The 114,592-nt window shown below is 65.9% G+C and carries 98 protein-coding genes (1 of these 98 only partly in view); 46 read left to right on the top strand and 52 right to left on the bottom strand.

Going from position 1 to position 114,592, the window contains the following annotated elements; all coding sequences use genetic code 11:
• Positions 1–2,190: the 3' portion of a TonB-dependent receptor gene (locus tag AC1ME3_RS15575; protein WP_480953889.1), read on the top strand. 819 nt of this gene lie to the left of the window's left edge; the window shows 2,190 of its 3,009 coding nt (coding positions 820–3,009); the start codon falls outside the window, past its left edge; the stop codon is at positions 2,188–2,190.
• A gap of 66 nt (positions 2,191–2,256) precedes the next feature.
• Complete coding sequence (locus AC1ME3_RS15570; RefSeq protein ID WP_480955849.1) at positions 2,257–3,027, top strand: DeoR/GlpR family DNA-binding transcription regulator; 771 nt, start codon at positions 2,257–2,259, stop codon at positions 3,025–3,027.
• Here the strand turns inward: AC1ME3_RS15570 and AC1ME3_RS15565 are convergent.
• A complete protein-coding gene (locus AC1ME3_RS15565; RefSeq protein WP_480953888.1) occupies positions 3,003–4,349 on the bottom strand; it encodes a POT-type proton-dependent oligopeptide transporter in 1,347 nt (448 codons plus the stop codon). The genes AC1ME3_RS15570 and AC1ME3_RS15565 overlap by 25 nt on opposite strands.
• Positions 4,350–4,417: 68 nt before the next feature.
• Positions 4,418–6,487: a phosphocholine-specific phospholipase C gene (locus AC1ME3_RS15560; RefSeq protein ID WP_480953887.1), complete on the bottom strand. Its 2,070-nt coding sequence runs from the start codon at positions 6,485–6,487 to the stop codon at positions 4,418–4,420.
• 164 nt (positions 6,488–6,651) lie between these two features.
• Here AC1ME3_RS15560 and AC1ME3_RS15555 point away from each other — a divergent pair, with 164 nt between their 5' ends.
• The 3 genes from AC1ME3_RS15555 to AC1ME3_RS15545 all read left to right on the top strand — a co-directional run bounded on the left by AC1ME3_RS15555 (position 6,652) and on the right by AC1ME3_RS15545 (position 8,197).
• The gene (locus AC1ME3_RS15555) at positions 6,652–6,894 is read left to right on the top strand and encodes a tryptophan 7-halogenase (RefSeq protein ID WP_480953886.1); all 243 of its coding nucleotides are present in this window, start codon (positions 6,652–6,654) and stop codon (positions 6,892–6,894) included.
• Positions 6,895–7,159: 265 nt separating this feature from the next.
• Positions 7,160–7,612, top strand: a complete 453-nt coding sequence (locus AC1ME3_RS15550) for a helix-turn-helix domain-containing protein (protein ID WP_480953885.1) — start codon at positions 7,160–7,162, stop codon at positions 7,610–7,612.
• Positions 7,613–7,615: 3 nt separating this feature from the next.
• Positions 7,616–8,197 (top strand): substrate-binding domain-containing protein, encoded by a 582-nt coding sequence (locus AC1ME3_RS15545; RefSeq protein ID WP_480953884.1) that lies wholly within the window; start codon positions 7,616–7,618, stop codon positions 8,195–8,197.
• Between the two features lie 141 nt (positions 8,198–8,338).
• On the opposite strand, the gene rpsU is transcribed toward AC1ME3_RS15545, so the two are convergent.
• The 5 genes from rpsU to AC1ME3_RS15520 all read right to left on the bottom strand — a co-directional run bounded on the left by rpsU (position 8,339) and on the right by AC1ME3_RS15520 (position 13,554).
• Positions 8,339–8,539, bottom strand: coding sequence for a 30S ribosomal protein S21 (gene rpsU, locus AC1ME3_RS15540; protein WP_031393196.1), 201 nt, complete (start codon positions 8,537–8,539; stop codon positions 8,339–8,341).
• A 96-nt stretch (positions 8,540–8,635) separates the two neighbouring features.
• Positions 8,636–10,135 (bottom strand): glycerol-3-phosphate dehydrogenase, encoded by a 1,500-nt coding sequence (glpD, locus tag AC1ME3_RS15535; RefSeq protein ID WP_480953883.1) that lies wholly within the window; start codon positions 10,133–10,135, stop codon positions 8,636–8,638.
• Positions 10,132–11,619: a glycerol kinase GlpK gene (gene glpK / locus AC1ME3_RS15530; RefSeq protein WP_480953882.1), complete on the bottom strand. Its 1,488-nt coding sequence runs from the start codon at positions 11,617–11,619 to the stop codon at positions 10,132–10,134. The genes glpD and glpK overlap by 4 nt, the downstream gene beginning before the upstream one ends.
• Positions 11,620–11,647: 28 nt before the next feature.
• Positions 11,648–12,457, bottom strand: a complete 810-nt coding sequence (locus AC1ME3_RS15525; protein WP_480953881.1) for an MIP/aquaporin family protein — start codon at positions 12,455–12,457, stop codon at positions 11,648–11,650.
• A 209-nt stretch (positions 12,458–12,666) separates the two neighbouring features.
• On the bottom strand, positions 12,667–13,554 hold the full coding sequence (locus tag AC1ME3_RS15520; protein ID WP_480953880.1) for a LysR family transcriptional regulator: 888 nt from the start codon (positions 13,552–13,554) through the stop codon (positions 12,667–12,669).
• Positions 13,555–13,644: 90 nt separating this feature from the next.
• Here AC1ME3_RS15520 and AC1ME3_RS15515 point away from each other — a divergent pair, with 90 nt between their 5' ends.
• The 6 genes from AC1ME3_RS15515 (at position 13,645) to AC1ME3_RS15490 (ending at position 18,997) form a co-directional block, all read left to right on the top strand.
• Positions 13,645–14,601: an NAD-dependent epimerase/dehydratase family protein gene (locus AC1ME3_RS15515; protein WP_480953879.1), complete on the top strand. Its 957-nt coding sequence runs from the start codon at positions 13,645–13,647 to the stop codon at positions 14,599–14,601.
• Positions 14,602–14,691: 90 nt separating this feature from the next.
• Positions 14,692–14,952 carry a DUF3253 domain-containing protein gene (locus AC1ME3_RS15510; protein ID WP_480953878.1) on the top strand — a complete coding sequence of 87 codons (261 nt, stop codon included), beginning with the start codon at positions 14,692–14,694 and terminating at the stop codon, positions 14,950–14,952.
• Positions 14,953–15,085: 133 nt separating this feature from the next.
• Positions 15,086–15,979 (top strand): cytochrome ubiquinol oxidase subunit II family protein, encoded by an 894-nt coding sequence (locus AC1ME3_RS15505; RefSeq protein ID WP_480953877.1) that lies wholly within the window; start codon positions 15,086–15,088, stop codon positions 15,977–15,979.
• Complete coding sequence (locus AC1ME3_RS15500; RefSeq protein WP_480953876.1) at positions 15,976–18,075, top strand: cbb3-type cytochrome c oxidase subunit I; 2,100 nt, start codon at positions 15,976–15,978, stop codon at positions 18,073–18,075. Before AC1ME3_RS15505 ends, AC1ME3_RS15500 begins: the two co-directional genes overlap by 4 nt.
• Positions 18,072–18,698 carry a cytochrome c oxidase subunit 3 gene (locus AC1ME3_RS15495; protein ID WP_480953875.1) on the top strand — a complete coding sequence of 209 codons (627 nt, stop codon included), beginning with the start codon at positions 18,072–18,074 and terminating at the stop codon, positions 18,696–18,698. Before AC1ME3_RS15500 ends, AC1ME3_RS15495 begins: the two co-directional genes overlap by 4 nt.
• Positions 18,695–18,997 (top strand): cytochrome o ubiquinol oxidase subunit IV, encoded by a 303-nt coding sequence (locus AC1ME3_RS15490; RefSeq protein ID WP_480953874.1) that lies wholly within the window; start codon positions 18,695–18,697, stop codon positions 18,995–18,997. The genes AC1ME3_RS15495 and AC1ME3_RS15490 overlap by 4 nt, the downstream gene beginning before the upstream one ends.
• A gap of 66 nt (positions 18,998–19,063) precedes the next feature.
• Here AC1ME3_RS15490 and AC1ME3_RS15485 read toward each other — a convergent pair whose 3' ends face one another.
• The 7 genes from AC1ME3_RS15485 to AC1ME3_RS15455 all read right to left on the bottom strand — a co-directional run bounded on the left by AC1ME3_RS15485 (position 19,064) and on the right by AC1ME3_RS15455 (position 26,035).
• On the bottom strand, positions 19,064–20,500 hold the full coding sequence (locus tag AC1ME3_RS15485; protein WP_480953873.1) for an NAD-dependent succinate-semialdehyde dehydrogenase: 1,437 nt from the start codon (positions 20,498–20,500) through the stop codon (positions 19,064–19,066).
• A 137-nt stretch (positions 20,501–20,637) separates the two neighbouring features.
• On the bottom strand, positions 20,638–20,982 hold the full coding sequence (locus AC1ME3_RS15480) for an MmcQ/YjbR family DNA-binding protein (protein ID WP_480953872.1): 345 nt from the start codon (positions 20,980–20,982) through the stop codon (positions 20,638–20,640).
• Positions 20,983–21,056: 74 nt separating this feature from the next.
• The gene (locus AC1ME3_RS15475) at positions 21,057–21,437 is read right to left on the bottom strand and encodes a GCN5-related N-acetyltransferase (protein WP_480953871.1); all 381 of its coding nucleotides are present in this window, start codon (positions 21,435–21,437) and stop codon (positions 21,057–21,059) included.
• Complete coding sequence (locus AC1ME3_RS15470) at positions 21,434–23,416, bottom strand: glycoside hydrolase family 84 protein (protein WP_480953870.1); 1,983 nt, start codon at positions 23,414–23,416, stop codon at positions 21,434–21,436. Before AC1ME3_RS15470 ends, AC1ME3_RS15475 begins: the two co-directional genes overlap by 4 nt.
• 80 nt (positions 23,417–23,496) lie before the next feature.
• Positions 23,497–24,525 (bottom strand): endonuclease/exonuclease/phosphatase family protein, encoded by a 1,029-nt coding sequence (locus tag AC1ME3_RS15465; protein WP_480953869.1) that lies wholly within the window; start codon positions 24,523–24,525, stop codon positions 23,497–23,499.
• Between the two features lie 83 nt (positions 24,526–24,608).
• Positions 24,609–25,115, bottom strand: a complete 507-nt coding sequence (locus AC1ME3_RS15460; protein ID WP_480953868.1) for a DUF2141 domain-containing protein — start codon at positions 25,113–25,115, stop codon at positions 24,609–24,611.
• Positions 25,112–26,035 carry a hypothetical protein gene (locus AC1ME3_RS15455; protein ID WP_480953867.1) on the bottom strand — a complete coding sequence of 308 codons (924 nt, stop codon included), beginning with the start codon at positions 26,033–26,035 and terminating at the stop codon, positions 25,112–25,114. The genes AC1ME3_RS15460 and AC1ME3_RS15455 overlap by 4 nt, the downstream gene beginning before the upstream one ends.
• Before the next feature lie 248 nt (positions 26,036–26,283).
• Between AC1ME3_RS15455 and AC1ME3_RS15450 the strand changes: the two genes are divergently transcribed.
• From AC1ME3_RS15450 to AC1ME3_RS15415, 8 genes are all read left to right on the top strand, one after another.
• Positions 26,284–27,078 (top strand): DUF2334 domain-containing protein, encoded by a 795-nt coding sequence (locus AC1ME3_RS15450; RefSeq protein WP_480953866.1) that lies wholly within the window; start codon positions 26,284–26,286, stop codon positions 27,076–27,078.
• Positions 27,065–28,240 (top strand): glycosyltransferase, encoded by a 1,176-nt coding sequence (locus AC1ME3_RS15445; protein ID WP_480953865.1) that lies wholly within the window; start codon positions 27,065–27,067, stop codon positions 28,238–28,240. The genes AC1ME3_RS15450 and AC1ME3_RS15445 overlap by 14 nt, the downstream gene beginning before the upstream one ends.
• Positions 28,231–28,503: a hypothetical protein gene (locus AC1ME3_RS15440; protein WP_480953864.1), complete on the top strand. Its 273-nt coding sequence runs from the start codon at positions 28,231–28,233 to the stop codon at positions 28,501–28,503. The genes AC1ME3_RS15445 and AC1ME3_RS15440 overlap by 10 nt, the downstream gene beginning before the upstream one ends.
• Positions 28,504–28,651: 148 nt before the next feature.
• Positions 28,652–29,152, top strand: a complete 501-nt coding sequence (locus AC1ME3_RS15435; protein ID WP_480953863.1) for an RNA polymerase sigma factor — start codon at positions 28,652–28,654, stop codon at positions 29,150–29,152.
• Positions 29,145–29,300 (top strand): hypothetical protein, encoded by a 156-nt coding sequence (locus AC1ME3_RS15430; RefSeq protein WP_480953862.1) that lies wholly within the window; start codon positions 29,145–29,147, stop codon positions 29,298–29,300. The genes AC1ME3_RS15435 and AC1ME3_RS15430 overlap by 8 nt, the downstream gene beginning before the upstream one ends.
• Positions 29,293–30,270, top strand: a complete 978-nt coding sequence (locus tag AC1ME3_RS15425; protein WP_480953861.1) for a FecR family protein — start codon at positions 29,293–29,295, stop codon at positions 30,268–30,270. Before AC1ME3_RS15430 ends, AC1ME3_RS15425 begins: the two co-directional genes overlap by 8 nt.
• Positions 30,271–30,367: 97 nt before the next feature.
• Positions 30,368–32,533 (top strand): TonB-dependent receptor, encoded by a 2,166-nt coding sequence (locus AC1ME3_RS15420; protein WP_480953860.1) that lies wholly within the window; start codon positions 30,368–30,370, stop codon positions 32,531–32,533.
• A 115-nt stretch (positions 32,534–32,648) separates the two neighbouring features.
• Entirely contained in the window at positions 32,649–33,572 is a 924-nt protein-coding gene (locus tag AC1ME3_RS15415; RefSeq protein ID WP_480953859.1) for a crotonase/enoyl-CoA hydratase family protein, read from the top strand.
• 8 nt (positions 33,573–33,580) lie between these two features.
• Here AC1ME3_RS15415 and AC1ME3_RS15410 read toward each other — a convergent pair whose 3' ends face one another.
• From AC1ME3_RS15410 to AC1ME3_RS15400, 3 genes are all read right to left on the bottom strand, one after another.
• Positions 33,581–35,545: a putative bifunctional diguanylate cyclase/phosphodiesterase gene (locus AC1ME3_RS15410; protein WP_480953858.1), complete on the bottom strand. Its 1,965-nt coding sequence runs from the start codon at positions 35,543–35,545 to the stop codon at positions 33,581–33,583.
• Between the two features lie 165 nt (positions 35,546–35,710).
• Complete coding sequence (locus tag AC1ME3_RS15405) at positions 35,711–36,541, bottom strand: aldo/keto reductase (RefSeq protein ID WP_480953857.1); 831 nt, start codon at positions 36,539–36,541, stop codon at positions 35,711–35,713.
• Positions 36,542–36,575: 34 nt separating this feature from the next.
• Positions 36,576–37,160, bottom strand: a complete 585-nt coding sequence (locus AC1ME3_RS15400) for a glutathione S-transferase family protein (protein ID WP_480953856.1) — start codon at positions 37,158–37,160, stop codon at positions 36,576–36,578.
• Between the two features lie 107 nt (positions 37,161–37,267).
• Between AC1ME3_RS15400 and AC1ME3_RS15395 the strand changes: the two genes are divergently transcribed.
• The 3 genes from AC1ME3_RS15395 to AC1ME3_RS15385 all read left to right on the top strand — a co-directional run bounded on the left by AC1ME3_RS15395 (position 37,268) and on the right by AC1ME3_RS15385 (position 40,314).
• Positions 37,268–38,071, top strand: coding sequence for a SirB1 family protein (locus AC1ME3_RS15395; protein ID WP_480953855.1), 804 nt, complete (start codon positions 37,268–37,270; stop codon positions 38,069–38,071).
• Between the two features lie 81 nt (positions 38,072–38,152).
• Positions 38,153–39,235: a glycosyltransferase gene (locus AC1ME3_RS15390; protein ID WP_480953854.1), complete on the top strand. Its 1,083-nt coding sequence runs from the start codon at positions 38,153–38,155 to the stop codon at positions 39,233–39,235.
• Positions 39,232–40,314, top strand: a complete 1,083-nt coding sequence (locus tag AC1ME3_RS15385; protein WP_480953853.1) for a glycosyltransferase — start codon at positions 39,232–39,234, stop codon at positions 40,312–40,314. Before AC1ME3_RS15390 ends, AC1ME3_RS15385 begins: the two co-directional genes overlap by 4 nt.
• On the opposite strand, the gene AC1ME3_RS15380 is transcribed toward AC1ME3_RS15385, so the two are convergent.
• Complete coding sequence (locus tag AC1ME3_RS15380; RefSeq protein ID WP_480953852.1) at positions 40,286–41,206, bottom strand: glucosamine inositolphosphorylceramide transferase family protein; 921 nt, start codon at positions 41,204–41,206, stop codon at positions 40,286–40,288. The genes AC1ME3_RS15385 and AC1ME3_RS15380 overlap by 29 nt on opposite strands.
• A 64-nt stretch (positions 41,207–41,270) precedes the next feature.
• Positions 41,271–42,494, bottom strand: coding sequence for a hypothetical protein (locus AC1ME3_RS15375; protein WP_480953851.1), 1,224 nt, complete (start codon positions 42,492–42,494; stop codon positions 41,271–41,273).
• Positions 42,495–42,605: 111 nt separating this feature from the next.
• Between AC1ME3_RS15375 and AC1ME3_RS15370 the strand changes: the two genes are divergently transcribed.
• The 4 genes from AC1ME3_RS15370 to AC1ME3_RS15355 are packed head-to-tail and all read left to right on the top strand — an operon-like array spanning position 42,606 to position 47,889.
• Positions 42,606–43,970, top strand: coding sequence for a lipopolysaccharide biosynthesis protein (locus tag AC1ME3_RS15370; protein WP_480953850.1), 1,365 nt, complete (start codon positions 42,606–42,608; stop codon positions 43,968–43,970).
• Entirely contained in the window at positions 43,967–44,524 is a 558-nt protein-coding gene (locus tag AC1ME3_RS15365; RefSeq protein ID WP_480953849.1) for an RNA polymerase sigma factor, read from the top strand. Before AC1ME3_RS15370 ends, AC1ME3_RS15365 begins: the two co-directional genes overlap by 4 nt.
• Positions 44,514–45,509: a FecR family protein gene (locus AC1ME3_RS15360; RefSeq protein WP_480953848.1), complete on the top strand. Its 996-nt coding sequence runs from the start codon at positions 44,514–44,516 to the stop codon at positions 45,507–45,509. The genes AC1ME3_RS15365 and AC1ME3_RS15360 overlap by 11 nt, the downstream gene beginning before the upstream one ends.
• Positions 45,469–47,889, top strand: a complete 2,421-nt coding sequence (locus tag AC1ME3_RS15355; protein ID WP_480953847.1) for a TonB-dependent receptor — start codon at positions 45,469–45,471, stop codon at positions 47,887–47,889. Before AC1ME3_RS15360 ends, AC1ME3_RS15355 begins: the two co-directional genes overlap by 41 nt.
• 4 nt (positions 47,890–47,893) lie before the next feature.
• On the opposite strand, the gene AC1ME3_RS15350 is transcribed toward AC1ME3_RS15355, so the two are convergent.
• Positions 47,894–48,391 carry a DUF2141 domain-containing protein gene (locus AC1ME3_RS15350; protein ID WP_480953846.1) on the bottom strand — a complete coding sequence of 166 codons (498 nt, stop codon included), beginning with the start codon at positions 48,389–48,391 and terminating at the stop codon, positions 47,894–47,896.
• Between the two features lie 233 nt (positions 48,392–48,624).
• Between AC1ME3_RS15350 and AC1ME3_RS15345 the strand changes: the two genes are divergently transcribed.
• Entirely contained in the window at positions 48,625–48,846 is a 222-nt protein-coding gene (locus AC1ME3_RS15345) for a hypothetical protein (protein ID WP_480953845.1), read from the top strand.
• 46 nt (positions 48,847–48,892) lie between these two features.
• On the opposite strand, the gene AC1ME3_RS15340 is transcribed toward AC1ME3_RS15345, so the two are convergent.
• The 5 genes from AC1ME3_RS15340 to AC1ME3_RS15320 form a co-directional block, all read right to left on the bottom strand.
• On the bottom strand, positions 48,893–49,789 hold the full coding sequence (locus tag AC1ME3_RS15340; RefSeq protein WP_480955848.1) for a glycoside hydrolase family protein: 897 nt from the start codon (positions 49,787–49,789) through the stop codon (positions 48,893–48,895).
• Positions 49,789–50,562 carry an SDR family NAD(P)-dependent oxidoreductase gene (locus AC1ME3_RS15335; protein ID WP_480953844.1) on the bottom strand — a complete coding sequence of 258 codons (774 nt, stop codon included), beginning with the start codon at positions 50,560–50,562 and terminating at the stop codon, positions 49,789–49,791. The genes AC1ME3_RS15340 and AC1ME3_RS15335 overlap by 1 nt, the downstream gene beginning before the upstream one ends.
• A 161-nt stretch (positions 50,563–50,723) precedes the next feature.
• Positions 50,724–52,892, bottom strand: coding sequence for a histidine kinase dimerization/phosphoacceptor domain -containing protein (locus AC1ME3_RS15330; RefSeq protein WP_480953843.1), 2,169 nt, complete (start codon positions 52,890–52,892; stop codon positions 50,724–50,726).
• Positions 52,893–53,028: 136 nt separating this feature from the next.
• Positions 53,029–53,472: a hypothetical protein gene (locus tag AC1ME3_RS15325; protein ID WP_120300331.1), complete on the bottom strand. Its 444-nt coding sequence runs from the start codon at positions 53,470–53,472 to the stop codon at positions 53,029–53,031.
• Positions 53,473–53,565: 93 nt separating this feature from the next.
• Entirely contained in the window at positions 53,566–53,697 is a 132-nt protein-coding gene (locus AC1ME3_RS15320) for a hypothetical protein (RefSeq protein WP_480953842.1), read from the bottom strand.
• Positions 53,698–53,970: 273 nt separating this feature from the next.
• Between AC1ME3_RS15320 and AC1ME3_RS15315 the strand changes: the two genes are divergently transcribed.
• Positions 53,971–54,687: a prolyl hydroxylase family protein gene (locus tag AC1ME3_RS15315; protein ID WP_480953841.1), complete on the top strand. Its 717-nt coding sequence runs from the start codon at positions 53,971–53,973 to the stop codon at positions 54,685–54,687.
• A 150-nt stretch (positions 54,688–54,837) separates the two neighbouring features.
• On the opposite strand, the gene AC1ME3_RS15310 is transcribed toward AC1ME3_RS15315, so the two are convergent.
• The 3 genes from AC1ME3_RS15310 to AC1ME3_RS15300 are packed head-to-tail and all read right to left on the bottom strand — an operon-like array spanning position 54,838 to position 60,284.
• A complete protein-coding gene (locus AC1ME3_RS15310; RefSeq protein ID WP_480953840.1) occupies positions 54,838–55,560 on the bottom strand; it encodes a L,D-transpeptidase in 723 nt (240 codons plus the stop codon).
• 1 nt (position 55,561) lies between these two features.
• Complete coding sequence (locus AC1ME3_RS15305; RefSeq protein WP_480953839.1) at positions 55,562–58,546, bottom strand: filamentous hemagglutinin N-terminal domain-containing protein; 2,985 nt, start codon at positions 58,544–58,546, stop codon at positions 55,562–55,564.
• A gap of 55 nt (positions 58,547–58,601) precedes the next feature.
• Positions 58,602–60,284: a ShlB/FhaC/HecB family hemolysin secretion/activation protein gene (locus AC1ME3_RS15300; RefSeq protein ID WP_480953838.1), complete on the bottom strand. Its 1,683-nt coding sequence runs from the start codon at positions 60,282–60,284 to the stop codon at positions 58,602–58,604.
• A 623-nt stretch (positions 60,285–60,907) separates the two neighbouring features.
• Between AC1ME3_RS15300 and AC1ME3_RS15295 the strand changes: the two genes are divergently transcribed.
• From AC1ME3_RS15295 to AC1ME3_RS15270, 6 genes are read left to right on the top strand one after another with little or no spacing between them, the layout of a single operon-like run.
• The gene (locus tag AC1ME3_RS15295) at positions 60,908–61,201 is read left to right on the top strand and encodes a hypothetical protein (protein ID WP_480953837.1); all 294 of its coding nucleotides are present in this window, start codon (positions 60,908–60,910) and stop codon (positions 61,199–61,201) included.
• On the top strand, positions 61,201–61,917 hold the full coding sequence (locus AC1ME3_RS15290) for a cellulose synthase operon protein YhjQ/BcsQ (protein ID WP_480953836.1): 717 nt from the start codon (positions 61,201–61,203) through the stop codon (positions 61,915–61,917). Before AC1ME3_RS15295 ends, AC1ME3_RS15290 begins: the two co-directional genes overlap by 1 nt.
• A complete protein-coding gene (bcsA, locus tag AC1ME3_RS15285) occupies positions 61,914–66,266 on the top strand; it encodes a UDP-forming cellulose synthase catalytic subunit (protein WP_480953835.1) in 4,353 nt (1,450 codons plus the stop codon). Before AC1ME3_RS15290 ends, bcsA begins: the two co-directional genes overlap by 4 nt.
• A complete protein-coding gene (locus AC1ME3_RS15280) occupies positions 66,263–69,622 on the top strand; it encodes a cellulose biosynthesis protein BcsC (RefSeq protein WP_480953834.1) in 3,360 nt (1,119 codons plus the stop codon). Before bcsA ends, AC1ME3_RS15280 begins: the two co-directional genes overlap by 4 nt.
• A gap of 5 nt (positions 69,623–69,627) precedes the next feature.
• Complete coding sequence (gene bcsD, locus AC1ME3_RS15275) at positions 69,628–70,074, top strand: cellulose biosynthesis protein BcsD (RefSeq protein ID WP_480953833.1); 447 nt, start codon at positions 69,628–69,630, stop codon at positions 70,072–70,074.
• Positions 70,064–71,125, top strand: a complete 1,062-nt coding sequence (locus AC1ME3_RS15270; protein WP_480953832.1) for a family 8 glycosyl hydrolase — start codon at positions 70,064–70,066, stop codon at positions 71,123–71,125. The genes bcsD and AC1ME3_RS15270 overlap by 11 nt, the downstream gene beginning before the upstream one ends.
• 8 nt (positions 71,126–71,133) lie before the next feature.
• Here the strand turns inward: AC1ME3_RS15270 and AC1ME3_RS15265 are convergent, their stop codons facing one another.
• The 4 genes from AC1ME3_RS15265 to AC1ME3_RS15250 form a co-directional block, all read right to left on the bottom strand.
• Positions 71,134–72,516, bottom strand: a complete 1,383-nt coding sequence (locus AC1ME3_RS15265) for a PepSY-associated TM helix domain-containing protein (protein ID WP_480953831.1) — start codon at positions 72,514–72,516, stop codon at positions 71,134–71,136.
• A gap of 14 nt (positions 72,517–72,530) precedes the next feature.
• Complete coding sequence (locus AC1ME3_RS15260) at positions 72,531–74,756, bottom strand: TonB-dependent receptor (RefSeq protein WP_480953830.1); 2,226 nt, start codon at positions 74,754–74,756, stop codon at positions 72,531–72,533.
• 147 nt (positions 74,757–74,903) lie between these two features.
• Positions 74,904–75,323 (bottom strand): DUF2946 family protein, encoded by a 420-nt coding sequence (locus AC1ME3_RS15255; RefSeq protein WP_480953829.1) that lies wholly within the window; start codon positions 75,321–75,323, stop codon positions 74,904–74,906.
• Between the two features lie 358 nt (positions 75,324–75,681).
• The gene (locus AC1ME3_RS15250) at positions 75,682–78,207 is read right to left on the bottom strand and encodes a glycoside hydrolase family 3 protein (RefSeq protein WP_480955847.1); all 2,526 of its coding nucleotides are present in this window, start codon (positions 78,205–78,207) and stop codon (positions 75,682–75,684) included.
• A gap of 274 nt (positions 78,208–78,481) precedes the next feature.
• Here AC1ME3_RS15250 and poxB point away from each other — a divergent pair, with 274 nt between their 5' ends.
• Entirely contained in the window at positions 78,482–80,230 is a 1,749-nt protein-coding gene (gene poxB / locus AC1ME3_RS15245; protein WP_480953828.1) for a ubiquinone-dependent pyruvate dehydrogenase, read from the top strand.
• Positions 80,231–80,260: 30 nt separating this feature from the next.
• Here poxB and AC1ME3_RS15240 read toward each other — a convergent pair whose 3' ends face one another.
• From AC1ME3_RS15240 to paoA, 4 genes are all read right to left on the bottom strand, one after another.
• Positions 80,261–81,220 (bottom strand): NAD(P)H-dependent flavin oxidoreductase, encoded by a 960-nt coding sequence (locus AC1ME3_RS15240; RefSeq protein WP_056059001.1) that lies wholly within the window; start codon positions 81,218–81,220, stop codon positions 80,261–80,263.
• 91 nt (positions 81,221–81,311) lie between these two features.
• A complete protein-coding gene (gene paoC / locus AC1ME3_RS15235; RefSeq protein ID WP_480953827.1) occupies positions 81,312–83,504 on the bottom strand; it encodes an aldehyde oxidoreductase molybdenum-binding subunit PaoC in 2,193 nt (730 codons plus the stop codon).
• A 5-nt stretch (positions 83,505–83,509) separates the two neighbouring features.
• On the bottom strand, positions 83,510–84,460 hold the full coding sequence (locus AC1ME3_RS15230; protein WP_480953826.1) for an FAD binding domain-containing protein: 951 nt from the start codon (positions 84,458–84,460) through the stop codon (positions 83,510–83,512).
• The gene (paoA, locus tag AC1ME3_RS15225) at positions 84,457–85,101 is read right to left on the bottom strand and encodes an aldehyde dehydrogenase iron-sulfur subunit PaoA (RefSeq protein ID WP_480953825.1); all 645 of its coding nucleotides are present in this window, start codon (positions 85,099–85,101) and stop codon (positions 84,457–84,459) included. Before paoA ends, AC1ME3_RS15230 begins: the two co-directional genes overlap by 4 nt.
• Before the next feature lie 110 nt (positions 85,102–85,211).
• On the opposite strand from paoA, the gene AC1ME3_RS15220 reads away from it, so the two are divergent.
• Positions 85,212–85,412 carry a hypothetical protein gene (locus AC1ME3_RS15220; protein ID WP_480953824.1) on the top strand — a complete coding sequence of 67 codons (201 nt, stop codon included), beginning with the start codon at positions 85,212–85,214 and terminating at the stop codon, positions 85,410–85,412.
• A 144-nt stretch (positions 85,413–85,556) separates the two neighbouring features.
• Here AC1ME3_RS15220 and AC1ME3_RS15215 read toward each other — a convergent pair whose 3' ends face one another.
• Entirely contained in the window at positions 85,557–86,972 is a 1,416-nt protein-coding gene (locus tag AC1ME3_RS15215; protein WP_480953823.1) for a dihydrolipoyl dehydrogenase, read from the bottom strand.
• A gap of 102 nt (positions 86,973–87,074) precedes the next feature.
• Between AC1ME3_RS15215 and AC1ME3_RS15210 the strand changes: the two genes are divergently transcribed.
• On the top strand, positions 87,075–87,701 hold the full coding sequence (locus AC1ME3_RS15210) for a glutathione S-transferase family protein (RefSeq protein ID WP_480953822.1): 627 nt from the start codon (positions 87,075–87,077) through the stop codon (positions 87,699–87,701).
• A 30-nt stretch (positions 87,702–87,731) separates the two neighbouring features.
• Here the strand turns inward: AC1ME3_RS15210 and AC1ME3_RS15205 are convergent, their stop codons facing one another.
• The 3 genes from AC1ME3_RS15205 to AC1ME3_RS15195 are packed head-to-tail and all read right to left on the bottom strand — an operon-like array spanning position 87,732 to position 89,400.
• A complete protein-coding gene (locus AC1ME3_RS15205) occupies positions 87,732–88,301 on the bottom strand; it encodes a DUF1190 domain-containing protein (protein WP_056049223.1) in 570 nt (189 codons plus the stop codon).
• 11 nt (positions 88,302–88,312) lie between these two features.
• Entirely contained in the window at positions 88,313–88,726 is a 414-nt protein-coding gene (locus AC1ME3_RS15200; protein ID WP_480953821.1) for a DUF350 domain-containing protein, read from the bottom strand.
• 32 nt (positions 88,727–88,758) lie between these two features.
• Positions 88,759–89,400 (bottom strand): DUF2491 family protein, encoded by a 642-nt coding sequence (locus AC1ME3_RS15195; protein ID WP_056481639.1) that lies wholly within the window; start codon positions 89,398–89,400, stop codon positions 88,759–88,761.
• A gap of 245 nt (positions 89,401–89,645) precedes the next feature.
• Between AC1ME3_RS15195 and AC1ME3_RS15190 the strand changes: the two genes are divergently transcribed.
• Genes AC1ME3_RS15190 through AC1ME3_RS15175 form a run of 4 tightly spaced genes read left to right on the top strand, consistent with a single transcriptional unit; the run spans position 89,646 to position 92,548 of the window.
• Positions 89,646–90,080 (top strand): YjfI family protein, encoded by a 435-nt coding sequence (locus AC1ME3_RS15190; RefSeq protein ID WP_480953820.1) that lies wholly within the window; start codon positions 89,646–89,648, stop codon positions 90,078–90,080.
• Positions 90,081–90,118: 38 nt separating this feature from the next.
• The gene (locus AC1ME3_RS15185; protein ID WP_056049207.1) at positions 90,119–90,868 is read left to right on the top strand and encodes a PspA/IM30 family protein; all 750 of its coding nucleotides are present in this window, start codon (positions 90,119–90,121) and stop codon (positions 90,866–90,868) included.
• A complete protein-coding gene (locus AC1ME3_RS15180) occupies positions 90,868–92,037 on the top strand; it encodes a glutathionylspermidine synthase family protein (RefSeq protein WP_480953819.1) in 1,170 nt (389 codons plus the stop codon). The genes AC1ME3_RS15185 and AC1ME3_RS15180 overlap by 1 nt, the downstream gene beginning before the upstream one ends.
• Positions 92,030–92,548: an ankyrin repeat domain-containing protein gene (locus AC1ME3_RS15175; protein ID WP_480953818.1), complete on the top strand. Its 519-nt coding sequence runs from the start codon at positions 92,030–92,032 to the stop codon at positions 92,546–92,548. Before AC1ME3_RS15180 ends, AC1ME3_RS15175 begins: the two co-directional genes overlap by 8 nt.
• A 137-nt stretch (positions 92,549–92,685) precedes the next feature.
• Here the strand turns inward: AC1ME3_RS15175 and trhO are convergent, their stop codons facing one another.
• From trhO to hppD, 5 genes are all read right to left on the bottom strand, one after another.
• Positions 92,686–93,651, bottom strand: coding sequence for an oxygen-dependent tRNA uridine(34) hydroxylase TrhO (gene trhO / locus AC1ME3_RS15170; RefSeq protein ID WP_480953817.1), 966 nt, complete (start codon positions 93,649–93,651; stop codon positions 92,686–92,688).
• Positions 93,652–93,706: 55 nt separating this feature from the next.
• Positions 93,707–94,072 carry a Rieske (2Fe-2S) protein gene (locus tag AC1ME3_RS15165; RefSeq protein ID WP_480953816.1) on the bottom strand — a complete coding sequence of 122 codons (366 nt, stop codon included), beginning with the start codon at positions 94,070–94,072 and terminating at the stop codon, positions 93,707–93,709.
• Complete coding sequence (gene maiA / locus AC1ME3_RS15160) at positions 94,069–94,713, bottom strand: maleylacetoacetate isomerase (RefSeq protein WP_480953815.1); 645 nt, start codon at positions 94,711–94,713, stop codon at positions 94,069–94,071. Before maiA ends, AC1ME3_RS15165 begins: the two co-directional genes overlap by 4 nt.
• Positions 94,710–96,044 carry a homogentisate 1,2-dioxygenase gene (gene hmgA / locus AC1ME3_RS15155; RefSeq protein WP_480953814.1) on the bottom strand — a complete coding sequence of 445 codons (1,335 nt, stop codon included), beginning with the start codon at positions 96,042–96,044 and terminating at the stop codon, positions 94,710–94,712. Before hmgA ends, maiA begins: the two co-directional genes overlap by 4 nt.
• A 204-nt stretch (positions 96,045–96,248) precedes the next feature.
• Positions 96,249–97,319 (bottom strand): 4-hydroxyphenylpyruvate dioxygenase, encoded by a 1,071-nt coding sequence (gene hppD, locus AC1ME3_RS15150; RefSeq protein ID WP_480953813.1) that lies wholly within the window; start codon positions 97,317–97,319, stop codon positions 96,249–96,251.
• A gap of 79 nt (positions 97,320–97,398) precedes the next feature.
• On the opposite strand from hppD, the gene AC1ME3_RS15145 reads away from it, so the two are divergent.
• Complete coding sequence (locus AC1ME3_RS15145) at positions 97,399–97,899, top strand: MarR family winged helix-turn-helix transcriptional regulator (protein ID WP_480953812.1); 501 nt, start codon at positions 97,399–97,401, stop codon at positions 97,897–97,899.
• On the opposite strand, the gene AC1ME3_RS15140 is transcribed toward AC1ME3_RS15145, so the two are convergent.
• The gene (locus tag AC1ME3_RS15140; RefSeq protein ID WP_480953811.1) at positions 97,854–98,729 is read right to left on the bottom strand and encodes a LysR family transcriptional regulator; all 876 of its coding nucleotides are present in this window, start codon (positions 98,727–98,729) and stop codon (positions 97,854–97,856) included. The genes AC1ME3_RS15145 and AC1ME3_RS15140 overlap by 46 nt on opposite strands.
• Before the next feature lie 93 nt (positions 98,730–98,822).
• Between AC1ME3_RS15140 and AC1ME3_RS15135 the strand changes: the two genes are divergently transcribed.
• The gene (locus AC1ME3_RS15135) at positions 98,823–100,943 is read left to right on the top strand and encodes a malate synthase G (protein ID WP_480953810.1); all 2,121 of its coding nucleotides are present in this window, start codon (positions 98,823–98,825) and stop codon (positions 100,941–100,943) included.
• Positions 100,943–101,470, top strand: a complete 528-nt coding sequence (locus tag AC1ME3_RS15130) for a gamma carbonic anhydrase family protein (RefSeq protein WP_480953809.1) — start codon at positions 100,943–100,945, stop codon at positions 101,468–101,470. Before AC1ME3_RS15135 ends, AC1ME3_RS15130 begins: the two co-directional genes overlap by 1 nt.
• A 41-nt stretch (positions 101,471–101,511) precedes the next feature.
• Here AC1ME3_RS15130 and AC1ME3_RS15125 read toward each other — a convergent pair whose 3' ends face one another.
• The 4 genes from AC1ME3_RS15125 to AC1ME3_RS15110 form a co-directional block, all read right to left on the bottom strand.
• Positions 101,512–102,846 carry an OmpP1/FadL family transporter gene (locus tag AC1ME3_RS15125; protein WP_480953808.1) on the bottom strand — a complete coding sequence of 445 codons (1,335 nt, stop codon included), beginning with the start codon at positions 102,844–102,846 and terminating at the stop codon, positions 101,512–101,514.
• A 50-nt stretch (positions 102,847–102,896) separates the two neighbouring features.
• The gene (locus AC1ME3_RS15120) at positions 102,897–103,307 is read right to left on the bottom strand and encodes a DUF2147 domain-containing protein (RefSeq protein WP_480953807.1); all 411 of its coding nucleotides are present in this window, start codon (positions 103,305–103,307) and stop codon (positions 102,897–102,899) included.
• 270 nt (positions 103,308–103,577) lie between these two features.
• The gene (locus AC1ME3_RS15115) at positions 103,578–105,929 is read right to left on the bottom strand and encodes a 3-hydroxyacyl-CoA dehydrogenase/enoyl-CoA hydratase family protein (protein ID WP_480953806.1); all 2,352 of its coding nucleotides are present in this window, start codon (positions 105,927–105,929) and stop codon (positions 103,578–103,580) included.
• The gene (locus tag AC1ME3_RS15110) at positions 105,926–107,062 is read right to left on the bottom strand and encodes a thiolase family protein (RefSeq protein WP_480953805.1); all 1,137 of its coding nucleotides are present in this window, start codon (positions 107,060–107,062) and stop codon (positions 105,926–105,928) included. Before AC1ME3_RS15110 ends, AC1ME3_RS15115 begins: the two co-directional genes overlap by 4 nt.
• Positions 107,063–107,193: 131 nt before the next feature.
• On the opposite strand from AC1ME3_RS15110, the gene AC1ME3_RS15105 reads away from it, so the two are divergent.
• Both AC1ME3_RS15105 and AC1ME3_RS15100 read left to right on the top strand, forming a co-directional pair.
• Entirely contained in the window at positions 107,194–108,879 is a 1,686-nt protein-coding gene (locus tag AC1ME3_RS15105; RefSeq protein ID WP_480953804.1) for a long-chain-fatty-acid--CoA ligase, read from the top strand.
• Entirely contained in the window at positions 108,876–109,268 is a 393-nt protein-coding gene (locus tag AC1ME3_RS15100) for a MerR family transcriptional regulator (RefSeq protein ID WP_056058932.1), read from the top strand. Before AC1ME3_RS15105 ends, AC1ME3_RS15100 begins: the two co-directional genes overlap by 4 nt.
• A 325-nt stretch (positions 109,269–109,593) precedes the next feature.
• Here AC1ME3_RS15100 and AC1ME3_RS15095 read toward each other — a convergent pair whose 3' ends face one another.
• The gene (locus AC1ME3_RS15095) at positions 109,594–112,068 is read right to left on the bottom strand and encodes a PhoX family protein (protein ID WP_480953803.1); all 2,475 of its coding nucleotides are present in this window, start codon (positions 112,066–112,068) and stop codon (positions 109,594–109,596) included.
• A 49-nt stretch (positions 112,069–112,117) separates the two neighbouring features.
• The gene (locus AC1ME3_RS15090; protein ID WP_480953802.1) at positions 112,118–114,517 is read right to left on the bottom strand and encodes a TonB-dependent receptor; all 2,400 of its coding nucleotides are present in this window, start codon (positions 114,515–114,517) and stop codon (positions 112,118–112,120) included.
• Positions 114,518–114,592: the final 75 nt, after the last annotated feature.

Here is a 114,592-nt window from a genome sequence, read left to right as displayed (position 1 = left end):
CTTCGCGGCAGCGCGCCGTCGACCCGCACCGTCGATTATCGCAACGCGACCGCAAGCCGCAAGGAGCTGGTGTTCCAGGCGAGCGGCCCGATCATCAGGGACCATCTGTTCGTCTACGGCCTCTACAACATGCGCGAAATCCGCACGCTCACGCCGCAGGCCAACCAGAACAACGCGACGGGCGTGGCGAACACCAGCCCGTTCTGGGGCGGCAAGGTCGACGGCTACATCAATGGCGATCACCATTTCGAATTCACCTATTTCGACACCACGAACGAGACGCGCAACCGCAGCTACGCCTGGGACCGCACCGACCACCGTCTCGGCGACAAGACCGGCGGCACCAATGCGCGGGCGGGCGGGATCAACTATGTCGGTCGCTACACCGGGACGTTCACGCCGTGGCTGACGCTGTCGGGTGCATACGGCGTGAACAAGCTGCGCTCGGGCAACGTCCCGCTCGACGTCACCAACCCGCAGGTGATCGATTACCGTACCGATCCGGCGGGTATCCAGATCGGCGCCAACAAGGTGACGGACGCGTTCAGCAGCACCGACAACCAGCGTGAATTCTACCGCGCCGATGCCGATCTCCAGTTCCAGCTGCTCGGCGCGCACCATGTCCGCTTCGGCTATGATCACGAGAAGAACACCCAGTCGCAGACGTTCGAGACGATCGGCGGCGGCGCTTACAAGATCTTCAACGTCACGGCCCAGTCGGCTGCAAGGATCGGCGCGCCGGTCGGCACGCAATATTACACGACGCGTGTCTATGAGCAGAGCGGCGTCGCGCATGTCCGCAACGAAGCCTTTTATTTGCAGGACCAATGGTCGCTGCTCGACAACCGCCTGCGCCTCGATCTGGGCGTCCGCAACGATCGCTTCAGCAACCAGGGCGTGAACGGGAAATCGTTCTTCAAATCGGGCGACCTATGGGCGCCGCGCCTCGGCGCCGCGTTCGACCCGGTCGGCGACGGTCGCACCAAGATCTTCGGGTCCTATTCCAAATACTTCCTGCCGATGGCGGGGGACATCAACCTGAACGTTGCCGGCAGCCTGGTGACGTACACGCGCTATAACCTTTTCAATGGCGTCAGCGGCGCGGGCAGCGTTCCCGTCGCCGGCACGCCGCTTCTGTCGGTCGTCAACACCACGAACTGTCCCGACACCGGCATCAAGAATTGCGAAGTTTCGGCGGATGGCTCGGCGTTCAATCCGGCTGGCGCGATCGCGAGCAACATCAAGCCCCAGTCGGATCGGGAGTTTATCATTGGTGCCGAGCACCAGTTCAGCGACCGCATCCGGATCGGCGCCTATTACACGCACCGCGAACTGACCAACGTGATCGAGGACGTCTCGATCGACGCCGGCGCGCGCGCCTATTGCGTCGGCAAGGGCTTCACCGCGGCGGCGTGTCTGTCGGCGTATCCAGGCGGCAGCCAGTTCGTCATCGGTAACCCGGGCAAGGACATCACGACGCAGATCAACAAGCTGCCTGACGGCTCGACCCCGACCGTGACGCTGAAGAAGGACGATCTCGGCTATCCAAAACCGAGCCGCAACTACAACGCGCTGACGCTCACCTTCGATCGCAGCTTCGACGAGAAGTGGAGCCTGTCCGCCTCATACACGCTCGCGTTCGACAAGGGGAATTACGAAGGCGGCGTGCGATCGGAGAACGGACAGCTCGCGATCAACCGTACCGCGGATTTCGATTCACCAGGGTTCGTCAACGGCGCCTATGGCTATCTGCCCAACGATCGCCGCCACAGCTTCAAGGCTTACGGCCGCTACCGCCTGTTCGAAGCCCTCGACCTCGGCGCCAACATGCTCGTGCAATCGGCCCCGCATTACAGCTGCATCGGCGCCGTTCCGCTCGCGGTCGACGCCTATGCCAACACCTATCATGGCTATGGCTATTACTGCCAAGGCGAGCTGATCCCACGCGGTACGGCGTTCACCGGCGACTGGTTGGCGCAGGTCGACGTCAGCGCGGTCGTTCACCTGCCGATCCCGCATCTCCAGGCGTCGCTGCGAATGGACGTGTTCAACCTGTTCGCCAGCTCGGCGGTCACGTCGTTCAACAACTTCGGCGAGTTGAGCGACGGGTCGGCCAATTCCGACTACCGCGCACCGGTGAGTTACCAGACGCCGCGCTCCGTGCGGTTGACGGCGGTCGTCGGCTTCTAGGCATCGCTTGCGCGTGGAGCGAGGCATGGAGCATGTCTCGCCCACGCTGGTTTACCGGTGAAGCCTATGATGGAGGGCACGATAGAGAAGCGATCACAGCGGCAGAGCGAGATCATGGCCCGGCTACGGGGTGGCCGGACCTTGTCGGTGACGGCGCTGGCCGCCGACCTCGCAGTGTCCGACGAGACGATCCGCCGCGAGTTGCGCGCGCTCGAGGATCACGGCGTCATCATCCGCGAGCATGGCGGCGCGCGGATGACGACGCCCGTGCACGAGGGGCCGCTGCACCAGCGCATGGAGGAGAATGCCGACGCGAAGATCCGTGTCGCACGCGCTGCGGCCGAGTTCGTGCAGGACGGCGCGATCGTGTTCATCGACTCCGGCACGACGAGCTGCTTCATCGCGCGGCATCTGGCCGACCGGCGCTCGCTCACGGTCATCACCAACTCGCTGCGCGTCGCGAGTGATCTGGGCGGGATCAACAACAACCGCCTGTTCCTCGCGGGGGGCCAGATGGATTATGACTACCGCGCATTCTCCGATCACGTCGCGCAGGACTATGTCCGCGGTTTCACCCCGCATCTGGCGATCCTGTCGGTCGGCGGCATCAGCCTGGAGCGCGGGCTGATGGACTTTCATCCGGGCGAAGCGGCGATGAGCCGGATCGCCTATGCCACGTCGAAGCAGGTGCTGCTCGCGGCGGATGCTTCGAAGTTCGGGCGGTACGCGCTGATCCAGACGGCGGCGATGAGCGATGTCGACATCCTAGTGACCGACAAGCCGTTGGAAGACGACTATGCCCGCGCCTTTGCTCACGCCGAGGTGGTGATCGCCTGACGCCGCCGCCCGGCGCGGATAAGCGGGGGCGCCGCGACGAGGATCAGCAGCGCGCCGGCGGCTGCGACGGCGGCGTGGAGCAACCAGAATTGCGGGCTCGCGATCCGCTCGTAGAAGACGCCGCTGAACCCGGCCCACAGGCTCGCGAAAACGCCGTGAAGGTAGAACAGCCCCATCCAGAAGCCGACGAGATGGCGCGGTGCGGTGCCCGCGATCAGGCTTAGCGCGGACGGCCAGATCAGCACGATCGCACCGTCGATGAGGATCAGATAGGCGAGCGTCCAGGGCAGCGCGAGCGGGTGGCCGCCACTGGTCGCGTCTCCCAGCGCGAGGACCAGATAGCCCGCCGAACACAAAACCCCGCCGAGGAAGATCTGCGTCACCGCGCCGATCCGGATGCCCCGCCGTTGCAGCGCCCGCGACGCGACCTGTGACACCGCGATCAAAGCCAGCGTGAAGGCACCGTCGAGCGAAAGGAACCACGCCACCGGCATGGTCCAGCCGAAGACATGCCGGTCGGCTCGCGTCCGCGCCCAGACCAGGAAGATGTTGCCGAGCTGATCATAGGCGGAATAGCAGAGGTACACCGCGGCCAGCGCGAAGACGAGCAGCGCGGTCGATCGAGCTGGGTCGGGTGATGACGCCGCCAAGTCCGCGGGAGGGGCTGCTGGCGCCGCACGGCCGGTCACCGCGTAGATCGCCAGCCCCAGTGCGACGGCCGCGGCCGCTGCGCCGATCGCATAGTCCTGGCCGGCAAACGCGGCGAGCGCTCCGCAGACCAGCGGCCCGCAGATCACTCCGGCGTTGAGAAAGCCGAGATAGACCGCGTAACCACGTCGGCGCTGCGCTTCGTCCTGGAAAAGCGCGCCCAGTTGTGCGGACAGGTTGCCCTTCAGCACCCCCGCGCCGATCGCGAAGGGGACGAGCCCGACCAGGAATGTCGGATCGCCAAGCATCAGTGTCAGGCCGAGCAGCATCCCGACACCGCCTGCCGCGACCATCGCGCGCCGGTTTCCGACCACATCACCGATCAGCCCGCCAATCGGTATTGCCAGATAGATCAGCGCATTGGCATAGCCGTATAGCTGCGAGGCAAGTCCGGTGGCGGACAAGGGTCCGAACATCGCCGTGCTGGTCTCGCTGAAGGCGGTCGCGCCGACGACGCGCGACACGTCGCCGACGAGCACCCGGTCCAGGAAGATCAGTACCAGGACCGACTTCACGCCCGAGACGGCGAAGCGTTCGAGGAACTCCATCGTCGCGAGCGACAGAAAGCTCGCGCTCAGCAAGCGCTCGCCTTCTACCGCGCCGTCTCTTCGCATTGCGTCCGCCCCTGCCAAGCGCCGCAACTAGGCAGGCTTCGCGACACGGCCATGACAGTAGGAGCGGCTCAGGCGGGGTGCGGAAACGCCGCGGCGGGCTCGCTGATGCCGGGCCGCCCAGTCTCGACATGCCCCGCCAGGCGCAGCCGGACGCCATTCGCGGAAGTCAGCAACAGGTCGTACCAGTGATGGTCGGCCAAGATGATCGGAACCTTTGCCGTGGCGTCGGCAGCGACCGCGATCTCGCGTCGCTCGCCGCTGTGCGCGCAGTGCAGCGCCATCGTCACCGGCGCATTGCCGCGGTTGCAGAGCTGCAAAATGCCGGCCGTGCCGTCTTCACGCCATAGCGGCACTGCTTCGACCCCTGCGCTCCCCGCCTGGCCGCGATAGTCGCGCTGGAATCCGTTTGGTCCCCGAACGACCAGCGCGTGCGGCTGGTCCGCTTGGATCGGCCAAGTCTCGCTCAGACGGGAGTTCGCCGCCACGGTGAAGTAGCGCCAACCGGGAAAATTCACTTCGTCCTGGACGCCGAAGACGATCCCGATCGGGCCTTGGTTGACGAAATTCAGCGTGAGCGCCGCGTCCGACCAGGCGGGCTCGACGGCGAAACGGTACGGCAGCGGCCGCGCGCGCCGGGTTCCGGGTTCCTGCACCGGCACGCCTTTGCCCTTGGCGATGATCGGGGCGGGCGCGGTCGCGCAAAGTCGCTCGGTTTCCTCGACATAGCCGGCGACCGACGGAAGCGCCGCCGCCCAGCGTGTGTCGAGGCGTGCGCTGTGCGGCACGTCGAAGTCGAAGATCGAGGTGAGGTCGCCGCACACCGCTCGCCGCCACGGCGAGATGTTCGGCTCGGCAACGCCGAAGCGCTTCTCCAGGAACCGCAGCACCGACGTATGGTCGAACAACTGCGAGTTGACCCATCCGCCACGTGTCCACGGCGAGATCACCGTCATCGGCACCCGCGGCCCCAGGCCGACCGGCTCGCCCTGATAGGTCTCGCTTCGGACGTCGACGTTGCTCGCACCGTAGCGCGGTGCGATCGCGGGGACGGGGGCCGGAACGTGATCGAAGAAGCCGTCATTCTCGTCATAGTTGAGGATCAGCGCGGTCTTCGCCCACACCTTCGGGTTGGACGCGAGCGCCGCGACCACACTGCTGATCAGGACCTCGCCGAACGGTACGGGCGCGTCGGGATGCTCGCTCATCTGCATCATCGGCACGATCCACGACACCGCCGGCAGCCGGTCGGCGGCGACGTCCGCGGTGAACGCGGCGATCAGGTGCTTGGCCTGCGTCTTCTCGGGATCTTCTGGTGCCACGCCGTCGATCCAGTCGACGTACGCGCGCCCGCGACGGTAATGCGGCGACGACCGGTCCAGCTTTCGGAACTCGCTGAAATAGCCGAGCGGATTGTCCGAATAATTGGCAACCTCCTGGTACACGCGCCAGGGAATTCCCGCCTCCTCGAGTCGACCTGCATAGGTGCGCCACGGCAGGCCCTGCGTCGCGTCGTCCTTGGCCATGTCGGCGCCGGGGTTGGCATCGGTGCCGCCGTTGGTGACGCAATAGACGCCGTCCTGCCCGACGCTCAGGCCGTTCGTGCCGCTGAAATGATAGAGCCGGTTCGGGCCGGTCGGGCCTTGCAGCGAGCAGTGATAGCCGTCGCAGATCGTGAACTGGTCCGCCAGCGCATGATAATACGGAATGTCGGCGCGGGTCAGGTGCGCCATGGTCAGCGGGCCCTTCTGCTCCGCCCAGACGTCCCAGTTGCGCCAGCGCGCCTGGCTGTCCTTCCAGCTATGGTCGAGCCCCGTGAAACAGCGCGCGTTGCTGCTGTTGTAGTCGAGCCGGAACGGCCAGGTGATTCGCCCGCCATCACGGTCGGCACCACGTTGCGCCCAGACCGATCGGCCGCCGGGCAATGTCACCGGGCGCGGATCCGCAAAGCCGCGCACGCCGCGCAACGTGCCGAAATAATGATCGAACGACCGGTTTTCCTGCATCAGGATCACGACGTGTTCGACGTCCATGATCGAGCCGTTCGTAACCGTCCGATGCACGCGGTTCGTTGCGCGCGTCTGCGCGGTGGCGGCTACGCCGGATGCACCAAGCAGGAACGCCCTTCGACCAATCGCCATTTTTGTCTTCCAAACATTGCTACGCGACGCGCTGTTCCGACAGGAGCTTTGCACCCTGTTCGCACGCGGCAATACACGAGCAATGTGACGCGTCGAATGCGATCTGGAATTAGTGACCGGGTCAGACACTATGCCAACATTGCCCAGCAGCCTGCATACTCGACATGACGACGGGCAGTTGGTTGTTCCTCGCCAATGACCATACCACCCGTTGGCTCGTCATGGCAGGAAGCGGTACCGCGGGCAGGATGGCCGCGGCTGCGATGGCGCGGACGATGGGCAACACGGCGCTGGTAACGCTAGTCGACCCCGATTCGGTCGGCACCGTCGACTTTGGCGAGTCCACCATCCCGCCGCTCGTCACATCCAACCGGCTGCTAGGGATCGGCGAGGCCGACTTCATGTAGGCGACGAAGGCGGCATCCAAGCTCGGCACCCCGTTCGACGGCTGGGAAGACGGCAGAGATCATTATTCCCTTCGTTCGGGACCACGGGCAAGGACTATTGGTCCGCCAGCCTATAGCATTTCTGGCTGAACGGCCGGACGCGCAGGCACGACGAGTCTATGACGCCTATTGCCTGGAACTTGCCACCGTTCTGGCGGCAGTGTGCGGCAATGCCGATCCTCAAGAGCCTGGCGCAGAAGATCGATCTGTTCCTCGAAACGGGCCGGTGATCCGCCGTAACGAGGGACTGTTTTGCGGAAAACAGTTGGGGCAGGTGATCATGGGGCAGGGCATCCTCCCGAGCGCATCTTCCGATCGCCGACAAGCTGCGCCAGGGGTGGGCGTGTCGCTGCAAACCCTCAGTCGCGTCATCAACCGGGAGACGGACGTCCGGCCCGAGATGATCGCGCGGGTGCAGCGGCGATCGACCGCCTCGGCTATGTCCCGTCGATCGCGGCACAGCGAATGCGCGGATCACACTCCTACCCTGGATCGTCGCGGCAACGACTGGGAGCGGACGATCGCGGACTGGCGGGCATGGCAGGGCACCGACTGGATCCACTGCGCGCGGCGCGGCTTGCAACCGAGCATCTGGTTGCGCTTGGCCACCAGCGGATCGGTTTACCGCGAGTCCGTTCGACTTTGCGTTGAGCGCTGGCGGATGACCGGCTCGTGGTAGGCAATGGCGAACGCGTGGCTCGGCGTCGGCGGCCTGCTTGCGCGCGGCTATTTTGGCTATGGGTCGGGACATGCGGCGGCGATCTCGCTGCTCAATACCGCCGATCCACCGACCGCGATCATCGCCAGCAACGATCAGTTGGCGATGACGACGCTGGAAGTATGTCGCGAGCGGGGAATTGCTATTTCGGACGACGTGTCGCTGGTCAGCTTAGACAGTACGCCGATCCTGCGTTTCACCCACACGCCGCTGTCCGCAATCGACCAGCCGATTGCCGATGTGGCCGTACGCGCCATGAGATTATCATCGCCGAGCTGGCGGGCGAAGAGGCACCAGCGCAACCTGTTGTCGTGCCAGCGAAACTTGTCGTGGGTCATTTTATGGTTTGCTGCCTTGGTCCTGAACGCGTGCCGGTCGGCGGTGCACCCACAGCGCGCCAACGTCGATAGCCCAAAATCACTCGACAGGGTAATCGGCCGCATCGCGTATGGGAAGCTGACGTTTAACCACGATCTGATTGCGGGGATACCTCGCGTCCAGAAGCAACGGGCAACCGCTTCAACTCCAATCCACCGAGGCATTTAGGTAGCCCGAACGCACGGCAGCCGCCGCAGCATTCAAACAAGCTGCGGCGGCACTGTATTCCGCGTTGCATACGCGCGTGCAAATCTCACGCGGGCTACGGTCGGTTACCGATCGATTGGCGGCATACCGACCCTAGACCGATCAGTTGTCCCGTTCGGCGCGCTTGCGGTCGGCCTTGCGGGCGCGACTCACTGCGGCGGCGTGCTCACGGGCACGCTTTTCCGACGGCTTCTCGTAGTGCCGACGCAGCTTCATCTCGCGATAAACACCTTCTCGCTGCAGCTTTTTCTTCAGCGCGCGGAGGGCTTGGTCAACATTATTGTCACGGACGATGATCTGCATTCGACTGAGGCTCTCGGCTGTCTTTGTTATTTAGCGGTCGGAGTTGCTTTATGACTGGCATCCGCAAAAGCCAAGGCGCAAATATCGCGCGTTGCGTTAGACCAGTCCTCGCCTCGAGAGATAACCGGTGACGGCCTCACGTAGCGTCTCGCCACCGTGAATGCCCAGTTTGGTCCGTCGCCACAGGATGTCGTCGACGGAGCGTGCCCATTCCTTTTCTATCAGATAGTCCACTTCGCGGGTCGAGAGGCCGTGGCCTAGGTCTTCGACATGGGTCGCATCGCCCAGCACGGCGTCGATTCGCGTGCCATACGCGTGCGCCATCCGCACAGCCGTCGCGGTGTCGAGAAATGGCCAGCGTTCGCCAACCGTCTTTGCAAACGCCGAGATCCCGCCCGGGGGCAGATCCCCGCCAGGCAATGGCGCGTCGTCGGTCCACGCCTCGGTCATCGTCGGAAGGAATGGCGCAAGCTCCTGCAACGCGTGTTCGGACAGGCGTCGATAGGTCGTGATCTTGCCCCCGAACGCGGACAGGATTTGAGGCGCCTCGCCGGTACCAAGCTTGAGGACGTAATCGCGCGTGACCTTGGACGCGTTCGCGTTGCCGTCGTCGAACAGCGGACGGACCCCGGAATAGCTCGTCACGACGTCCGCCGGAGTCGTCTGGCGCGTGAAATACCGGTTCACGCTGGCGCAAAGATACTCGGTTTCGTCCGAGTCGATGGTCGGCGCCGAGGGATCACCGTCGAACGGCTTGTCGGTGGTGCCGACGAGCGTGAAATTGTCCTGATAGGGAATCGCGAAGATCACCCGCTTGTCGTCGTTCTGCAAGATAAACGCGTGATCGCCCTCGAAGAGTTGCGGCACGACGATATGGCTGCCCTTCACCAGTCGCGGCGGGGGCTCGTGATGCGCCGCCGGCATATTGTCGAGCACCTTGCCCACCCAGGGCCCCGACGTGTTGGCGATCGCACGCGCGCGGACGATGCTGCCGTCGCCGAGCTTGGCGACCCACCGGTCCGCCGCGCGCGTCGCCCCTTCGAACTTCACGTGCGTGCGGATGTCGGCGCCGCGCTCTGCGGCATCAACCGCGTTCAGCACGACCAAACGCGCATCGTCGACCCAGCCGTCGGAATAGACAAAGCCGCGTTTCACGGGCTTCAGTCCCTTGCCCCATGCCGTATGGTCGAGCCGCACACCGATCGACTTGGGCAGTCGGCTGCGGCCACCGATATGATCGTACAGGAACAGGCCGATCCGGATCAGCCACGCCGGGCGCATGCCATCGGCCAGCGGCATGACGAACCGCATCCCGCGGATCAGGTGCGGCGCGATGTCGAGCAGCTTTTCCCGTTCCTCAAGGGCCTCTCGGACCAGCCGGAACTCGTACATCTCCAGATAGCGCAGGCCACCGTGGATCAGCTTGGAACTCGCGGAGGACGTATGCGCGGCCAGATCGTCCTGCTCGACCAGCATCACGGATAATCCGCGGCCGGCGGCATCACGGGCGATCCCGGTGCCGTTCACCCCGCCGCCAATGACGAGGAGATCTACCTCGTTCGATCGGCTGCTGTCCGATCCGGTGTCACTGCTCATGCCTTGGTCCTCGAACGTGTTCGATCGACCGCGTCCTGCCACCCCGCCATCAGGGCCGTCCGCTCGTCGGTCTTCATCTTCGGGGTGAACGTCCGATCCTCCTTCCAGGCTCCGGCGATATCGTCCGGACCGTTCCAGATGCCGACCGCCATGCCGGCGAGGAACGCGGCCCCTGCGGCCGTCGTCTCGATATTGGCCGGGCGGACCACGTCGGTATCGAGCATGTTGGCGAGAAACTGGCAGAACCAGTCGTTCGCCGCCATGCCACCATCGACGCGGATCTGACGGGCATCGCGCGCACCGTCGGCGACCATCGCGTTCATCAAGTCGGTGGTCTGGTAGGCGACCGACTCCAGTGCGGCGCGGGCGATATGCGATCCGGTTGCGGCGAAGGTGAGCCCGGTGATGCTCGCGCGTGCGTCCGGGTCCCAGTGCGGCGCGCCGAGCCCGACGAAGGCCGGCACCATGTAGACCCCGCCATTACCGTCAAGCTTGGTCGCCATGTCGTTGGTATCGGCGGCCCGATTGATCAGCCCGAGCCCGTCACGCAGCCACTTGATCGCAGCACCCGCGACAAAGATCGATCCTTCGAGCGCATAGGTGATCTCCCCGTCGAGCTGGTAGGCGATCGTCGTCAGCATGCCGTTCTTGCTCGTCACGGCCTCCTTGCCGGTGTTGAGCAGGACGAAACAGCCGGTGCCGTAGGTCGATTTGGCGTCGCCGCGCTGGAAGCACGCCTGGCCGACCACCGCCGCCTGCTGGTCGCCCGCCATTCCGCCGATCGGAACCGCCTTGCCGAGCAGGTCCGGCGTGGTCTCGCCGAAGATCGTACTGTTGTTCTTGACCTCGGGCAGCAGGCTCTCGGGAATGTCGAGCATCCGGAGCATGTCCGGGTCCCACGCGCCCTTGTGGATATCGAACAGCAGCGTGCGCGAGGCGTTCGATGCGTCGGTCGCGTGGGCCTTGCCGCCGGTCAGCCGCCAGAGCAGGAAGCTGTCGATCGTCCCGAACGCCAATTCGCCCCGGTCGGCGCGGGCACGGACACCATCGACATTGTCCAAGATCCATTTGAGCTTCGTCCCCGAGAAATACGGATCGAGGATCAGCCCAGTACGCTCACGGACCAGCGACTCGTTGCCGTCAGCCTTCAATTCCGCACACAGCTTGGCAGTACGGCGATCCTGCCAGACAATCGCGTTGTGGACGGGCTTGCCGGTCTCGCGGTCCCAGACCACCACCGTCTCGCGCTGGTTGGTGATGCCGATCGCCGCGACCTTGCCGCCGTCTGCGTCGGCTGCCTCTTTCAGCGTAGCGACGGTATCGCGCCAGATATCCTCGGCATCATGCTCGACCCAGCCGGACTGCGGGTAATGCTGCGCGAACTCGCGTCGCACCGTCTGGCGGGGGACGCCGTCGGTGCCGAACGTCATGCTCCGGGTCGAAGTCGTGCCCTGGTCGATTGCCAGGATGATGGTGTCGGTCACGCCTTACTCTCCTTCGTCAGTTCGGGGATCATTGCGGGCCGGCGACGGGCTTGTCGCGCGGCAGGAATGGTCGAATCAGCAGATGCTGGAGGCCACCTCCGATGACGGCGCCGATCAGCGGACCCGCAATGGGTGCCCACCAATAGTTGCCGACGCCCGGAAACGCCGACTTGTCCCAGCCCATCAGCCAAGCGAAGGTTCGAGGCCCAAGATCACGGGCCGGGTTGATCGCCCAAGCCTCCAGATACCCCATCGACGCGCCGATCACCGCGACCAGCAGGCCGATCACGATCGCCCCGAAGTTCGCTTGCGGAGCCATGGTGTTGAACTCGTCGGTGATCGCGAAGATCCCGAAGATCAGGATCGCGGTCAGGATGATCTCGTCGATGAAGCCCTTCATCGTCGTCACCGCGACACCCGGCGCGGTGAAGAAGATACCCGCACCGCCGCCGCCGGCACGCGTCAGCTGCTGCGTCGCGTTGAAGTGATCGATGACGTTGTAATACAGCGCATAGACGATCGCCGCGCCGAGGAACGCGCCGACCAGCTGAGCGCACCAATAGGGCAGGACCTTCTTCCACGGGAAGCCGCGATACAACGCCAGCGCGAGCGTCACGCCGGGGTTGGCATGCGTTCCGGAGACTGCGCCGGTGACGTAGATCGAGATCGAGACCGCCATGCCCCAGGTGATGCAGACGCCCCAATAGGCCGTCTTGTACGGGCTGGGATCGTAGAGCGTGTACATCGCCGCAACCGACAGACCGAACGTCATGACGATGCAGATCGCGACCGCTTCGGAAATGAGCTCGCCGAGATAGACCTTTGCTTCCGGGGTCATCGGCATGTCCCGATCGACGACATCGACGGCCGATCGTTCCGATCCGGGCTGGCATGGTCGATCGACATTATGCTCTCCTCGTTGGACGCCGAATCAGGTACGTCGTCGACGTCCCTCGTTCGCTGCGGACATACTTGCATCAGCGTGCGACGACGTAACGTGAATTCATCCCTGGGCCGGCCTCGCTACTGAGAACAGCCACGGCGACGTCACCGCGCCAGCGATGTGAATTCGCTCACCAGCGCGTCGAACACGGTGCGGCAGCGCGGGCTGCTGCCAAGATCCTCGTGCATCACGATCCAGACGGGAAGGTCGATCGCGAAGGCATCCGGCAGCACGTGGATGAGGTGTGGGTGGCGTTTTGCGATCGGGACCTGACAAATGCCAATACCGAAACCCGATCGGATCGCGGCAAGCTGTGCGACGTCGCTGTCGATCCGCAAAGCAAAGGCACCGCGCCGGAGATCGGGAAATCGTTCGGCAAAGGCTCGGATCGCCGGGGTTTCGGTATCGAAGCCGATCAGGTCGTGACCGGCGAGTTCGCTCATCGTCGCGGGGGTACCGCGTCGTGCCAGATAGTCGTCACGGGCGTGAAGGCCGACGGCGATCGAAGCCACCTTCTGGGCGACCAGCGATTGCTGGACGGGTTGGGTCATGCGCACGGCGATGTCCGCCTGACGCTGGAGCAGGTCGTCGACGGCGTTCGACGCGGAGATCTCGAACGTCAGCGCAGGATGGCGAAGCCTCAGTCGTGCCAGCATTGCCGGCAGGTGTTCGGCGCTGACAACCTCGCTTGCGCTGATCCGGACCGTCCCTTCGACGGCGCCTGCGCGTCCTGTCGCGGCGCGCAGCAACGCTGCTGCGGTAGCCGCGAGTGCGTCTGCATAGGGCTTGAGTTCCAACGCGGTTGCGGTCGGTGTCAGTCCGCGCTGTGTTCGCACGAACAGATCGCGTCCGACAGCATGTTCCAGCGCGTCGATATGCCGGGAGACGCTGGGTTGCGTGAGGCCGAGCATGCGCGCGGCACGCGATAAGGAGCCCGTGCGCAAGACCGCCTCGAACGTGCGGTAGAGATCCCAGCTTGGCGATCTGTCCATGCAATTTCGTATAGCCGATCCACACATATCGGCAATTTCGTTTCACCGTGTGACGCTGCAATTCTCCCTCACACGCAGCGGAGACGAGACATGGAACGCAACGTCGCTTTGGTATTGGGAGCAACCGGTGGAATCGGAAGTGCGGTCGCACAGGTGCTCGCGTCGCGCGGATGGCAGGTTAGGGCGCTTCACCGAAACCCGGACGCGGTGACAGGGAAATACGGCTTCGACTGGCGCCAGGGGGACGCGATGATCGCGAGCGATGTTGCCGCCGCCGCCAAGGGCGTTTCGCTGATCGTTCACGCCGTCAACCCGCCCGGCTATCGCAACTGGGCCAGACTGGTGCTGCCGATGATCGATAACACGATCGCGGCGGCGCGTGCCAATGGCGCCACGATCCTGTTGCCGGGCACCGTGTATAATTACGGGCCCGATGCGTTCCCCGAACTCACGGAAGATGCACCGCAGAACCCCCGGACGCGTAAAGGCGCCATTCGCGTCGAGATGGAGCGGCGGCTGCGCACGTTCGTCGAGACCGGGACTGGTCGCGTACTCGTCGTTCGTGCCGGCGACTTTTTCGGTCCAGGGGCCGCGAATACCTGGTTCAGCCAGATCGTGCCGGCGGGCAAGCGGCCGACCGCGATCACCTATCCAGGCCGGCGCGGGGTAGGGCATCAATGGGCCTATCTTCCCGATGTGGCCGAGACGATGGTGCGCCTGATCGAAACCGATGGCCTCGACGCGTTCGCGACCTTCCACATGGAAGGCGTATGGGATCCCGACGGCACGCAGATGGTCGACGCGCTTTGCCGCGCGCTGGGCGACCCGGCGGTGCCGGTCCGGCGAACACCGTGGTGGATCATGCGACTGGCTTCACCGTTCGTGACGATGCTGCGCGAGGTGATCGAGATGAAGTACCTCTGGGACCAGCCGGTTCGCATGGTGAACGGGAAGTTGATCGCGCAACTGGGATCCGAACCGAGTACCCCACTGCACCTTGCCGTTCGCGGTACACTGGCAAGCATGGGGTGCCTGAAGCCGGCCTAGGTGCGTTGGCATTCGCGGGATGGCACTTGCTCGGCAATGGGGGGCTAGGGGCGGAGGGTCATGGTGTTAGTACAGGAGCGAAGAACGACGATGACCGCCACCGAAGCGCATGATGCCGTATTCGCGCTTATCGCGGCGCGCGCGCCCGGCGCGACGGTTTGCCCGAGTGAAGTGGCTCGGGTTCTTGCCACCACGACCGGTCCGGACGGGCAGGGGCTGGATTGGCGAGGCATGATGCCGACCGTACACGCCGCGATCGATCAACTGGTCATCGACGGTCGCGTTCGTCTGAGCTGGAATGGCCAGGCGCTCGCGTCACGCGCTGGACCTTATCGGATCAGCCGCGTGTGATCGTCGATGCCATCGATACTGCGGATGCACACGACTTATTGCTTATGAATGCCACGCGAACCGGTTTGTCGGCCGTCCCGTCGGTGTTATCCCAAGTGATGGCCAACATCCTGCGGGACGGTAAGGGACACGGGTGATTGTAGGATGCATTCGGCGGTTACGGCGTCTGGCGGCGCTCTCGATGCTGCTCGGCGTCGGGGGCTGCACCGCGCTGTCGCACGGGTTCTTCAACCCGCAGGGGCCGGTCGCGGGGCACGAGCGCGACCTGTTCGTCACCGTGTCGATCGTGTTGCTGTTCGTCGCGGGACCGGTGCTGCTGCTGACGCCGCTGTTCGCGTGGCATTACCGGCTGTCCAACCGTAGCGATGCGTACCGGCCGAAGTGGAATTTCTCCTGGTGGGTGGAAGGGCTGATCTGGATCCCGCCTGCCGGGATCGTCATCGGGCTTGCGGTACTGTTGTGGCACTGGACGCAGATCGACGATCCGTATCGGCGGTTGCCGGGCGCGGCGCCGGTCGAGGTGCAGGCGATCGCGCTCGATTGGAAATGGGTGTTCGTCTATCCCGACCTCGGCGTCGCGTCGGTCGATCGGCTGACCATTCCCGCCGGGCGCCCGGTGCATATCAAGCTGACCAGCGGCACGGTGATGCAGTCGATGCTGATCCCGCAACTCGCCGGGCAGATCTATGCGATGGGCGGGATGACGACCGAGCTGAATATCCAGGCGCACCGGCCGGGGCGGTTCCGCGGCGAGAACACGCAGTATAACGGCGCCGGTTTCCAGCAGCAGAAGTTCGACGTCGTTGCGGTGTCGCCGGCGGACTATGATCGCTGGGCTGCGACTGCAGGAAGCGGCAAGCGCACGCTCGATGCGCAGACGTGGCGGCGGCTGTCTGCGCGGTCGATCATCACGCACCCTGTCGAGTTCGCGCACGTCACGCCGAACCTGTTCGAGCACGTCGTCGCCGCGACTGGCGGCATGACTCATTCTCCTGCGCCCCATTCTCCCGTGAAAGCCGTTCGATGACCGTTTCCGTTCCCCTCTGGCCCGCCGTGCTTGGCCGGTTCGGCTGGCAGGACCTGCCGTTCGTGCGCGCTTGGGAGAACCCGACGATCAGCGAGATCATCGGTGCATTCGCGGGGGCGCTGGTGGTGGTCGGCGCGATCGTCGTCACCGCGCTGCTGACGCACTATGGCAAGTGGCGGTATCTGTGGACCGAGTGGCTCACCAGCCTCGATCACAAGAAGATCGGCATCATGTATATCGTCGTCGCGTTCGTGATGCTGTCGCGCGCGCTGGTCGAGGCGGTGCTGATGCGGATGCAGCAGGCGGTCGCGATCGAGAATCCCGGCTTCCTGTCGCCCGATCATTTCGGCCAGCTGTTCTCGACGCATGGCTCGATCATGATCTTCTTCATGGCGATGCCGTTCCTGACGGGCATGATCAACTACGTCCTGCCGCTCCAGATCGGCGCGCGCGACATGGCGTTTCCCTGGGCCAATTCGATCGCGCTGTGGCTGACGATCGGCGCCGCCGGCCTGATGATGGCGTCGCTGGTGGTCGGCGAATTCTCGACCGGTGGATGGAGCGGCTATCCGCCCTATACCGAGCGCGCGTTCAGCCCCGGCGTCGGTGTGGACTACTGGATCTGGGCGGTGACATTGGGGTCGATCGGCTCGACGATGGCGGGGATCAACATCGCCTGCACCGTCTACAAGCTGCGCGCGCCCGGCATGCGGTTCATGCGGATGCAGATGTTCGCGTGGACCAGCCTGTGCACGTCGATCCTGATGATCTTCGCGATGCCGCCGCTGACCGTCGCCACGCTGCTGCTCGCGCTCGACCGCTATCTGGGGTTCCATTTCTTCACCAACGACCTTGGCGGCAACATGATGAACTATGCCAACATGTTCTGGCTGTTCGGTCATCCCGAGGTCTACATCCTGATCCTGCCCGCGTTCGGCGTGTATTCGGAGGTCGTGTCGACCTTCTCTACCAAGGACCTGTACGGCTACACCTCGCTGGTGATCGCGACGATGGCGATCGCGGTGCTGAGCTTCACCGTGTGGGTCCATCATTTCTTCACGATGGGGCAGTCGGCCAACGTCAACGCGGCGTTCGGGATCGCGACGATGACGATCGGCGTGCCCACCGGCGTCAAGATCTACGACTGGATCTGGACGATGTTTCGCGGCGAGGTGCGCTTCACCGTGCCGATGCTGTACGCGCTCGCGTTCATGATGACGTTCGTGCTGGGTGGCTTCACCGGCATCATCCTGGCGATGCCGCCGCTCGATTACCTCGTCCACAACACGTTGTTCCTGGTCGCGCATTTCCACAATATGCTGATCCCGGGGCTACTGTACGGGATGCTCGCGGGTTATCATTACTGGTTTCCCAAGGCGTTTGGGTTCCGCCTCGACGAGCGCTGGGGACGGATCGCGTTCAGCTGCTGGGTGGTCGGCTTCTACCTCGCCTTCTTCCCGCTCTACGTGCTCGGCGCGAGCGGAATGGCGCGGCGGACGCAGGCGATCTTCGAACCCTCGTTCCGGCCGTGGCTGTACGTCGCCGGCGTTGGCGCGTTCGTCCTGCTGGCGGCACTGACGTCGCTCGGCATCCAGTTGTGGGTGAGCATCCGCGACCGTGCGAAGACACGCGTGGAAGCGGGCGACCCGTGGGACGGCCGCGGGCTCGAATGGTCGGTCAGCGCCCCGCCGCCCGAATATAATTTTGCGGTGCTGCCGCTGATCGACGGGCGCAACCCGTTCTACGATCACAAGCATGACGAGGGCCAGCCTGATCCTTACGCCTCGCCGCTAGCATATGAGGACATCGTCGTGCCGAAGGGCAGCGCGACCAGCGTCGTGATCGGGCTTACCGCCGCGGTCGCCGCGTTCGGCCTGATCTGGGAAATCTGGGGGCTGACGATCGTGGCGCTGCAGGTGATCGTCGCGGCGGTCGTGCTGCGCAGCTTCGGTCGCGACCAGCATCGCACGATCCCCGCTACGGAGGTCGCGCGCGAGCATGAGGCGTGGCTCACACGCGTCCGGGCGACGCCCGCGATTCCGCGTCAGCTGGAGACCGCCGCCGTCAATCGTGGCCTTGCGGAGATCGTGGCGTGAGCGAACCCGAACTGGCGCATGCCGGCCTCAACCTCGGCGACACCGGCGCGCTGACGCAGGACCAAGCGGAGAACGCGATCTTCGGCTTCTGGATATTCCTGATGAGCGACGCAGTGATCTTCGCGCTGCTCTTCGCGACCTACGGCACGATGATCGCCAGCACCGTCGGCGGCCCGACGCCCGCCTCAGAATTCAAGCTGCTGCCCGCGTTCGTCGAGACGCTGTTGCTGCTGACGAGCAGCGCAACGTTCGGCCGCGCGACGATCGCCATGAAGTACGACGAACCGCGCCGCGTGCTGTTCGGGTGGCTCAGCGCGACGCTGGGATTGGGGCTCGTCTTCCTTGCGCTCGAGGCGAACGACTTCGCGACGATGTTCGCGCATGGCGCCTATCCGATGCGCAGCGGTTTCCTGTCGTCGTTCTTCGCGCTGGTTGGGCTGCACGGACTCCACGTCGCCGTCGCGTGCTTCTGGCTGGTGGTGATGGTCGCCCAGGTCTGCGCCTATGGCCTCGATGCCCGCGTAAGGATCAACCTGCTGCGGCTGGGGCTGTTCTGGCACCTGCTCGACATCGTCTGGATCGCGATCTTCTCGGTCGTCTATCTGCAAGGGAACATCGGATGAGCGACCGGACCCGCGAACTCAGAACCTATGCGATCGGTTACGGCCTGTCGCTAGCGCTGACGGTGGCGGCCTTCGCGATGGTCCGCTCACCGTCGTTCGGTGCGCGCGCGATCTTCGGGACCGTGCTGGCGCTGGGCCTCGTCCAGATGGCGGTGCAGTTCCGCTGTTTCCTCCACATCAGCCTCAAGCGGTCGTCGCGCCACGACCTGCAACTGATCCTCTTCTCCGCGCTCATCATCGCGCTGATGGTGTCGGGAACGCTGGTGATCCTGTTCAACCTGCGCGGGCGGATGATGTGATACGGTAAGCCCTGGCGTTGCACGACGGCGGCGTGAGCTGCGCCGCCGTCGTGCGAGCTCTCTGCCTCAGCTGATGTGGACTGTCTTCGTGATGAGATGCGCGGCAACGCCCTCGGGGCCATCTTCGGAACCGTGTCCGCTGTCCTTCACGCCCCCGAACGGGCTGTCGGGATAGCTGAGGCGGACGTTGTTGATCGCGACCATACCCGCCTCGATCGCGTCGCCGAGCATGTTCTGGCGTCGGCCATTCTCGGTGAAGCAATAGGCGGCCAGCCCGAACGGCAAGCGGTTCGCCTCGGCGATCGCGTCCTCGTCGGTCCCGAAGCGGCTGAGCAGCGCCACGGGGCCGAACGGTTCCTCGTTCATTGCCCGCGCGGACAACGGAACGTCCGACAGCACGGTCGGCTGAAAGAAGAACCCGCCTACGCCACCGTAATCGCCGCCCGCCAACAGCTTCGCGCCGTGGCCCGTCGCATCGCCGACCAGTTCGGCGATCGCCTCAGGACGTCGGGCGTTGGCCATCGGTCCCATCTGGCTCGCCGAGTCCATGCCATCGCCGATCTTCAGCGCACGTGTGCGTTCCGCGAACCCAGCGGCGAAGCGGTCGTAGATGCCGTCCTGCACCTGAAAGCGGGTCGGCGCGACGCAGACCTGGCCCGCGTTGCGAAACTTGTGCGCGACCAGCGTGTCCAGGGTCTTCTCAAGGTCGCAGTCGTCGAACACCAGCACCGGCCCGTGCCCGCCAAGCTCCATCGTCGTCCGCATCATCGTGTCGGCCGCCAGCTTCATCAGTGCCTTGCCGACCGGCACAGACCCGGTGAAGCTCAGTTTCCGCGTGATCGGCGAGGCGAGCAGGTGGCGCGACACCATGTCGGGTACGCCAAAGACGCACTGCGCGACGTCGCCCGGAAGGCCCGCATCCTGGAAGCACCGCAGCACTTCGACCGCGCTACCCGCGGTTTCCTCGGACGGCTTGATAATGATCGAACAGCCTGCCGCGAGCGCCGGTGCGATCTTGCGCACGACGTTCATAATCGGGAAATTCCATGCACAGAATGCAGCGACGGGGCCGACCGGCTGGTGCAGGACCATGCTGCGCGTACCCGACGGACGGGGCAGGACGCGACCGTAGATGCGCTGTGCCTCGCCGGCATGGAAGTCGAGCAACGCCGCCGCAAACGCGACCTCGCCCTTCGCCTCGGCCTGGATCTTGCCCTGTTCGAGCGTCGCGATCCGGGCGATATGATCGGCCCGCTCGCGGAGCAGCTGCGCCGTCCGGATCAGGATCGCGGCGCGCTTTTCGGGCGGGGTGGCGCGCCACGCGATGAACCCGCGCTGCGTCGCTTCCAGCGCACTATCCAGATCCGCGGCACTGGCCAGCGGCAGCGCGGCCTGCCCGGCACCCGTTGCGGGATTGAGCACGTCGCGCGTATCGCGGCCTTCGCCCGTCAGCCATTCGCCGGCGATGTAGAGCCCGAGTTTCGTGTCATAGGCGGTGGTCATTGGTCGTCTCCGTCGATGGCGGGGGGCAAAGCTTCACGTCGAACGTCCGCTTCGATTGGCTGGACGTCATGTCATGCCTTCGGGGCGGTCCTTCAAGCAAAATCCCGTATCGTCGCTGGGTGAGAGGTTCGCGGCGATCAGGGACGAGCACCGTATCTCGCGCGCTCGGCGACCTTCGACCGGTCCCACCACGCGCGGGTCATCAAGAGGACGATACGGTCGGTCGCAGGTGTCCCGAAGCGGACGAGGACCGCGGGCCAGCCGCGATAATGGTCGGTCTCCCAGAACGTCGCGGGATCGGTCTCGATCAGGACCGTCTTGTCGCGCTCCGATACGTGAAGGACGAAGCTGTCCGGTTCCGGCGCAGTCGTCGCGGCGATAATCTTGCCGCGAACCTTCAGCGCCGGCTGACCGTACGTCGTGCCGAGTTCGACGCCCGGCAGCGCGAGACCTGCCGCGACGACTGCTTTCCAGTCCTTCATCACGCCCTCCACATCCGACGTACGAGCATATCGATTGGGTAGGCCGTCCGGCAACCGGTCGTCGATGCACGAACCTACGATTGCGGTTCGCTCTTTCTTGCCTTTCGCCAGGCAAGCGAACGTCGGTTCAGGACGGCAAGGTCCACTTCATCGGCAAGCGCCGCCTCGGCCAGCGCGGTCGCGCGGTCCAATAGCGCGCGATCGGCATGCGCGTAGGCGGGGCGGCCGGGTATGCGGTCATACCACACGCCGTCGCACGCAGTGTCGAGGAAGATCCGCTGGAAGCAATGATCGGCCTCGACCGGCCAGCGGCGTGTACGCGCGACCGCCGGCAAACTCTCGCGGGTGAGTTTGAGCCACCGGGCTTCGGCAGCAGAGCGGTCTTCGGACTCCATCCGGTCGCAACGATCGAAACCCGGGAAGGTCGCGCTGTCTCTACCGGATCGATCGGTCACCGCTCGGCGGCGGTCGAAGCACTGCCGGCGCGGTCGAACGCGATCAGCGTCGGCGCGTCGGCAACAAACGTGTCGAGCACGCCGTCCGCAATCTTGATTGGTCCGTCGAACCGCGTCGCACCCGGGATGCTCTGGACCGCCGCGGCTTTGGCCGCCATCCGCTTGGCATCAGCGAAATACCGCCCCGCGGCGCTGCTGCCCTGGTCGGCAGCGTCGAGGCCGGCCGCCGTCAACTGGAGCGCACGCCCCCAGCGCTGCATCGCGTCCAGCCACGGCTGCGACTGCGCCGCGAAACCGGGGTCGATAGTCCCGGACCGGATGATGTCGGGCGCATTCGTGATCTCGTCAGCGCGCGCGGTCAGGTCCGCGATCGCTCCACGGCGCGCCGCCGCATCGCCACCGGCGAGCGCCTCGCGCACGCCGTCCAGCACCGCCTTCAATCGCGGTGCCTGCTCCTGCCAGGGCTGGCTGCCGAAGGTCGGTGCCATGTGCTGCGTATCGAAGAACGTCAGCAGCGCGGCGGTGGCGCGCTCGTCGCCACCCGCCAGTTCCCGCGCCGAGAAATGCCACGTCCGTTGCGCATCATACGCCTTGTCGTTCCAACCGAACGCGGCGACGCCGGTCACTGCCGGGCGGCTGGGGGCCTCTTGGTTCATCGGGTTCGACAGGATGCCGGTCAACTCACCCGACAGCCCTGCCTCGCGCCGCGTATAGGGTGCCATCAACAGTCGGCCCGTGGTCTGCGCGTAATCGTTGACCGGATAATTGTCCCACAACAGCGTCTTGCGACCGAACGCCTTGGTCGCGGCCTTGGCGTCGGGGATCGAGATCGCCGGCGGCACGACGTCGGTACCGGTCCACTGCACGACGATCCGCGGGTCGAGATGTTTCCGGAGCGCCGCCTTGTACGGGGTTTCCTTCGCGTCGTAATATTCGGTCGGCACCATGATAAGCGCCCGCGCCGACGGGTCCTTGGCCGCGAGGTTCGCCTGCACCGCATTCAGCAATTGCGACTGCGCGATGCCCGCCGCCTCTGCGCCCGACGGACCGAACGCCGCCTTGTCCTTCTCGCAATTCCACTTGGTGTATTCGATGTCGTCCAGCGCGACGTAGAAGCTGCCGACGCCTATCGACCGCATCGCGTCGAACTTGCGTTCCAGCGCCTGGACGTCCGCAGGATCGGAGAAGCAGACCGACGGCCCCGGCGAGACCGCATAGACGAAGTCGACATGGTTCCGTCGCGCCGTCGTCGCGAGTGTCCCCAGCGCCTTCAGCGTCGCGGCCGGATACGCCTCCCGCCAGCGATCGCGCGCATACGGATCGTCCTTCGGGCTGTAGACATAGGTGTTCGCCTTGACCGTGGCGAGGAAGTCGAGGTGCTTGGTGCGGTCCGCCATCGACCACGGCGCGCCGTAGAATCCCTCGATCGTGCCGCGGATCGGCATCGCCGGATGATCCTGGATCACCATCGCCGGGATCGCCGACCGCCGGGCAAGCTGGCGAAACGTCTGTGCGGCATGGAACAGGCCGTCCGCATCGTGCCCGGCCAGCGTGACGACACCGCCCGATGCCGATGCAAGGCTCGCAATCGTGTAGCCCTCTGCATGGCTGTCGGCCACCGCACGGCTACGGGCGAGCGCATCGCGGACGATCGGCACGGCCGCGGTGCCGAGCACGACATACGTTCCCTTGATGACCAACGGCAGGCGCCGGGCGGTCGTAATCGTCTCGACGCCTGATGTCGTCAGGATGCTGCGGACGAGCGCGATCGTGTCGGGATCGACGCCGGGTGCCGCGATCAGCGATACCGAACGCCCGAACGCGATCGTCCCCGACCCGAGCTCGATCGAGGTCGGCGTCGGGAACAGCGCGGGCATCGTCACCGGACCAGCCGAAGCCGACCCCGATGCCAGACCCGCCAAGCTCGCGGCAACCATCAGCGAGGGCACGAGGCCGAACTTGCCAATATGTCGCGTCATGCTCGTCTCCGGTATCATAATGGTATTATGAAGCCGGGATACGGTAGGCGCGGGACGACCGCAACCCGTACGGAAACCCCTCAGCGGCTGGCGAGCATCGCCGCTATCTTTGGCCGGACGGCGACCCCGTCGAGCCTGTAGCTGACCATCATGCCGATGTGATCCGACAGCATGGTCTTGTCGCCGACCCGGCCGAACGGCGCGCTCAAGGCGATTGGTTTCACCGACAACGTATCCGACGCGCGGTACATCAGCCAGTCCTTGGCACGACCGGTCGAGGTCGCCACGTCGGCGGCTTGCGTCACCAGGCATGTCGGGGTCGACCGGCACCGCTGCTCGCCGCCCGTCAGCGGCATTGCCCCGCCGAACATGTGCTGCGCGAAATACGCACGGCGCGCGATATCTTGCCCGACGTTGAAGTCGCCCGCCACGAGCAGCGTCTCATGTGGTCGTTCCATCGAGCCGATGAAGGCGCTCAAAAGGTCGATCTGGCGCTTATACGCGTAGAGCGCGCGAGGCTCGGACACGCCGGTGGCACCGTTCGAATTCAGGTGCGTGTTGATCACCGTGACCGGTCCCGCCAGTCCGGGCACCGCGATCATCGCCGCCATCGCGCCCTTGTTGGCGAGACAGTCATAGCCTGCGCAGACGGGATAGCTGATCCGCCGTACCGCCAGGATCGGATAGTCGGAAAAGATCGCGAGCCCGCTGTCGACATGCTTGCCGACCTGCTCGCCGCGGAACATGCTGCCGGCGGACACGAAGCTGCGGTCGGTCGGCGTCTCGGCGGTCGCGGCGGCGTCGGCGGAAGCACCGAACGCGATGTAGCGATAGCCCGCGGCGGCACCGATCGCCTTCGCGTCGGGCACGAACGCCTCCTGCAACGCGACGATCCTCGGCTGGTGCCCGGCGGCGCGCATCGCCTTCAGCTGTGCGGCGATCGCCGACAGCGACGCCGTGCGATCCTCGGCGATCGGCCAGGGCAGGCCGTGCACATTGTAGGTCATGACCGATACGGTTGACTCCGCCCCGCTCGCGATTGCGGGCGACGCGGTCGCTGCGAGCAGAGCGAGGGGAGCGGCAAGCCGACCGAGACGACGCGAAACCATTGGCGATCCAATTCCTGTATGTGCGTGGGAGACGCCACGGTCCGGACGGAACCACACCAGCCCCGGCCTAATTTATGTCGATGTCAGCGCTTCAGCGGCGCGAACGAGAACAGCCCGCTTCGGTAGTTCATCACCACCGTCGTCGGCGTGATCCCGGCATGCGCGACGACCCGCGCCGCCTCCGCGCTCGGTTTGGAGTGGCCGAGCCGCGGGTTGCCGGCAAAACCGATACCGTCGTGGAGCAGGCTGAACCCGTGCCCGCCGCTGCGGGCATGGACGACGCTGAGCGCATACGCACCCTCGCCCGGAACGCGCAGGCACAGCCGGGCCGGACCCGATGCCGGAACCGGTATCACCGCGCGGCGAAACGTCTTGCCCTGCGCCACCAGCACATTGTCATCGGCCAGGAACTCGCCCTCGACCGCGGGATAGACCTCGGCGCGAAGGTTACCCGCGCGGTCCTTCAGCCCTTCGACGGTCACGACGATCGCCGGGCCCGGCTCGTGCGGTCGGCACTGCGCCGCCGCAGTCCCCAGCGCAGGCGTCGACGGGATCTGCGTTGCGGCGAGGGCCAGGAGCGCGACGATCATTGGTTATGCTCCGGATTGAGAAGTTCGACTGCGGTCAGCGCCGCGCCGAGCAGGAGGTGCGTGACCAGCCAGAGTGCCGCGATCATCGTCAGCATCGCAGCGACGTTGGACGCCTGCCCGACGGTGAACGCGACCAGGCCGGCAAAGACGATGTCCTTGTTCGGCAACAACGGCAGGCGCGAGACGAGCAACCGCAACGTCGCCAGCACCAGCCACCACGCGAGCGGTGCCGCGGGCAGCGCGACCGCCCACAGCGCGGCGGCGAAGACCGTGGTCGCGACGATCCGCAGCAGGTGGATGACCGCGATCCGGCCGAGTTCATCGCGAGGCAGCGTGAAGAGCCGCTTGCGCATCACGAGCGCGACGACCGACGGCAAAGCGATGCTCGCGGCCGATACGATCATCACCTTGGCATCGGTGCCGAGGTTCAGCGCGACCAGCGACTGCCAGCTGACCGCGGCGAGCGCCAGCGTGCAGACGTTGGCGACGACCGCGGACAGGATCGACACGTCCTTGATCGCGCCGAACGGGGTGCCGACCAGCGACGCGTGCCGCCGAGCCCAGGCATAGAAGTACAGCTCGCCGGAATAGCCTGCGATGATCTCGTTGCTGATCCGCTTGCGCAACAGCGCGAGGAAGCCGCGCGGCGGGAGGTTCCACAGGCGGCGGTAGATCACCCACTCGCTTGCCGGCAGCGCGAGATAGCCGGCGGCGAACAGCAGCCAGAACAGCGGCGAGCGCGGCACCATCGCGATCACGCCGCGGACATCGAGATACCGCAACTGCCATAAAGCCGCGATCAGGATCGCCGCGGACAGCAGCGGCGTCAGGCCCCGTGCGACGATCCCCTTGCGGACTTCGATCGTCTTCAGCGGAAGCTTGGGGGCGGACAGGGCCGGCGGGTTGAGGGCGTTGCTCATGCCGCCCTGCGCCTCACGGGGATCGGGGCGGCGATCGGGTTTCCATGACGCAGCGGTGCCGCGATGGCAGGGGAGCCGGGATGTGTCATGGGTTCTGGACGTCACCGCATCGCAGCATCCGCAGCCCGAAAAATTCGCCGCAAAAAATAATCTTGGCGGACTGCGGTTCGGATCGCGCGGTGCCGTCTCCGGGGCATGTGTATGCCCAAGCTCCTCGAACTTCCGTCGTGAACGCCCTGCCAAGGGGCGTGCGCCCGCCGTTACCGGACCGGCGCCTCATCGTGTCGATCCACGACGTCTCGCCGGCATTCGCCGAGCCCATCGAGCGACTGGCGGAGATGATCGGCGCGATCCTGGGCGGGCCGCGGTTCGCGATGCTGGTCGTCCCCGATCACTGGGGCGCGGCGCCGCTCGACCGGACGCCGGCGTTCGCGCGCCGGTTACGCGAATGGGCCGATGCGGGGGTCGAGATGTTCCTCCACGGCTGGTTCCACCGCGACACCAGCGCGCACAGCAGCACGGCCGCGTCGATGAAGGCGCGCTACATGACGGCAGGCGAGGGCGAGTTCCTCGGGCTGAGCGCGGACGAGGCCGAATACCGGATGCGCGCCGGACGCGACATGGTCGAGCAGGCGATCGGCGGACCCGTCGCGGGCTTCATCGCGCCGGCATGGCTCTACGGTCCGGGCGCGAGGTCGGCGCTGAAGGCATGCGATTTCGCGCTCGCGGAGGATCATTTCCGGGTCTGGCGTCCTGCGAACGACGCGGTCGTCGCGCGCGGTCCCGTCATTACCTGGGCAAGCCGATCCCCCGCGCGCACCGCCAGTTCGCTCGCGGTCGCCGCCGCCGCGCGCACGCTGCCGGACTGGCTCCCGACGCTGCGGGTGGCCGTGCATCCCGGCGACGTCACGAAGGAGTCGCTGATGACCAGTATCGATCAGACCATCCGGTGTCTGGCGGGCCGTCGCACGGTTGCCCGCTACGCCGATCTGTTGCCGGGCGCAGCTATGTCGGAAGGGGAGGGCCGTCATGAAGATCGTTGATGTCTGCGCCTTCTACACGCCCAGCGGCGGCGGGGTGCGGACCTATGTCGATCGCAAGCTCGTCGCCTTCGCCCACCGGGGCCACGAGATGGTGGTGGTCGCGCCGGGCGAACGCGATGGCGAGGAACGTCGCGGGCCGAACGCGCGCATCCGCTGGGTACGCTCGCCGCGGTTTTTGCTCGACCGTTCCTACCGCTATTTCTCCGACCGGGTGGCGCTGCACCGCGTGCTCGACGAGGAGGATCCCGACCTCGTCGAAGTCTCGTCGCCGTGGCGCAGCGCGTCGATGGTCGCCGATTGGAAGAGCGAACGCGGCGCCCGGGCGCGCCTCGCGTTGATCGCACATGCCGATCCGCTGGCGGCCTATGCCTATCGCTGGTTCGGCGGAGTCGCCACGACGCAGACGATCGATCGCGCGTTCGACTGGTATTGGCGCCATCTACGCCGCCTCGACCAGCGCTTCGACATGATCGTCAGCGCAAGCGATAGCCTCAGCGAACGGCTGCGGGAGGGCGGCCTGCAAAAGGTTCGGACCGACCCGATGGGCGTCGAGCCTGGCCAGTTCTCGCCGGCGCTTCGCGACATGACCGTGCGCCGCGAGATGCTGGCGCTATGCGGGCTCCCGGAAGACGCGATGCTGCTGATCGGCGTCGGCCGCCACGCACCGGAAAAGCGCTGGCCGATGGTGGCGCAAGCGGCGACCATGGCGGGGGCGCAGGCCCCGGTAGGTCTGGTCATCGTCGGCGGCGGATCGCGCCAGCGGCCAGTGATCGAGGCGATCGACGGCAATCCGCATGTCCGCCTGCTCGAACCGACCACCGATCGTGCGGCACTAGCGCGGATGATGGCGAGCGCGGATGCCTTGATCCACGGATGCGAGGCGGAAACCTTCTGCTTCGTCGCCGCCGAGGCGATCGCGTCGGGCCTGCCGCTGATCGCCCCCGATCGCGGCGGCGCTGCCGACCTCGCGCGGAAATCCGGTGGCGTCTTGTATCGGTCCAGCGACGCGCTGGCGGCATCGCAGGCGATCCTCTCAGTCGCACGTACTAAACACATGCCATGCGCGGCGGCGGCGGTGCGCACGATGGACGATCACTTCGATGCGCTGCTTGCACTGTACGCGAACCAGGTTACGCCAAGGAGAGCAGCAGCATGTCGATGAGCGCGGCCCGCCTCGCCCTTCACCCGACGATTGTCGCCGATTTCCCGCCAAGCCCGGCGATTTCGGATCCAGGTGAGCACGCGCCAGGATGCGATTTTGGCGGGGACGGGCGACTGGTCGGCGCGATCGCAGACACGCGGTCGGCATGGACTTGCCCGATCTTCTACCTCGCTATTCCGGCCTATGCTGTATTGGCCTGCGCTGCGATGACGATCCACCTGTGCGAACTGGCCTTCGCTATGTTGAACCGCCCGACATCCTGATCTGCGACCCGCCTCCAACGAAATTTCCGGACGACTTCTCTGACGGGTGGGAGCAATACCCCTGCCACGCGACGATGAGCCTCGGAGGAATGCCGTAGCCGACCCCAATATAGTTTCGCGTCCTGGGCATGCCGACGGCCTGTCCGGTGTGCTAGCGGCCAATCGTGCCCAACTCGTCCGGTTCTTCGCCGGACGTACGGGCAGCGTCGCGGAAGCCGAAGACGTCGTGCAGGAGATCTGGCTTCACACCGCGCAACCGTCGCCGGGACACGCGGCCGGACCGATCGCGAACCCGCTCGCGTATCTGCACCGCGTCGGCATGAACATCGTGCTCGATCGCGTCCGTGCGAACGGTCGTCGCCAACGCCGCGATACCGGCTATGTCGATGCGACGACGTCGATCGTCGGCGCGGAGGCGGTCGACGACACTCCCTCCGCTTTTGACGCGGTTGCCAGCCGTGACCGCTTCGACCGACTGGCGGCGGCCCTGTCCGGCCCACCTGAAGGGGCCATGCGGGTGTTCCGGCGCCACCGCATCGACGGGGTATCCCATGCCGACATCGCGGCCGAACTCGGTATCTCGCGCAGCGCGGTCGAGAAGCACGTCGCAGTCGCCCTCCGGCATCTGAGAAGGGCGTTGGATGAATGATGTAGCGGAAGGGCTGCGGTTCGATTGGAGCGGCGGCGTCTATCAGTCAGGTCAATATTCGACGGACGGATATCGCACGATCGGCGCAGGTTGCGCCGCGACCGGTGCGGACGGGGGGCATCCGTCGGAAAGGGGGACGCATGACTGACACGCACACCGCGATCGACACGATTGCCGACACCGCGGCGGCCTGGCACGCCCGGCTCGACTCGCCGGACATGGACTGGGACGACTTCGGCGAATGGCTTGGAGCCGACCCGTCGCATCGCGTCGCCTATGATTCGATCGCACTGCTCGATGCCGAGATCGGTGACGCCGCTCCGGCGATCGCGGCGCGCCTGCCGGCGAACGACGACCAAGTCCTGCCCATCGCGGTACCGCGCGGACGCGGCTGGCAATGGGCTGCGCTTGCCTCCAGTGGCGCGCTGGCCGCGGGCCTGGCTTTCATCCTGGTCACACCGTCGGGCGACGACGCCGCGCAAGCCTATGAAACCAGCCGGACCGAGACGCGGTCGGTGATGCTCGCCGATGGCAGCCGCATACAGATCGACCGCGGCTCGCGCGTGTCGGTGACCGGTGGCGCGAGCCCTGTGATCGAGATCGGTCGGGGAGCGGCGAACTTCGCGGTTCGGCACGACCCGTCGCGCGTGCTGATAGTCCGCGCCGGCGGATACGAGATCCGCGACTTGGGAACCCGGTTCGACGTCGTCAGCGCGCGCGGGCGGGTTGCCGTGACGGTGGCAGAAGGCTCGGTTGACGTGACGCCGATCGGCGGCGCGCCGACCGATGCCACGATTCTGCGGGCGGGCCAAAGCCTGAACATCATTCCAGCCCAGCAGATCGCGGAACGGCGGCAGGTCGATCCGGCGCGCGTATCCGATTGGACGGACGGCTTGCTCAACTACGACGGTGCGCCATTGCCACTAGTTGCCGCGGATATCTCACGGTATGCGGACAGCCCGTTGACGGTCGATCCGTCAGCGGCGAACCTGCGCTTTTCCGGGGTGTTGACGATTGGTGATGGTTCGCGGCTCGTCGATCAGCTTCGGGCGGTGCTGCCGATACGCGCTCGCCGGATTGACGGCGTCGTGCATCTGGGTGCCACCGGCACACGCTGACCAAACGCCAAGCTCGACCCGTTCGGTCGCCGTCCCGGCGGGAACGTTGCGGTCCGCACTGGAATCGCTAGCGCGCCAGACCGGAATATCAATCGGCATGGCAGGCACGTTGCCCGATCTGAACGTCAAGCGAATCGATCATGCCAAAGACGTCGCTCAGGCGCTGCGGCGCATGCTGTCGGGCAGCAGGCTGCGCGCGGTGCAGGTCGATTCGACCACGTGGCGCATCGAGGAAATGCCTGCGAAACTGCAGCGCGCTTCTATCGTATCCAACGCTGCCACAACAGCGCTCGCGACCGGCGATATCGTCGTGATAGCCAGCAAGCGCGACGAGCGGCTATCCGATCTTGCCGCCTCGATCAGCATTGCCGGAGGGCCTACGCTCGATCGCCTTGCCGGCCGGCGCGGTTTGACCGACGTCATGGCCACCACCGACGGAGCGTTCTCGACCAACCTCGGTCCGGGGCGCGATCGCATTTTCCTTCGCGGCGTTGCCGACAGCGCGTTCAACGGTACCAGCCAGTCGCTTGTCAGCCTGTACCTCGACGACGCGCGTATTGGTTACGCCTCACCGGATCCGGACCTTCGCCTCGTCGACGTCGACCGGATCGAAGTTTTACGCGGGCCACAGGGGACGCTGTACGGCACGGGCGCGCTCGGCGGCGTCGTCCGCGTCGTGACCAACGCCCCAGATCTTGGCCGCTTTTCGGGAAGCGCGGCGATCGAGGGAACGGGGATCACCAATGGTGCCGTCGGTGGCGCGGTCGAGGGTATCGTGAACCTGCCGATCGTTACGGACAAGGTTGCACTACGGACGTCGGCCTGGGCCGAGACGATGCCCGGATGGATCGACGACACCGGACGCGGTCGTACCGACGTCAACCGCACGCGTCGGGTAGGCGGCCGCGCCGCGTTGCGCTGGGCGATCGGCGGCGGCTGGTCGGCGACCCTCAGCGGTGTCGCGCAGCGGATCGACGCGCGTGACAGCCAATACGCGACCAGCGGCCTTTCGCGCACGACCCGGATCGCCGAACCGCAGGACAACGACTTTACATCGGGTGCGCTCACCCTGCGTGGCCCGATCGGCAGGTTCGAGGCGCAGGCGACGACGGCCTATGTCGATCAGGAGATCGGCAGTACCTATGACGCCAGCATCCTGGCGCCGTCGCTCGGCGTCACGGCGCCGGTCGCCTATATCGAGGACCGCTCGGCGCGATTACTGTCGCAGGAGGTGCGGCTGAGCGATCCAGCCGCGCGCCATCCCTGGATCATCGGCGCGACCGTTCTGCATTCGACCAGCCTGCTCGGCGGTCGGTTCACATCGCTCGGCGGCAATACGATTGCCGCCCGTCGCGACGAGGAAGACGTCACGGATCTCGCGCTCTTTTCCGAGGGCACACAGCGACTGACCGGCTCGCTCGATTTCAAGCTGGGTTTACGCGCATTCTCGACCGTGAGCCATCTCGAACAGCGGGACCCCGGTCGGGTTCGCGCCAACCGCATCGGCGTGACGCCCAGCGGGACGCTCAGCTGGCACCGCGACGATCTGGGCCTGGTCTGGCTTCGCTATGCCAGCGCCGTGCGTCCCGCGGGCATCAGCCGGACCGCCGATCCGACCAATCTCCGGATTCCGGGCGACGAACTCCAAAGCCTCGAACTCGGCTGGCGCATCCGTGTTGCACGTGACCGGCTTGCCTTCCACGGTGCCGTGTTCGGTTCGGCGTGGGAGCATCTGCGCAGCGACACGGTCGGGCCCGACGGACTTCTCGGCACGGTCGATGCGGGCGATGCGGTCAACTACGGCGTCGAGCTCGGCGGCGTCCTGAACCTGTCCCCGATGACGATCGATTTCGGCACCACGCTGCAACGCGCCCGCCTGACCTCGCCGTCGTCGAACACCCGCCTCGACCGCGACGATCGGCGCTTGCCGGTCGTTCCCGACATATCGGCCCGACTGACGGTATCGCGAACCCTCATCGCGTTCGGCTTGCCCGCGTCGGTTTATGGTGTGGCGCGCTACACCGGTCGCACGCGACTGAGCTTCGATCCGCTACTGGATCGTCCGGCGGGGAACTACGCGACGGTTGATGCCGGCGCCACGATCGACCGCGGGCCGTGGCGTTGGTCGATCGGCATCGCCAACATGCTCGACAGCCGCGGCAACAGTTTCGGCTTCGGCAATCCGTTCACCCTGGCCACGACCACGCAGACCGTTCCCATCCGGCCGAGGACCATAACCCTGCGCGCCGCGATCGGGCTGTAAAGTCCCGAACGCACGACCAACCACCGCAATCGCCGACCGAATCGCAGCTTGGTTTTCGGATTCCGACGTAACCTTTTCGCGCAGCAGATCGCTGCTTGTAAAAAAGGACGTCGCAATGACCTTCGAACATTCCCCCTTCACACCCTCCGAAAGGCACCAAGAGCTTCACGAGGCGTCGATCCATTCCTTGAGCGCGGTGCCCAGCCGGCGCCCGTTCGAGTTCGTCGACCTGGAAACGCATTTCGACAGCGAACTCGAAACCCTGTGGACCTATATGCGGCAACGCAGCCGGCCGAGCTTCAACCCGGGTTTGCTCGCCGAGTTCGAGCAATGGCAGAACGACATCGCCGCAGCCCGGTCTTCGGCTGCCACGCCGATCCGGTATGTCGTGCTCGGATCGCGGTTTCCCGGTGTTTTTTCGCTCGGCGGCGATCTCGATCTGTTCTCGGCGCACATCCGCAACGGAGATCGGGAGGCACTCGTTCGCTACGGCCGTGCGTGTGTCCGCATCCTGCACCGCAACATGCTGAGCCTTGATCAACCGATCATCACGATCGGATTGGTGGAAGGCGATGCGCTGGGGGGTGGGTTCGAGGCGCTGTTGTCGTTCAACGTCGTGATCGCCGAGCGCGGCACGCATTTCGGCCTGCCCGAAACCAATTTCGGCCTCTTTCCGGGCATGGGCGCGCATTGCTTCCTGTCCCGGCGCCTGGGCGCGGCGCGGGCGGAACAGATGATCTTGAGCGGCCGATCATACACCGCCGAAGAACTGTACGATCTCGGCATCGTCCACGCGCTCGCCGATCCCGGCATGGGCAGCGCCGAAGTCGAGCGCTATATCCGCCAGAACCGTCGTCGGCATAGCGGGCACTGCGCGATTTACGAGGCGTCGCGATCGGTCAATCCACTGCCGCTCGGGGAACTCGAGGCCGTGGTCGACCTCTGGGCCGATGCCGCCTTGCGGCTCAGCGAGGCCGACCTGAAACTCATGCGCCGCCTCGTCGGTGCGCAGATGCGGTTGCTGGACAAGGCCGCGTAGCCCAGCGGTCAGGAGCGCCCCTGTGCCTTGACGTCGTCGCCGGCAAGCATGGTCGCGACCATGCTTGCCGGCATCGGATGCGCCAGCAGGAACCCTTGTACCGCATCGCACCGCGTACGCCGCAGCTGCTCGAGTTGCGCAGGCGTCTCGACACCCTCCGCCACCGTTCGCATGCCGAGCTTGGCCGCCAGCTCGATCACGGTCTGCACGATCGCCACCGAGGCCGGGCTTTGCTCCAGGTCGGCGATGAAGGAACGATCGATTTTCAAGGTCTGGAAGGGGAACTTCGTCAGGTAGCTGAGCGAAGAGTAACCCGTGCCGAAATCGTCGAGCGTCGTCCGCACGTTCAGCCGGTTGATCGCATCCAATGCCGCCAATGACGCCTCGATGTCTTCGAGCAGAACCGATTCCGTTACCTCGAGTTCGAGGCGGTCGGCGGCGAATCCGCTTGCCGCAAGCGCACTCATGATGACCATCGGCAGGTTCGCCGATCGCAGCTGGATCGGCGACAGGTTGACGGCGATGGTGACGTCGGTAGGCCAGCCGCTCGCGATCCGACACGCCTCGCGGATCACCCAGCTGCCGATCGCGACGATCAGGCCATTGTCCTCGGCGATCGGGATGAACTCGGCCGGAGAAATCGCGCCATGCCGCCGGTTGGTCCAGCGCAGCAACGTCTCGCACGATAGGATGTGGTCGCCGGTCAGGTCGAAGATCGGTTGGAAGACGAGATGGAACTCGCCACGCTCGAGCGCACCCTGCATCTCCGCGCCGAGGTCGCGCGTCCGTTCGATCTTCTCGTCCATCAACGGTTCGTAAAAGCGCATCTGACTGCGACCGCTGTCCTTCGCACGGTAGAGGGCAAGGTCGGCGTTCTTCAGCAATGTGTCGGCATCCGTGCCGTCGGGCGGCGCGATCGCGATGCCGAGCGATGCGCCGACGTGCAGCTTGCGTCCGTCGTGATGCACCGGCTGCTCGACGAGTTCGATGATACGCTGGCCGATCGCCGAGGCGTCCTCTTGCTGGATCACGTCGCAAATGACCGCGAACTCGTCGCCGCCAAGCCGTGCGACGATGCCGGTCGTGCCGAACGCGTCGTTCAGCCGCTGCGCTACGCCCGCTAGCAGCGCGTTGCCTGCCAGATGCCCAAACGAGTCGTTGATCTCCTTGAACCGATCGAGATCGATCCAGTATACCGCGAGCCGGGTTTCGCTGCGGCCGAGCGCCTGCAAGCGAGCCTCGAACTGTTCGCGGAACGCGGTTCGGTTGGCGACGCCGGTCAGGTCGTCGCGACGCGCGATGGCGGCATGATGCTCCGCCAATGCCGCCTTTTCTCGCGAGACGAGTGTCGCCTTCAGAATGACGCCATAGGTCTGCAACGTGATGTCCATCATCGCGACGACGAACAGCATGATCACCAGCGCCAATGCGATCTTGAGCGGCTGCAGCGAGACGATCAGCCCCACCGTCAGCGGCAGCGACGCGAAACACAGCTGCGACAGCGCGATCCACGGACGCCCGGCGTTGCGACCGGCGATACCCGCCGCGTACCCGATCGTCGTTGTCACCGCGAGCAGTTGGAGCACGCCGTCATTGGTATTGACCAGCGTAAGAAGCCCGAACGTACCTAGCAACGCCGAATACATGAGCGCGCCGGATCGATAGAGAAACTCCTGCCGCTTAGCCCAGCTTCCCCTCATACGCTCTGGTGCCGGCCGCCGTCGCCGTTCCCGGCCGAGCGCGTCACTGACCCTCATACCGGCGACGAGCGCGATAGCCACGGCGCACGCGATCATCGCCGGGTTTCCGCTGACGTACGCGACGATCCCCATGATGCCGCTGCTGGTCAGTGCACCGATCACCAGCGATTGCGGCGACGCGTAAAGCGACTCAAGCAGCGTCGCGCGTACCGATGCCGCAATCGACTCGTCGGAATGTCGCAGTTGCCTGAGACGGGAGATCAAGCCACTCATCGGACTATCCTTGAACGGCAAGCGTGTAAAAGAAACGAACAAATCGGCCGGCACGCTGCGATCTGTCGTATTTAGTCAGGCGATGCGAACACGTTAACCAGTAATAACAGCTGGACATGCCCGTGCTGTCAGCGTCGCCACCTGCAGTAACGATCGAGTATCGTCTCAAAGCATTTCCAGCGGTCCCGCGGTCATCGGCCGCGGGAATGCGGCATCCAGCGCCGCCAGGTCCTCGCTCGACAACACGAGGTCCGCCGCGCCGCGGTTCTCCCGTACGTGCGCGACGTTCCCAGCTTTCGGGATCGCGATCACGCCGTCGGTTTGCAGGACCCAAGCCAAGGCGACCTGCGCGGGCGTCGCACCGATGGCTTCTGCAATGCGAATGAGCGTTCGGTCCGAAACGAGCTGTCCCTGCTCGACCGGACTGTACGCCATCACCGGCATGTGCGCTTGGCGAAGCCACGGCAGGAGGTCATGTTCCGGGCCACGCCGCGTCAGGTTGTACAGAACCTGGTCGGTCACACACGCACTCCCGCCAGCCGCCAGCAACTCGTCCATGTCGTCGGTATCGAGATTGCTGACGCCCCAGTGACGGATCTTTCCCGCCGCCTTGAGCGCCTCCATCGCCTCGACCGTCTCCGCAAGCGGTACCGATCCGCGCCAGTGCAGGAGGTACAGATCAAGCCTGTCCGTTTTCAGACGTTCGAGGCTGGCGTCGCAGGCGCGTTCGAGGCGCTTGCGCGATGCGTTCTGGGGATAGGCTTTGCTGACCAGGAATATGTCGTCGCGAACGCCGTCAAGCGCTTCTGCAACAAGAATTTCGGAAGCACCGTCACCGTACATCTCGGCCGTGTCGATCAGCGTCATCCCGAGTTCGACCCCCAACCGTAAAGCGGCGACCTCCGGTTTGCGCTCGCTCGCGCGCTCGCCCATCATCCAGGTGCCTTGCCCGAGGGCGGGGATCGTTTCCCCGCCCGGAAGCGTCACGGTCTTCATGGTCTATCTCTCGTCCCAGTCCGGTGTTCGAACACTAGATCAGCCCCTCATACGACATTGCCTTCTGCACCGCCGGGCGTGCCTTCATCCGCTCGCGGAACGCGACCAGCGTCGCGGGTGCTTCGATCTGGTTCTTCGCCGCCCACAATAGCATCACGAACAGATAGCAGTCCGCCACGCTGACGGTGTCGCCGAACAGATAGTCGCCCTCGATCGTATCGGCGAGATAGCCCATCCGCCTAACGATCGTCTCGCTGGCCTTCGCCTTCTCTTCGTCGCTCCCGCCGGAGAAGAACGGCTTGAAGCTCTTGTGGATCTCGGTCGAGATGAAGGCGAGAGCCATGAGCAGGTGTGTATGCCCCATCGCCCCGCTTGGTTTTAGCGCGCCGTCCTGATGCGCGATCCAGTCGAGGATGGCGATGTTCTCCGTCAGCGTCTCGCCCGAATCCAGGGTCAGGGCAGGGACGTAACCCTTCGGGTTGATCTTTGTATAGTCGGCGCCGTTCTCGGTTTGCTTGGCCTTGAGATCGACCTTCTCGTGTTCGAACGAAAGCCCGGCTTCGTGCAGCGCGATGTGATCTGCGAGGCTGCAAGCGCCGGGGGAATAATAGAGCTTCATCGATAGTCTCCGCGTTGGTCTTCCTGAACGCGCAAGGCCGCCGATAGCTGCGACCGTCACCTGATCCCCGCTATTGCAGCACCGCCACGCGCACCCATCTCCGGTCGATGAACGACAATTTGATCCGCCTCGGTCTCCTCGACGAGGACGACATCATTATCGATGAGGCCGCGCTTTCGCTGGCGCTGCTCGATCATCCAGACACCGACCCGACACCCTATCGTGTGCTGATCGATGCGGTGTCGCAACGTCTCGAGACGGTCGGCCGAGGCGCCGGTACCGCCGAAGAGCGTGCCGATGTCCTGTCGGAGGTGCTGGGCGAGGAGTTCGGCTTCGTCGGCGACCGCGAGACCTATGACGACCCCGCCAACACCGACCTGATCCGTGTGATCGACCGGCGCCGCGGCCTGCCGGTAAGCCTGTCCATTCTCTACGTGGGTGCGGCACGCCGGATTGGGTGGGCGGCCGACGCGCTCGATGTTCCCGGGCACGTATTGGTGATGGTGGGGGCCGAAGCATCACCCGTGATCGTCGATCCATTTCGGGGCGGTATGCGCGTCGATCGCGAGGCTCTGGCCGCTTTGGTGCTCGCCTCGAACAACGGGCCTGCCGCCGCGGTGAATCACATCGCGACGATGCCGAATCGCGCGATCCTGGTGCGGCTGTTGGTGAACCAGGCGACGCGCGCCGAGCAGGCGGGGCAGGGCCGACGCGCGCTGGAACTCTATACGCGGATGACTTTGATGGCGCCTGCCTACGGGCACGCGTGGTGGGAGCGCGCGCGCCTGGAACTGGTCGACGGCGACGTGACGGCCGCGCGGGGCAGCCTGAGCGCGATGTTGGAGATCACCCGCGATCCCGAACTACGGCGGCGGGTGACGGATACGCTGGGGTCTCTGTCTCCAGCCTAGCTCTTCTCTTTCGTGTCGGGGCACGGGTCCCGACCCAACAAAGCTTGGCGTCGGCGCGGTGTCGGCGCTAACCGCGTGGTCATGGCCCCGCCGTCGATCCTCGTTGTCCTTCATGATTTCGCGCTGGGCGGCACCGAACGCGTTGCCGTGCGGCTTGCCGAGGCGTGGGCGAAGCAGGGCGTCGCGGTCACCATCTTTGCCGGCTCGGACGCCGGGCCGCTTCGGGCATTGGCCGGCGAAGCGGTCGAGATCGTCGTTGCAGAGCCTTCGATCCCGCGTGGATCGGGCTCGCGCAAGCGACTGGCGCAGGCCGCGCGCGCGTTCGTCGAGCGGCGTCGGTTCGACGGCGTCTTCGTTCCCGGTAATTTCCATTGGCCGGTCGCCGCCGCGCTGGCCGGATCGGGCATACCCGTGGTCGCGCAGGTCAGCGCAGCGCTCGACAAGCCGCAGCGCGGTCGGCTGCGGCAGTGGGCGTTCGAGGTTCGGATGCGACACCTTCTTCGCGGCGTGCAGGCAGTGGTCGCGCTGTCGGACGTCGCGCGCGATCAGGCTGACCGGATCCTGCGCCGTCCCGTGACAACGACGATCGCGTTGCCCGCGCTGAGCGATGACGCCGCGCCGCCTACGCCGATTCCCGGAACGCAACCGCCGATCGTGCTGGCCGCAGGGCGACTGGTTCCCGAAAAGGGGTTCGCGCGCTTGATCGACGCCTTTGCAAAACTGCCGGACGGTACGGCGCGGCTTGTCATCGTCGGGGACGGCCCGGAGGCGGATGCATTGCGCCGGCAGAGCGATACGCTGGGGCTTGCAGATCGGGTGGAGCTTGTCGGGTACGTTACGGATATCCGGCTCTGGCTTGATGCCGCGCGGCTGTTCGTGCTCTCGTCCGATTTCGAAGGGTATCCGGCGGTCTTGGTGGAGGCTCTGGCAGCGGGGCGGCCGGTAGTCGCGACCGACTGTACCCCGGCGACACGACTGCTCGATGCGCCGGGTGCGGGCATGGTCGTGCCACTGGACGATAGCGAGGCGTTGGCGCGCGGGATTTCCGCGATGCTCGCGCAGTCTCCGCCCGATCCGGAAGCACTGGCGGCGTTGGTCGCGCATCACCGGATCGGCGCAGTTGCGGATGCGTATCTCGATCTGTTTGCGGGGTTGCGCGCGTGAGCACAGGGCCGATGCGGATCGCCTACGTCATCAACTCGGTCGAGGGCGGCGGGGCCGCTTCGCCGGTACCCGCGGTGCTCGGCGTATTGCGCGAAGGCGGTGCGGAGGTGGCGGTGTTCGCACTGACCGCACGCGATCGTCGCGGCGAGATGGCGATGCGCGCCGCCGGGCTGGACGTGCATGTCCGCGATGGCGGCGAGACCGATCACGCGGCCGCACTCAGCTGGCTCGACGCGATCCTGAAGGACTGGGCGCCGACGCATCTCTGGACCTCCCTTACCCGCGCGACCCTGCTCGGCCAGATCGTCGGCGTGCGCCGGGGGTGGCCGGTCGTCAGCTGGCAGCATGCAGCCTTCCTCAAGCCGGCCAACCGCATTTTGCTGCGCGCGATGCAGCGCTTGTCGCGGCTCTGGGTCGGCGACTCCACCGCGGTGACGCGACTGACCGCGGAACGACTGCACGTTCTCCCCGAGCGTCTAGTTCAATGGTCGATCTTCCGCGCGGATCCCGAAGCGCTTCAAGCGACGTCGTGGCGGCCGGGCCAGCCGATCCGGATCGGCAGCCTCGGTCGTCTGCACCGCGTGAAGGGCTACGACGTACTGGTCGAAGCGCTGGCGTTGCTCGATACCTCGACATCGTACGAGATGGTGATCGCGGGGAGCGGCGCAGAACGGGACGCTCTCGAAGCTCGCGCGAATGCTCTCGGCATAAAGACGCTGCGGTTCGCGGGCTATGCAGCTGACCCTGCGGCATTTTTGGCAAGCTGCCATCTCTACGTACAGCCATCGCGCTCCGAAGGCCTTTGCGTGGCGGCGCACGAGGCGATGCAGGCGGGCCTCCCCGTTATCGCCTCGGCGGTAGGCGAACTCCCAGGCAGCATCGTCGAAGGCGAGACCGGCTTCACCGTCCCACCGGCTGATCCGGTTGCACTCGCCGCTGCGTTGTCGCGAGCGTTGGCCGAGCCGACACAACTGGCGACGATGGGGCAGGCGGGTCGCGCGCGCGTTCTCGCGACGTTCGGGCCGGAGCGGTTCGCGGCAACCGGCTTTGCTATCCTCGAACGGATACGCGCCTTTTAAGGCCCAGTTTCTTCACCTCGCGGACTACTTCGATCGAGAGCCCGTGAAGCGACAATTCGGTGCGCTTCATATCGACCAGCGTCACCGGCCCCGCCGCCGACAGCGTGTGAAACCCCTCGACGAACGGCGCGGAAGAGGCCGGCGGGACGAGCGCGTCACCCACCTCGGCCTCGAACCGATCGGGCGTCAAAACGGTCATCGTCAGCGGGCGGATCGCGCCGCCATAGGTTCGGCTGCAATCCTGCACCGGCAACACGATTCGGCCATGGATCACCAGCGGCATCCCGCCCGGTCGCGCGCTGGCGACATCGACCCGCACCGGGTTCATCGGATGCGGCGTCCACGGTCCCGCCAGCCGGTCCGCATAGGCGACGTGCAGCGCGCTCATCTTGTCCGGCTCGCGGTCGGCCGAGGTGTAGAACAGCCACCACCGCCCCTCATGGAAAACTGGCGTCGCATCGACCGCGACGTGATCGAGTTCGATGACATGCACTGGCTCCCACCGGGTCGGAAAATCGACCGCGCGGTACAGCGTCAGCCGGTTCGAGCGATGCGCTTCGGGCAGCATCCACGTCTCGCCCTCCGCCTCGAACACGAGCGGATAGGACAAATGCCAAGGCTCGTTCAGCACTGGCTGACGGTCGACCAGACGGAAGTCGGCATCATAGACCAGCACTTCGATCGCGCCGATCCGGACGCGGTAATCATAGGTCTCGACGAACACGTACAGCCGCCCGTCGCGCCACAGGCCGAACGGGTCGGCGAGAAACTGGAAGCTGCCCATCGGCGGCAGCCACATCAGGGGGAACCCCTCGATCGAGCCGCGCGCGACGATCGCCTTGGCAGTCGCCATCACGATCGCGGGGCGCCAGATATCCTTGCGTAGAGCCACGGTGGTCGATCGATCCCAAACGCCGCGCCCGACAGGGGCGCCGCGCGGGCCTTCTCGCGGCGGATCAGGCTACGCGCAACCCCTGCAATCCGGTTGCTGTCTCCTGTTCGCGCTCGGGCAGCACGGTCGGGACGGTATCGCCGAGCACGCTCATCACCGCGCGCGCCGCACGCACGGCGGAGTGCTCCGCGGTCAGTTCGAAGCTCCGCTGGAACAGCGCGCGCTGCACCGGACGATAGCGATCATGCTGCGCCACCGCGCGATCGAGCGCGGCACCTAGGTTCTCGGTGCCGGTGACGACTTCGCCCGCCTGCCAGTGCGCATAGTTCGCATCGCCGTCCCACGCCGTCGCATGGGCATCGAGGAACAGGCACGGCCGCGGCGTGTGGAGGAACTCGTACACCTGGCTGCTGACGTCGCCGAGATAGATATCCGCCGCCGCGGTATAGGTCATGTCGGTCGATGCGGCCGATCCGAGATCGACATGGATGTTCGGCGCGTCGAGAAAGCGCTGCTCGATCACGCCGGCGCGGTCGATCCGGAACTTGTCGATCGTCAGCACGAACTTGCGGTGGAACAGCATGACGTGCGGCGCGAAGATCAGATTGTAGCGGTCGTCGTGCAGAAAATGCTCGAGCACCGCGCGGCCCTGCGCATACCAGGACGACAGATGCGGTGACGGATGTGGGTTGTAGAGCACGGTCGGCTTGCCGTTAGCCTGGAACGGCAGGCGCGGCGCGGGATCGGGCATCAGGTCGAACTTGGGATAGCCGATCAGGCTCATCCGGTTGAACGGCACGCCGGCCTCGCGGTGCAGGCGCTGGCGGATCTTACTGCCCGAGACGAGGACGTGATCGAACGTCGCGCTGTGCTTGTTGAAGCCGATCGCGCGGTCGCCCGCACCGTGGCGCGTGTGGATGATCTTGAGATCGTCGAGACCATAGCGCGTCTTGAGCAACAACGACGTCTTCTCGGCGACCACCAGCGCATCGAGCGACCGGAAGAAATCGAGATTGTCGCGGTAGATACCGATCTTCGTCACCGGGAGTGCCCATTCGAGCGCGCCGGATAGCGCACGCGTCGATGCACGACGCAGGCCCAGTTCGACCAGCGGGACGGTAACGCCGAGCCGTGCGCACAGGCGTCGCACTTCGTCGGTCAGCCGCGCGTTGGTGGTCGCGACGACGATCTCCGCATCGGGATAGCCCTCCGCCATTGCCAGGGCAGTCGGAAGGGAGTGCGCGACCTGATGAACCTGGTCGTGATTGAACAGAAAACCGATCTTCATGGCCGGTAGACGTTCCCGGCACCGGTCATCCTCACTAAATATTTTGTCATCTGCGCAATCGAGGGGAACTTTCCGTTCGTCGGCGCAACGCTGGGCGTCTAAGCGCTCGCGATGCGTTCGCTTCTCCACCGTATGACGTCCCGGCAGGCGCACTCCGCCAAAGCTGGGGCGGGACGCGGCGATCGGTCGGGGCTGTGGCTGGTGCTGGCGAACCTCGGTCACCTGCTCGGCGGCAAGGCGGCGGCGGGCATCATGAGCCTCGTCTACCTCGTGCTGGTGACGCACCGGCTGGGTGCGGCCGATTATGGCGTGCTGGTGCTGGTCAACGCCTACGCCGTGCTGATCGGCAGCGTCCTCGCGTTCTCCGGATTCCACGGCGTGGTGCGGTATGGCGGGCTTGCGCTGGAGGCAGGCGATCGGGCCGGGTTCGCGCGGATCGTCCGGTTCATGGCGGTGATCGAACTCGGCTGTGGTGCCATCGCGGTCGTCGTGGCCGCGTTGCTGGTGCCGCTGATCGGACCACGGCTCGGTTGGTCGCCCGACACGATCCGGATTGCCATTCCGTATTCGCTCGCGGTGATCGCGACGGTCCGCGCGACGCCGCAGGGCCTGCTCCAGATCGCAGACCGGTTCGACCTGATCGGTATCCATCAGGCGGTGTCGCCGCTGATCCGCCTTGTCGGCGCGCTCGGAGTCTGGTTCGCGGGCGGAGGGCTGATCGGCTTCATCACGGTTTGGCTGATCGCGGCCGTCGCCGAGGGGCTGGCGATGTGGGGCTTTGGCTGGGTGGCGTGGCGCAAACTCGCCGCCGGCGAGCGGCTGCGCGGACCGTGGCGCGGCACGGCGCGCGATACCGAGGGCCTCAAGCGCTTCATCCTTATCACCAATTTCGATATCACTGTCCGCGAGCTCGCACCGAACCTCGCGCCGCTGACCGTCGGCTGGCTACTCGGGCCGGCGGCGGCAGGGCTGCTCGCACTGACCCAGCGCGCGACGTCGCTGCTCGCCCAGCCGACGGTGTTGCTGAGCCAGGCCAGCTACGCCGTGCTCGCAGCCCAGGTCGCGCGCGGCGATCTGAAGGCGTTGCGGCACACGGTATGGCGCAGTGCGGGACTGGCGCTCGCAGTAGCGCTGCCGATTGTTCTGGTCCTCGCTTTCGCAGGCGACTGGTTGCTGGTCACACTCGGTGGCGCAAGCTTCGAAGGCGGCACGGTCCTCCTGATCCTGATCGCTGGCGCGCGTGCCGCAGGGCTCGCAAGCGCACCATTAGCCTCGGGACTGACAGCACTCGGACTGCCGGGCCGCTCCATGACCATCGGCCTCGTCACCAGCCTCGCGCTCTACCCGCTGCTGCCGGCTATGCTGTGGGCGTTCGGGACCGACGGGGCAGGGTGGCACGCGCTGCTCCAGAACGGCGTCGCGATCGTCGCGCTGGCGGTCCTGTTCCGCCGCGATGCGAAGGTCGACCCGGCGTGACCCTGGGCGGGCTCCGTGCCGTATTCCTCGCAGAACGCGCGATGCTGCTGCGACTGCTCGTCGCGCGGCTGGGCAGCGTCGAGGAGGCGGAGGATGCGCTCCAGGATCTGTGGCTAAAGCTGGAGACGGTGACCGGCGGTCCGATCGCCGAACCGCTCGGCTATATCTGCCGCATGGCGAACAACATCGCGGTCGATCGTCGCCGTCGCGCGGCGCGGCGGGCGGACCGCGACACCGACTGGCTGGAAACGCAGGCGACCGCCGACGAGCATCCCGATGCCGAACGCGCGTTGATCGCCCGCGAACGGCTCGGGCGGGTCGAGGCGACGCTCACCGGCCTGCCCGATCGCGTCGCGACCGCGTTCCGCCTCTACCGGTTCGAGGACCTGCCGCAGAAGGCGATCGCCGAGCAGATGGGGATCACCGTCAGTGGCGTCGAGAAGCTGCTACATCGCGCATACCTGCGAATTCACTTGCAACGGAGCAATTCCGGTGTGGATATCCCGCAGGCAGGACGTCTCGCTCATGAGGAGGACCAGCGCGATGGTCGGTGAGTGGGGCAAGGACGGCGATTACGGCCCGGGCTACGGCGAACACGCCGCAGCCGAGGCGGTCGCGTGGCACCTTCGCTTGGCGACTGCCGATGGTGGCGCATGGTCGGCGTTCGCCGACTGGCTGGAGGCTGACCCGCAGCATGCACGCGCTTATGACGCCCTGGCGGTCGCGGACGCGGAACTGACCGACGCGCTGAGCCCGCCAGACTGGTCGCAAGCAATACCGCCAGTTGCCGCCAACGACGACCGACCGACACCGCGGCGGCGCTGGGTGATGGGAACCGTCGGCGGACTGGCGGTGGCCGGGATCGTCGGCGTCATGCTGCCACTCGAAAATCCGTCGAAAACGGCAGCGAGGATCATCGAGACACCGGCCGGGGTTCGCCGTAGCGTGACGCTCGCCGACGGTAGCCGTATCGACCTGAACGGCGGCACCAGGCTCGCGGTCGACGACGGTAATGCGCGCCTGGTTACCCTGGAACGCGGCGAAGCGATCTTCCGCGTCACGCACGACGCCGCGCATCCCTTCGTCGTCCAATCGGGCACGATGCGGTTGCAGGACGTCGGTACCGTCTTCAACGTCGCCCGCGTCGGCACGCATCTTGGCGTCCAGGTTGCCGAGGGTGCGGTGATGTTCCAGCCTGAACAGGAACGCATCATGCTGACCGCGGGTGCGGCGCTGTCGCATGTCGATGGCGGCGCGCCACGGATGTCGGGTATTGCGATCGACGACGTCGGCAGTTGGCGTAAAGGCCGGCTGGTATTTCAGCAGACGCCGGTCCGGCTCGTCGCCGAGGCGCTGGAACGCAGTACCGGTACGGTCGTACGCGTCGCTCCCGGGCTGGCGGAAACGCGGTTCACCGGATCGATCGGCGTGACGGGCGGTGCCGACAGCCTGATCCCGCGCGCCGCAGCGCTGATCGGCGCGAAGGCGGAGAATGTTAATGGCCGCTGGCGTCTGGTTGGAGGCCATGCCGGTCCGTAATTTCAACCTGGCCGTATCGCTCCTCGCCGCCACCCTGATAACACCGTCGCTGTCTACGCCCGCTCACGCAGCGGAGCGGCGCTCTATCGCCGTTGCGCCGGGGCCGCTCGATCGCGCGATCGCGGTGCTTGCACAGCAGGCGGGCGTCGATATCGGCAGTGCGGAGCCTGGATTGTCGCGAGTCATGACGCGGGGGGTAAAAGGTCGACTGACCGCCGCCGCGGCACTTGATCAGATGCTAGCGGGCACGCCGTACATGGCCCAACGATTGGGGGAGGGCAGTTTTAGGATCGTTCGTCGCGCTGTCGTCCGGCAGCCAGTCGCGCGCGAACGCCAACCAAAACCGAAACTCCCCCTGACGCCGCCGCCGGTCGAGGTATCACCCGAAATCGTCGTCACCGCGACCAAGCGCGCGACGTCGCGACTTCGCTTTCCCGGTGCGCTCACGATCCTGCGACCGGCAAGCGGGGTAAACATCCGCAACGATGCCGCGAACGGCATGGACGAGGCGATCGCCGCGACGCCGATCCTGCAGAGCACGGCGCTGGGGGCGGGTCGCAACAAGCTTTTCATCCGCGGGGTCGCGGACAGCAGCTTCACCGGCCCCACGCAATCGACCGCCAACGTCTATTTCGGCGAGGTGCCCGTCGCCTATAACGGACCCGAACCGGGGCTGAACCTGTACGATGTCGACCAGGTCGAAGTGCTCGAGGGCCCGCAGGGCACGCTGTACGGCGCAGGCGCGATCGGGGGAATCGTCCGGCTGGTGCCGCACGCGGTGGATCTGTCGGGTGTGTCGGCCGATGTGTCGGGCGGCGTCAGCGCGACCAAGTCGGGCGATCCGGGCGGCGATATCGCCGGGATGGTCAACATACCGATCGAGAAGGGCGTCGCTGGCGTACGCGCGGTCGGCTACCGGGTCGTCGAAGGCGGTTATATCGACGACGTCCGCCGTAACCTTCGCAACGTCAACCGGGTGGCGACGACCGGTGGACGCTTGGATTTTCGGATCGTTCCGGAAAGCGGCTGGACGATCGACGCCGGCGCCGTGATCCAGAACGTGACCGCTCCCGACCTCCAATATGCCGAACGTGGCATGGGACCGTTGTCACGCGCGTCGTTGCTCGCCCAGCCGTTCGAGCAGCAGTATTTTCTTGGGCGTGTCGTGGTCGACAGGCGTTGGGAAGACGGTCTCCACCTCGTCTCCGCGACCGGGTTGGTTCACCGCGATGCGGAGAGCCGGTTCGACGCCACGCGACCCAACCGGCCGAACGCCCCGATCGCCTACGATACCGACGAACGCGGTCGTCTGTTCTCGCACGAGACACGACTCTCCCGCGCAAAGCCGAACGGCGCCGGCTGGCTGGTGGGCGTCGCGCTCATTCACGCGCGCGACGCCTATGCGCGCAGATACGGCGCGCCCGACAAGTTGCGCGACATCGTTGGCGTCACCAACCGGACGCTCGACGCAGCGGTGTTCGGCGAGGCGGGGATCGCGATTAGCCCGACGTTGACGATCACCGCGGGCGTCCGGCTGACGCATCAGCGTACCGATGGCGATCCGATCGCGAGCCTCAAGACGACGACCTTTATCCGGGGACGCAGTTCGACCCGGCTCGATCCGACGCTCGGCGCGTCCTGGTTGCTGACGCCGACGCTGGCGGCCTATGCGCGCTACCAATCGGGTTTTCGGACCGGGGGGATCACCGTGGCACCGGGCGTAGGCCGCGTTGCCGACCTGGTGCCTGATACCATCCATGTCGGGGAGATCGGCGTGCGCAAGGAGCGGCACGGACCGCTGGGCCTTGCGGCGTCGATCGGTGCATCGCTGACCGACTGGCGGCACATCCAAGCGGATCTGGTCGACAAATCCGGTTTTCCGTTCACCACCAATCTGGGCAACAGCCATATCTATGGGCTGGAGGCGAGCGCCAACTGGGTGCCCCTGACCGGCTTGAAGATCGACATGGCGATGTTCCTCAACGAGACCCACGTCGCCGACCCAGACCCCGCACTACGCCGGCAGGTCGGCGCACGACTGCCCAACACGCCGCCGTTCGCGGTGTCGGGGAGTGTCGGCTATGAATGGTCGCTCAGCCCCAGTACGCAGGCCAGCGTCGATGCGGGCTGGCGCTATGTCGGGCGATCGACCGTCGGCACGCAAGCGCCGCTCGACGTGTCGCAGGGCGAATATGGCAGCGCGCACCTCGGCGGTACGTGGACCAGGAACAAGGTCCGGTTGACCGCGACGGTGGACAACCTGTTCGACGTCAAGGGAGACCGCTTTGCGGGCGGCAACCCGTTCGCGCTGGCGGCGCGTAACGAATACACGCCACTGCGCCCGCGCACGTTCCGGCTGGGCGGCGCGATCGGCTGGTGATCAATCAGCGGATCGGCTGCAGCGATCCGCCTTGCAGGTAAGTGAGGGTGACCGGCACGACTGTCGTGCCCGATCCGACACGCACCTGGACGATCTTCGGATCGGGCTTGCGCGAGAACAGCATGTCGAACAGCGTGACGTGCGGGTTGCCCGACGCCCCGCCGCCGTCGCTGCGGTCGGTCTTGTCGTTGGCGTTGATGTCGTGACGCACATCGACCGCGTAGACGCCCGGCCGATCGACCGGCATGCAGATCGCGACCCGACCTTCGCGCGGCGTCGGAACTTCGGTGCGCAACAGCGTCTTTTTCTTGTCGAAATAGGTCGAGGGCGATCCCCCGAACGTGCGGACGCGAACGGTTCCGGTGCGCGCCTTGAACCCCTCGACGATGACCAGCATCGCCGGGTGGGTGCTACCCGCCGTGCATTTCGCCGCGTCGGGACCGATCGGTTTCAAGGCGGCATTGGGCGTCATCGACAACGCCGCGAGATACAGGGCAATCATGGTTCGTGGCTTTCGGCTCTTTGGGATCGGGATGCAACGCGGGCGCGTCATACCCTGGATCGGTGGATGTGCCGCTCGTTACAGGACTACCGCATCTTCAATATCTTAGGACGGACAGTTCGTATCGTTGGAGAGATCCTCGCGCATGCAGAACATGACGAATTTCTCACGGAACACGGTGGCGGCTTGAACGGTATTTCAGGTCTTCCTGCAGTGCTTTCAAGGATACCGCCATGCGCTTCATTACCCTGCTCGCTCTTCCGCTCTTCGCAATGACGGCGTCGCCCGTGCTGGCGAAGGGCTGTATCCGCGGCGCTGCCGCTGGCGGCGTTGGCGGGCATTTCGTCGGTAAGGGCCATGCGGTTGCGGGGGCCGCGATCGGCTGTGTTGCAGCGCATCACCACTATGCCAAGCAGGCACGCGCACAGAAAGCCGCTGCTCGCACTCACGGCTGATGATCAAAGGTCGCGGACGGTATGCCGCCCGCGACCTTTCTCTTGGTCAGCGGCTATAACGTCCGATCAACGCGCGCCGCAGCATGCGGTCCTCGAGCGAATAATATAATGCAATCCGGTCGCCTTCCGCGACGGTGGACGCGGCGAACGCAATATCGGTGGCCTCGCGGCTCAGCGCAGGCGGGGGCACGAGCAGCGGTTCCAACCCGCGCCCCGTGACCCGTGCGAGATCGGGACTGAAGCTGATCCAGCCGATCCGCCACCGTGCATCATGCGTCGCGCCGTTGTAGAACATCACGGGATCGGCACCCTCCGCCTGCCAGATCGGCCCGGTCGACAGATGCCAATTGTCCCAACTGTCCTCGCGTATCCCGAACGGATCGGGCAGCACGGTCCACGGTCCCTTCGCAGTCGGGCCGCCCGCCATGCCGATCCGCGAAGCACCGTTTGCCGCATATTCGTAGAACAACCGCCAGTCGCCGGCGCTCGTCTGTACCAGCGTGGCTTCCTTGATGTTGCCCTCGCCCGGGGGCGCCTTGAGGACCAGATCCTCCTTGACCATCGCCGTCAGGTCACGGCCGGCAGCGAGGATCATGCAGCCCTGCGAGCGGTCCGCATCGACACCGGTGTAATAGATTAGATACTCGTGATCGGGCGTCACCAGGACGGTCGGGTCTTCGCACCCACCCATGTCCTCCGCGCCGGGACCGGGGGTGATCGCGAGGCCGGGATCCATCGTGAATGACAGACCGTCGCGACTTTCGCCGCGGGCGATGATCCCGGTCGGATCATGCGGTCCGAGCGGATGGGGAACGCCGCGGACCATGATCCGGTACAGGTCGCCTTCCTTCCAGACGAACGGGCTCATCAGGTCCATGCCGTCGATCATCGAATTGGCCGAGATCGCGACGGTGTCGAGTTGCTCGACCGCGTAGGTGATCATCACGCGCCCTGCGCGACGGTCAGCGACAGCGCGCCGTCGATCGTCACCGTCGTGCCGGTGATATAGTCCGCCGCGGGAGAGAGCAGGAACGTCACCAGCGACGCCACCTCGTCGGGCCGTCCGGCGCGCTTCCAGGGGATCGCGGCTTCCTTGGCGGCGAGCTCCTGCGGATGATCGAGCGCGGACTGGTTCATTGGCGTCAGGATCATGCCCGGTGCGACGCCGTTGACCGCGATGCCCTTCGGCGCAAGTTCCAGTGCCAGCGTCGCCGTCAGTTGCGACAGGCCGCCCTTAGCGGAGTCATAGTCGACGCCGCCGGGTCGCGGGGCACGTTCGTGGATCGACGAGATGTTGACGATGCGGCCTTTGATATTCTTGGCTTCGAGGGCGCGTACCATCCGGCGACAGGTGAGGAACGGGCCGTAGAGGTCGGAGCGGATGACCCGGTCGAACTGCGCCAGCTCCATGTCCACCAGCATGACGCCGCTCATGTTGAGGCCCGCCGAGTTGACGAGCAGCGTGACCGTGCCGAACGCCGCTTCCGCCTGCGCGAACAAATGTTCGATCGCGGTTTCGTCGCCGACGTCGGCCTGGACGGCGATCGCGCGGTCGGCGCCGCCGATCGCCGCGCATACCGCCTGCGCCGCCGCCGCGTCCTTGAAATAGGTGATGACGACGCGCGCGCCGGCCTCGCCGAGCGCCTTGGCACAAGCAGCACCAATGCCGGATTCACCGCCAGTGACGATGGCGATTTGATCGTTGAAGATGGTCATTCTTCCCCAACAGGCGATGCCGCGCTGAGTTGCAGGAATTGGCGGGATGACGCGCTTTTCACCTCGCCGTCATGCGATCCGAAGTTCGTCGGCAGCGCCGTCTAAAGACCTAACGTCGTCGGCACTAAGCCCGATGGTATACCCGCGACGGATTGGGCTGTTCAGACATGTGACGACTCGTCGGCGATCGGCGCACCGATGGTTACGCATAGGCCGGGGCCATTGTCGGCCTCCTCGATGGTGCCCGACAGTCGCGCGACCATGGACATGAGCATCCGCGACCCGAACCCGGCCCCGGAACTCGCCTTGCCACGACCGCGATCGGCGACGATCAGGCGAAAGCGGTTGCGATGCTGTTCGAGCGCGATCGTGATCGGTCCCGACGCGCCGGCATAGGCATATTTGTTGGCGTTGATCACCAGTTCGGTCAGGATCAGCCCGACGCTGACCGCGCGGTCGGTGGAGATCAGGATCGGCGCGAGTTCGAGCTCGATCTGGCCGCCCCATGACTTGTCCATCGTCGATTTGATCTCGGTACACAGGTCGCCGATGTACCGCGCCAGATCGACCGCCTGGACGTGCTCGTCGGAATGCAGTCGGCGGTGGACCATCGCGACCGCCGAGAGCCGACGCTGCGCCTCCGCAAGATGCGCGGTCAGCACGTCGTCTCCGACCGCCCGCGCCTGAAGGCCGAGGAACGCGGAGACGAGTTGCAGGCTGTTCTGGACGCGGTGATGGACCTCCTTGATGAGATAGTCCTTCTGCAGCAGCAGGCTCTCATTGTCGGCGATCGTCGCGGTCAGTTCGCGGTTCACCTCGAACAGGCGACGGTTCTGGCGGGCATCGAACATCGTCCGCTTCAGCCGCCCGGCCGCCTCGATTTCGAACAAGGTCCACGGTACCGATCGACCACGAACCGCCTCGCTCCAGCTCTCGAACGAGTCGCGGGGTGTCAACGGTATGTGAGGATCGACGCCCAGATCCTTATGCGGGTTGCCGGCCCAGTTCATCACCTCGATCTGCTCTGCGCGAAACCAGATCAGGATCGTCGGCTCGTCGGTCGACATCGTCACCGCGAGAACGCCGCTGGCGAGATCCTGGAAACTGGTGGCTGCGGGCAGCTGTTCCGATAGCCGATCCGTCGAGAAGGGCAGCGCCCGGCCGAGATCGATCACATGAGCGGCGACCGCGCGGATGTCGTCATGGCGGGGGGAGCGACCTGCGACGAACAATTCGGTCCCGCGAACCACCGCGAAACTGTCGGCGCCGAGCATCCGGCACATGTCGTCGCCCGCGGTCGCGAAGAAGCCGGCGAGCGAGATGTCGCTGCCGAGCCGAAGCACGACCGCGTCTTCGGCTGTGCGGAGGCGAATGCGCTCGCGGTAAAGTTCGGCATCCTCCTTCGCGCGAATCTGGCGGGCAAGGCTCCCGGCGAGCGCACGGCAGGCCATGCGGACATGCAGTGGCGGGAACTTCGGCGTCGGATGGTGGCAGGCGACAAGGCCCCACAGCGCGCCGTCGCGGACGATCGACACCGACGCCGACGCCGCGACGCCCATGTTGGCGAGATATTGCAGGTGGATCGGCGATACGCTGCGCAGCGCTAGATCGCTCATGTCGAGCGGCGTCGCACCGGCTGGACGGAGCAATGCCGGTTCATAGGTGATGTCGGGAATGATGCGGACACGGTTCCGCACGTACAGCGCGCGCGCCTGTTTCGGGATGTCGGACGCCGGGAAATGCTGGTTCAGGAAACTGCCGAGCGCGGGATCGCGGTCCTCGGCCAGGACGACCCCGGCGTCATCGTCGAGAAAGCGGTACAGCATCACCCGGTCGAAGCCGGTCAATTGGCGAAACGTTCTCGCGGCGCGCTCGCACAGTTCGCGCAGGCCGAACGCCTGTTCGAACGTTGCCGCGGCTTCGTCCATCTCCACCAGAACGTCGATCGGGGACGGCATCGCTAGGGGGGCGGGCTCGAGTTCGACGACGATGGTGTTCGATACGCGGTGCGCAATCGCGTCGAACGGCGTTTCGGTGCCGACGATCCGCGCGAGCACGACCGTGCTGACGTTGGGCTTGGCCGCGAGTTGCGCCGAGACGGGCTGGCCGAGAAGGTCGTCGAGGTTCGCGCCGAGCCACTGCGGCGCCAGCAATTTTTCGATGTCGCCCGCGCCCGCCATGATCTTGAAGGTGCAGGCGTCGGCAACGAGGACGAGGCCGTGCGGCTGGATCGATCCAGGACGCTGGATAGGTTCGCGGTCGCAGGCGGAAACGTCCGGGCCGTGCGACCGTGCACCGCCGTCTATCGCCTCGGGTAGAGAACCAGGCATGGCGTGTGCAATCCAGACGGAGGCGATCCGACACCACGGCGGGGCAGTATCGTTACGCTAACGATACAGAAGCGCCCGGTGACCCCTTGTCAACGACCTGGATCAGTCCCCATCACCTTTTGGGAATGTCGTTCGATTATCGTGCGAAGCAGGCGTCCATTGCCACCACCCGCGCCGCGCCGTCGGTATGCGTCGCGTCACCTGGATAATAGCGCATCGTTCCGCCCAGCTTCGACAGTTCGTCTCGAGTGAGCCAGCCCTGGATCTTGCCCTGTTGCACCGCCCAGCAATCGGCGGCGGCTTCGCCCGGACCGAAGATCTGGTGCGCGCATTCGTGGGTGTACCAGAACAGTTGCTGCGCGCGCGGCAAGTCGAGGACGCGCGGGTGGAGGATGATGCGGCCCTTGTACGCGGCGGCGATATCGTTGATCGGCTGGATCATCGTGTCGACCGGTCCGCAGGTCGCGCGGTAGCCGGCGAGCAGGAGCGCGCCCGGCAATACCACAGTCTGCGCGGCCGAGGGTTGCGGGATGACTGCGAGGAACGCCGCGGCGGCGCCGGCTAGAAGATTTTTGAACATGACTATCCTGGCCCCGCGAGGCGCGAGGACGAGTAAGAGCAGAATTGGGGAAGCGTTGGTGGGTCGAGCGTTCAGCGCGCGACCCGCGAGCGCCTACCGAAAGCGTTCGGTCTGCCGGTCCTTGATCCGCTGGGGGATGCGCTGGTTCTGCGCTTCGGTCGCGACCGACAGGGTGGTGTGCCCGCCGGACCAAAGTCCAGCGCCCACGAGAAATCTCGGGTTCATGGTAAGTCTCCGCCGATGTCGTTCAATCGCGTCACCCAAGGCTCACGCCGGCAGCGGAGCGGGGGATGTTCCCGAACTCTTCGGTAGGTGCGACTTATGCGCATCCATGAGGGCTGCGGTTCGCGATGTAGTCGCGCAACCGGCCTAACCTATGTTGGTCGTACAGGATAAACGTCGGTTATCTGATAAGGATGCACGTTGTACGAAACTTAACCTGCTTTATAGATCCAGGTCATAATCCATATCGTGATTCTTGTGAGTATTGCGGACTTTATGACTAGTATTGAAAGCCTGGGCGCCAATTCGTACGCACGATCCACCGATCGTCGCGATGGTCAAAGCGAAGCGCTTGGCAGGGCGAACTCTGCCGAGCAGGTGCGCGATCGGATCCTGTGCTATCCCGGCGCGGTCCGGATGCCGGCGAACGGCGTGGAGCTTTACATCGTTCGCGATTTTCTCACGCTCGACGAATGCGCCGCGGTGATCGCGCTCATCGAGGCCAATCGCGTGCCGTCGCCGGTCGTCGGCGATGCCCCGGTGTCCCCGCACCGTACCAGCGAGACGTGCTACCTTTATCTGGGCCCCGCGCCCGTGACTGCGGTCGAGAGCAAGCTCGACCTGCTGACAGGACTCGAGCCGCGCTACGGCGAGGCGTTGCAGGGGCAGCGTTACGCGGTAGGGCAGGAGTTCAAGCCGCATCACGACTATTTCGATACCGAACAGCCCTATTGGCTGGACCAGGTGACGATGGGCGGCCAGCGGACCTGGTCGGCGATGACCTTCCTCAACGAACCCGAGGCAGGGGGGCGCACGAACTACCCGACCGCGGGGGTGATGATCACGCCGAAAGCGGGCAATCTCGTAATCTGGAACAACATGGACGAGTACGGCGCGCCGAACCCGGGCTCGCTTCACCAGGGCATGCCGGTCGAGCAGGGCGTGAAGTACGTACTGACGAAATGGTATCGCGAACGGCCTTGGTGTCAGTGAAGTGGCCCCTCCTGATCCTCCCCCGCCAGGGGGAGGTGGCTGGCTTTTGCCAGACGGAGGGGGAGGAAAGGGTAACACCTGTTCCGTGTCCGCCCCCTCCGTCACCTGCGGTGCCACCTCCCCCTAGCGGGGGAGGATTAGCAAGATCCGCTACTTCTCGCTGACCGGAACCGCAAACACGCTTCGCAGCGGCTTGGTCTCTGGCAGGATATAAACGATTCCCACCGTGCCGGTGAACAGCGGCTTCACCACATCGTCGTAAAATCCCGGCGGCACGTTGACGCAGCCATACGAGATCCGGTTGTCGCTCGGTGTCGCCGATGCGAGCCGTCCGGCGCGATCGTCGACGCGGCGCCCCTTGATCACGCGGTGCAGCGATAGCGCGGCATCATAGTCGATCCACAGGATATCCTGTTCGAAATCGCGCCCGAGCGAAGCCTGGAAGCGACCGGCCGGCGTGGTGCGCTCGGCGGGCGTAATCGTCGCTAGCTTGCGCTGGCCGATACCCGGTACGCTGGCGTCCCCGCGTGCCATCCCGAGCAACGCCGGCGCCCGCCCACGCAAGATACCGCGGCCGTCGAACGCGAGCACCACCGCGTTCACCTTGTCGATCACGACGAACGGCAGCGCGTGATTGTCGTGCGACGTCGACACCCAGTTCACCGTGTCGCGCACGTCGTCGGACGTTGTCACGCCGCCGAACCGGCCAGCCTCGTCCGGCGCCGCGGTGGCGACGATGGACGCCGGCGCGGGGGACGCCGCGATGCCCGGTACGGCGGCGGCGCCCGCAACGATTCCCCAGCCTAGCAGTGCCTGCCAGCGCGAAAACCAGCGAGGGGGCGCCGAGACGCCACGCCGCGCGGTCCCGATCATCTCAATGACGCGCCTGCTTCCGCGGATAATTGGGCACGGCTGGCGTATTGGGCGGCGTAGGCTGCACGAACGGGCGTTCGACGACCGGTTGCACGACCTGCGGCGTTTCGGGCGTTTCTACGATCACGGTGCCGGGCCGTTCTGGCGTCGGATACGTCACGCCACCCACGACGACCTCGATCGTCGGCGGCGTCGGGATACGCACCGTCACCGGCGGAACCTCCAGAAACGGCCGCGTAGCATTCGGTAGGTTCGGAACAGGGGTAACGGGCGGTGTCGCGGCCGGGGGCGGCGCGAGTACTGGCGGAGGCGTCGGGGTTGGTGCCGGTGCGGGCGCCGGTGCCGGAGCTGGCGCTGGTGCCGGAGCTGGCGCCGGAGCGGGCGCTGGTGCTGGAGCGGGTGCTGGTGCCGGGGCGGGCGCCGGTGCCGGTGCCGGGGCAGGCGCTGGTGCCGGAGCTGGAGCTGGAGCTGGAGCTGGAGCTGGAGCTGGAGCTGGAGCGGGGGCAGGCGCTGGTGCCGGGGCGGGCGCCGGTGCCGGTGCCGGTGCCGGAGCGGGCGCTGGTGCCGGAGCAGGCGCCGGTGCCGGAGCGGGCGCTGGTGCCGGAGCGGGCGCCGGTGCTGGAGCGGGCGCCGGTGCCGGAGCGGGCGCCGGTGCTGGAGCGGGCGCCGGTGCTGGAGCAGGCGCCGGTGCTGGAGCAGGCGCCGGTGCTGGAGCGGGCGCCGGTGCTGGAGCGGGCGCCGGTGCTGGAGCAGGCGCCGGTGCTGGAGCAGGCGCCGGTGCTGGAGCAGGCGCCGGTGCTGGAGCAGGCGCCGGTGCTGGAGCAGGCGCCGGTGCTGGAGCGGGCGCCGGTGCTGGAGCAGGCGCCGGTGCTGGAGCAGGCGCCGGTGCTGGAGCAGGCGCCGGTGCTGGAGCGGGCGCCGGTGCTGGAGCGGGCGCCGGTGCTGGAGCAGGCGCCGGTGCTGGAGCAGGCGCTGGTGCTGGAGCAGGTGCCGCAGCCGTGATCGTCCCGGTCGTCCGGAACCCGGCGACGCAGCACGAACTCGCCAGCGCATATTGGTCCGCGTTCGCGCCGGTCAGCGTGTAGCCGGTGAAGCTGACGCCGATGCCCGTGCCTTCGCCGGTGCTGTCGAACGTCGCGGTCGCATCCGGGCCAGCGACCAGCGAAACGCCGGTCGGCGTGCCCGAGGTGCCGTTGGTGTTGAACCCGCTCAGCACCGCCGCATTGGTGCCGTCGGCGACCTTCTGCGCGGTCGGGAACAGCAGCATCCGCTGGGTGATCGCCGCGCCTTCGGTTAGCACGAACTCGGTCGAGAAGTCGGTCGGCGTCGTGTACGAAACGGGGTTGTAGTTGATCGACACCGGCGCCGCGGTGACCGTGGTCGGCGGCGACAACGCGGAGAACACGATTGTGCCGCCGTTGACGCCCGGCCCGGTGCCGTCCGACCCTGCGATCAGCGTGAGGCCGACGGGAAGACCCAGGCTCTGCGCCGGAATTGTCGTGCCGCGGGTCAGCGTAACCGCGGCGTCGATCATCACGTCATGGCCTGCGCACAAGGCGATGTTGCCGTCGGTCGTCGTGATCGCGTGAAACACCTGCACGTTGCGCCCGGCGTTGAGCAGGATGCTGCCGTTGGTGGTGGTCAGGTCCGCGTTGACGTTCACGTCGCGGCCACAGCAGGCGACTATGTTGCCGTTGGTCGCGGTGATCGGCGCGTTGATGTTGACGTCGCGGAATGCGTTCATCGTCAGCGTCGTCGGCACGCCCGACGCGGTCCACGCGACCGCGTCGTTGACGAAGATGTCGCCGTTGCCGGTGGTCGTGTCGCCCGCCGCGGGGATCGTGCTGATCGTGATGCTGGTCGTCACGAGCTGCGCCGACAGCGTCGCGCCCGAGATGTTGCCGCCCGCACCGATCACGTAATCCTGCGGATCGATCAGCCACATGCCGGTCATGCCGGACCGCGCGAAGGTCGAGACCTTGGCGCTGTCCGCCACGTTGACGGTCGCCGCCGACGTCTCGATGAAGCCGCCATTGCCGCCGACCGGTGCGCTGGCGTCGAGGGTGCCGGCGAGGCTGACCGTGCCGGTCTTCATGTCGCCGAGCAGCATGATCGTGCCGCCGCGGTTCTGCAACGTGCGCGCCTCGACGATGCCGGTGTTGTTGACCGCGGTGTGGAGCAGGTCGCCCGCACCCTGCGCGGTCATCACGACCTTGCCGCCGTCGGCGCGGATGAGCCCGCCGTTGCGGACCAGCGCGCCGACCGCACCCTTGTCGACCGCGATGTTGAGCAGCCCGTCGCCCGCCACGTCGAGCGTGATCGCCTCGCCGCCCGCCAGCACGACCGTGCCGAAATTCGCCTTGATCGTGCCGCCGTTACCGACGTTCGCGCCGAGCAGCGCGACATAGCCGTTCTTCGCGGTGATCGTGCCGTCGTTCTGCACGCTCGCGCCGCTGGTCCCTGCGAAACTGTTCTTGCCCGCGAGGAAGTCGGAGTCGGAGATGTTGAGCGTCGAGGCCACCAGCCCACCGACGTTCACGTTCGCGGTCTGGCCGAACAGGATGCCGTTCGCGTTGACCAGGAACACCTTCCCGTTCGCCGACAGATTGCCCAGGATCACCGAAGGATCGGACCCAAGCACGCGGTTCAGCGCGACCGAGCTGCTGGTCGGCTGCTCGAAGACGACGCTCTTGCCCTTGCCGATCGAAAAGGACTGCCAGTTGATCGCTGCGCGGTCGCTGGTCTGCGTCACGGTCAGCGACTTGCTGCCGGTCGCGATGCTCGCCTGGCCCGCGACGACTTCGCCGCCCGTCGGCAGCGTCTGCGCCTCAACCGGGCGGGCAGCCATCGTGCCGGCGAGGCTGAACCCGATCAGCCAGGCGAACCGTGCGAGGCCGGTCGTGCCGAACAGCCCGCCGCGCCGCGTGCGCGTGACGGTGGGGGCGGGACGACTGGTGTTTCTGATCGACGAAGGGATGGGGGTCATGTGCGGTATCCTCGGTGGCGGCGGATGGCCGCTAAATTTTGGTGGGCTGGCGCGCTCAGAAGGTCTTCGAGAGCTGGAACCAGGCGCGGCCCGACTTGTCGGGGGCGGACGTCGCATCGGCATCGCCGAGCTTGCGTGCATAGGTCGCCTTGGCGGCGATACCGTACGGTCCCGCCCAGCTCAGCCCAGCGCCGTACGCGCTGCGCTTCGCGTGGTTCGATCCGTCGAAATACGGGTGTTTGACGTAATCGACTTCGCCGACGTCGACGAACCCGAACAGCTGGAGCGCACCCGGCACGACCTGCGGCAAGGCCAGCCGCGCCTCGGCGGTGGCGACATAGCCCTGGTCGCCGTACGCCTCGCCCTCGGGATAGGCGCGCACCGCATAGGCGCCGCCCAGTTCCATCTTCTCGGAGATATCGAGGTTGCTGAACGCGATCTGGCCGCGCGCGGAGGCGAACAGCGACAGTGGCCCGGCAATCGTCTGCAGTCGCGCGAAGCTGAACTGCACCTTCCCATAGCTGCCGTCGGTGCGCGCGGTCAGCGCGTCGACCGAACGCTCATAGGCGCCGCGGATGTCGAGATTGCCGACCGAATAGCTGAGCGAATACGCGCTCCAGCCGCCGCCGAGCAGCGTGTCGTGCTCATCGCCGCTAAGTCCTGCGGTGACGACCTGCGCGCGGCGGAAAGTGGTGACGTCGACGATGCCGATCTTGTCCTCGAACCACTTCACGTCGCCGCCAAGCGTCACGTACAGATTATTGTCGCGCGACCGGATCAGCGGATAGCTGGCATAGACGCTGGCAACATCGGCGTTGCCGCTGCCGTCGAGGCTGTCGAATTCCTTGCCCAGCGAGTATTCGAGATGCGCGAAGGCGACGCCGAGTGTGACCTGCCCGATCGGTGCCTGATACGATGCGCGGCCGTAGGCGAGCCCGGAAAACGAGGTCAGTGCGCGCAGGCTCAGCACGTCGCCCGAGCCGGTTGGATTGTTCCAGTTGACCACGCCGCCGACGCGGTAGGCGCCGGTGTAGCGGTTGCCGGCATTGTCGGCCTCCACGCTGCCGGTGATGCTCTGGCCGGGGGTGATCGCAACCAGCAGGTCCGACGTGCCGACCGCGGTGCCGGGGCTCAGCGTCGAGGACACGCGCACGCCGGGCAGGTCCGAGAGCATCAGCAAGCGGCGTTCGAGCGGCGCGACCGCGACCGGATCGCCAACGTCGAGCCCGGCAAGGATGCCGTTCGCGACGCTGTCCGACAGCCGCGACTCGTTCTTGACGCCGACTGCGCCAAAGCGTCCCTCGATGACGGCGATCGTCACTGCGCCGCTCCGTACGTCCTGTGCGGGCAGGTAGGCGTTCGCGACGAAATAGCCGCGGCTCGTATAAAAGGCGGTAATCCGCGTGGCGAGCGTCTTCAGGTCGGACAGGTCGAGCTCGCTGTTCGGCGTGAACTGCGACGCGGCGATCAAGTCGGCCTCCGGAAACAGCGTCGCCCCGGTTACGCGCAGCGACCGGACGAGCGTCTTCGGACCACTCGTGGCGGCAACGACGACCGGCGTCTTGCGCTCGAACCCGAAGTCTGGTGCGGGCGTCTCGTTCAGCGGTACGGGCGGGATCTGCTGGAGCTGTCCACCGGCCCCCACGGGAACCTGTGCCTGTGCCGATTGCGTCGAAATCAGCAAGGCAGCCGGGCTCACAGCCGCAAGCGCGGCCGCCCAAAGGGTCGACTTGTACATGAACACCTCGAAAGTCACCGCGGATGGAAGGCACGGGTCTCCCATCCGCAGCAGCGGGAGCCGTTCGAGGAGGGGGGTAGAGCGCCCGAAGCGAGGACGAAGCCTTCGAAGATACTATGGCGCGACTATTGTCGCTTCCAACGCATGTACACGCGAACTGTCAGGGTCGACGTCAAATAGTCGGCCGCAACGTTCGGGCTGGCCGCCTATACCAGCTAAATTGATCTATGTTTGAAACCTGGATCAAATTCAAGCTAAAACCTTCGATTGGTCGATCACAAAATTACAATTTATGGTGGTTTAGTCGTCTGTTACCAGCCAACTAGGTTTTCCCGTTTCGGTTTTTAGAAAAACGCTGGGAGGATTTGCCGTTCGATTCGATTGTCAAAACGATTGAAGTTACGATTTGCATCCCCTCAAAACGGTTTCCTGAAGGATCCACAGAATTATCTGGATCATCTCTCATCGGTATATTCGGTATGCGTTAGCGCCATAAACTCCCGATACTAGGGGATTTTCCTCCCATATTATCCCTGGCGACCTTGCAGTTGTAGATAAGTTACTGCTAGTATTAACCACTTGATGTGCATTTTAGGCGAGGGTCCGGAAACAAGGAGTTTTCGATGCGCCCCGATGCCAAGGCACTATTAGCAAGACTGGGACAGCGCGATTTCCAGTATCGCCAGTTCGCCGACCCAATTGCCGACGTCGAGCCTTGGCCGTTGTTCGCGGCGCTGCTTGAGGACGAGCGCGTCGTCGGTCGTGCCGACCGTTCGACGGAGGAGAGGGCGCCCGCCAAGAATTTCCTGAGCGATTACGATGACATATCGACGCGTGGCGACTCCGGTCAGCGCCAGGGCGGTAGCCTCCGAGCGTTCCTGTCCGGGCTTTCCGACGACAATGCGGAGCGCCGCTGATGCCGTTGATCCTGTGCCACTCGCCCGTCGGCGGCGTTGGAACCACGTTCCTGACAGCGCGTCTCGCGCTCGGCCTTGCCGCACGGGGGCACGACGTCTCCGCGATCGATTTTACGCACGCCGACGCGTTGAAGCTGTTCTTCGGGATGCTCCCCGCGCAGGAAATTCCGGCTATGACCGACGCCACGACCGAAGGCATCGTCGTCGACGGGGTCGAATTGCTGTCGGGCTATGCCGCCGTCCAGAGCGGCGCCTTCGGGCGCCTGATCGCGCGGTCGGGCGCGTCGCCGTTTGATAGCGAGCGGATCGTGATCGCCGATGTCGCCTGTGCGGACCTTGCGCTGAAGACCAGCCTGTTGCCGCACGCCGCGCTGCACCTGTGCACGCTCGTGCCGCAACCGACGTCGCTCGCAGCGCTGGCAAAGGTCCAGCCGGGCACGCCGACAATCGATCTCGAACAGACCGTGTTCGTGCTCAACCAGGTCGACGACACGCGCAAATTGTCGCGCCATTCGCAGATATTCCTACGCGCGCTGTTCGGCGACAATCTGATCGCGACGGTCCGCCGCGACGAGGCGGTGAACGAGGCGCTGGCGTCGTTCCAGCCGATCGCCCGCTACGCCAAGCAGAGCGTTGTGCTCCCCGATCTCGCCGCGATGACCATCGCGATCGAGGCGCGATGCGGCCTCGTCGCCGCCACGGAGCCGGCGGAATGACGCGCGGTTCGGTCCGCAAGATGTTTCGCGCCGATACGCTCGGCATCGTCGTCGCGGCGCTGTTGACGCTGGTCGTCGTGACCGTCCCGCTCGACCTGAAGTCGCAGTGGATCTTCGCGGGCGTATCGATCCTGGGCGCGATCGTGCTCGGCCGGTCGAAGTCGCGTCGCGGGACGCTGGTGCTCGCCTTGCTGTCGCTGGTCGTATCGACGCGCTATCTGTTCTGGCGGACCACGGCGACGCTCGAATTCGAAAGCGCGCTGGGCACGGTACTCGGCATGGGACTGTACCTCGCCGAGCTATATGCGTGGGTCATCCTCGCGCTCGGCGTGCTGCAAACCGCGTGGCCGCTCGATCGACAGTCGGTCGAGCCGGAGGGCGAGCCGCACGAATGGCCGACCGTCGATGTCTATATCCCGACCTACAATGAAAGCCTGGAGATCGTCCGGACGACCGTGCTCGCCGCGCTCGACATGGATTATCCGCGCGATCGCTATCACGTCTACCTGCTCGACGACGGCCGCCGCCCCGAATTCCGCGCGTTCGCCCGATCGGTCGGCTGCGGCTACATCACGCGCGCCGACAACAACCATGCGAAGGCGGGCAACCTCAACGCGGCAATGTCGAACACCGAGGGCTCGCTGATCGCGATCTTCGACTGCGATCACGTGCCGACGCGCGCCTTCCTGCAGATGACGGTCGGCTGGTTCCAGCGCGACAAGAAACTCGCGCTCGTTCAGACGCCGCATCACTTCTATTCGCCCGATCCGGTCCAGCGCAATTTGGGCTCGGTTCGCGACCTGCCGGGCGAGGGCGACCTGTTCTACGGCGCGGTCCAGCGCGGCAACGATCTGTGGGACGCCGCTTTCTTCTGTGGGTCGTGCGCGATCATCCGCCGCGCGGCGCTTGCCGACACCAACGGGTTCGCGTTCGAGACGGTCACGGAGGATGCGCATACCGCGCTGCGCCTGCAACGGATGGGCTGGTCGACCGCGTATCTCGGCATCCGGCTGTCGGCCGGGCTCGCGACCGAGCGGCTCGTGCTGCACATCGGCCAGCGCATCCGCTGGGCACGCGGGATGACGCAGATCCTGCGTATCGACAATCCGCTGTTCGGGCGTGGCCTCAGCCTTCAGCAGCGGTTTTGTTACTTGAACGCGATGCTGCATTTCCAGTTTCCTCTGCCGCGCATCGCCTTCCTGACCAGCCCACTGGCGTATCTGATCCTTGGCGAGAACATCATCCACGCGTCCGCGGGCATGATCTTCGCCTACGCCGCCGCGCATCTCTATTGCGCACAGGTTTCGGGCGGGCGGTTGCAGGGCGGCGATCGCCGGCCGTTCTGGGGCGAAGTGTACGAGACGATCCTCGCGTTCCACCTCGTCAGGCCGACCGTGGTCACGCTGTTCCGGCCGCACGGCGGCAAGTTCAACGTCACCGACAAGGGCTCTCTGCTCGACAAGACGCATTTCGACACCGCGACCGCGCGCCCGCATCTGATCTGTATCGGGCTGGTATTGTTCGGGATCGCCTTCGGGTGCGTCAAATACTTCTTCTTCGCGCATCTGTTCAACATCCAGGGCGATACGCTGGTGCTGAACACGGTGTGGGCGGTCTTCAGCCTCGTCATCCTGCTCGCAGCTGTATCGGTCGCGCGCGAGACGCGGCAGGTCCGCGAATATATCCGCATCCCCGTTCAGTTGCCGGCGACGCTCTATTTCGCCGACGGCCACGTCGTCGATGCGGAGACGATCGACCTGTCGATGGGCGGGCTTGCGATCACCGCGCCACCCGGCGTGACGCTCGCCGACCGCGAGGTCACGCACGTCGCGCTGCCGATGGGCGACGAAGTCCTCACGCTCCCCGTCCAGACGCAACGCGTCGACAAGAACATGGCCACCATGCGGTTTCTGGAACTCGACATGCTTCAATTACGTCAACTCGTCCGCGCCGTCATGGGCCGCAACGATGCCTGGGAACCGGAAGCGCCCCGCGCTCCGATCTCGACGCTTCGATCGCTTCGCGACATCCTGGTCGTCGATCTCGTCACGCTGAAGCGCTTGCTCGGCTTCAATCGCGCGGAACGTCGCCGCGAGCGCACCCGGCTGAAGGCCGCGACCGCCGCGCTGGCCGCTGCCGCGTTGGTGATGAGCGTCGGCCTGCCGCAGCCGGTCGCGGCGCAGGCGCCGGCCATACCTGTATCCGCACCCGAAGCACCGGGTGGTATCCGCCAGGAGCGCCTCACACTGCGCGACCTGCGTATCCGCAGTGCGATCCGTCTTGCCGGCACCCGCGGCGAGATCGCGATCCCGTTCGGGCTTCGCAGCAACGAGGTCGTTACGGCCGCTAACCTAACGTTGGCGCTCGCTTGGTCGCCCGCATTGCTGCCGGATCTGAGCCAGTTCGTGGTGATCCTGAACGGCGAAGTCGTCCGCACCGTTCGGCTCACGCCCGACGGTGCCGGCGGCCAGCAACTCACCATGGCGGTCAATCCCGCGCTGTTCCTGCCGGGCGACAACCAGCTCAACCTGCGCCTGATCGGTCACTACACCCGCGATTGCGAGGATCCGTTCCACAGCTCGCTCTGGGCGAACGTCAGCAATACGCGCTCGGCGCTCGACCTGACGATCCAGCGTCTGCCGCTCGGGCCGGACCTTGCACGGCTGCCGTCGCCATTCTTCGATCGCGCCGACAATTTGCCGCTCAACCTGCCGTTCGTGTTCGGGGCGGCGCCGTCGAATGGCGAACTCGAGGCCGCGGCCAGCGTCGCATCCTGGTTCGGACGGCTGGCCAGCTATCGCGGGTTCGCGTTCAAGCCGAGCTATGGCCGCATCCCGCGCGGCAACGCGATCGTGTTCCTGCGTCCCGGCATGCGGGTCGGCAGCTACGTCCCGACGATCGCCGGCCCATCGGCGCATGTGATCCGCAACCCGTTCGACGGTTTCGGCCAGCTGCTGCTGGTGATGGGCCGCGACGAGCGCGAACTGAAGCTCGCCGCCGCCGCGCTCGCCACCGGCCGCGGCACGATCGGTGGCGCCGCGGCGTCGTTCGACGGTGTCCGCATCCCGACCTATGCGCGCTACGCCGCACCGCGCTGGCTCCGCTCGGACCGTGCCGTCAAACTGGGCGAGATCATGGACCCCCGCGCCCTGCAGGGCGTCGGCCTGCCGCCAGGCCCGCTCACCGCGGCGTTCCGGACCGCGCCCGACCTGTTCTTCTGGCCGCGGGGTGGCGCATCGCTCGACCTGCGCTATCGCTATCCGTCGGCGTCGTGGCTCGACCGGCGCGCGTCGCGGCTCGATATCTCGATCAACAACCAGTATCTGCGGACGCTCCCGCTCGCCGGCGCGGCGTGGTGGAAGGCGCTGATCGGCGGCCAGGACGGCGCATCGTCGAGCCAGGCCCGCGCAAAAGTCGAACTGCCGAACTACAATCTGTTCGGCCAGAACGAGCTGATCTTCGATTACAACCTGATCCTCGGCACCAAGAAGAAGTGCGAGGGCACGCTGCCCGAGAACGTCCATGTCGCGATCGACCCGGACAGCGCGATCGACTTGACGCACGCCTATCATGCGCAGCGGATGCCAAGCCTCGCGACCTTCGCCAACGCAGGCTATCCGTTCACGATCAGTCCCGACCTTGCCGAGACCGTCGTCGTCGTCCCCGCCTCGCCCGACCTGGGTATCGTCGAGGCGTTCCTGGCGATGATGGGCCGCTTCGGCGACTCGACCGGTGCCGCGACGACGGGCGTGACCGTCACGCAGGCCTCGGACAGCGACCGGCTCGAAGGCCATGACGTGCTGGTCATCGGTATCCCACGGACCGCCGGCGCGACCGCGCTGTTCGCCGGTGCGCCGGTGCGGATCGAGAACGGCAGACTGCGCGTCGTCGAACGGAATCCGATCGAGCGCGTCTTCGGCCTGATCTCGCCCTATGGTGCAAGCGACGTCGGCGAGACCAACGCGTTCCTGACCACGGCCGAACGGTTCGACGGGTTCGTCAGCTTCCGCTCGCCCTATGATGCGGCGCGGACGGTGGTGGCGGTGATGAGCACCAATACCGCCGACCTGCCCGAAATGGTCCAGGGCCTCGCCGAACAGCGGATCAACGCGCAGGTCCAAGGCGATCTGTCGGTGACCAATGGCGAGGGCATGCGCAGCTTCGCGGTCGGACAGACCTATTGGTCGGGATCGCTGCCGGTGTGGATGCGGATCGGCTGGTGGTTCAGCGAACGGCCGTTGCTGATGGCGCTTAGCGGGCTGTTGATCGCGCTGCTGCTGGCAGGGCCGCTGTACCTGCTGCTGGTGCGCCAGCAACGTCGCCGGCTCGGGTCGGAGGACGCGGCATGATCCGCTTCACCACGCTCGCGCTGCTGACCGCGGGGATCGCGTCGCCGCTCCTCGTCCAGCCCGCGGTGGCACAGGTGGCCGGGGTCGGCGCGCTCGTCCAGCAAGGGCGGTATTGGCAGTCACGTGGTCGGGCCGACCTTGCGCGGACAGCCTATCGCCGTGCACTCGCGATCGATCCTTCGAACGCCGAAGCCCGCCGCGCCTTGTCAGCGTCGAGCGCCCCGGCTGCGGCACCTGCCGCACGACCGAGCAGAGCGCCAGCGCAGGCTCCGTCGAGCATGACCGGGCCTGCACCGACGCCCGCCACCGCATCGCGGACGATTCTTACTCGAGCCCCCGCACGCAGAGCAGCACCGACGCCATCCGACCGCGGCGGCGATTCGCGCGCGGCAGGCTTCCGCTCGCTCGAACAGGGCGACCTGGTGCAGGCGCAACGCCAGTTCGAGGCGGCGCTGGCCAACAACCGCAACGATGCCGACGCGGCAGGCGGCCTCGGTGTCGTCCGCCTACGGCAGTCGCGCTTCGCCGAGTCCGCCGAACTCCTGTCGCGCGCTTCGGCACGCGGCAATCGGGCGCGCTGGTCGGAGGCATTGGCATCCGCGCAATTCTACGCCGGGCTCGACGACGCCCGCGCGCGTCTCGCAGGCGGCGATGTCTCTGGCGCACAGACCCAGGCCGAAGCGCTCGCACGGAGCGGCGTCAAGGATCGCGCACCCGCACTGGCACTGCTCGCCGACATCTACGAACGCCAGGGTAGCTATGCCGACTCGGCCGATCTCGCACGGCAAGCAGGATCCGCCGGAGGCAGCGCAGCGCAGCTCGAAAGCCGCGTAGTGCGCAACGACGCGTTGCAGGCGGCCACCCACGGCGATCCGGCAAAGGCCGATGCCCTGTTCCAACGCGGGCTGTTGCTCGACCCCGCGGACCCATGGATCCGCTACGAATACGCAAGGTACATGATCGGGCAGGGCCGCGCGCCCGAGGCCGAGGCGCTGATCCAGTCGATCCAGACGATCGGTACCGCCGACGCGCTCTACGCCGCGGCGATGCTCCACAACGAGCGCGGTCGGCAGGCGCAGGCGACGTCGTTGCTGTCGCGGCTGACCGAAGCCCAGAAGACGCCCGCGATCCGCCGTTTCGAGGCGCAGATCGCGGTGGACTCCGCCGTCGCGCGGGCCAAGGCGATCGCGGCGCAGGGTCGCGGCGGCGAGGCGATCGCGACGCTGCGCCAGATCGGCACGACCCCGACGCTCAGCGCGGCGTCGCTCGCGGCGATCGCCGGCGGTCTGAACGATCTCGGCGATCAGGCCGGCGCCGTTCCGCTGGCCGAGCGCGCGCTGGCCGCAAGCCCCGCAACGGCGGCGGACTATGAGCCGATCGTCCGCGTGCTGGCACGGACCGGGCAGGATGCCGCAGTCGCCAGCGCGATCGACCGCGCGCGGACGGAATCGGCCGGATCCGCCTCCGCCGCGCCGGCAATCGCGCGTCTCGAGGGGATCGCCGCGTCGTCGCAAGCGGACCGGATGAGGCTGGCAGGCCAGAACGCACAGGCATTCGACCTGCTGCAACAGGCATGGGCCGCGTCGCCAGGCAATGCGGACGTGCTGGGGGCGCTCGGCCGGCTGTACCAGTCGGGCAACATGCCATCGCAGGCCGCTCAGACGTATCAGATGGTGCTCGCCGCAAATCCACGGGACAAGGGCGCGCTGATCGGCTTGATCGGCAGCGCAGGGGCCGGCGGCAATCACGACGTCGCCACCGCCACCGTCGACCGCGCGCTCGCGGCCTATCCAGACGACTACGAGATCTACGCCGCTGCCGGCCAGATGGAGCAGGCCCGCGGCGACCGAGGGGCAGCGAAACGCTATCTGCGTCGCGCCGAAACGGCCTATGCCGCGCGCTCCGGCACCGGTGCCACCCTCAGCGGTGCCAATCCGTTCGCCGCGGGCATGGGCTCGGGCAATCCCTTCCGCCAGGCGGAACAGGCGCCCGTCGTCGCTGCAAACCCGTTCACCCTCAGCGCAGGACCGATCCAAGCTTCGTCCGCAGGACGGTCTTCGACGCCGATGGCTTTCACCGTGGCACCTGGATACGGCGCAGGCTCACCCGGCGTTCCGGCACCGGCGAGCTTTGGACGAGGCGGCTACGCATCCTCGAACGGCGCCGTATCCCAAGCAGGCGTTGCGGGCGGCGATGCCACGCTCATCCGCCTGCGCGACGACATCGCCCGCCTGAGCGATGACACCGGCCCCCGTGCGGAAATGAAGCTCGGTTTCCGCGAACGCTCGGGTGAAACCGGTTTGAGCGAGATGCGCGAACTGTCGGGTACCGCAACGCTCTCCACCGGCGTCGTCGGCGGTCGCGTCTCCGTCTCGGCGACACCGGTCGTGATCGACTCCGGACGCCCGACTGGCTCCGCGCTCGCTCGGTTCGGCCGCAACGCCACGCCCGAGGCTCAGGGCATCGTCAACAAGCTTCCTTCCGTGCTGACGCAAGCCGATACGCAACACGCGTCCGGCGTCGCGGTCGCGGCATCCTACGACAGCCCCGGCGTCCGGATCGAGGTCGGATCGACGCCGATCGGGTTCGATAATACCGAAGTGACGTGGGGCTTCACCGGGAAACCCAAGATCTCGCGTACGGTGTCGGCGCAAGGCTGGGTCAAGCGCGAGCCGGTCACGGACAGCGTCGTGTCCTATGCCGGCACGCGCGATCCCGTCTCAGGTGAACGCTGGGGCCAGGTCATGCGGACCGGCGGCGGCGCGTCGCTGTCGTGGGACGACGAGGGGACGGGCGTCTACGCCGATGTCTCCGGCTATCGCTACACCGGCGAGAACGTCCGCAATAACCGCGGGTACCAGGCGAATGCCGGTGGCTATCTCCCGCTCTATCGCGACGGGCATTCGACGCTCACCGGCGGCCTCAACCTCAACTGGCAGGCGTTCGACAACAACCAGAACTACTTCACCTACGGGCATGGCGGCTATTTCAGCCCGCAGAGCTTCCTCAGCATGAGCCTGCCGATCCGCTACGCGTATACTTCGACACGGTGGGAGGGGCGCCTCGGCGTCGCCCCGGGTTATCAGAGCTTCGAACAGGAACGTGCGCCGATCTATCCGACCGATCCGAATGCGCAGGCCGAGCTCGATGTGTTGAAGGCGCGGAACACCGACGTCCGGTCCTATTACGACAGCCTGAGCAACACCGGTTTCGCCTTTTCGGCGGACGGATCGTTGTTCTACCGACTTAACCCGAATACCCGGATCGGCGCCTCGGCCAGCGCCAACACGTTCGGGACCTATGACGACTACCGATCGACTTTCGAATTGCGCCAGTCCCTGGGGGGAACCAAATGAACGCGATGAGTGAATGGTCCACCGACAATGCGACCGAGACCACTGCCGCCTCCCTGTTGCTGGGCAGCATCGTCGCCGAAGTCGGGGGCGGCGCCACCACCGCGCAGCGACGCGCGTTCTTTCGCGCGGTCGGCGCACGGATCGCAGGCGCGCATCCGGTCGGCGACGCGCAAGATATCGGTGCGCTCGCCGCCTCGATCAACCGGTTGTGGCGCGAGCATGATTGCGGCGAAGTGCGGTTCGAACTGGCCGAGGACGGCCTGCTGATCACGCATACCGGTTTTGCCCGGCGGCTGGCGCCGATCCTCGGCAGTGCAACCGAACAGACGCTGCGACCGTTGCTGGAGGGGGCGTATGACGCTTGGCTTCATACGCTCGGCAGCGGTGCCGATCTAACGACACGCACCCTGTGGTGGAGCGATACGGAGGCACGATTGAAGCATGGACGTTGATCGTCGACACGTCATGGCGGGAATGGCCGGTCTGGCTATCGCCGGATGCAGCAAGGCACGGGCACCGGACGACAGGGCACTCGCCACCGAGAACAGCGCGGCAATCGAACCCCCGACCTTGCCAGCAACCGGCGCGGCAAACGGCGTGAACTGGGCAAGCTTCAAACAGCGGTTCATGGCCGACGATGGGCGGATCGTCGATAACGGCAATGGCGGCGTCAGCCACAGCGAAGGCCAGAGCTATGGCCTGTTGCTATCCCAGGCAGCGGGTGATCGCGTGGCGTTCGACAAGATTCTCGCCTGGACCGAAGCCAAACTCACTCGGCCGGACGTCGCGCTCTACGTCTGGCGCTACGATCCGCGCGCCGCTAATCCCGTAGCTGATCGCAACAACGCGACCGATGGTGACCTGCTCATCGCCTACGCTCTCGCAAAGGCGGCGAACCGGTGGCGCGAGCCCCGGTATGCGGCCCGGTCGCGGACGATCGTCGATGCGATCGCCACCCGCCTCGTCAAGACGGTCGGCGGGCGGATGCTGTTATTGCCGGGCCTGGACGGGTTTTCGACGGCGGCACGAACGACGATCAACCCCTGCTATTACGTCTGGCCCGCGCTAGACCTGTTTGCGAAGACCGGTAACGCGGCGGTCTGGCGGCGGGTCATCACCGACGGCGAGGCCTTGATTGCTGCCGCACGGTTCGGCGCACACCGCCTGCCGACCGACTGGATCGACGTCTCGAATACCGGCGCGGTCGCACCCGCCGCCGACAAGCCGCCACGGTTCGGCTTCGACGCCATCCGCGTCCCGCTGTTCGCCAGCGTGTCTGGCCGCAGTGCACTGGTCGAGCCGATCCGATTCTGGTGGCGATCGATGCCCACGGACCGCATCCCTGCCTGGACAGACGTGGTATCGGGGCAGGTCGCCGAATACCCCCTGTCCGCCGGCGGTCGCGCGGTGGTGAGCCGCACGCTCGGCACGCACCCCCCCGATACGCTCGCCACCGACTATTACGCCGCAGCGCTGCAATGCCTCGCCGCGGCGTTCCCCTGATCCTCCGGCTACCGCTTCATGGCAGCGAGCAGGACCAGCCGGTCGATCAGAAAGATCACGATCACCGACATTCCGAGGATCGGGAATAGTATTCCGGCGAGAATCAGGATGGCGATGGCGCCCTTGATCCTCGTCGGGGAGACGCGCACTGGCGCGGCAAGACGGCCCTTAGGGCGACGTTTCCACCACATCACGACACCGCTGATCACGAGCAGCACGATCGCGAGGCAGGTCGTCAGCATCACGAGCTGGTTCGCCAGCCCGAAGTAATTCCCCATGTGCAGCTGGACGCCGAGCTCGATCGCCTTCGCTGCCCAGCCGTAATCGGGGTAGCCGACCTCGCGGATCAAGCCGCCGGTCCAGCGATCGAAATACAGCGTACGCTGCCCCTGCGGCCGGTCGGGATAGGTGTAGGCCGTATAGACGCCGGTCGGCCCGCTCGGCAGGAACAGGCGATACGCGCCCGCGACGTGATGATCGCGCGTCACTGAGGTTGCGATCCGGTCGATCCCGGCCACCGCTGCATCGTCGCGGACGGCCATGGTCATCTCGTGGCCGGCATGACCGGCATGTTCGGAGGATGCCGTCGATGTTGGCATGGGCGCGAGTTCCATCGTCCACGGTGCTTCGCCGAGTGCGATCTTCATCGGCACGCTCGCCGGCGCATTATGCGTGCGGTTCGATGCCGGGTAGCCGATGCCGAGCGCCGCCGTGCCGCGGTTGAGCAGGTCGCCCTGGATCCCCGCCCAGGGGAGGCCGGTTAGCAGCAGGAACGCGATGAACGCGACGGACCAGACGCCGATCACCGCGTGCAGGTCGCGCCAGAACAGGCGTCCCCTCGCGCTCAACCTGGGATAGAGGATACCGCCGAAGCCACCGCGACCGCGCGGCCACCACAGATACAGTCCGGTGACGATCAGGACGAGCGCCCAGCAGGCGGCAAGCTCGACGATCCGATCGCCGACCGTGCCGAGCGTCAGCGATCCGTGCATCTCGTCGGCGAACCCTACCAGCGTGCGGGTATAGATCGTCGAGCCGAGCACGCGCCCCGTCCCCGGATCGACGGCCACGCGGAGCGGCTCGCCGTGATCGGGGGTGACGAAGACGACCGCCGAGCGATTGGGCGCGCCCGCCAGGTCGATCCGGGTCGCTGCTCCCGGATGCGCCTTTAGCGCGGCATCGATCATCCGCGACGGCGGCATCTGCGTTGCATGGACCGCGACGAAGCGCTGCGCCGGATACAGCGCATCGTCGATCTCGTCGTTGAACAGATAGATCGAGCCCGTGACCGCCAGGATCAGCAGGAAGGGCGCGACGATGAGGCCGGCATAGAAATGCCAGCGCCACAGTGCGCGGTATGCTTTCGGATCGACCGAACCGGTGAATGCCATTTGGATACCCCTGCTCAGAAATGCGTGGAAAGCGCGATTTCGACGCTGCGTGGCGCGCCGATATAGACGTTGGTCGACGGGTAGCCCGAATACTCGCCGTAGAACGCGTCGGTCAGGTTGCGGCCGCGGACCGATACCGAGGCTTGCGGTGCGACCTGATAGCTGATCGACGCATCGATGGTCGTATGCCCGCGGACGAAATAGCTGTTGGCGGTGTCGGTGTAGAAGCCGGATACGTGCCGGACGAACCCGCCGAGCGTCACCGGGATAGCCTTGATCGTGTAGAGCGCCGAGCCGCTGACGGTGGTGGAGGGCGTGTTGATCGGTCGGTTGCCGGCGCGGTCGATGCGGGCGCCGGCGATCAGTTCGCTCAGTTGATCATACTGCGCGTCGGTATAGGCGGCACCCGCCGATAGCGAGAGCGCGTCGGTCACCGTGGCGCCGATGTTCAGCTCGACCCCTTGCGACGATTGCTCGCCGCCTTGAATGGCTTGCTGCGGATTGTTCGGATCACGCGTGAGGATGTTGGTCTGCTCGATCCGGTATGCGGCGCCGGTCATCGTCACCCGCTTGGCGAACGCGGAGGCCTTGAAACCGACTTCGTACGAGCGCCCCTTGGTTAGCTTGTACGTCGTGTTGACGATCGACTGGAGCAGGATGGAAGATACCGGTGTGACCGCGGTCGTATATTGGCCGTACAAGGTGATACCCGGCGTAAGGTCGTAGGTGGTGCCGATCCGCCACGAGAACGGATCATAGGTCGGCGCGCCCCGCGTCACCGCGCCGTTCGCATTGAGGTTGGTGATGACGCGGGTCAGGTCGATGTGATCGTAGCGCGCGCCGCCGACCAGCAGCCAGCCCGGAGTCAGGTTCAGCGCATCCTCGGCGAACACCGACGCCGTCTTGAGCTTCGAGTCATAGACGACGTTGGTCGTCGAATAGGCGGCATCGCTGGCCGGGAAGACGCCAACGATCGGCGCAAACGGATCGACGTTCGCGATCCGCACGGCGGCATTGCCACCCACCGGACTTTGCTGGCGCGGGTTGACGAAGTTCGTGTCGTTATATTCGCCGCCCAGGCTGAACCGGTTGCGCAGTCCTGCAATCACGCTGTCGTTGGCGATCACGAGCCGCTCGTTCCAGAACTTGTGGTCGTGGTAGATCCGCTGGACCGACCGCGCAAAGCTGCCATTGGGGAAGGCGGCGGTGGGGGCGGTGAAGTTCTGATCGCCACTCAGCACGAAGTCGCGCTTGGCGTGATACCAGGTGAAGTCGTTCGCGACCGACCAGCCGCCGCCGATCGCATAATCGATCCGCGACCGCAGCGTCGTGTCACGTGCGCCGGAATAGGCACCGTACGGATTGTAATTGCGATGGCGCAGTGCCTTGTCGAGTACCATGCCGTTACCGCTCCGCAGCGCGTCGCTCGGATCGCGTGCGACGGCGGCGGAGACGAACGGCAGCCCCTGATAGCTGCTGTCGTAGCGGTCCTCGTAATGGTCGACGGCGAAGAGCAGGCTCAGGTCGGTCGACGGCTTGAACAGGATGCTGCCCGTCAGTCCGACCGAGCGCGTCGCATTATCGTCGACGTCGTACAGGCTGTCGGAATGCATGTAGCTAGCGTCCGCGCGGATCGCGACGGTGTCCGACAGTTTCAGGTTTACACCGCTGGCCGCGGTCACCGTGGCAAAGCTGCCGACGCTCAGCAATCCATCGAGATGGTCCCCGTCGAACGTCGGCTTGCGCGTGACCTTGTTGATGACGCCGGCGAGCGCGCCTTCGCCGTAGAGCACCGAGGCTGGCCCCTTGATCACTTCGATCCGGTCGAAATGCCACACGTTGGTATCGCGCTGGACCACGGTCGAGGTGGAGATACGGACACCGTCCTGCAGGATCGAGACGGCGCCGCCTGAAAATCCGCGCAACGTCACGACCGCGGGGTTGCCGGGGACGTTGCCCGCGATCGCGCCGACGACGCTGTTGAAGGCCTCGCGTGCGGTGCGCAGCCCCTGCACCTGCATGTCCGCCTGCGTCAGCGTCTCGACGGTCGCGGGCGTCTCGCGCACCGACAGGCCTAGGCGACTGCCGGTATCCGACTTGCGATCCAGCTTCAGCTGGTCGCGCTGGCCGGTGACGACGATCTCGGCCTTCTTGTCGATCGCGTCCTCCTTGTCAGACGCATGGGCGGGCCCCGAGAACGCGACGATCGATGCCGACGCGAAGGCTATGGTTTTGAACATGTGAATCCCTGCTGGACCCGTCCGCACATCAAGGTGCGGATCGGATACCGTCATCCCCGCGGACTTGCCGCGCGTGTCGAAACCGGTCCGCCGACGTGGTGGACCAGCCGAAGCATCGTGATCGCGCGCGGTCCGAAGACCAACGGATCACGCGGCGGGGAAGGGCGGGGGGCCTCTCAACGGTGGCCGAAGATAGGCTTGCGCGGCGATCGGTACCGCGGTTCTCACGTGGCGGACGATACCGACGATGAACGCGATGGCGATCGCCAGCAGCACCGGATCGACCGCCGCCAGCGACGGCGCGGTCAGGCCGGAAAAGGCGCAGGGCATCTCCCGCTCCTGATGATCGGACTTGCCCGAATGATGCGCCATGGCGGGCATCGACATCGTCGTTGCCATCGTCATCGGCGCAGGTGCAGTGCCCGCACAGATCTCGATCGTCACGCGCCCCGCGGAGACGACCGGCATGAAACCAGCTGGCACCAGGACCTTCATCACCAGCGCACAGGCAAACACCCACCCCGCCAGCGCGCGATGATCCAGCAGAAGACGACGGAGCGTGGCCACGACGTAGGGTCTACGCGCTGTCCAAGAGCGTGTCACGTGGGCGAAACGTCTCGCAGCACGGAAGGATCGCCGCGTACCGGATGCTTCGCTGCAAGCGACATGCCACCAACAGCCGTCGCTACTGACACGAGCTAGAGAATGCCAAACGTAGAGCGATACGGAAGGCGAACGGTCGTCGCGTTACGCCTTGAGTGCCACCAGTTGGCTGCGCGCTGGCGGCTGACTGCGCCTATGCGCCTATGCGCCTATGCGCCTATGCGCCTATGCGCCGTCGGAGCGCGTCGAGCCTGACAATTGTTCCCAACCGATCGCTCGTTCGACGACGGGGGGCATCCCGTCGTCGAATTCGCCAACGGCCTCAGTCGCCGCACTTCGTCATCGGGACGGGGGCGGAGTCGATCTTCACGTCGGAGATAGACACGCCGAGCTTGCCGTCGGTCGCGATCACGAAGGGAGCGGTGACCTGCGCCATGTCGATGCCGCGTTTGGCGAAGCATTGCAGCGGGACGATGACCTGCTGCCAGTCGCCCGGCTTGCCGGTTGCGAGCGTTTTGGTGATCGGGACGGTGACCGCCTTGCCGTCGTTGCTGACCATGCCGAGACCGACCGGTGCGGTGCCGGCGCGATCGACGCGGACGTCGACGACCAGACTAAGTTCGCCGTTGCTCTCGCGTGTCAGGTCGAGCGGACCCGACGCCTCGACCCGCGTTTGGGCGGGGCCGCCGGTCCACACGAACGCGCGCGCGTCCTCCTGACGGCGGCGGTCGACGGCGGAGGCAGTCAGACGCTTGGTCGCGGTCGTCGCGTTGACGCCGACCATGCGCACCTTCGACTGGCCCGGCTCGACCAGCGTCAACGACCAGCCCTCGGGAACGCGGCCCTTGCCGAAGATCGTGCCGTTCGATGCTGCAGCCATGCCGGCGGGGCGGTTTTCGTCGAGCTTCGGGACGCTGCCCGGCTTGGCGTAGCTCAGGCCGTAGCCGAATGCGAACAACGGATCGTAGCCGGAGTCGGAGCGGTTCAGGACATACTGGTCGGGGCCCTTCGGCCAGGAGAAACTGAGCTTGCCGCGGAAGTCGTTGGCGACACTGCCGTCCTTCTTGCGGAACAACACGTCAGCAACGCCGCCGCCTTCGCTGCCCGGCAGGAACGCCGCAACGAACGCATCGGAGGCGTTCAACTCGGCATTCACCCAGAGCGGGCGCCCCGACAGGAATACCGCGACGACTGGCACCCCTGCCGCCTTCAGCTTGCGCAGGAGTTCAAGGTCGGACTTGTCCTCGGCGCTGTATTCGAGGTTGGGGCGGTCGCCCTTGAACTCGGCATAGGGCTGTTCGCCGAACACGACGATTGCCGCGTCGGGCTTCTTCGCGAAGCTGCCGTCGGCCGATAGCGTCGCGGTGCCGCCGGCGTCCTTGACCGCGGTGTTGATCCCCGACCAGATCGTCTCGGCGTTGGAGAAATTGGCGTTGGTGGTGCCGGTGCCCTGCCATGTTAGCGACCAGCCGCCGGCCTGTTGCGGGATGTTGTCCGCGCCGGCGCCCGCGACGAGTATGTTGGCGGAGGGCTTCAGCGGGAGCAGTCCGCCTTCGTTCTTGAGCAGCACCATCGATTCACGCGCGGCGCGGCGGGCGATCGCGCGGTGGTCTGCGGCGCCAATGAGGTTCATCTTGCCGGCAAGTGCGCGCGATGACGGGCGACCGCGATCGAACGTGCCAGCGCGGATCTTCACGCGGAGAATGCGGCGGACCGCGTCGTCGAGGCGTGCGGCGGGGATCTCTCCGGACTGCGCCTGCTTCAGCGTGTTGTCGTAAAGCGTCTTCCAGCCGGTGCCCGAATACATGAACATGTCGAGGCCGGCGTTGATCGCCGCGGCGCAACTCTCGTTCGAGCAACCCTCGACCTGGCCGTGGCCATTCCAGTCGCCAACTACAAAGCCGTCGAAATGCAGGCGGTCCTTGAGCACGCCGGTCAGCAGGCTCTTGTTGCCGTGCATCTTGGCGCCGTTCCAGCTCGAGAAGCTGGCCATTACGGACTGCGTACCGGCCTCGATCGCCGCGGGGTAGCCGCCGAGATGGATGTCGCGCAGCGTAGTCTCGGAAATGCGCGCGTCGCCCTGGTCGCGTCCGCCGGTGCCGCCGTCGCCGAGGAAATGCTTGGTGGTCGCGATGACGTGGTCGGGGGCGAGGAACTCCTTGGTGCCGACCTTGCCCTGGACGCCTTCGATCACCGCGCCGGCGTAATCGGCCTGGATCGTCGGTTCCTCGGAGTAGCTCTCATACGTGCGGCCCCAACGATCGTCGCGGACGACGGCGAGCGTCGGCGCGAAGGTCCAGTCGATGCCGGCGGCGGCGGTCTCGATCGCGGTGACGTGGCCGATCTCGCGCATCAGGTCGCGGTCGCGCGCCGCGCCGAGCCCGATGTTGTGCGGGAAGAGGGTGGCACCAGGGATGTTGTTGTTACCGTGGACCGCGTCAGTGCCCCAGATCACGGGGATCGCGGGGCGGCCGTCGCTGCGCGCCATCGACGCGTCGTAGAACTCGTCGGCGAGTTTAAGCCATTCGACCGGGGCTGCGAGGTCGTTGCCGCCGGGCCCTGAATTGCCGCCGTTCAGGATCGAGCCGAGCTTGTAGGTGCGCAGGTCGGAAGGCGTGATGCTGGCGATGTCGACCTGGATGAGCTGGCCGATCTTGTCCGCGACGGTCATGCGCTTCATGATCGCATCGACGCGCGCCTCGACTTTCGGATCGCGCGCAGGACGGGCGTTGGCGGTCGGCCAGATCTCTAGATCCGCGACGGCGGAAGGGGGCGGCGGCGCGGTTACGGGCGTTATCGCCGATTGCAGCATGAGTGCGGTCATGAGGGTGGAAAAACTTGCCGACATCATACTCTCCCCAGTCGGTACGCTGATGCGATCCGTGTTCTCGACCACTCGCTACCGGGTGACGGCGCGGTCGCGCAAATCATTTGGTTGTTTTCGCGCGGGGTCGCAGAGGCACCAGCGGCAGCAGACGCGTCGATTTTATATCTGGAGAACGATTTTACGCGAGCAGGCTTCGCGTCACCTGCATAATTTGCATCCCGATCGCTTCAGAACGCGTTTGTGCCGTGTTGCCTCGCCGGCCGATTGAGGCGGGCGTCACTGCGAGGAGTTGCTCATGTCCAAGACCATCATCGCCGACCTGTTTGCCGAGACGCTGCACCTGGCGGGCGTCGAGCGGATCTACGGTGTCGTTGGCGACAGCTTGAACGGCTTGACCGACAGCTTGCGGCGACAGGGCAAGATCGAGTGGATCCACGTTCGCAACGAGGAGGCTGCGGCGTTTGCGGCGGGTGCGGAGGCGCAACTGACGGGCAAGCTCGCGGTATGCGCCGGATCCTGCGGCCCCGGCAACATGCACCTGATCAACGGGCTCTACGACTGCAACCGGACGCGCGTGCCGGTGCTGGCGATTGCGGCGCAGGTGCCGAGCGGCGAGGTCGGCTCGAACTATTTCCAAGAGACGCGCCCGGAAGCGCTGTTCCGCGAATGCAGCGTCTATTGCGAGACGATCTCCGATGCCGACCAGATGCCGCGGACGCTGGAGACGGCGATCCGGGCGGCGGTCGGGCATCGCGGTGTTTCGGTCGTCGCGATGCCGGGCGACGTAGCACTGCGGTCGACGACGGGTACGCTGGCACGGTCGAAGGGCGCACTCCTGCCGCCGCCTTCGGTGACGATACCCGCGGAGGCGGACATCGCCGAACTCGCCGCGCTGTTGAACGGCGCGCAGAAGGTGACGATCCTGGCGGGGCGGGGGTGCCGCACCGCGCATGCCGAGCTCGTCACGCTCGCGGGGGTCTTGCAGGCGCCGATCGTCCACGCGCTGGGCGGGAAGGAGTTTGTCGAATACGATAACCCCTATGACGTCGGCATGACCGGGCTGATCGGCTTTGCGAGCGGCTACGACGCGATGATGGCGTGCGACGTGCTGCTGATGCTCGGCACGGATTTCCCATATCGGCAATTCTATCCGGAGAAGGCGAAGGTCGCGCAGATCGATTTGATCCCGGAAAACCTCGGTCGGCGGACGGCGATCGATATCGGGCTGGTCGGCGATGTCGGCGCTACTCTTGCGGCCTTGATTCCGCGAGTGAAGACCGGACGCGACGGCAGCTTCCTCAAGTCCGCGATCGAGAATTACGCCGAGTCCCGCAAGGGGCTGGACGATCTTGCCGACGGAACGCCCGGCAGCGGTGTAATCCATCCGCAGCATGTCGCCCGCGTCCTCAGCGAGCAGGCGGCGGACGATGCGGTCTTCGCCTGCGACGTCGGCACGCCGACCGTGTGGGCTGCGCGCTACCTGACAATGAACGGTCGGCGGCGGTTGATCGGATCGTTCAACCACGGATCGATGGCGAACGCGCTGCCGCAGGCGATCGGCGTACAGTCGGCATACCCGACGCGTCAGGTCGTGACGTTGTCGGGCGATGGCGGGCTGGCGATGCTGATGGGCGAGTTGCTGACGGTGCGCCAACTCGGTCTGCCGGTGAAGATCATCGTCTTCAACAACGGCACGCTCGGGTTCGTCGAGATGGAAATGAAGGCTGCGGGCTTGGTCGAGACCGGCGTCGCGCTCGACAACCCCGACTTTGCGGCGATGGCGCGAGCGATCGGGATCTACGGCGTGCGCGTTACCGATCCGGGTGATGTCGAGGCCGGCATCCAGGAGGTGCTCGCGCATCCGGGCCCGGCGCTACTCGACGCCGTCACCGCGCGCACCGAACTGTCGATGCCGCCCAAGATCACGCTGGAGCAGATGAAGGGCTTCACGCTCTATATGGCAAAGGCGATCATCAGCGGCCGGGGCGACGAGGTGGTCGAACTGGGCAAGACCAATGTCGGCTTGCTCAAACGTCTGTTCTGAGCGAGCCGAGATCAATCGGTGCCGGGTCCGTCAGAGCGAAAGACGGGCCCGCGCCGCGCGGTACTCGCGTTCGAGACGATCGACGCGGTCCGCAACGCTTTCGACTTCGGTGACTGCGCCGATACCCTGGCCCGATCCCCAGATATCTTTCCACGCCTTGGGCTTGGAGCCGTTGCCGCCACCGAAGTCCATCGTCTTGAGGTCGCCCTCGGGGAGGTTGTCCGGGTCCATCCCCGCCGCCTGGATCGACGCGCGCAGGTAATTGCCGTGCACGCCGGTGAAGAGGTTGGAATAGATGATGTCGGACGCCTTGCCGGCGACGATGCCGTCCTTGTACGCCTGATCCGCGTTCGCCTCGGTCGTCGCGATGAACGGCGAGCCGATATAGCCGAAGTCCGCGCCCATCGCCTGCGCGGCGAGGACGGCGTCGCCGGTCGCGATCGAGCCCGATAGCGCGAGCGGACCGTCAAACCACTGGCGGATTTCCTGGATGATCGCGAACGGGGACAGCCGACCCGCATGGCCGCCTGCGCCGGCCGCGACTGCGATCAGGCCGTCGGCGCCCTTTTCGATCGCCTTCCGCGCAAACCGGTCGTCGATCACGTCGTGGAGCGTGATGCCGCCCCAGCCATGCACCGCGGTGTTGAGGTCTTCGCGCGCGCCGAGCGAGGTGATGACGATCGGCACCTGCCACTTCGCGCACGTCGCGAGGTCGCTTTCGAGCCGATCGTTGGATTTGTGGACGATCTGGTTGACCGCGAAGGGGGCTGCCGGGCGGTCGGGATTGGCGCGGTTATGCGCGCTGAGTTCCTCGGTGATCCGGTGCAGCCACTCGTCGAGCATCGCCTGCGGGCGCGCGTTGAGCGCGGGGAACGATCCGACGATGCCCGCCTTGCACTGCGCGATCACCAGATCGGGGCCGGAAATGATGAACAGCGGCGAGCCGATGACTGGCAGGCGCAGGTTTTTTAGAATGGCGGGTACGGTCATGCCAGTTTTCTAGCGCAACCTATTCGCGCGCGCCAGAGCCGGTTTTGCCCTCCACCCAGGCTGCTGAGGCGGCCGGGCGAAGGGCGGGGTATCAGGCCATCTTGCCGATGACCTTGTCGAGCGTCAGCGGGTATTCGCGGATTCGGACGCCGCATGCGTTGTAGACCGCGTTGGCGATCGCTGCGCCGACACCGCACAGACCGAGTTCGCCGATGCCCTTGGCCTTCATCGGCGAGGATTTCTCGTCGAGCTCGTCCATGAAGAACACGTCCTGCATCGGAATGTCGGCATGCGCGGGCACATGATATTCGGCGAGGTCGTGATTGACGAAATAGCCGAACCGCGTGTCGACGATCGCATCTTCCATCAGCGCCGCACCGACGCCCATCGTCATCGCACCGATCACCTGGCTGCGCGCCGATTTCGGGTTCAGAATACGGCCCGCGGCGAACGCGCCGCTCATCCGACGGACGCGGATCTCGCCGGTCGCCGAATCGACGCCGACCTCGACGAAATGCGCACCGAACGTGGCCTGGGCGTACGTCTTGGTCAGGTCGCCGAACTCGATCGAGTCCTCGGCAGAGATGCCGGCATCGCCTGCGGCTTCCGACAGCGAGACGCTGCGGTTGCCCGACTTTACCTTGCCGTCCTCGAACACGACGTCGGTCGAGTTGAAGCCGAGCTTCTGCGCGACCCGCTCGCGCAACGCCATGCACGCCGCATAGACGCCCGCAGTCGAGCTGTTGCCGCCCCACTGGCCGCCCGAGCCCGACGAGGCTGGGAAGCTGCTGTCGCCGAGCAGGACGATGACCTTGTCCATCGGTACGCCCATCATCTCGGCCGCGGTCTGCGCGATGATCGTGTAGCTGCCGGTGCCGATATCGGTCATGTCGGTGGCGACGGTCACGACGCCCTTCTTGTCGATCCCGACGCGCGCGCCCGACTTCATCGTGACGTTGTCGCGGAACGCCGACGCCATCCCCATGCCGACCAGCCAGCGGCCGTCGCGGACTTGACCCGGAACCGGGTTGCGCTTGTTCCAGCCGAAGCGTTCGGCGCCGGTCTTAAGGCAACCGACGAGATCACGCTGCGAAAACTGGCGCGACGGCTTTTCCGGGTCGACCTGCGTATCATTGATGATGCGCAGCTGGACCGGATCCATCTTCAGCTTCTCGGCCAGTTCGTCCATCGCCGCTTCGAGCGCAAGCAGGCCGACGGCTTCACCCGGCGCACGCATCGCGTTGCCCTCGGGGAGATCGAGCACGGCCAGACGGGTCGCGGTCATGCGGTTCGCACCAGCGTAGAGCAAGCGGGTGGCATTCGGCGCGGTCTCGGGACCGCCACCGGGGAGATCGCCCGACCAGCTCTCATGCGCGATCGCAGTGATCTTGCCGTCCTTCTGCGCACCGATGCGAAGGCGCTGGATCGTTGCCGGGCGATGCGTCGTGTTGTTCATCACCTGCGGCCGCGTGAGCGCGAGCTTCACCGGGCGTCCGCCGATCGCGCGCGAGCCGAGCGCTGCCATCACCGCATCGCTGCGGACCCACAGCTTCGAACCAAACCCGCCACCCACATAGGGCGACATCACGTGGATGCTTTCCTTCGGCAGGAGCAGCGTCTCGCTCATGTCGCCGACTGCCCAGTTGATCATCTGGTTCGACGTCCAGAGCGTGAGCTTGCCGTCCTTCCACGCCGCGGTGGTGGAGTGCGGCTCCATCATCATGTGGCTCTGGTCGGGCGTGGTGTAGCGCTCGTCGAGCTTGACCGGTGCCTTGGCGAACGCACCGGCGAAGTCGCCGACGGCGGTGTCGGGCGTGCCGCTCTTCGGCTTGGTCGCCGAGGATTGCGATGCGGCGAGATCGAACCGGCCGGCCGTCCGCGCGTAATTGACGCGGAGCAGCTTGGCACCGGCGCGGGCCTGCTCGAACGTCTCGGCGACGACGACGGCAACGGCCTGGTCGTAATGCTGGACGTCCGGGCCAGCGAGCATCCGCGCCGTGTGGTTCTTGGCTTTGCCGAGCTTGCCGGCATTTTGGTAGGTGACGACCGCGAGCACACCGGGGGCGGCCTTCGCGTCGGCGTCGTCGATGCTCTCGATCCGGCCCTTGGCGATCGCCGAGCCAACAATGTAGCCATAGGCGGCGTTCGGCGCAGCATCGTTGCGCTCATAGGCGTAGTGCGCGGTGCCGGTGGTCTTCAGCTTGCCGTCGACGCGGTCGAGCGGCTGGCCGAGCACCTTCATCCGGTCGGTCGGGTTCGCCGTGGCGGGGGTATCGAACTTCATAGCGATCAGGCCTTCGCTTCTTCGAACACGGCGCCGATGGTGCGCTCGACCAACGGCAGCTTGAACGCGTTCTGTGATGTGGTGCGGGCGCCGGCGAGGACTGCCGATGCGGTCGCCTTGGCGCCATTCGGCATCTGTGCCTCGGCAGCTTCGACGCGCCATGGCTTGTGCGCGAGGCCACCGAAGGCAAGGCGGCCGCGACCGCCGGGCTGGATCACCGCGGCAACCGAGATCAGCGCGAATGCGTAGGACGCACGATCGCGCACCTTCTGATATATGTGCGTGCCGCCGATCGGCTTGGGCAACGTCACCGCCGTGATCAGTTCGCCGGGCGCGAGCGACGTCTCGATGTTCGGCGTCGCACCGGGAAGGCGGTGGAAATCCGCGATCGGGATTGCGCGCGTCTGACCAGCAGAGTTCACCGTCTCGACCGTAGCATCGAGTACGCGCATCGCGACGGCCATATCGCTTGGGTGCGTCGCGATACACGCGTCGCTCGTACCCATCACGGCCAGGTTGCGGTTGAAGCCGCCGATCGCCGCGCAGCCGCTGCCGGGCTGGCGCTTGTTGCAGGGCTTCGTGGTGTCGTAGAAATACGGGCACCGTGTCCGCTGGAGCAGGTTGCCTGCGGTCGTCGCCTTGTTGCGTAGCTGGCCCGACGCGCCGGACACCAGCGCGCGGCTGAGCACACCGTAATCCTTCCGCACGCGCGCATCGGCCGCGAGGTCGGTGTTGCGGACGAGCGCACCGACACGGATACCGCCGTCCGAGGTCGGCGTGATCTTGTCGAGGCCGAGGCCGTTGACGTCGATCAGGTGCTGCGGCGTCTCGATCTGGAGCTTCATCAGGTCGAGCAGGTTGGTGCCGCCGGCGATGAACTTCGAGCCTGGCGTGCGGACTGCAGCGCTGGCGGCTTCCTTCGCCGAGGTGGCGCGCTCGTAGGTGAAGGCCTTCATGCGCTGCGCTCCGTACCCGCGACGTCGTGGATCGCGTCGATGATGTTCGCATAGGCACCGCAGCGGCAAATGTTGCCGCTCATCCGCTCGCGCAGTTCGTCGGTGGTCACCGTTGGCTGTGCCGCAATATCCCCGGTCACGTGACTGGGAATGCCTGCCTTGATCTCGCCGAGCGTCGCGACCGCCGAGCAGATCTGGCCTGGGGTGCAATAGCCGCACTGATAGCCATCATGCTTGACGAACGCCGCCTGCATCGCGTGCAGTTTCTCGGGCGTGCCAAGGCCTTCGATCGTCGTGATCTCTTCGCCTTCGTGCATGACCGCAAGCGTCAGGCAGCTGTTGATGCGGCGCCCCTCGACGATCACCGTACATGCGCCGCACTGGCCGTGATCGCAGCCCTTCTTGGTGCCGGTGAGCTTCAGATTCTCACGCAGCGCGTCCAGCAGCGTGGTCCGCGTATCCACGTTGATCTTAGTCGTCCGACCATTGACCTTGAGCGTTACGGGCATGGTCGGCGGGGCCGACTGCGCGGTACCCTGCGTCTGTGCCTGTACCGCAGGTGCTGCCGCCAACGTAGCCGACGCGACACCGCCGGCGATCACACCACGGCGCGACACCGGAAAACCTTCATCCTGATGCATATCAAATCCCTGTATCTGCTAGCGTAACGGGCGAGAGCGGGCAAAGTTGCGCTGCTTCGCAATTGGTTCCGTGAATTTGACGTCATAGAAATCTGCGATAGGGTATTGAAATGCGGACAGTTTCTTCCATCGTGTCGGTGCGGCTGTATCACCTCGACGACAGCGGCGAGGGCGGGGCGGCAACCACGCTGTTCTATGGTCCGCTCGGGGAGGCCCTGACGATCGCAGCGCAGCAGGAAGAGGATGTGCAGGCGGGGCTGTATCTGGCCACGGAGAACGACGTCGTCGCGTATCTGGATCTGGAAGAGTAGCGCTCACCTTTCGATCCTCCCCCCCCAGGGGGAGGTGGCTGGCGCTTGCCAGACGGAAGGGGAGGTAAGAGAAAACCTCTGCGCCGTGTTTTCCCCCTCCGTCACCTTCGGCGCCACCTCCCCCTGGCGGGGGAGAATCGAGTATTACGTCCCCGGCGTGAAACCGTCGTCGCGATCCGGCGGGGTCGGCGAATGCACCTCGCTACATATCGAACGAAGCGCACCCTTCATCCCCTCCTCGAAGGTCGGATGGTAAATCGGCAGGTCGAGCACTTCGGTCGCGGTCCAGCCGCTCTGAATCGCCCACGCGATCAGATGCGCGCTATGCTCGACCGCGGGCCCCGCCATCGTCGCACCGGTCAGGCGCCCGTCGCGGCGATCGGCGTAGAAGCGGACCAACCCGGCATTGCACGCCTCGACCTTCGCCCGGCCCTGATCGTCATACGACGCGGTGCCGATCACGCTGTCGGCATCGTCATCCTTCGCGATCTTGCCGATGACCGCGACGTTCGGATGCGTGAAGGTGATCGCGAACGGCACGGTACGCTTACCCGGCGTAACCTCGGGGTAGCTCGCCGCGTTCCGCCCCGCGATCATGCCCTCTGCCGATGCCTCGTGCAGTACCGCGCGGTCATGGTCCGCGTCGCCGGCGATGAAGATCGGCGCGCTGCCGCACTGCATCGTCTCACAGTCATAGTCCGGCATGCCATGCTCATCGAGCGCGAGGCCAGTCGTTTCCAGTCCGATGCCCTTGATCCGCGGCGGCCGCCCGGTGGCGACGAGCAGATAGTCGAAGCGCTGCTTGCCGGACGCCGAACCGGTCCACGCCAGTTCGACCCCATCGCCGTCGGGCTCCACTGTCAACTCGACACCTAGCAGGATCGGCATCTCGCGCGACAGGATCGCATCATAGGCCTCGGCGACGTGGGAGTCCTTCAACCCGCCGATCGTCTCGCCGGTGTCGAACACCATCGTCTCGACGCCGAGCCGCGCCATTGCCTGTGCCAGTTCCAGGCCCAGCGCGCCCGCGCCGATGACGCCGAGCGACTTCGGAAGGTCCTTCAGGTCGAAGATGCTCTCGTTGGTCAGCACGCGGTCGCGCACCGCGTCGAACATCTCGGGGATCGCAGGGCTCGATCCGGTCGCGATCACCACCGACTTCGCGTGCACCTCGCGGCCATCGCTCAGCGACAGGATCGTCGCGCCCGCAAATTTCGCGCGTGCTTCGATCTTCACCTCCGCGGGCAGCTTGTCGATCGAGGTCTCGACACCTGCGACGAACGCATCGCGCTCCTTACGGACCCGCGCCATCACCGCGACGCCGTCGACCTTGCCTGAAGCCTCGACGCCGAACACCGACGCGTGCTCGACCGCGTGCATCGCGTTACCGGCCGCGATCAACAGCTTGGAGGGCATACATCCCACGCTAGCGCAGGTCGTGCCGCCGAAGCCTTCGTCGATCAGCAGCGTCTTGGCGCCATTGCGTCGGGCGCTGCGCTCGGCGGCGAGGCCGGCGGTTCCGGCACCGATGATTGCCACGTCGCAGGTCAGTTTGGTCATAAGTCTCTCCGTTGCCGGAGAATTCCGGGGCCGCGGTCAACGAAACCTTCGATGCCGCCCAGCCGTTCCGCGGTGCAGCACATTCCTAGTCGAAGGACGCTTATGTTAACGCTCCACCACCTGAACTACTCGCGCTCGATCCGCGTACTCTGGCTGCTCGAAGAGCTCGGCATCGAATACGAACTCGTAAAATACGAGCGTGACGAAAATTTCCGCGCGCCGGCCGAACTCAAGGCAATCCATCCGCTCGGCAAGGCGCCGGTGCTGGTCGACGACGCACTGACACTCGCCGAGAGCGCGCCGATCCTGTCGTATATCGACGAGCGCTACGGTGACCGCCGCTTCTCGCCGCCGGTCGACAGCGATGCGGCCGCCGTGCACGACGAGTGGCTGCAATATGTCGAAAGCTCGGCGTCGCTGCCGATCATGATGACGTCGCTCGGCAAGCGGATGGGCGGTCTGCCCGACGGCCTTGCCAAGTTCACCGGCCCCGAAGTGACCAAGACGCTCGACTATATCGGCGCGGGGATTGGCGATGGCCCGTATCTGATGGGCGAGCAGCTGATGCTGGCTGATATCCAGATGTGCTACATCCTGGCGATCGCCGAGAGCGCAGGATTGCTCAGAGAGCACCCCGACGTCGCGACGTATCTGGATCGCTTGCGCGCCCGTCCGGCGTTCATCGCCGCGACCGAAATTGGTGGCCCGCTGATGCCGGCCCGCCGCTAAACGCGATACGGCAAGGGGGTAACGGCCGCGTTACCCCCCGAAGCTGCGACCCCCAAAGCCGCCGCCAAAGCCGCCACGCGAGATCACCGAACTGCGCGACTGGACGCGGGCAGGGGCCCTGGCGGTGGTCGGCGTGAAGGCGTCGGAGCCCACGCGGGTCCGGCCGGTCACATAGTCCCGGTTGATCCGGCCGCCCGCGCCACCGTAATAATTGCCGTCACGGTCGCGGTACATCGGCGCGCCGCGGTTGCCGAAGCCGCCGTTGAGCGCCTGCCCGACGAGGAAGCCGGTCAACAGCGGCGTGAAGAAGCTCCCGCCGCTGCCGTTGTTGCGCGGCTCGCACTGCGCGGCGCCGTATTGTTCTTCGCAAGTCTGTCGATCCTGGAACCGCGGCGCGGTTTTCGCGGCATCGGCTTTGGCCTGCTCGAACGCAGTGTCGCACTGGACCGCGGACAACGCACCCGCCGCACGGCACTCCTGTACCGACGCATAGCTCTGCGCCTCGACGGGCTTGCCACCGACATCGCCGTCGCACGCGGTCAGCGAAATGCCCGATCCTGCGATCAGGCTGGTGAGGACGATCGATCTGGAACGCTTCATCGCAATGCCCCTCAGTTCGTCATGCAAGCGGCGTTGAGGATGCCGACGCACAGCGAGATGCTGCCCATATAGGTCGCCGCCGCGATTTCGCCGCGGACGATCCGGTCGTTGAAGTCGCGCATCACGAAATGCTGGACCACCAAGAACGTGACGATCTGGATCACGCCTGCGAGCAAAGCCCACACCGCGAACTCGACCAGCGAAACCGTATGCGTCAGCGCGGAGGCGAGCGGCAGGACGTAGCCGAGCAGCGCCGCGCCCAGCGTGATCGCCGCGGCGGTATTGCCCTCCCGGATCAACGATTTCTCGTGATACGGCGTCGCCATCTGATAGATGATCTTGAACAGTATCGTGAACGCCCCCGCCGCGACGAATGCGATCAGGAAGGCGAGCGCGCTGGCGCCGAAGCTGTATTGGTCGATCATGGCATTTCCCCCGGAGCCGTCTGCGCGCGACGCTAGGCCCTGAACTCGCCGAGTTCCAGTGCCACGCCCAGCATGATCTCGAACGAGACGTCGCCGGACTCGGTCTCCATGTCGATCGCGAGCAGCAATTCGCGCCCGTCATCGCCCGGCAGGTCGCGGCTGAACAGCATGCAGGTCTGAAAGATGCGACGATCGACGATCCCGTCGCGGTCGTCGTGCAGTTCTTCCCAGAACGTCACGGGCTCCTGCTCGCTGGCTTCGGGGCCGAACCATGCGCGGCTGTATTCGGGCAGCCCTTCGGCGGTGAAGGTGCGTGCCTTGAGCCGGCTTTTCCACGCCGGGCGCTCGGCGGCGGACGACGGGTAGCTGCTGTCCCACGGCGCGAACAGCGTGACGTCCGTCACGTCCTGCCCGTCGCGGTCGTTCGACACCGCCTGGAACATGATGTCGTCGTCGGTGTAGAACCGGTGGACGAAACCGCCTTCGTTGAGGTCGATCAGCCCCTGCGCGACGATCACCAGCGTATCGCGGTCGAACGGGAACAGCAGTTCCGAGCCGAACCGGCGCCATGCCAGTGGATCGACCGTCACCGTCCGCCCCAGCGTGACGTTGCGGACGACGGGCAGGGCGTTGCCGTCAAGCGCTGGCTTGCGGCCGAACAGGCGATCGAACATGCAATCCTCGCGTCTCTGTGGTTGGCATGCCTCTTAGGCCAAAGCGGGCGGGCTCGCAAAGCGCATCCCCGTCATCCTGACGAAAGTCGGGACCCAGAGCCGTAAACGCCGCGCTTGGCTACCCTGGATCCTGACTTTCGTCAGGATGACGGAAGGAAGAGTAGGATGACGGAAGTGGGGAGGGTGGCAGGCGCTCGCGAAAAGCCTATGTGTGCGGTCGAGCGACAAGCACGGGAGTTCTTGCATTGACCGACATCTGGACCGTCCGCAGCCTGAAAGCCGCGCTCGACACGTCCGAGCCCGCGAAAGCCGGCGAGTTTTCCGCACGGATCCTGGAGGGCGCGGATCCGGTGCTGCTCGTGACGATGCACCACCACGGCGACCTCGAACTGTTCGTCAACGTCAGCGAGGCGCAGATCGCGTGCTCGACGTTGCTGTGGCCGTGCGACGAGCAGGAGGATCCTTTGGCGTTCAACACCTTCCTGCTGAAGTCGCAGAAGCTGGTGCCGCTGTCGAACTTCGGGATCGGTACGGTCGATGGCCGCGACTATTACGAGCTGTTCGGGGAACTCGCGACGTCGAGCCGGCTCGATACCGTGATCATCGAGCTGCGCACGCTTGCCGAGAATGCGATCGATGCGGCCACCGACCTGCGCCACGCGCAGATCCCGGCTGTCTGACATCGCCGCCTGATTTAGATACAAACGGAGAGACTGGCATGGCCATCTGGAGCAAGCTTTTCACCCTAGGTCGCGCCGGTGCGCACGAAGCGGGCGCGGCGGTCGTCGATGCGAACGCGCTGCGTATCCTCGACCAGGAAATTCGCGATGCCGACAAGGCGCAGGGCAAGGCACGCGATGATCTCGCGGGGCTGGTAGCACGTCGCCGCATCCTCGAAACCGAGGTCGAGAGCTTCCGCGCTCAGGCGACCAAGTACGAGGCCTCCGCGCGTATCGCGGTCGAGAAGGGCAACATGGACCTCGCGCGCCAGGTCGCGCAACGGATCGCGGACCTCGAGCAGGACATCGCGCTGAAGAGCCCGCAGGTCGAGGACATGCGCGCCGCCGAGGAGCAGATCCACACCGCCGTCGCGCAGACCGATCGGAAGATCGAACAGCTCCGCCGCGAGGTAGAGGTCGTCAAGGTCAACGAGTCGGTGCAGAAGGCGCAGGCCTCGGTCGCGTCGGGCAGCATGGGCGCGGGTAACAAGCTCGGCTCGGCGGCGGACAGCCTCGCGCGTATTCGTGAACGCCAGGCGATCCGCGGCGAGCGGATCAAGGCGGCGGGTGAGTTGGAAGACCGCCGCACCGGCGCCGATCTCGACGAGAAGCTCCGGCTTGCGGGTATTGGCCCCGGCCAGTCGTCCGCGGACGACGTGCTCGCGCGCCTGACCGCGCCGAAGACGCCGCAGGTCGGCCAGACGTTGCAAATCGAGCAGCGCGACGACTCCAAGACGTCGGACTCCTGATGCGCCGGATCGCGGTCGACCCGCGCGGCGACTGGCGCGAACGGGCCGACGCGATCGGGTTCGTCTATCACGACACGGATGGCGAACCGTATTGGGACGAGGGTGCGGCGTATGCCTTCACGCTCGCGGAGATCGAGGACGACCTTGAGCCGGCGGCGGAACAGTTGCATGCGATGTGTCTCGATCTGGTCGACGAGGTGGTCCGCGATCAGCAACTGATGGAACGCCTCGCGATCCCGCGCGAGCAGTGGAACTATGTCGCGGAGACGTGGCGGACGCGCCAGCCGTCGCTCTATGGGCGGTTCGATTTCGCCTATGACGGGACGGGACCGGCCAAGCTCTACGAGTATAATGCCGACACGCCGACGTCGGTGTTCGAATGCGCGACGTTCCAGTGGATGTGGCTCGAGGGCCTGCTCGCCAGCGGTGCGCTGCCGGCGGGGACGGACCAGTTCAACAGCCTGTTCGACAAGCTGCGCGAGCGGTTCCGCGCGCTGTTCCCGAGCGGGGGCTTCGTCCATTTCGCGGCGGACGCATCGGCGATCGAGGACCGCCAGACCGTGCGGTTCTTCGAAGATCTGGCGAGCCAAGTCGGGATCGAGCCGAAGTTCGTCGAGATGAAGGATATCGGCCTCGCCGCGGACGGGCGCTTCATCGATACCGATGGCTTCGAGGTGCAGGCCGCGTTCAAGCTGTATCCATGGGAGTTCATGCTGCGCGAACCGTACGCGCCGAACCTGTCGCGAGCCGACGTGCGCTGGATCGAGCCCGCGTGGAAGTCGATCCTATCGAACAAGGGCATTCTGCCGCTGCTGTGGGAGCGCCATCCCGAGCATCCGAACCTGCTGCCCGCGTTCTTCGACGACGATCCCGCCGCAACGATCCTCGGGCCGAAATATGTGCGTAAGCCGCTGTTCTCGCGTGAGGGCGCAAACGTCGAGGTGATCGGCGACAGCGGCCACGCTGTGCTCGACCAAGGCTATGGTGCCGAGGGTGCGATCCGCCAGGCTTATGCGCCGCCACCAGTATTCGACGGCCGTCATCCGGTGATCGGAGCTTGGATGGTCGGCAACGAAGCCGCGGGGATCGGCGTTCGGGAAGATGAAACGGTGGTCACGCGCAATCTCGCGCGATTCGTGCCGCATATCATCGAGGCGAATGATGACTGACGTGCGAGACCTACCCCCGTTGCCGCCGATGGAGCGGCTGATCGAATTGATGTTCGATGCCGCACGGACGGGGCGCGACGAGATGATCCCGGCGTTGTTGCAGGCTGGGGTCGATATCGAGGTGACCGATGTGAAGGGCTACACGCCGTTGGTGATTGCCAGCTACAACGGCCAGGCGGAGGCGACCGCAGCGCTCCTCGCGGCAGGCGCGCAGGTCGATGGCGCAGCAGATGCTCGCGGCAACACCGCGCTGATGGGCGTCTGCTTCAAGGGCTATACCGAGATCGCACAGATCCTGATCGACGCCGGGGCCGACGTGAACCGGCGCAATGGCGTTGGCCAGACCGCGCTGATGATGGCGGCGCTTGTGAACAAGACCGCGATCATCGACCTGTTGCTGGAGCACGGTGCGGACCCGGCGATCGTGGATTCGGCCGGAAATAGCATGCATTCGCTGGCGGTGTCGCAGGGGAACGCGATGTTGGCCGCCCGTTTCGCAACTACCGGTTAGCCCCCTACGCCACCACCACCACCCCGGCGAAGGCCGGGGCCCAATTGGAAAGGGCGCAGTAACGGCAAACTGCGCTCCGTTAGCGCCGTCCCCCAATTGGGCCCCGGCCTTCGCCGGGGTGGACGTCGACCGGCCGTCTAGGGAGTGTCGTCCGCTCGATGCGTCTTCAGCAACACCGCCCCGACATGCGCCTCACCTCGAGCCTCCGCCAACCGCATCTGCCGCTCCCGCTCGGCATAGCCTGCCCGTTGAGCCTCATCCCGCGCATCATGACACGCCGGGCAACTCACCCCCTCCACGTATAACGGCGACGACCGATCCGCGACACTTACCGGCATCCGGCACGCATGGCACAGCACGTGGCTTCCCAACGCCAACCCATGTCCGACCGCAACCCGCTGATCGAACACGAAACACTCCCCCTCCCACAGGCTCTCCGCCTCGGGCACGGTCTCCAGATACTTCAAAATGCCGCCCTTGAGGTGATACACCTCGTCCAGCCCCTCTGCCTTCAGGAACGCGGTCGACTTCTCGCACCGTATCCCCCCGGTGCAAAACATCGCGATTTTCGGCGGCGGCCCATTCCCAACCAACTCGTCGCGGTGCTCGCGAAACCACGCAGGAAAGTCCCGGAACGTCCGCGTCTGCGGATCGACCGCGCCGGCGAACGTGCCCACCGCGACCTCATAGTCGTTGCGCGTATCGATCACGATCGTCCCCGGCTGGGCGATCAACGCGTTCCAGTCCTTAGGCTCGACATAATGCCCGACGCCCTCCAGCGGATCGATCGCAGGCTCGCCCATCGTCACGATCTCGCGCTTCAACCGAACCTTCATCCGGTGAAACGGCATCGTCTCCGCGCGCGACTCCTTGACGTCGAGATCGGCGCATCCCGGCAGCGCGCGGATATGCGCGAGTACCGCATCGATCCCCTCTTCGGACCCGGCGATCGTCCCGTTGATCCCCTCGGCGGCAAGTAGCAGCGTCCCCTTCACGCCGTTCGAACAACAGGCGAGCGCGAGCGGCGGCTGGATCGCGGCAATATCGGCGAACGGCGTGAAGCGGTACAGCGCCACGACGCGGATGGGCAGGGTTTCGGTCATCGGTTCATCGTGCAGGGGAGGAGGGGCGCTTCCTTAGCGCAAGTCGCCCGCCGCGTCAGCCTGCGGTGACGATCATCCCATCGACCACCGCGACCGGCCAAGGCGTCAGCCGCGTACCCCCGCACGGTCCGCCGACGCACGCGCCGCTGTCGATCTCGAACAGAGCGGAATGCCAGCTACACGCGATCAGGTCGCCGCGTGGCGTAAGATACTCGTCGAGCACCTGCGCGAGCGGCAGGCCCATATGTGGACATCGATCAAGATACCCGAACACCGCGTCGTCCTTGCGCACGACAAAGCCGTGGAAACGCCCGGCGCGCATCTGGAGTACGAAATTCCGCGCCTTGCCGTCCGCGATCGCGTCGAGAGGCGCTAGTTTGATCCCGCCGGGCGTCGCGGTCAGACGTTCGCCGTCGCTCATGCGCGGTCGGCGTCCGGTTGCCGATCCGGATGCGCGGCGGCGAAGGCGGGGAGCGCGCGGGCGGTGTCGGCCGCAGCTCGAAGGTGGGGGTAGGGAGCCAGATCGACCGCAAACCGTTCGGCGGAGTAGATTTGCGGGACGAGATGGCAATCGGCGATCGTCGGTGTCGACCCGAATGCGAAGCCGTCACCGTGGTGTGCGATAAGCGTCTCCAGCGCGGCGAAACCGTCGCCGATCCAGCGCGCGATCCACCGGTTTACCGCCACCTCTTCGGCTCCGAACTCTGTGCGCAAGGCGTTCAGGATGCGCAGATTGTTTACCGGGTGGATGTCGCAGGCGATCGTCGCGGCCGTTGCGCGGACGATCGCCCGGCCGGTCATGTCCGCCGGCATCAAAGGCGGCATGGGATAGGTCTCGTCGATCCATTCGAGGATAGCTGGGCTCTGCGTCAGGACAGCGTCGTCGGTTTCCAGCGCCGGCACCAGACCCTGCGGGTTGAGCGCACGGTACCGAGCCTCTCGGTGTGCGCCCGTTCGCAGATCGTGCGTCACCTGTGCGTGCGCTACGCCCTTCAACGCCAGGGCGATGCGGACGCGGTAGGCAGCGGTGGAGCGCCAATAGCCGTGCAGAACGAGGCTCACTTCGGCAGGATCGCCTTGGGGAAATCGGACCACACCGCGTCGTAATCTAGCTGCGCATGCTCCAGCGCAAAGGCGGTCGGCTTGTACGGCCAGCAGCTCTCCAGCATGAACGCCATCGTGCCGTCGATCTTGTGCGGCTTCAGGTCTGCGGCACTTGCACCCTGCCAGCTCGCCAGATCGGGGCCATGGCCGGACATCAGATTGTGCAGCGAGATGCCGCCCGGCGCGAACCCCTCGGCCTTCGCATCATACGCGCCGGTGATCAGACCCATTGCCTCCGACATCACGTTGCGGTGGAACCACGGCGGTCGGAACGTCCCCTCGGCGACCATCCAGCGCGGCGGGAAAATCACGAAATCGGCGTTCGCGCGGCCCGGCACGTCGCTGGGCGAGGTCAGCAGCGTGAAGATCGACGGATCGGGATGGTCGAAGCTGACCGTGTTGATCGTGTTGAACCGCGACAGATCGTAGCGCCAAGGCGCGAGATTGCCGTGCCAGGCGACTACGTCGAGCGGCGAGTGATCGAGCATCGTGGTCCACAGCGACCCCATGAACTTCTGGACGACCTCGAGCGGCTCGTCGCGGTCCTCGAACCACGCGACCGGCGTCTCGAAATCGCGCGGGTTGGCGAGCCCGTTGGCGCCGATCGGGCCGAGATCGGGCAGCCGGAACAGCGCGCCGTGATTCTCCGCGACATAGCCGCGCGCTTCGCCATCGGGGAGTTCGGCGCGAAAGCGGACGCCGCGTGGGACCAGCGCGATCTGGCCGGGGGCGATGTCGATCCGACCGAGTTCGGTCAGCAACCGGAGCCGTCCGGCGTGCGGCACGAACAGCAGTTCGCCGTCCGCATCCATGAACACGCGGTCGGTCATGTCGGTATTGGCGGCGTAGACGTGCAGCGCCACGCCTTCGAGATCGGCGGGATCGCGGTTGGCGAGCATCGTCGTCATGCCGTCGATCAGGTCGGTATTCGGGGCGGGGGCGGCGATCGGATCCCAGCGCAAGCGGTTGGGCGCGAGCGGCGCGTCGGTGGTGCCGGGCGCAAACCGCTTGGCGCCCGTGTAGCGCTCGAACGGCGGATGCTCTGCGGTCGGGCGCATCCGGTAGAGCCAGCTGCGCCGGTTCTCGTGGCGCGGCGCGGTGAACGCGGTGCCTGAGAGCTGCTCCGTGTAAAGCCCGAACGCCGGGCGTTGCGGCGAATTGCGGCCGATCGGGAGCGCGCCGGGGATCGCCTCGGTCGATACGTGGTTGCCGAAGCCGGGCTGATACGCCGTGTCTTCGGTCTGGCCGGCGGTCTCGCCTACCGCATTGGTCGGCTGGTGGATTGTCATGGCTTCCTCTCCGTCACCTGTTCCGATCAACGCCCGAACCGCCGGCCGTTCAAACTCTTTCTACCCCTCTCCCTCGGGGAGAGGGAGGGAGACGCGCTCTTGCGCGGCGGAAGGGTGAGGGCACGTGCTGGCAGTTGCGCGTGCCCTCACCCTCGGCGCTGACGCGCCTTTCCCTCTCCCCTGAAGGGAGAGGGTTTTAAGTCCTCAGGCGTCGACCGTTATGACCCCGCGGCGGATCTGGTCGAGCTCGATGCTCTCATACAACGCCTGGAAATTGCCGTTGCCGAAGCCCTCGTTCCCCTTGCGCTGGATGATCTCGAAGAAGATCGGCCCGAACATGTTCTCGGTGAAGATCTGCAACAGCAGCCCCTCTTCACCGACATTCCCGTCGATCAGGATCCGGTTGCGGCGCAGGCGCTCCAGGTCGTGGCCGTGGTTCGGCACGCGCTTGTCGACCAGTTCGTAATAGGTCTCGATCGTGTCCTGCAGCTTGACGCCGCGCGCGCGCAGCTTCTCGACCGTCTCGAAGATATCGTCGGTCGTCAGCGCCAGATGCTGGATGCCCTCGCCGTTGTAATCCTTGATGAATTCCTCGATCTGGCTCTTGTCGTCCTGGCTCTCGTTGAGCGGGATGCGGATCGCGCGGTCGGGGGCGATCATCGCCTGGCTGAACAGGCCGGTCGCCTTGCCCTTGATGTCGAAATACTTCTGCTCCTCGAAGCCGAAGATCTGGCCGTAGAACTCGGCCCACGTCCGCATCTGGCCACGCTTCACATTGTGCGTGAGGTGGTCGAGCAAATCGAGGCCGACGTTGTTCTCGGCCTCGGCTTCGGCCGCGCCCGGAACCGCATTCCAGTCGTCGTACAAGCTGCCGGCCGCGCCATGCTTGTCGACGAGATACAGCAGCGAACCGCCGATCCCTTCGAGCACGTAGCTGCCCTCGCCGAGCGCGCCCGTGCTGGCATCGGCCGCCTTGGCGCCGCGCGCGAGCGCCGCGTCAAAGGCTTCCTTGGCGTCATGGACGCGGAACGCCATGCCGCTCGCCGACGGGCCATGATCCGCGCGGAACGCCGCCGCGTGGCCGCCGTCCTCGCGGTTGAGCAGCAGATTGATGCGGCCCTGCTTATAGCGCGTGACGGCCTTGGTCGGGTGGGTCGAGGCGGCCACGAAGCCGAACTGCTCGAACTGCGCAGCCATCCGGTCGGGATCGGGCGAAGTGAACTCGGCGAACTCGAACCCGTCGAGACCCATCGGGTTTACGTCCATATGGTCCATGATCACATCCTGACAGTTGGTATCCGCTGTTACCAATCTGGCGGGTTGAACAACTGGTGTCAATCGTTACGATTTTGATATGCCCAACTCCGATGCCACCCGCGCACTCGTCCTGGAAGATTTCATCCCGTATCGCCTCTCGATCACTTCGAACCTCGTGAGCGAGGCGGTGGCGGACACGTATGAGGCGCTGTTCGGGCTGACGATCCCGGAGTGGCGGCTGGTGGCGGTGGTCGCCGAGGCGGACGGTATCACGCAGCAGCAGGTCGGCCAGCAGACCCGCATGGACAAGGTCACCGTCAGCCGCGCGGCGATCGCCCTGGTCGAACGTGGGCTGATGCAGCGGCATGCGAACCCGGAGGATCGTCGCTCGCACCTGCTGAGGCTGACCGACGACGGCCACACGCTCTATGCGTCGGTCGCACCGAAGGCGCTCGATCTGGAACGGCGCATCTTCGCGGGCTTCTCGGGGGCGGAAGTCGAGCAGTTCGTCGCGATGTTGCGGCGGATCGACGCGGTGACGACCGACCTCGTTCAGGACTCCCACGGCGGCGTTGGCGACCAGAGACCGCGCAGGTAATCGAGCAGCGCGGTGGTGCCCGACGACACCGGCCCGCGCGCATGGACCGCGTAGATGCCGACGTCCGCCGAACCGGCCAGTTCTGGGAGGACACGCACGAGGCGACCGCTCGCCAAGTCCGCGCTGACATCCCATAGCGAGCGGAGCGCGATGCCGACGCCGGCCAGCGTGAGTTCGCGGACGACTTCGCTCGAATTCGTCGCGACGTAGCTCGGGCGGTCGATGGTGACGTCACCCTCGGGGCCGGCCAAGCGCCACGGCATCTGGCCTTTCGCGGCGAGCAGGCGGTGTTCCGCAAGATCGGCCGCGTCGCACGGCGCACTGTAGCTCGGTGCGGCGCAGAGGATGCGACGGCTGTCGGCGAGGCGATGGCCGGTCAGGCTTGGCGGCACGGCAGGCGCGATCCGGATCGCGAGGTCGAGCCGGTCGCCGATCACATCCGAGAAGCCGTCCGACAGGTCGAGATCGAGTTCGATTGCCGGATACGCGTCGAGGAACGGCTTGAGGTGCGGCGCGACGTGGAGGCGGCCGAACGACGTGGGTGCGCTGACCCGTAATGGTCCGGCCGGCGTATCCGTACGGTCCGACACGCGCGCCTCTGCGTCGCGGATCGCGGCGAGGATGTCCACCATGTCGCGGTGATAGGCGGCGCCGCGTGCGGTGAGGTCGAGCCGGCGCGTCGTCCGGTTGAGCAACCGCACGCCGAGCCGGGCCTCCAGCCGCGCGATCCGCTTCGAGACCATCGCCGGCGAGATGCCGAGCGAACGCCCCGCCGCGCTGAGGCTGGCGGTGCGGACGACCTCGGCGAAGAGGACGATGTCGGGATCCATTCGTTCTCCAGGCGATCAACAGCTTTCGGTTTATAGTGTCTAGTGGCGAAGGTGACGCGCGTCTATTGTGCCGGCAGAGCATAGGAGAGCAGCATGGCCGAGATGATCGACACCTATCGGGACAAGGCAGGTCTGAAGATCGCCGCATCGCTGATGGACTTCATCGAAACGCAGGCGTTGCCGGGGACCGGCCTCGACGCCGAGCCGTTCTGGCAGGGCGTGTCCGACATCTACGCCCGGTTCGCGCCGGAGAACGCCGCGCTGCTCGCTGTCCGCGATGACCTTCAGGCGAAGATCGACGCGTGGCACGAAGCCCGGGCCGGCAAGCCGATCGACCAGCCGGACTATCAGGCGTTCCTGCGCGAGATCGGCTATCTGGTCGACGAGCCTGCGCCGTTCTCGGTTGCCCCGATCAACGTCGACGCGGAGGTCGCCTCGCTCGCCGGCGCACAGCTGGTGGTGCCGATCCTCAACGCCCGCTTCTTGCTGAACGCGGCGAACGCACGGTGGGGGAGCCTGTACGACGCACTCTACGGGACCGATGCGATTCAGGGCGCGGCGTCCGGCAAGGGTTATGACGCGGCGCGCGGCGCGCAGGTGATCGCGTGGGCGAAGGCGTTCCTCGACGATGCCGTGCCGTTGGCGAACGGATCGTGGACCGACTGGACCGGTGGCCCTCCTGAGCTCGCCGAGCCGAGCCAGCTCGTCGGGCATGCGGGCGACCATATCCTGTTGCGTCACAACGGCCTGCACATCGAACTGGTGATCGACCCTCAGCATCCGATCGGTCGCGACGACCCCGCGAACCTCGCCGACGTCGTGCTCGAATCCGCGCTCAGCACGATCGCGGATCTCGAGGACTCGATCGCCGCGGTCGATGCCGACGACAAGATCGCCGCCTACGCCAATTGGCTAGGGCTGATGAAGGGCGACCTTACCGCGAGCTTCGAAAAGGGCGGTCGCACGGTCACGCGCGCACTCGAACCGGACCGGCAGTACACCGCCCCTGATGGCACCGCATTGACGCTGCCTGGTCGTAGCCTCATGTTCGTGCGCAACGTCGGCCACCTGATGACCACGCCCGCGATCCTGCTCTCTGACGGCAGCGAGGCACCAGAAGGCATCCTCGACGGCATCGTCACGACGCTGATCGGCTTGCACGACCTGAAGAGCACCGGCCCGATCCGCAACAGCCGCGAGGGCTCGATCTATATCGTCAAGCCGAAGATGCACGGCCCCGACGAAGCCGCTTTCACCAACCGCCTGTTCGACGCGATCGAGGACCTGCTCGGTCTCGCGCGTCACACGATCAAGGTCGGCGTGATGGACGAGGAGCGGCGCACGTCGGCCAATCTCGCCGCGTGCATCGCCGCGGTGAAGGACCGGGTGGTATTCATCAACACCGGCTTCCTCGATCGCACCGGCGACGAGATGCACACCTCGATGCGCGCCGGTCCGATGATCCGCAAGGGCGAGATGAAGGCCTCGTCGTGGATCAAGGCGTATGAGGATCGCAACGTCCAGATCGGGCTCGCCTGCGGGCTCAGCGGCAAGGCACAGATCGGCAAGGGCATGTGGGCCGCGCCGGACCGTATGGCGGACATGCTCGAGCAGAAGATCGCGCATCCGATGACCGGTGCGAACACCGCCTGGGTGCCGTCGCCGACCGCCGCGACGCTGCACGCGACGCACTACCACCGCGTTGACGTGTTCGCGCGGCAGGCGGAGCGGAAGGCCGAACCGATCGCCTCGCTCGATGCGCTCCTCACGATCCCGGTTGCGACCGGGCACAATTGGCAGCCGGACGAGGTGCGCGAGGAACTGGAGAACAACGTGCAGGGCATCCTCGGCTATGTCGTGCGCTGGGTCGACCAGGGCGTCGGCTGTTCGAAAGTACCCGACATCCATGACATCGGCCTGATGGAGGATCGCGCGACGCTGCGGATCAGTTCGCAGTACATGGCGAACTGGTTGCTTCACGGCATCGCCACGCCCGGCGAGGCTGACGCGGCGCTGCGGCGGATGGCGGCGAAGGTCGATGTGCAGAATGCCGGCGATCCGCTGTATCGGCCGATGTCGGGTCATGAGGACGACAGCCTCGCGTTCCAGGCCGCCCGTGCGCTCGTGTTCGATGGCCTCGCGCAGCCGAGCGGCTATACCGAGCCGCTGCTCCACGCGTTTCGCGCGCGGGCAAAGGAAAGGGACGCTGCCTGATGCCACTCTACGCGATCGAGGGTAAACGACCGACGCTGGCTGACGACGTCTGGGTCGCGCCCTCCGCCGACGTGATCGGCGACGCACGGCTGGGGGAGGGGGCTAGCGTCTGGTTCGGTGCGGTGATCCGCGCGGACAACACGCCGATCCTCGTCGGCGCGCGAACGAACATCCAGGAGGGCGCGATGCTGCATTCCGATCCCGGTGCGCCGCTGACCATCGGCGAGGGTTGCACGATCGGCCATCATGCGGTCCTCCACGGCTGCACGATTGGTGACAATGTGCTGGTCGGGATGGGCGCGACGATCCTCAACAACGCGGTGATCGGCGACGATTGCCTGATCGGTGCGAACGCGCTGGTGACGGAGGGGAAGGTGTTTCCGGCCGGGAGCCTGATCGTCGGCGCGCCAGCCAAGGCGGTCCGCGAACTCTCCCCGGAGGCGATTGCGGGGCTGAAGATGTCCGCGGCGTCGTACGCGGCCAAGCAGCGCATCTACGCCGACGGCTTGAGACTGGTCGAGGTATAAAACCCTCCCCCTTGCGGGGGAGGATCGTGAAGGCGGGACCCTTAGAAGCTCAGCCGGCCACCGAGCGACAGCACGACGGCCGACGCATCGCGCAGTGCACCGGAGGTCAGGATGTTAGTCTGTGCGGCGGTGCCGACATAGGCGGCCGTCCTGCGGTCGATCGTGGTGTTCTCGAAGTCGACATATTGCGCGGCGGCATCGAGCGCGATGCGCGAGGTCAGCTGGTACGACCCGCCAGCCGCATAGGTCCAGCGGTCGGCGTCGGGTACGCGGGCATCGCGCAATCCGTCCTGCGTCGGTGTCTTGGTGCGCTGGACACCCGCGCGGATCGTCGCTTTGGGGGTGACGGCGTAGTCGAAGCCGCCTGCGAGGCTCCAGCTGTCCTGGTAGTTTTCGGGGATCGCGGTGTTCAGCGGGGCGCCGAGATCGATCGTGTCGAACTTGCTCCAGTTGTACGCGACGACCTGCGCATTGAGCGTCAGCGCGTTGGTGGCGCGGATGCGGCCAGCGACGATCACCTGGCCCGGCGTGTTGAAGCTCGCCTTGGCGCCGTCGATGGAGACGTTCGAGCTCGCCAGCGGACCGACCAGCCCGGTGATGTTGAGGCTGCCCTTCAGATTGTGCCGGATGCTCGACTTGTAGCTGACACCGACGGTGGCGAAGTCGTTGTGCAGCTGAACGCCTGCGGTCCAGCCGAAGTCCCAACCGTCACCCTTCAGCTCCTGGAAGCCGTCGGGCAGCGCCGCCGACAGGTTGGGGAGGGCGTTGTTCAGCGTCGCGTCGGTATATTCGACGTTCAGCGCACCACCGACCCGGAGCCAGTCGGTCACTGCAACGCCGATCGACGGCTGGATGTCGATCGTCCGCAGCCGCGTCTTGTCCGCGCTGTAGCGTGCCCAGCTGTTCGCTTCGTAGTTGGTGGTGAAGCTGAACGGCGACGTCACCGCGACGCCGATGGCGATCCGGTCGGTCAGCGGATAGGCGATCGCGCCCGACGGAACGACGCCCTTGTTGATCGGATCGCTCGACGTACCGTTGCCGCCGACCGGCGCGTAATTGAACCCGGTTGGCCGGCCGGTCGTGGGCGAGAAGGTCGGGCGGCCGATGAGCGTGCCGGTGTCGACCACGTCGCCCTTGGGCAGGATCGCGCTTGCACTCAGCGTCGCGCTGCCGTCGCGGATACCGGCGATCGCGGCCGGGTTCCACCACAGCGAGTCAGGGCCGGTATCGGCGCCTTCGCCCGAGAATGCGCGGCCTGCGCCGCGCGCGGACTGCGCCTGGAGATAGAAGGCGTCGGCGTAGGCTGTGCTGGCGAAGCCGAAGGCGGACACGAGCGCGGATACCGCGAGAAGCGGAGCTTTGGTGCGAAGCATCATGGGTAAGGTCCTGAAAGCTATACTGATAATAGGGAGGTGGAAGCCGCGCCTCAGCGCACGCGCGTCCAGGTCTGGGTCTTGCAGAGCGGGAAGAAGACGCAGCCGCGCAGCTTCAACTGGTTCGCGCCGAGCGGCGTGATCTTGCCGCTATACGTCTTGCCGTCCTCGGCATTGTAGACTTGGCCACTGCTCCAGACACCGTCTGAGTCCGACTTGAAGCCGCTGAGCATCTGCAGGCCCTGGATCGGGCGATTGCGCAGCGCGGTGTTGGAATTGTTCGCGTCCTTCATCGAAGGATTGGCGCGCAGCGCGTCTGAGGTGAGAATCTTGCCGCAGATCGACGGGCCGCAACGAGCGATCTCGACGATGGCGTTGTGTGTCTCGGTCTTCCAGCGGCCGATGACGGTGTCGGGCGTGGCGGACGCGCCGGCGAGCAGGGCGGTGGCGAACAACAGGGACATCTTCTATCCTCTCCTAGTGTCGTTGGGCGCGCCGTATGCGTACGGTCGCTAAAATCTCGTAAAGTCGGCGACGTTACCGCGACCTCGTTGCCGTATACGGCAGTTATCGGTCCCGACTAGAATTGTACGAAGACAAGTCAAGTCTTCTTACTGATTTCGGGCGGTGAAAAAGTGTTCATGCGCACGGTGTTCCCCCGCGCAGGCGGGGGCCCAGGTTCACGAACGGAGCGCTGCTTGACCCTGGGCCCCCGCTTTCGCAGGGTAATAGTCTTAGTTCCGCAGTGGTTTGCCGGTCTGCAGCATGTGCACGACTCGCGCCTGGGTCCGCGGATCCTTCACGCTCGCCATGAACGCGGCGCGCTCGAGGTCGAGCAACTGGTCCTCAGTCACCGTGTCGACCAGATCGGCCTCGCCGCCGGTGAGCACCTCGGCGAGACGATCCGCAACGACGAGGTCGTAGTCGGTCGCCATGCCCTTCTTGTGGAAGTCCGCAACCGCCATGTTGAGACCGGTCCGGCCGCTCGCGCCCGCCAGGCGGAAGGTCGGCTTCTCCGGCGCGACATAGCCCTCGACCAGCGACAGCGCCTTGGCCTTCGCATCCGCCAGCAATCGGTCGCGGTTCATCGTGATGCCGTCGGCCTTGCGCAGGATCATCATCTCCTTCGCCTCCGCCGCCGACTTGGCGACCTGCGCAGTGGAGACCGCCTGGAACACCTTCGTCAGCACCGGCATCGGCCCGTTCGGCAGCGTGCGCGACTTGGTCCAGCGATCGAGCATCTCGCCATTGCCGCCCCAGCCGGGGACGAGCCCGACGCCGCACTCGACGAGCCCCGCATAGGTCTCTGCATGCGCCTGTACCGCGTCCGAGTGAAGCAGGATCTCGCACCCGCCACCCAGCGCGAGCCCGGCCGGTGCGCTGACGACCGGGAACGGCGCGTATTTGAGCGCCTTGTACGCCTGCTGCCCGCCGGAGACGCTGGCCTCGACCATGTCCCACAGGCCCGCACCGACCGCGAACATCGCCGCGCCGAGGTTCGCACCCGCCGAGAAGTTCGACGCCTCGTTATACACCACCAGCGCCTTGAAGCGCTCGCGGACGACCGGGATCGCCTCGTTGATCAGCGCCACGACCTGATCGTCGAGCGCGTTCATCTTGGTGTGGAACTCGAGCGCCGCGACGCCGTCGCCGACATCCCAGAGCGACGCCGACAGGTTCGTGAGGATCGGCTGCGAGCGGAGCTTGATGTCCTCCAGCAGTTCGACGCCGTCCGCGCGCGGCACGTCGGCATACTCGCCGGTCGCTGTGAGATACTGACGCTGGCCGTTCTCGACGCGATAGAACGGACGATCGCCCGCGGTCGCCAGGATCGCAGGAACGTCGCGACCTTCCTCGGCAAGCCGCGCGGCGAGCACGCCGGGACCCATCCGATCGATCAACTCGAACGGTCCGTATTTCCAGTTATAGCCGAGCTTCATCGCGTCATCGATCGCGACAATATCGTCCGCCGCCTCGCCGACGAGCATCGCCGCGTAGGACAACGTGTTGCCGAGGATCGACCACGCATAGGTGCCGATCTTGCCCGGCTCCGCGATTAGCGCCGCGAGGTCCTTGCCGGTCTTGCCCGGCAATTCAGCGGGCTTGGCTTCCGCACGGTACTCGCCGGTCGCGAGATCGAGCGACAACTTGGTACGCGTCGCCTTGTCGAACCGGTAGAACCCGCCCTTGCCCTTGCGGCCGGTGAACCCGTCCGCGATCATCTTGTCGACCAGCGGCAGCTCGCGCACCGTATCGAAATACGGATCGCCCGCGGGGAGCGTGGAGGAGAGGCTCTTCGACAGCAGCGGCATCAGGTCGACGCCGACGAGGTCGACCAGCCCGAAGATGCCCGTCTTCGGCACGCCCATCGGACGGCCGCCGATCTGGTCGGCTTCCTCGACGGTCAGCCCCTGGTCCATCGCCGCGTTGATCGCGATCGCCAGCCAGTAGGTGCCGATGCGGTTGGCAATGAAGCCCGGCGTATCCTTCGCCCGGACGATCCGCTTGCCCATGAAGCGATCGACGAAATCCTCGACCTTTTCGGCGACCGCGATATCGGTGTGTTCGCCCCGCACGATCTCGACCAGCCGCATGTAGCGTGGCGGGTTGAAGAAGTGCGTGATGAGGAAGTCGGCCTTGAACTGGTCCGACCGCCCCTCGACGAGGTTGCCGAGCGGGATCGTCGAGGTGTTCGACGACACCGCGGTGCCGGGGCGCTTGAGCGCTTCCAGCTTGGCGTACAGCGCCTGCTTGATATCGAGCCGCTCGACGATCGCCTCGACGATCCAGTCGCACTCGACGACGCGACCCAGATGATCGTCGATGTTGCCCGTCTCGACCAGCTTGGCCGCACGCTTCGACATGAAGGGGGCGGGGTCGGTCTTGAGCATCTTGGCGACCGCGCTCTTGGCCACTGCATCGCGGTCGTCACCCTCGCGGGGAACGATGTCGAGCAGCAGCACCGGGATGCCGGCATTGGCGATCTGCGCCGCGATGCCTGCGCCCATGACGCCAGCGCCGATGACGCAGACCTTCTTGATCGAGTCGGGCTGGACGCCCTTTGGCTTGACCTGATCGACCATCATGCGCGCTCCAGCACCGTTGCGATGCCCTGACCGCCGCCGATGCACTGGGTCGCCAGCGCATAACGGCCACCTTCGCGTGACAAGAGCGCAGCCGCCTTGCCGACGATCCGAGCGCCGGTCGCGCCGAGCGGATGGCCGATCGCGATCGCGCCGCCATCGAGGTTGATCGTCTCGTCCTTAAGCCCGAGATCGCGAATGCAGGCGATCGCCTGGCTCGCGAACGCCTCGTTGATCTCGACCACGTCGAGGTCGGCGACGGTGATCCCGGCACGCTCCAGCGCCTTCTTCGACGCACCGATCGGGCCAAGCCCCATCGTCTCGGGCGCACAACCCGACACGCCGATCGACTTGATCCGCGCGAGGATCGTCAGCCCGTGCTTCTTGGCGAACTCTTCCGAGGTGAGCAGCACCGCGGACGCGCCATCCGTCAGCGGCGACGACGTACCGGCGGTCACCGAACCGTCAGCGCTGAACGCGGGCTTCAGGCCGGCGAGCGCTTCGGTCGTCGTGCCGGCGCGGATCGTGCCGTCCTGGCTGACCGGGCCCGCCTTGGTCTGGATCGTCACGATTTCATCCGACAGCCGACCATCGGCACGTGCCGCGGCGGCCTTGTCCTGGCTCTTGACGGCGAACGCGTCCTGCTCGGCGCGCGTGATCTGGTAGTTGCGCGCGACGTTCTCGGCGGTCTCGCCCATGCCCATGTACGCGCCGGCGCTCTTCTTCGCGAGCTCGGGGTTGGGGAGGGGGTTGTAGCCGCCCATCGGCACGCGGCTCATCGATTCGAGACCCGCGCAGATGAACGCCTCGCCCGCGCCGACGGCGATCTGGCCGTACGCGATATGGATCGCGCTCATCGACGAGCCGCAGAACCGGTTGACCGTCATGCCGCCTACCGAGATCGGCAGGTCGGCGATCTGCGCGATCAGCTTGGCGACGTTGAGGCCCTGCTCGCCCTCGGGGAACGCGCAGCCGAGGATGATGTCCTCGATCTCGGCCGGATCGACGCCGGTCTTGTCGAGCAACCCGCGAATCGTCTGCGCGGCGAGATCGTCCGGACGGACGCGGGCGAGCTCGCCCTTGCCGGCGAGGTGGAACGGCGAACGGGCGTACCCGGCGATGACGACGTTGGTCACGATGATCCTCTCATATTGCGGTCGACCCGGTTAACGCTTGCGAGTTACCCTTAAGGTGCGATACCTCACCTTTACGTCAAGGTGAAGCGGCCGACAATATGGCTTACGCACACTGAGCAATGGAGAGCGAGATGCAGGACACTTCCGGGGGCAAGGCGATCGGCGTTCCGTTGCTGGGCAAGCCGCGGCTGCTGGGCGACATGCTCGACCTGTCGGTGCAGCGGTTCGGATCGCGCAACGTGCTCGACTTCATGGGCCGGACGCTGACCTATGCCGCGCTCGGCGAGTCGGTCGATCGGGCGGCGCGGGGGCTCCAGGACATGGGCGTCGTGAAGGGTACGCGTGTTGCGCTCTGCCTGCCGAACACGCCCTATTATCCGATCCTGTTCTTCGCGATCCTCAAAGCCGGCGGCGTCGTCGTCAACGTCAACCCGCTCTATGTCGAGCGCGAGTTGGCGCATCTGCTCGAGGATTCGGGCGCGACGATCATCGCCACCTGCGACATCGCCGAGATCCACGCGCGCGTGCTGAAGGTCGCGGGGCAGATGGGCGTGAAGCATGTCATCACCTGTCCGATCGCCGGCGCGTTGCCGACGCTGAAGTCGATTGCCTACCGCATTTTCAAGCGCGCCGAGATCGGCCATGCGCCGAGCGATGCGCGCCACTCGACGTTCGATGCGCTGCTCAAGGCGAAGGGTGCACCATCCCCCGTTGTCGTGTCCCCCAACGAGGTCGCGGTGCTGCAATATACCGGCGGCACGACCGGCGAGCCCAAGGCGGCGATGCTCAGTCACGCCAATCTCGTCGCGAACGCCGATGCGATGGTCGTGTTCGTCGGTGGCGAGCAGCCGCATCAGGATCGCGTGCTCGGCGCGTTGCCGCTGTTCCACGTCTTTGCGCTGACCACCGTGCTGACCTATTCGATCCGCACCGGCGCGGAGATGATCCTGATGCCGCGCTTCGAACTCGGAGCGCTGCTGAAAACGATCGCGCGCACCAAGCCGAGCTATTTCCCCGCGGTGCCGACGATCTATGCCGCGATCACCACCGCCGCCGAGACACAAAAGATCGACTTGTCCTCGATCCACGCGTGCATTTCCGGCGGGGCACCGCTGCCAGCGGAGGTGCGGATCGCGTTCGAGGCAGCGACCGGCGCCAAATTGTGCGAGGGGTATGGTCTGTCGGAAGCCTCGCCGATCATCACCTGCAACCCGATCGATGGCCTCAACAAGCCGGGCTCGGCGGGCTTGCCGTTTCCCGGCACGACGATCGAGATCCGAGATCGCGAAGACTCGACCCGGCTTCTCCCGATCGGTGACAATGGCGAGATTTGCGCGCGCGGTCCGCAGATCACGCAAGGCTATTGGCACAAGCCCGCTGCCACCGCCGAACTGTTCGCGGACGGCGCGCTGCGCACCGGCGATGTCGGCCATCTCGACGCGGACGGCTATCTGTTCATCGTCGACCGGATCAAGGACCTGATCCTCGCCGGCGGCTACAACGTGTATCCGCGTGTGATCGAGGAAGCGTTGTATGAACACCCCGCCGTGCTCGAAGCCGTGGTGATCGGCGTGCCCGACAAATACCGCGGCCAGGCGCCGAAAGCTTTCGTCGTGCTGGCCGAAGGTACGGTCGCTACCCCGCTCGAACTGCGCGATTTTCTTCGGGACAAGATCAGCAAGATCGAGCTTCCCCGCGAGGTCGAAATCCGCGACAGTCTCCCCAAGACGCTGATCGGCAAGCTATCCAAAAAGGAACTTGTCGCTGAAGAGACCGCAAAGGCGGCGGCGTCGGAGGCGAGGGGAGTGGACGCGTGAACGACCGACAGGACGATCTTACCGGCATACAGGAGGTGTCGCGCATGCTCGGCGTGAGCGCGCGGACGCTGCGGTTCTACGAGGACAAGGGGCTGATCGAGCCCTGCCGGATCGGCACGACGCGGGTCTACACGCGGCGCGAAGTCGCCCGGATGCAGTTGATCCTGCGTGGCAAGCGGCTGGGTTTCACCCTGCGTGACATAGAGGAGTTCCTCGACCTCTACGACGCCGACCCGCAGCATGTGGAGCAGATGCGCGCGCTGGCCGAACGCTGCCGCCAACGGATCGACCTGCTCGACGCGCAACGCGAGGCGATCGTCCAGACGCGCGACGAGTTGGAGAAGATCGAGCAGGAGGCTCTCGCGCGGATTCCGCCGGGAACGGTCTAAGTAAGACGGGAGGTCGCCCCCCCGAAATTGCACGACGCGCTCGAAGCTGCACCACCCCGGCGAAGGCCGGGGCCCAGTTGGCGAGGTGGCAATAACGAAGCGCAGCGCGGGTCAGCAACCTCCCCCAACTGGACCCCGGCCTCCGCCGGGGCGGGGTTTGTCGGTGTGATGGAGGGACACTAAAATCCTCCCCCGCCAGGGGGAGGTGGCTGGCGCTTGCCAGACGGAGGGGGAGGACACGGAAACTGATGTTCCGTGTCCTCCCCCTCCGCTACCTTCGGTGCCACCTCCCCTTTGCGGGGGAGGATCGCAAAAGTTCTCGAGCTTAAAGTCCCACGACACCTCCATCGGTCTTCGTGATCACGATCGTCGCGGACCGTGGTCGCGAAGGAGCCGTCACCGCGCCGGCCTGGTTAGCCGGCCAGCTGCTCGTAATGTTCGTCGGCCCGCCATTCTCGCCGGGATGCTGGATGTTGACGAACAGCGACCGGCCGTCCGGCGTCGTATGGATACCGGTGATCTCGCACTCCTTCGGCCCGACCAGGAAGCGGCGCAGTGCCGCGCCCGGTGCCTTGCCGACCCGCGTCGTTACCGAACCGGTTGCCGCACCGATCGTGTTGATCACTGTCCGCGTGCCGCCGTCGTTGACGATCCCCGGTACCGAGGCGAGCAGCATGCAGTTGGTGACGTCGGTGTACGCGCCGTCATCCGTCTCGATCCACATCACCGGTGCGATCGTTCCCGAAGCATTGCTCGGCAGGCCGAACCACAGGCCGTCGGGCGACGAGAAGTCGTTGGTCGCATCGAGACCAGACAGGTTGATGTTGGTCGCATCCAGATCGGAGCCGGCACCAAACGCATAGATGTCCCAAGCGAACGTCGTTGCCTCGGATGTGTCGCCAGTCTCGCGCAGGCGGATGATGTGGCCGTTGGCGTTACCCGTGGTCTGGCCGCCCGTGGTCTTGGGATCGACATAGGCGCGCGGGTTGGGCGCGTCCGCGGTAGCCACCGTGCGCGACGAGTTGTTGGTCAGCGTGCAATACATCTCGCCGGTCGCCGGATTGACTGCGGTCCACTCCGGGCGATCCATGCGGGTCGCACCCAGTGCATCCGCCGCCAGCCGCGTGTTGATCAACACATCGACCTGACTTGCGAACGGATAGGCGGCGTTGGCGGAGGTGAGCGGCCCCTGGCCGAACACCAGCGGCAACCACTGACCGCTGCCGTCCGCTGCGAGCTTCGCAACGTAGAGCGTTCCAGCGTCGAGATACTTGTCACCGATCGCGAGACGGTTCGCTGCGCTCGCATCCGCCGCAGACCACGGCGTCGCCGACACGAACTTGTAGATATACTCGTTCTGCGCGTCGTCGCCCATGTAGAAGGCCGGCTTCACGCCCGCGATCGTCCGGCCGATCTGGCAGCCTTCGTGGTTCATACGACCCAGCGCGGTTCGCTTGCGCGGCGTCGAGGCTGCGTCGAACGGGTCGATCTCGACCACCCAGCCGTACTGGAAGATCTCGTTGCGGAAATCGCCCGTGCCATCGGCAGGCGCGCTGGCCTGTGCGGTGATGTTCCAGCGCGAATAGATGGTGCTGGTCGTGTCGGCTGGCATGACCGTCGACCAGCCATAGTTACCGCCGGTGTTGCTCTCGCCCTTGCCGTAGCGCGTCAGCGAGGTGTTCGCCTTTACGCCCACCGGACCAGTTGCCGCGCGTCGCGCCGCGTCGCCGACTTCACGCCTGAAATAGCCGACCCAGTTCTCTTCGTTCGTCAGATACGTGTGCCAAGGCATTGTGCCGTTGGCACAATTGTTGATCGTGCCGCGGCCCGTGGTAGCATCCGGCGAGTAGCGCGTCTTGAGGCTATCGGCGCCGCGCACCGGGCCAGAGAAGCTCATCGGCGTCAGCGGCGTGATACGGCGGTTGAAGGACGACGCTGTCGTGTAGCTCCAGGCGGCCGCGCGGTTGACTTCGATGACCGACACACCGTGGCATTCCATTTCCTTCAGCGCTTCGGCTTCGGGGCGGACGCCAGCGGTCGTGGTCGGGCCGTTGGGATGCAGATAGGCTTGCGTGATGTTCTCGTGGTTGAGCACGAGCAGGCCGCGGGTGTTGCCGTTCGCGTCGGGCGTGCCGGTGGCGGACATGCCGAAATAGCTCATGCCGTCATGATGATCGCCCGCGCGCTTCGAGAAGGTCGCGTCGGTGCCGTCATTGGCATACGCGCCAACGCCGCTGCCGATCGGATCACCGAGCCGGTACAAGACCGTCACTGCGTAACCCGCTGGCACTGCAACGACATCCGCAAGGCTCTTCGCAACGGCCGTGAAGCCCAACGAGGCCGCGCCGACGGTCACGCTGGTCGTCGCGCTGACCGAACCGCTGGCCGAAACCGCGGTAAACTGGAAGCTGAGGACGGTCCCGGCAGCAGCACCCGGTACGACGAAGGTCGCGGTGGCGGTCGAGGCACCGGCTAGCGTGACGGCGGGGCCGGCGGTCTGGGTCCAGGTTACGCTGTCGACCTGGCCGATCGCTGCGCCGGTCAGCGTCGCGACGCGGCCCGCGGTCGAGCTGCCGCCGGCGGTCGCCGTCACCGTGACTGGGCTTGAGCCGTTGCCGTCATTGTCATCGTCGCAGCCGGTCAGCAACATGCCGCCGAACACCGCGGCGGCGGTCGCGGACATGCCGCCCATCAAGGTCTGGCGACGCGAATAGCGCGACTCGATCAGGTCGTTGATATGCGGATTGGCGGTCGGGTTGGTATCGATATCGCCGTCGGTATAGATGGTCTCGAACGTCATGCTTGGTCCCCCCGGGGATGGTTGCGTGGTGTGTAACGATGCGTGAGAGTTAGAATTTTGCGCCTAGCTCGACGCCATAGAAGCGTGGCTCGCCGGCGATGTAGGTCGGAATACCGAAGCCGCCGCCGGTGTTGCCCGCGTCGATCAGGTAGCGCTTGTTTGTCGCGTTCCGGACGAACCCGCCGACACTGTAGCGACCTTGCGCGAACTCGACCCCGGCGCGGGCGTTGACCAATGTGTAGCCGGGCGTGCTGATCGCCGGATTGTTCGGCAGCTCGAAAAACGCCTTGGTGCGGTAGGTAACGCTCGGCGTGGCATAGACCGTCGCGCCGCCGACCGGCAGGCGAAGGATCACGCCGCCCGACGCGGTCGTGTCCGGCTGAAGGCGGAAGCGGTTGCCGGCGAATACGCCGTTCACCGCTTCGTCGCCGATGCCGCCGTCGATGTACGCAAACGTCCCGAATACCGAGAGATACGAGGCGAGCCTCAGATTGCCTTCGAGCTCAACGCCGAGGTTTTTGGCCGACCCAGCGCTCTGCGTCGTAGTCACGCCGTTGTTCGTCACCGACACCTGGAAGCCGTCATAGGTCTGGTAGAAGACCGATGCCGCGCCGCTGAACGGGCCGACGCGACCCTTGATGCCGCCCTCGTAGTTCCAGACGTTCTCCTGCGGGACGACCTGCAGGTTGGGGCCGACGCCGAACGCGGTGCGCTGCGCGGCGAGCTGAACCACCGGCGAGCGGCGTCCCTTGCTGATCGTCGCATAGAGATTGACCGCGTCGTTGAGCTTCAACAGCGCGTTGAAGCGCGGCAGGATCGCGGTGAAGCTCTTCTCCGCGACGAACTTGTTGCCGTTGGTGTTGGCCGTCCCGAGCAGGCTCGACTGGATGCCGAGGGCTGCCAGGATCACCGAGTTCGGCTGGACCGACGAATAGCCCGACTGGCGATCCTCGATCAGGATGCGCGCGCCGGCGGTCAGTTCGAGCGCGGGTACCGGAATGTACGTCGCGTCGGCGAATACCGAGTAGGTGTCGTTGTTGCCGTAGTTCGTGAACTCCGCGGCGTAAGGTATTGCCGTTGCACGACCACCCGTAAGCGCCGCGGTTGCGCGCGTCGCGGGAACCGTGCCGTTCGGTGCAACACATCCGGTCCCGGTCGGGATGCCCGCGCCGTTCAGCGCCGAGCGGATCGGGGCGTAGGCGGGCGTGACCGAGCAGGCCAGATACGTGCCCTCTTCGGTCGCGAACGGGACGCGCTGGAAGCCGTTCTCGAAGAACGCGTTCCAGCCGACCGAGGCGCGGTACTTAGGCCCTTCGAAAGCAAAGCGGCTCTCATGGCTCCACTGGTCGCCCTTCGCGTCCTCGGCGAATTCGAGATACGCGGCGGGGCCACCATCGGCGTCGAACACTTCGAGTGCGTCGAACTTGCGATACCCGTTGACGGTGGTGAAGGTGATGCCCGGCGACAGCTCCGCGGTGATCGTCAGGTTCGCGTCATAGACGTTGCGGTCGAGACCAAGCTTGCGCGCGCCGAGTGCGGTCGCGCTGTACGGCGAGCCCGAAAGTTCCGCGTAGCCATAGTCGCCAGTCTGGCCGCCGGTCGGGGCGTGCGCGCGGCTCTTGAATGCGGTGCCGGGGTTGCGCTGTCCGTCATAGGTCAGGACGAGGTCGGCGGTGATGCTGTCGCTCGGGCGATAGCGGAGCGAGCCGCGGATGCCGCGCTGGTCCTGGCCGTTTAGATCGTCCTGGTCGACGCCACCCTGGTTCTGGTTCGGCACGTTCGCATCGCCCGCGATGTTGCGGACGTAGCCCTTGCGATATTTATACGCGAAGGCGATGCGGCCGGCGAGCACATCGTTGCCCGCATTCAGGAAGCCCGACACCTGGGTGCGGTCGAAATTGCCGTACGTGCCGTTGATCGCGCCCGATACGCCGGCCTCCGGCTTGGCCGAGACGAGGCTGATCGCGCCGACTGCAGCCGCAGTGCCGAACAAGGTCGCCTGCGGTCCCTTCACGACTTCGATCCGCGAGAGATCGAACAAATCCTGATAGGCGCCGCGCGAACGGCTGATGTCGATGCCGTTGTAGTAGAGCGTGACGCGCGCGCCCTGCTGCGACGATCCGTTGTCCGAGGTGATGCCGCGGATCACGAAGCCCGGGTTGTTCGCGCTCTGCTCCTGGATCTGGAGGCCGGGAATAAAGGCGGCGACTTCGCTCAGCGAGTTGACACCGATCGACGCCATGCGAGCGCCGGTCAGCGCGGTAACGGTAATGGGGACGTCTTCGATCCGCTGTTCGCGCTTCTGCGCGGTGACGACGATCTCGTCGTCCGACGTTGCGGCCTCGGTTTCGGCTTGGGCAGTGGCTGGGGTGCCAGCTTGTGCAAGCGCCATGGTCGAGCAGGTCGTGGCGAGCGTCGCAACCGCGAGCCGCGTGAAGATACGTGTCATTAAGTCCCCCGTGTCGTTGCCGTCGCACTACGGGGACGAGGTGACGTTTCGATGGCGTCTTCATGAAAGCAAAAT

Source organism: Sphingomonas sp. BL2 (assembly GCF_056680015.1).
The sequence above is the reverse complement of the archived record's forward strand: the minus strand, read 5'-3'. Positions and strand labels throughout refer to the sequence as shown.

What these genes read in the sequence shown, in the direction of transcription:
- AC1ME3_RS15570 (WP_480955849.1), top strand. Translation starts at nt 2,257, where the DNA reads ATGATGGAGGGCACGATAGAGAAGCGATCACAGCGGCAGAGCGAGATC.
- AC1ME3_RS15565 (WP_480953888.1), bottom strand. Translation starts at nt 4,349, where the DNA reads ATGCGAAGAGACGGCGCGGTAGAAGGCGAGCGCTTGCTGAGCGCGAGC.
- AC1ME3_RS15560 (WP_480953887.1), bottom strand. Translation starts at nt 6,487, where the DNA reads ATGGCGATTGGTCGAAGGGCGTTCCTGCTTGGTGCATCCGGCGTAGCC.
- AC1ME3_RS15555 (WP_480953886.1), top strand. Translation starts at nt 6,652, where the DNA reads ATGACGACGGGCAGTTGGTTGTTCCTCGCCAATGACCATACCACCCGT.
- AC1ME3_RS15545 (WP_480953884.1), top strand. Translation starts at nt 7,616, where the DNA reads ATGGCGAACGCGTGGCTCGGCGTCGGCGGCCTGCTTGCGCGCGGCTAT.
- rpsU (WP_031393196.1), bottom strand. Translation starts at nt 8,539, where the DNA reads ATGCAGATCATCGTCCGTGACAATAATGTTGACCAAGCCCTCCGCGCG.
- glpD (WP_480953883.1), bottom strand. Translation starts at nt 10,135, where the DNA reads ATGAGCAGTGACACCGGATCGGACAGCAGCCGATCGAACGAGGTAGAT.
- AC1ME3_RS15525 (WP_480953881.1), bottom strand. Translation starts at nt 12,457, where the DNA reads ATGACCCCGGAAGCAAAGGTCTATCTCGGCGAGCTCATTTCCGAAGCG.
- AC1ME3_RS15520 (WP_480953880.1), bottom strand. Translation starts at nt 13,554, where the DNA reads ATGGACAGATCGCCAAGCTGGGATCTCTACCGCACGTTCGAGGCGGTC.
- AC1ME3_RS15515 (WP_480953879.1), top strand. Translation starts at nt 13,645, where the DNA reads ATGGAACGCAACGTCGCTTTGGTATTGGGAGCAACCGGTGGAATCGGA.
- AC1ME3_RS15510 (WP_480953878.1), top strand. Translation starts at nt 14,692, where the DNA reads ATGACCGCCACCGAAGCGCATGATGCCGTATTCGCGCTTATCGCGGCG.
- AC1ME3_RS15500 (WP_480953876.1), top strand. Translation starts at nt 15,976, where the DNA reads ATGACCGTTTCCGTTCCCCTCTGGCCCGCCGTGCTTGGCCGGTTCGGC.
- AC1ME3_RS15490 (WP_480953874.1), top strand. Translation starts at nt 18,695, where the DNA reads ATGAGCGACCGGACCCGCGAACTCAGAACCTATGCGATCGGTTACGGC.
- AC1ME3_RS15485 (WP_480953873.1), bottom strand. Translation starts at nt 20,500, where the DNA reads ATGACCACCGCCTATGACACGAAACTCGGGCTCTACATCGCCGGCGAA.
- AC1ME3_RS15480 (WP_480953872.1), bottom strand. Translation starts at nt 20,982, where the DNA reads ATGAAGGACTGGAAAGCAGTCGTCGCGGCAGGTCTCGCGCTGCCGGGC.
- AC1ME3_RS15470 (WP_480953870.1), bottom strand. Translation starts at nt 23,416, where the DNA reads ATGACGCGACATATTGGCAAGTTCGGCCTCGTGCCCTCGCTGATGGTT.
- AC1ME3_RS15465 (WP_480953869.1), bottom strand. Translation starts at nt 24,525, where the DNA reads ATGGTTTCGCGTCGTCTCGGTCGGCTTGCCGCTCCCCTCGCTCTGCTC.
- AC1ME3_RS15460 (WP_480953868.1), bottom strand. Translation starts at nt 25,115, where the DNA reads ATGATCGTCGCGCTCCTGGCCCTCGCCGCAACGCAGATCCCGTCGACG.
- AC1ME3_RS15455 (WP_480953867.1), bottom strand. Translation starts at nt 26,035, where the DNA reads ATGAGCAACGCCCTCAACCCGCCGGCCCTGTCCGCCCCCAAGCTTCCG.
- AC1ME3_RS15445 (WP_480953865.1), top strand. Translation starts at nt 27,065, where the DNA reads ATGAAGATCGTTGATGTCTGCGCCTTCTACACGCCCAGCGGCGGCGGG.
- AC1ME3_RS15440 (WP_480953864.1), top strand. Translation starts at nt 28,231, where the DNA reads ATGTCGATGAGCGCGGCCCGCCTCGCCCTTCACCCGACGATTGTCGCC.
- AC1ME3_RS15430 (WP_480953862.1), top strand. Translation starts at nt 29,145, where the DNA reads ATGAATGATGTAGCGGAAGGGCTGCGGTTCGATTGGAGCGGCGGCGTC.
- AC1ME3_RS15425 (WP_480953861.1), top strand. Translation starts at nt 29,293, where the DNA reads ATGACTGACACGCACACCGCGATCGACACGATTGCCGACACCGCGGCG.
- AC1ME3_RS15420 (WP_480953860.1), top strand. Translation starts at nt 30,368, where the DNA reads ATGGCAGGCACGTTGCCCGATCTGAACGTCAAGCGAATCGATCATGCC.
- AC1ME3_RS15415 (WP_480953859.1), top strand. Translation starts at nt 32,649, where the DNA reads ATGACCTTCGAACATTCCCCCTTCACACCCTCCGAAAGGCACCAAGAG.
- AC1ME3_RS15410 (WP_480953858.1), bottom strand. Translation starts at nt 35,545, where the DNA reads ATGAGTGGCTTGATCTCCCGTCTCAGGCAACTGCGACATTCCGACGAG.
- AC1ME3_RS15405 (WP_480953857.1), bottom strand. Translation starts at nt 36,541, where the DNA reads ATGAAGACCGTGACGCTTCCGGGCGGGGAAACGATCCCCGCCCTCGGG.
- AC1ME3_RS15400 (WP_480953856.1), bottom strand. Translation starts at nt 37,160, where the DNA reads ATGAAGCTCTATTATTCCCCCGGCGCTTGCAGCCTCGCAGATCACATC.
- AC1ME3_RS15395 (WP_480953855.1), top strand. Translation starts at nt 37,268, where the DNA reads ATGAACGACAATTTGATCCGCCTCGGTCTCCTCGACGAGGACGACATC.
- AC1ME3_RS15390 (WP_480953854.1), top strand. Translation starts at nt 38,153, where the DNA reads ATGGCCCCGCCGTCGATCCTCGTTGTCCTTCATGATTTCGCGCTGGGC.
- AC1ME3_RS15375 (WP_480953851.1), bottom strand. Translation starts at nt 42,494, where the DNA reads ATGAAGATCGGTTTTCTGTTCAATCACGACCAGGTTCATCAGGTCGCG.
- AC1ME3_RS15370 (WP_480953850.1), top strand. Translation starts at nt 42,606, where the DNA reads ATGCGTTCGCTTCTCCACCGTATGACGTCCCGGCAGGCGCACTCCGCC.
- AC1ME3_RS15360 (WP_480953848.1), top strand. Translation starts at nt 44,514, where the DNA reads ATGGTCGGTGAGTGGGGCAAGGACGGCGATTACGGCCCGGGCTACGGC.
- AC1ME3_RS15355 (WP_480953847.1), top strand. Translation starts at nt 45,469, where the DNA reads ATGGCCGCTGGCGTCTGGTTGGAGGCCATGCCGGTCCGTAATTTCAAC.
- AC1ME3_RS15350 (WP_480953846.1), bottom strand. Translation starts at nt 48,391, where the DNA reads ATGATTGCCCTGTATCTCGCGGCGTTGTCGATGACGCCCAATGCCGCC.
- AC1ME3_RS15345 (WP_480953845.1), top strand. Translation starts at nt 48,625, where the DNA reads ATGCGCTTCATTACCCTGCTCGCTCTTCCGCTCTTCGCAATGACGGCG.
- AC1ME3_RS15340 (WP_480955848.1), bottom strand. Translation starts at nt 49,789, where the DNA reads ATGATCACCTACGCGGTCGAGCAACTCGACACCGTCGCGATCTCGGCC.
- AC1ME3_RS15335 (WP_480953844.1), bottom strand. Translation starts at nt 50,562, where the DNA reads ATGACCATCTTCAACGATCAAATCGCCATCGTCACTGGCGGTGAATCC.
- AC1ME3_RS15330 (WP_480953843.1), bottom strand. Translation starts at nt 52,892, where the DNA reads ATGCCTGGTTCTCTACCCGAGGCGATAGACGGCGGTGCACGGTCGCAC.
- AC1ME3_RS15325 (WP_120300331.1), bottom strand. Translation starts at nt 53,472, where the DNA reads ATGTTCAAAAATCTTCTAGCCGGCGCCGCCGCGGCGTTCCTCGCAGTC.
- AC1ME3_RS15320 (WP_480953842.1), bottom strand. Translation starts at nt 53,697, where the DNA reads ATGAACCCGAGATTTCTCGTGGGCGCTGGACTTTGGTCCGGCGGGCAC.
- AC1ME3_RS15315 (WP_480953841.1), top strand. Translation starts at nt 53,971, where the DNA reads ATGACTAGTATTGAAAGCCTGGGCGCCAATTCGTACGCACGATCCACC.
- AC1ME3_RS15310 (WP_480953840.1), bottom strand. Translation starts at nt 55,560, where the DNA reads ATGATCGGGACCGCGCGGCGTGGCGTCTCGGCGCCCCCTCGCTGGTTT.
- AC1ME3_RS15305 (WP_480953839.1), bottom strand. Translation starts at nt 58,546, where the DNA reads ATGACCCCCATCCCTTCGTCGATCAGAAACACCAGTCGTCCCGCCCCC.
- AC1ME3_RS15300 (WP_480953838.1), bottom strand. Translation starts at nt 60,284, where the DNA reads ATGTACAAGTCGACCCTTTGGGCGGCCGCGCTTGCGGCTGTGAGCCCG.
- AC1ME3_RS15295 (WP_480953837.1), top strand. Translation starts at nt 60,908, where the DNA reads ATGCGCCCCGATGCCAAGGCACTATTAGCAAGACTGGGACAGCGCGAT.
- AC1ME3_RS15290 (WP_480953836.1), top strand. Translation starts at nt 61,201, where the DNA reads ATGCCGTTGATCCTGTGCCACTCGCCCGTCGGCGGCGTTGGAACCACG.
- bcsA (WP_480953835.1), top strand. Translation starts at nt 61,914, where the DNA reads ATGACGCGCGGTTCGGTCCGCAAGATGTTTCGCGCCGATACGCTCGGC.
- AC1ME3_RS15280 (WP_480953834.1), top strand. Translation starts at nt 66,263, where the DNA reads ATGATCCGCTTCACCACGCTCGCGCTGCTGACCGCGGGGATCGCGTCG.
- bcsD (WP_480953833.1), top strand. Translation starts at nt 69,628, where the DNA reads ATGAGTGAATGGTCCACCGACAATGCGACCGAGACCACTGCCGCCTCC.
- AC1ME3_RS15270 (WP_480953832.1), top strand. Translation starts at nt 70,064, where the DNA reads ATGGACGTTGATCGTCGACACGTCATGGCGGGAATGGCCGGTCTGGCT.
- AC1ME3_RS15265 (WP_480953831.1), bottom strand. Translation starts at nt 72,516, where the DNA reads ATGGCATTCACCGGTTCGGTCGATCCGAAAGCATACCGCGCACTGTGG.
- AC1ME3_RS15260 (WP_480953830.1), bottom strand. Translation starts at nt 74,756, where the DNA reads ATGTTCAAAACCATAGCCTTCGCGTCGGCATCGATCGTCGCGTTCTCG.
- AC1ME3_RS15250 (WP_480955847.1), bottom strand. Translation starts at nt 78,207, where the DNA reads ATGTCGGCAAGTTTTTCCACCCTCATGACCGCACTCATGCTGCAATCG.
- poxB (WP_480953828.1), top strand. Translation starts at nt 78,482, where the DNA reads ATGTCCAAGACCATCATCGCCGACCTGTTTGCCGAGACGCTGCACCTG.
- AC1ME3_RS15240 (WP_056059001.1), bottom strand. Translation starts at nt 81,220, where the DNA reads ATGACCGTACCCGCCATTCTAAAAAACCTGCGCCTGCCAGTCATCGGC.
- paoC (WP_480953827.1), bottom strand. Translation starts at nt 83,504, where the DNA reads ATGAAGTTCGATACCCCCGCCACGGCGAACCCGACCGACCGGATGAAG.
- AC1ME3_RS15230 (WP_480953826.1), bottom strand. Translation starts at nt 84,460, where the DNA reads ATGAAGGCCTTCACCTACGAGCGCGCCACCTCGGCGAAGGAAGCCGCC.
- paoA (WP_480953825.1), bottom strand. Translation starts at nt 85,101, where the DNA reads ATGCATCAGGATGAAGGTTTTCCGGTGTCGCGCCGTGGTGTGATCGCC.
- AC1ME3_RS15220 (WP_480953824.1), top strand. Translation starts at nt 85,212, where the DNA reads ATGCGGACAGTTTCTTCCATCGTGTCGGTGCGGCTGTATCACCTCGAC.
- AC1ME3_RS15215 (WP_480953823.1), bottom strand. Translation starts at nt 86,972, where the DNA reads ATGACCAAACTGACCTGCGACGTGGCAATCATCGGTGCCGGAACCGCC.
- AC1ME3_RS15210 (WP_480953822.1), top strand. Translation starts at nt 87,075, where the DNA reads ATGTTAACGCTCCACCACCTGAACTACTCGCGCTCGATCCGCGTACTC.
- AC1ME3_RS15205 (WP_056049223.1), bottom strand. Translation starts at nt 88,301, where the DNA reads ATGAAGCGTTCCAGATCGATCGTCCTCACCAGCCTGATCGCAGGATCG.
- AC1ME3_RS15200 (WP_480953821.1), bottom strand. Translation starts at nt 88,726, where the DNA reads ATGATCGACCAATACAGCTTCGGCGCCAGCGCGCTCGCCTTCCTGATC.
- AC1ME3_RS15195 (WP_056481639.1), bottom strand. Translation starts at nt 89,400, where the DNA reads ATGTTCGATCGCCTGTTCGGCCGCAAGCCAGCGCTTGACGGCAACGCC.
- AC1ME3_RS15185 (WP_056049207.1), top strand. Translation starts at nt 90,119, where the DNA reads ATGGCCATCTGGAGCAAGCTTTTCACCCTAGGTCGCGCCGGTGCGCAC.
- AC1ME3_RS15180 (WP_480953819.1), top strand. Translation starts at nt 90,868, where the DNA reads ATGCGCCGGATCGCGGTCGACCCGCGCGGCGACTGGCGCGAACGGGCC.
- AC1ME3_RS15175 (WP_480953818.1), top strand. Translation starts at nt 92,030, where the DNA reads ATGACTGACGTGCGAGACCTACCCCCGTTGCCGCCGATGGAGCGGCTG.
- trhO (WP_480953817.1), bottom strand. Translation starts at nt 93,651, where the DNA reads ATGACCGAAACCCTGCCCATCCGCGTCGTGGCGCTGTACCGCTTCACG.
- AC1ME3_RS15165 (WP_480953816.1), bottom strand. Translation starts at nt 94,072, where the DNA reads ATGAGCGACGGCGAACGTCTGACCGCGACGCCCGGCGGGATCAAACTA.
- hmgA (WP_480953814.1), bottom strand. Translation starts at nt 96,044, where the DNA reads ATGACAATCCACCAGCCGACCAATGCGGTAGGCGAGACCGCCGGCCAG.
- hppD (WP_480953813.1), bottom strand. Translation starts at nt 97,319, where the DNA reads ATGGACCATATGGACGTAAACCCGATGGGTCTCGACGGGTTCGAGTTC.
- AC1ME3_RS15145 (WP_480953812.1), top strand. Translation starts at nt 97,399, where the DNA reads ATGCCCAACTCCGATGCCACCCGCGCACTCGTCCTGGAAGATTTCATC.
- AC1ME3_RS15140 (WP_480953811.1), bottom strand. Translation starts at nt 98,729, where the DNA reads ATGGATCCCGACATCGTCCTCTTCGCCGAGGTCGTCCGCACCGCCAGC.
- AC1ME3_RS15135 (WP_480953810.1), top strand. Translation starts at nt 98,823, where the DNA reads ATGGCCGAGATGATCGACACCTATCGGGACAAGGCAGGTCTGAAGATC.
- AC1ME3_RS15130 (WP_480953809.1), top strand. Translation starts at nt 100,943, where the DNA reads ATGCCACTCTACGCGATCGAGGGTAAACGACCGACGCTGGCTGACGAC.
- AC1ME3_RS15125 (WP_480953808.1), bottom strand. Translation starts at nt 102,846, where the DNA reads ATGATGCTTCGCACCAAAGCTCCGCTTCTCGCGGTATCCGCGCTCGTG.
- AC1ME3_RS15120 (WP_480953807.1), bottom strand. Translation starts at nt 103,307, where the DNA reads ATGTCCCTGTTGTTCGCCACCGCCCTGCTCGCCGGCGCGTCCGCCACG.
- AC1ME3_RS15115 (WP_480953806.1), bottom strand. Translation starts at nt 105,929, where the DNA reads ATGATGGTCGATCAGGTCAAGCCAAAGGGCGTCCAGCCCGACTCGATC.
- AC1ME3_RS15105 (WP_480953804.1), top strand. Translation starts at nt 107,194, where the DNA reads ATGCAGGACACTTCCGGGGGCAAGGCGATCGGCGTTCCGTTGCTGGGC.
- AC1ME3_RS15095 (WP_480953803.1), bottom strand. Translation starts at nt 112,068, where the DNA reads ATGACGTTCGAGACCATCTATACCGACGGCGATATCGATACCAACCCG.
- AC1ME3_RS15090 (WP_480953802.1), bottom strand. Translation starts at nt 114,517, where the DNA reads ATGACACGTATCTTCACGCGGCTCGCGGTTGCGACGCTCGCCACGACC.